General features: G+C 39.9%; 121 protein-coding genes, 2 tRNA genes, 2 other RNA genes, 1 riboswitch and 1 other annotated feature (1 of these 127 running past the window's edge). Of the genes, 23 read left to right on the top strand and 102 right to left on the bottom strand.

Going from position 1 to position 115,343, the window contains the following annotated elements:
* The 11 genes from M4974_RS02240 to M4974_RS02190 form a co-directional block, all read right to left on the bottom strand.
* Positions 1-689 carry the 5' portion of an aldo/keto reductase gene (locus tag M4974_RS02240; protein WP_248705887.1) on the bottom strand. 175 nt of this gene lie to the left of the window's left edge, so the window shows 689 of its 864 coding nt (coding positions 1-689); it begins with the start codon at positions 687-689; its stop codon lies beyond the left edge, outside the window.
* 23 nt (positions 690-712) lie between these two features.
* A complete protein-coding gene (locus M4974_RS02235; RefSeq protein WP_248705886.1) occupies positions 713-1,090 on the bottom strand; it encodes a MerR family transcriptional regulator in 378 nt (125 codons plus the stop codon).
* A 14-nt stretch (positions 1,091-1,104) separates the two neighbouring features.
* Positions 1,105-2,433, bottom strand: coding sequence for an MFS transporter (locus tag M4974_RS02230; protein ID WP_248705885.1), 1,329 nt, complete (start codon positions 2,431-2,433; stop codon positions 1,105-1,107).
* A gap of 16 nt (positions 2,434-2,449) precedes the next feature.
* On the bottom strand, positions 2,450-3,082 hold the full coding sequence (locus M4974_RS02225) for an NAD(P)H-binding protein (protein ID WP_248705884.1): 633 nt from the start codon (positions 3,080-3,082) through the stop codon (positions 2,450-2,452).
* A gap of 98 nt (positions 3,083-3,180) precedes the next feature.
* Positions 3,181-3,711: a flavodoxin family protein gene (locus M4974_RS02220; protein ID WP_248705883.1), complete on the bottom strand. Its 531-nt coding sequence runs from the start codon at positions 3,709-3,711 to the stop codon at positions 3,181-3,183.
* Positions 3,712-3,950: 239 nt separating this feature from the next.
* A complete protein-coding gene (locus M4974_RS02215; protein ID WP_248715730.1) occupies positions 3,951-5,498 on the bottom strand; it encodes an MFS transporter in 1,548 nt (515 codons plus the stop codon).
* Position 5,499: 1 nt separating this feature from the next.
* Positions 5,500-6,042: a PadR family transcriptional regulator gene (locus M4974_RS02210; RefSeq protein ID WP_248705881.1), complete on the bottom strand. Its 543-nt coding sequence runs from the start codon at positions 6,040-6,042 to the stop codon at positions 5,500-5,502.
* A 115-nt stretch (positions 6,043-6,157) separates the two neighbouring features.
* Complete coding sequence (locus tag M4974_RS02205) at positions 6,158-6,547, bottom strand: tautomerase family protein (protein ID WP_248705880.1); 390 nt, start codon at positions 6,545-6,547, stop codon at positions 6,158-6,160.
* Between the two features lie 195 nt (positions 6,548-6,742).
* Positions 6,743-7,420 carry an ABC transporter ATP-binding protein gene (locus tag M4974_RS02200; RefSeq protein WP_248705879.1) on the bottom strand — a complete coding sequence of 226 codons (678 nt, stop codon included), beginning with the start codon at positions 7,418-7,420 and terminating at the stop codon, positions 6,743-6,745.
* Positions 7,421-7,425: 5 nt separating this feature from the next.
* On the bottom strand, positions 7,426-8,400 hold the full coding sequence (locus tag M4974_RS02195) for an ABC transporter permease (protein ID WP_248705878.1): 975 nt from the start codon (positions 8,398-8,400) through the stop codon (positions 7,426-7,428).
* A gap of 81 nt (positions 8,401-8,481) precedes the next feature.
* Positions 8,482-9,012, bottom strand: coding sequence for a TetR/AcrR family transcriptional regulator (locus M4974_RS02190; RefSeq protein ID WP_248705877.1), 531 nt, complete (start codon positions 9,010-9,012; stop codon positions 8,482-8,484).
* Positions 9,013-9,150: 138 nt separating this feature from the next.
* On the opposite strand from M4974_RS02190, the gene M4974_RS02185 reads away from it, so the two are divergent.
* Both M4974_RS02185 and M4974_RS02180 read left to right on the top strand, forming a co-directional pair.
* Positions 9,151-9,720, top strand: a complete 570-nt coding sequence (locus M4974_RS02185; protein WP_248705876.1) for a cadmium resistance transporter — start codon at positions 9,151-9,153, stop codon at positions 9,718-9,720.
* Positions 9,721-9,765: 45 nt separating this feature from the next.
* Positions 9,766-10,062, top strand: coding sequence for an ArsR/SmtB family transcription factor (locus M4974_RS02180; protein WP_248720723.1), 297 nt, complete (start codon positions 9,766-9,768; stop codon positions 10,060-10,062).
* 30 nt (positions 10,063-10,092) lie between these two features.
* Here M4974_RS02180 and M4974_RS02175 read toward each other — a convergent pair whose 3' ends face one another.
* The 4 genes from M4974_RS02175 to M4974_RS02160 all read right to left on the bottom strand — a co-directional run bounded on the left by M4974_RS02175 (position 10,093) and on the right by M4974_RS02160 (position 14,523).
* Positions 10,093-12,048, bottom strand: coding sequence for an FtsX-like permease family protein (locus M4974_RS02175; protein WP_248715729.1), 1,956 nt, complete (start codon positions 12,046-12,048; stop codon positions 10,093-10,095).
* A complete protein-coding gene (locus M4974_RS02170) occupies positions 12,048-12,806 on the bottom strand; it encodes an ABC transporter ATP-binding protein (protein ID WP_248705874.1) in 759 nt (252 codons plus the stop codon). Before M4974_RS02170 ends, M4974_RS02175 begins: the two co-directional genes overlap by 1 nt.
* Before the next feature lie 72 nt (positions 12,807-12,878).
* Positions 12,879-13,826: a sensor histidine kinase gene (locus M4974_RS02165; RefSeq protein WP_248715728.1), complete on the bottom strand. Its 948-nt coding sequence runs from the start codon at positions 13,824-13,826 to the stop codon at positions 12,879-12,881.
* Between the two features lie 10 nt (positions 13,827-13,836).
* On the bottom strand, positions 13,837-14,523 hold the full coding sequence (locus M4974_RS02160; protein WP_248705872.1) for a response regulator transcription factor: 687 nt from the start codon (positions 14,521-14,523) through the stop codon (positions 13,837-13,839).
* A 192-nt stretch (positions 14,524-14,715) separates the two neighbouring features.
* On the opposite strand from M4974_RS02160, the gene M4974_RS02155 reads away from it, so the two are divergent.
* Complete coding sequence (locus M4974_RS02155) at positions 14,716-14,982, top strand: YbjQ family protein (protein ID WP_248706069.1); 267 nt, start codon at positions 14,716-14,718, stop codon at positions 14,980-14,982.
* Positions 14,983-14,987: 5 nt separating this feature from the next.
* Here M4974_RS02155 and M4974_RS02150 read toward each other — a convergent pair whose 3' ends face one another.
* The 6 genes from M4974_RS02150 to M4974_RS02125 form a co-directional block, all read right to left on the bottom strand.
* A complete protein-coding gene (locus M4974_RS02150; protein WP_248705871.1) occupies positions 14,988-15,965 on the bottom strand; it encodes an aldose epimerase family protein in 978 nt (325 codons plus the stop codon).
* Positions 15,966-16,025: 60 nt separating this feature from the next.
* On the bottom strand, positions 16,026-18,284 hold the full coding sequence (locus tag M4974_RS02145; RefSeq protein ID WP_248705870.1) for a glycoside hydrolase family 65 protein: 2,259 nt from the start codon (positions 18,282-18,284) through the stop codon (positions 16,026-16,028).
* Between the two features lie 32 nt (positions 18,285-18,316).
* Positions 18,317-19,672: an SLC45 family MFS transporter gene (locus M4974_RS02140; RefSeq protein ID WP_248705869.1), complete on the bottom strand. Its 1,356-nt coding sequence runs from the start codon at positions 19,670-19,672 to the stop codon at positions 18,317-18,319.
* Positions 19,673-19,866: 194 nt separating this feature from the next.
* Positions 19,867-20,154, bottom strand: a complete 288-nt coding sequence (locus M4974_RS02135) for a hypothetical protein (protein WP_248705868.1) — start codon at positions 20,152-20,154, stop codon at positions 19,867-19,869.
* Positions 20,155-20,883 carry a hypothetical protein gene (locus M4974_RS02130; RefSeq protein ID WP_248705867.1) on the bottom strand — a complete coding sequence of 243 codons (729 nt, stop codon included), beginning with the start codon at positions 20,881-20,883 and terminating at the stop codon, positions 20,155-20,157. It lies immediately after the preceding gene.
* Positions 20,880-21,767 carry an XRE family transcriptional regulator gene (locus M4974_RS02125; protein WP_248705866.1) on the bottom strand — a complete coding sequence of 296 codons (888 nt, stop codon included), beginning with the start codon at positions 21,765-21,767 and terminating at the stop codon, positions 20,880-20,882. The genes M4974_RS02130 and M4974_RS02125 overlap by 4 nt, the downstream gene beginning before the upstream one ends.
* Positions 21,768-22,037: 270 nt before the next feature.
* Here M4974_RS02125 and M4974_RS02120 point away from each other — a divergent pair, with 270 nt between their 5' ends.
* Entirely contained in the window at positions 22,038-23,567 is a 1,530-nt protein-coding gene (locus M4974_RS02120; RefSeq protein ID WP_248705865.1) for a KxYKxGKxW signal peptide domain-containing protein, read from the top strand.
* A gap of 53 nt (positions 23,568-23,620) precedes the next feature.
* On the opposite strand, the gene M4974_RS02115 is transcribed toward M4974_RS02120, so the two are convergent.
* Positions 23,621-24,031 carry an Rrf2 family transcriptional regulator gene (locus M4974_RS02115; protein ID WP_248705864.1) on the bottom strand — a complete coding sequence of 137 codons (411 nt, stop codon included), beginning with the start codon at positions 24,029-24,031 and terminating at the stop codon, positions 23,621-23,623.
* An 81-nt stretch (positions 24,032-24,112) separates the two neighbouring features.
* On the opposite strand from M4974_RS02115, the gene M4974_RS02110 reads away from it, so the two are divergent.
* Positions 24,113-24,721 (top strand): nitroreductase family protein, encoded by a 609-nt coding sequence (locus M4974_RS02110; protein WP_248705863.1) that lies wholly within the window; start codon positions 24,113-24,115, stop codon positions 24,719-24,721.
* 106 nt (positions 24,722-24,827) lie between these two features.
* Positions 24,828-25,148 (top strand): DMT family transporter, encoded by a 321-nt coding sequence (locus M4974_RS02105; RefSeq protein WP_248705862.1) that lies wholly within the window; start codon positions 24,828-24,830, stop codon positions 25,146-25,148.
* A 53-nt stretch (positions 25,149-25,201) separates the two neighbouring features.
* Here M4974_RS02105 and M4974_RS02100 read toward each other — a convergent pair whose 3' ends face one another.
* Positions 25,202-26,386, bottom strand: coding sequence for a hypothetical protein (locus M4974_RS02100; protein ID WP_248705861.1), 1,185 nt, complete (start codon positions 26,384-26,386; stop codon positions 25,202-25,204).
* Between the two features lie 157 nt (positions 26,387-26,543).
* Between M4974_RS02100 and M4974_RS02095 the strand changes: the two genes are divergently transcribed.
* The 5 genes from M4974_RS02095 (at position 26,544) to M4974_RS02075 (ending at position 29,849) form a co-directional block, all read left to right on the top strand.
* The gene (locus M4974_RS02095; RefSeq protein WP_248705860.1) at positions 26,544-26,852 is read left to right on the top strand and encodes a DUF2628 domain-containing protein; all 309 of its coding nucleotides are present in this window, start codon (positions 26,544-26,546) and stop codon (positions 26,850-26,852) included.
* Between the two features lie 202 nt (positions 26,853-27,054).
* Positions 27,055-27,552 (top strand): MscL family protein, encoded by a 498-nt coding sequence (locus tag M4974_RS02090; protein WP_248705859.1) that lies wholly within the window; start codon positions 27,055-27,057, stop codon positions 27,550-27,552.
* Between the two features lie 21 nt (positions 27,553-27,573).
* Entirely contained in the window at positions 27,574-27,936 is a 363-nt protein-coding gene (locus M4974_RS02085) for a ribonuclease G (RefSeq protein WP_248705858.1), read from the top strand.
* A gap of 255 nt (positions 27,937-28,191) precedes the next feature.
* Positions 28,192-29,010, top strand: a complete 819-nt coding sequence (locus tag M4974_RS02080; RefSeq protein ID WP_248705857.1) for a GIY-YIG nuclease family protein — start codon at positions 28,192-28,194, stop codon at positions 29,008-29,010.
* A 44-nt stretch (positions 29,011-29,054) separates the two neighbouring features.
* Entirely contained in the window at positions 29,055-29,849 is a 795-nt protein-coding gene (locus M4974_RS02075) for a DMT family transporter (protein ID WP_248705856.1), read from the top strand.
* On the opposite strand, the gene M4974_RS02070 is transcribed toward M4974_RS02075, so the two are convergent.
* From M4974_RS02070 to M4974_RS01980, 19 genes are all read right to left on the bottom strand, one after another.
* Complete coding sequence (locus tag M4974_RS02070) at positions 29,850-30,341, bottom strand: hypothetical protein (RefSeq protein ID WP_248705855.1); 492 nt, start codon at positions 30,339-30,341, stop codon at positions 29,850-29,852.
* 217 nt (positions 30,342-30,558) lie between these two features.
* Positions 30,559-30,918 carry a nuclear transport factor 2 family protein gene (locus tag M4974_RS02065; RefSeq protein WP_248705854.1) on the bottom strand — a complete coding sequence of 120 codons (360 nt, stop codon included), beginning with the start codon at positions 30,916-30,918 and terminating at the stop codon, positions 30,559-30,561.
* A gap of 1,026 nt (positions 30,919-31,944) precedes the next feature.
* Complete coding sequence (locus M4974_RS02060; RefSeq protein WP_248705853.1) at positions 31,945-32,379, bottom strand: hypothetical protein; 435 nt, start codon at positions 32,377-32,379, stop codon at positions 31,945-31,947.
* 65 nt (positions 32,380-32,444) lie between these two features.
* Positions 32,445-32,852 (bottom strand): RinA family protein, encoded by a 408-nt coding sequence (locus M4974_RS02055; RefSeq protein ID WP_248705852.1) that lies wholly within the window; start codon positions 32,850-32,852, stop codon positions 32,445-32,447.
* 414 nt (positions 32,853-33,266) lie between these two features.
* Positions 33,267-33,624, bottom strand: a transfer-messenger RNA (tmRNA) gene (gene ssrA, locus M4974_RS02050).
* A 58-nt stretch (positions 33,625-33,682) separates the two neighbouring features.
* On the bottom strand, positions 33,683-34,480 hold the full coding sequence (accA, locus tag M4974_RS02045; protein WP_248715727.1) for a carboxyltransferase subunit alpha: 798 nt from the start codon (positions 34,478-34,480) through the stop codon (positions 33,683-33,685).
* A gap of 1 nt (position 34,481) precedes the next feature.
* The gene (gene accD / locus M4974_RS02040) at positions 34,482-35,321 is read right to left on the bottom strand and encodes an acetyl-CoA carboxylase, carboxyltransferase subunit beta (protein ID WP_248705850.1); all 840 of its coding nucleotides are present in this window, start codon (positions 35,319-35,321) and stop codon (positions 34,482-34,484) included.
* Positions 35,322-35,373: 52 nt separating this feature from the next.
* Positions 35,374-36,762 (bottom strand): acetyl-CoA carboxylase biotin carboxylase subunit, encoded by a 1,389-nt coding sequence (locus M4974_RS02035; RefSeq protein ID WP_248705849.1) that lies wholly within the window; start codon positions 36,760-36,762, stop codon positions 35,374-35,376.
* A gap of 1 nt (position 36,763) precedes the next feature.
* A complete protein-coding gene (fabZ, locus tag M4974_RS02030) occupies positions 36,764-37,195 on the bottom strand; it encodes a 3-hydroxyacyl-ACP dehydratase FabZ (RefSeq protein WP_089938879.1) in 432 nt (143 codons plus the stop codon).
* 58 nt (positions 37,196-37,253) lie between these two features.
* Positions 37,254-37,724 (bottom strand): acetyl-CoA carboxylase biotin carboxyl carrier protein, encoded by a 471-nt coding sequence (accB, locus tag M4974_RS02025; protein WP_248705848.1) that lies wholly within the window; start codon positions 37,722-37,724, stop codon positions 37,254-37,256.
* On the bottom strand, positions 37,724-38,989 hold the full coding sequence (fabF, locus tag M4974_RS02020) for a beta-ketoacyl-ACP synthase II (RefSeq protein ID WP_248705847.1): 1,266 nt from the start codon (positions 38,987-38,989) through the stop codon (positions 37,724-37,726). Before fabF ends, accB begins: the two co-directional genes overlap by 1 nt.
* 24 nt (positions 38,990-39,013) lie before the next feature.
* Positions 39,014-39,742 carry a 3-oxoacyl-ACP reductase FabG gene (fabG, locus tag M4974_RS02015; RefSeq protein WP_248705846.1) on the bottom strand — a complete coding sequence of 243 codons (729 nt, stop codon included), beginning with the start codon at positions 39,740-39,742 and terminating at the stop codon, positions 39,014-39,016.
* Between the two features lie 2 nt (positions 39,743-39,744).
* The gene (locus tag M4974_RS02010) at positions 39,745-40,683 is read right to left on the bottom strand and encodes an ACP S-malonyltransferase (protein ID WP_248705845.1); all 939 of its coding nucleotides are present in this window, start codon (positions 40,681-40,683) and stop codon (positions 39,745-39,747) included.
* A 17-nt stretch (positions 40,684-40,700) separates the two neighbouring features.
* Positions 40,701-41,666 (bottom strand): DUF561 domain-containing protein, encoded by a 966-nt coding sequence (locus M4974_RS02005; RefSeq protein WP_248705844.1) that lies wholly within the window; start codon positions 41,664-41,666, stop codon positions 40,701-40,703.
* A gap of 57 nt (positions 41,667-41,723) precedes the next feature.
* Positions 41,724-41,966: an acyl carrier protein gene (locus M4974_RS02000; RefSeq protein ID WP_089938890.1), complete on the bottom strand. Its 243-nt coding sequence runs from the start codon at positions 41,964-41,966 to the stop codon at positions 41,724-41,726.
* Positions 41,967-42,044: 78 nt separating this feature from the next.
* Positions 42,045-43,019 carry a beta-ketoacyl-ACP synthase III gene (locus M4974_RS01995; RefSeq protein ID WP_248705843.1) on the bottom strand — a complete coding sequence of 325 codons (975 nt, stop codon included), beginning with the start codon at positions 43,017-43,019 and terminating at the stop codon, positions 42,045-42,047.
* A gap of 32 nt (positions 43,020-43,051) precedes the next feature.
* Positions 43,052-43,507, bottom strand: a complete 456-nt coding sequence (locus M4974_RS01990; RefSeq protein WP_248705842.1) for a MarR family winged helix-turn-helix transcriptional regulator — start codon at positions 43,505-43,507, stop codon at positions 43,052-43,054.
* Positions 43,500-43,949, bottom strand: coding sequence for a 3-hydroxyacyl-ACP dehydratase FabZ (fabZ, locus tag M4974_RS01985; RefSeq protein WP_248705841.1), 450 nt, complete (start codon positions 43,947-43,949; stop codon positions 43,500-43,502). Before fabZ (M4974_RS01985) ends, M4974_RS01990 begins: the two co-directional genes overlap by 8 nt.
* Before the next feature lie 290 nt (positions 43,950-44,239).
* On the bottom strand, positions 44,240-45,073 hold the full coding sequence (locus M4974_RS01980; RefSeq protein WP_248705840.1) for a metallophosphoesterase: 834 nt from the start codon (positions 45,071-45,073) through the stop codon (positions 44,240-44,242).
* A 118-nt stretch (positions 45,074-45,191) separates the two neighbouring features.
* On the opposite strand from M4974_RS01980, the gene M4974_RS01975 reads away from it, so the two are divergent.
* Entirely contained in the window at positions 45,192-46,634 is a 1,443-nt protein-coding gene (locus M4974_RS01975; RefSeq protein ID WP_256465510.1) for a nicotinate phosphoribosyltransferase, read from the top strand.
* The gene (gene nadE / locus M4974_RS01970) at positions 46,631-47,452 is read left to right on the top strand and encodes an ammonia-dependent NAD(+) synthetase (protein WP_248705839.1); all 822 of its coding nucleotides are present in this window, start codon (positions 46,631-46,633) and stop codon (positions 47,450-47,452) included. Before M4974_RS01975 ends, nadE begins: the two co-directional genes overlap by 4 nt.
* An 85-nt stretch (positions 47,453-47,537) precedes the next feature.
* On the opposite strand, the gene gap is transcribed toward nadE, so the two are convergent.
* The gene (gene gap, locus M4974_RS01965; protein ID WP_248705838.1) at positions 47,538-48,557 is read right to left on the bottom strand and encodes a type I glyceraldehyde-3-phosphate dehydrogenase; all 1,020 of its coding nucleotides are present in this window, start codon (positions 48,555-48,557) and stop codon (positions 47,538-47,540) included.
* Positions 48,558-48,800: 243 nt separating this feature from the next.
* On the opposite strand from gap, the gene M4974_RS01960 reads away from it, so the two are divergent.
* Both M4974_RS01960 and M4974_RS01955 read left to right on the top strand, forming a co-directional pair.
* A complete protein-coding gene (locus M4974_RS01960) occupies positions 48,801-49,301 on the top strand; it encodes an ECF transporter S component (protein ID WP_248705837.1) in 501 nt (166 codons plus the stop codon).
* Between the two features lie 132 nt (positions 49,302-49,433).
* A complete protein-coding gene (locus M4974_RS01955) occupies positions 49,434-50,771 on the top strand; it encodes a dihydrolipoyl dehydrogenase family protein (RefSeq protein WP_248705836.1) in 1,338 nt (445 codons plus the stop codon).
* A gap of 61 nt (positions 50,772-50,832) precedes the next feature.
* Here M4974_RS01955 and metG read toward each other — a convergent pair whose 3' ends face one another.
* The gene (gene metG / locus M4974_RS01950; protein ID WP_248705835.1) at positions 50,833-52,872 is read right to left on the bottom strand and encodes a methionine--tRNA ligase; all 2,040 of its coding nucleotides are present in this window, start codon (positions 52,870-52,872) and stop codon (positions 50,833-50,835) included.
* Between the two features lie 437 nt (positions 52,873-53,309).
* On the opposite strand from metG, the gene M4974_RS01945 reads away from it, so the two are divergent.
* Genes M4974_RS01945 through M4974_RS01930 form a run of 4 tightly spaced genes read left to right on the top strand, consistent with a single transcriptional unit; the run spans position 53,310 to position 56,402 of the window.
* A complete protein-coding gene (locus M4974_RS01945; protein ID WP_248705834.1) occupies positions 53,310-54,098 on the top strand; it encodes a transporter substrate-binding domain-containing protein in 789 nt (262 codons plus the stop codon).
* Positions 54,099-54,121: 23 nt separating this feature from the next.
* Positions 54,122-54,820: an amino acid ABC transporter permease gene (locus M4974_RS01940; protein WP_248705833.1), complete on the top strand. Its 699-nt coding sequence runs from the start codon at positions 54,122-54,124 to the stop codon at positions 54,818-54,820.
* Positions 54,817-55,551: an amino acid ABC transporter ATP-binding protein gene (locus M4974_RS01935; protein ID WP_248705832.1), complete on the top strand. Its 735-nt coding sequence runs from the start codon at positions 54,817-54,819 to the stop codon at positions 55,549-55,551. Before M4974_RS01940 ends, M4974_RS01935 begins: the two co-directional genes overlap by 4 nt.
* Positions 55,551-56,402, top strand: a complete 852-nt coding sequence (locus tag M4974_RS01930) for a DNA/RNA non-specific endonuclease (RefSeq protein ID WP_248705831.1) — start codon at positions 55,551-55,553, stop codon at positions 56,400-56,402. Before M4974_RS01935 ends, M4974_RS01930 begins: the two co-directional genes overlap by 1 nt.
* 30 nt (positions 56,403-56,432) lie before the next feature.
* Here M4974_RS01930 and M4974_RS01925 read toward each other — a convergent pair whose 3' ends face one another.
* Positions 56,433-57,428: an NAD(P)/FAD-dependent oxidoreductase gene (locus tag M4974_RS01925; protein ID WP_248705830.1), complete on the bottom strand. Its 996-nt coding sequence runs from the start codon at positions 57,426-57,428 to the stop codon at positions 56,433-56,435.
* Between the two features lie 93 nt (positions 57,429-57,521).
* Here M4974_RS01925 and M4974_RS01920 point away from each other — a divergent pair, with 93 nt between their 5' ends.
* The gene (locus tag M4974_RS01920; protein ID WP_248705829.1) at positions 57,522-58,478 is read left to right on the top strand and encodes a nucleoside hydrolase; all 957 of its coding nucleotides are present in this window, start codon (positions 57,522-57,524) and stop codon (positions 58,476-58,478) included.
* Between the two features lie 52 nt (positions 58,479-58,530).
* Here M4974_RS01920 and M4974_RS01915 read toward each other — a convergent pair whose 3' ends face one another.
* From M4974_RS01915 to M4974_RS01740, 36 genes are all read right to left on the bottom strand, one after another.
* Positions 58,531-59,181, bottom strand: a complete 651-nt coding sequence (locus tag M4974_RS01915; protein WP_248705828.1) for a deoxynucleoside kinase — start codon at positions 59,179-59,181, stop codon at positions 58,531-58,533.
* A gap of 53 nt (positions 59,182-59,234) precedes the next feature.
* Positions 59,235-60,002, bottom strand: coding sequence for a M15 family metallopeptidase (locus tag M4974_RS01910; protein WP_248705827.1), 768 nt, complete (start codon positions 60,000-60,002; stop codon positions 59,235-59,237).
* Between the two features lie 54 nt (positions 60,003-60,056).
* Positions 60,057-60,129, bottom strand: a tRNA-Lys gene (locus M4974_RS01905).
* Positions 60,130-60,213: 84 nt separating this feature from the next.
* Positions 60,214-61,620, bottom strand: a complete 1,407-nt coding sequence (locus M4974_RS01900; RefSeq protein WP_248705826.1) for an APC family permease — start codon at positions 61,618-61,620, stop codon at positions 60,214-60,216.
* A 2-nt stretch (positions 61,621-61,622) separates the two neighbouring features.
* Positions 61,623-62,357, bottom strand: coding sequence for a gamma-glutamyl-gamma-aminobutyrate hydrolase family protein (locus tag M4974_RS01895; RefSeq protein WP_248705825.1), 735 nt, complete (start codon positions 62,355-62,357; stop codon positions 61,623-61,625).
* A 163-nt stretch (positions 62,358-62,520) separates the two neighbouring features.
* Positions 62,521-63,396: an ROK family protein gene (locus M4974_RS01890; protein ID WP_248705824.1), complete on the bottom strand. Its 876-nt coding sequence runs from the start codon at positions 63,394-63,396 to the stop codon at positions 62,521-62,523.
* A gap of 456 nt (positions 63,397-63,852) precedes the next feature.
* The gene (locus M4974_RS01885; RefSeq protein ID WP_248705823.1) at positions 63,853-64,485 is read right to left on the bottom strand and encodes a CPBP family intramembrane glutamic endopeptidase; all 633 of its coding nucleotides are present in this window, start codon (positions 64,483-64,485) and stop codon (positions 63,853-63,855) included.
* Between the two features lie 89 nt (positions 64,486-64,574).
* Complete coding sequence (gene galE / locus M4974_RS01880; RefSeq protein WP_248705822.1) at positions 64,575-65,567, bottom strand: UDP-glucose 4-epimerase GalE; 993 nt, start codon at positions 65,565-65,567, stop codon at positions 64,575-64,577.
* Positions 65,568-65,588: 21 nt separating this feature from the next.
* On the bottom strand, positions 65,589-66,335 hold the full coding sequence (locus M4974_RS01875) for an acyl-[acyl-carrier-protein] thioesterase (protein WP_248705821.1): 747 nt from the start codon (positions 66,333-66,335) through the stop codon (positions 65,589-65,591).
* On the bottom strand, positions 66,335-67,210 hold the full coding sequence (rsmI, locus tag M4974_RS01870) for a 16S rRNA (cytidine(1402)-2'-O)-methyltransferase (RefSeq protein WP_248705820.1): 876 nt from the start codon (positions 67,208-67,210) through the stop codon (positions 66,335-66,337). The genes M4974_RS01875 and rsmI overlap by 1 nt, the downstream gene beginning before the upstream one ends.
* Positions 67,188-68,123: a DNA polymerase III subunit delta gene (locus M4974_RS01865; RefSeq protein WP_248715726.1), complete on the bottom strand. Its 936-nt coding sequence runs from the start codon at positions 68,121-68,123 to the stop codon at positions 67,188-67,190. Before M4974_RS01865 ends, rsmI begins: the two co-directional genes overlap by 23 nt.
* Positions 68,123-68,446 (bottom strand): cyclic-di-AMP receptor, encoded by a 324-nt coding sequence (locus M4974_RS01860; protein WP_248705818.1) that lies wholly within the window; start codon positions 68,444-68,446, stop codon positions 68,123-68,125. The genes M4974_RS01865 and M4974_RS01860 overlap by 1 nt, the downstream gene beginning before the upstream one ends.
* Positions 68,443-69,087: a dTMP kinase gene (gene tmk, locus M4974_RS01855; RefSeq protein ID WP_248705817.1), complete on the bottom strand. Its 645-nt coding sequence runs from the start codon at positions 69,085-69,087 to the stop codon at positions 68,443-68,445. The genes M4974_RS01860 and tmk overlap by 4 nt, the downstream gene beginning before the upstream one ends.
* Position 69,088: 1 nt before the next feature.
* A complete protein-coding gene (locus M4974_RS01850) occupies positions 69,089-69,343 on the bottom strand; it encodes a DUF2508 family protein (protein WP_248705816.1) in 255 nt (84 codons plus the stop codon).
* Positions 69,343-69,948, bottom strand: a complete 606-nt coding sequence (gene recR, locus M4974_RS01845) for a recombination mediator RecR (protein WP_248705815.1) — start codon at positions 69,946-69,948, stop codon at positions 69,343-69,345. The genes M4974_RS01850 and recR overlap by 1 nt, the downstream gene beginning before the upstream one ends.
* Positions 69,948-71,756, bottom strand: a complete 1,809-nt coding sequence (gene dnaX / locus M4974_RS01840) for a DNA polymerase III subunit gamma/tau (RefSeq protein WP_248715725.1) — start codon at positions 71,754-71,756, stop codon at positions 69,948-69,950. Before dnaX ends, recR begins: the two co-directional genes overlap by 1 nt.
* A 39-nt stretch (positions 71,757-71,795) precedes the next feature.
* Positions 71,796-71,893, bottom strand: an RNA gene (gene ffs, locus M4974_RS01835) — signal recognition particle sRNA small type.
* A 46-nt stretch (positions 71,894-71,939) separates the two neighbouring features.
* The gene (gene tadA / locus M4974_RS01830; RefSeq protein ID WP_248705813.1) at positions 71,940-72,452 is read right to left on the bottom strand and encodes a tRNA adenosine(34) deaminase TadA; all 513 of its coding nucleotides are present in this window, start codon (positions 72,450-72,452) and stop codon (positions 71,940-71,942) included.
* Positions 72,442-73,062 (bottom strand): class I SAM-dependent methyltransferase, encoded by a 621-nt coding sequence (locus tag M4974_RS01825; protein ID WP_248715724.1) that lies wholly within the window; start codon positions 73,060-73,062, stop codon positions 72,442-72,444. Before M4974_RS01825 ends, tadA begins: the two co-directional genes overlap by 11 nt.
* A gap of 61 nt (positions 73,063-73,123) precedes the next feature.
* Positions 73,124-73,489: a 50S ribosomal protein L7/L12 gene (gene rplL / locus M4974_RS01820; RefSeq protein WP_089938949.1), complete on the bottom strand. Its 366-nt coding sequence runs from the start codon at positions 73,487-73,489 to the stop codon at positions 73,124-73,126.
* Positions 73,490-73,528: 39 nt separating this feature from the next.
* Positions 73,529-74,050, bottom strand: a complete 522-nt coding sequence (gene rplJ / locus M4974_RS01815; protein ID WP_248705811.1) for a 50S ribosomal protein L10 — start codon at positions 74,048-74,050, stop codon at positions 73,529-73,531.
* Between the two features lie 27 nt (positions 74,051-74,077).
* Positions 74,078-74,197, bottom strand: a sequence feature (ribosomal protein L10 leader region).
* A 36-nt stretch (positions 74,198-74,233) separates the two neighbouring features.
* Positions 74,234-74,926 (bottom strand): 50S ribosomal protein L1, encoded by a 693-nt coding sequence (gene rplA / locus M4974_RS01810; RefSeq protein WP_089938954.1) that lies wholly within the window; start codon positions 74,924-74,926, stop codon positions 74,234-74,236.
* Positions 74,926-75,390, bottom strand: coding sequence for a 50S ribosomal protein L11 (gene rplK, locus M4974_RS01805; RefSeq protein WP_089938955.1), 465 nt, complete (start codon positions 75,388-75,390; stop codon positions 74,926-74,928). Before rplK ends, rplA begins: the two co-directional genes overlap by 1 nt.
* 125 nt (positions 75,391-75,515) lie before the next feature.
* On the bottom strand, positions 75,516-76,088 hold the full coding sequence (gene nusG, locus M4974_RS01800; protein ID WP_248705810.1) for a transcription termination/antitermination protein NusG: 573 nt from the start codon (positions 76,086-76,088) through the stop codon (positions 75,516-75,518).
* A gap of 97 nt (positions 76,089-76,185) precedes the next feature.
* On the bottom strand, positions 76,186-76,362 hold the full coding sequence (gene secE, locus M4974_RS01795; protein WP_248705809.1) for a preprotein translocase subunit SecE: 177 nt from the start codon (positions 76,360-76,362) through the stop codon (positions 76,186-76,188).
* A gap of 14 nt (positions 76,363-76,376) precedes the next feature.
* On the bottom strand, positions 76,377-76,526 hold the full coding sequence (gene rpmG / locus M4974_RS01790; RefSeq protein ID WP_089938962.1) for a 50S ribosomal protein L33: 150 nt from the start codon (positions 76,524-76,526) through the stop codon (positions 76,377-76,379).
* A 50-nt stretch (positions 76,527-76,576) separates the two neighbouring features.
* Complete coding sequence (locus tag M4974_RS01785) at positions 76,577-77,122, bottom strand: sigma-70 RNA polymerase sigma factor region 4 domain-containing protein (RefSeq protein WP_248705808.1); 546 nt, start codon at positions 77,120-77,122, stop codon at positions 76,577-76,579.
* Between the two features lie 29 nt (positions 77,123-77,151).
* The gene (gene rlmB, locus M4974_RS01780) at positions 77,152-77,901 is read right to left on the bottom strand and encodes a 23S rRNA (guanosine(2251)-2'-O)-methyltransferase RlmB (protein WP_248705807.1); all 750 of its coding nucleotides are present in this window, start codon (positions 77,899-77,901) and stop codon (positions 77,152-77,154) included.
* Positions 77,894-78,304, bottom strand: a complete 411-nt coding sequence (locus tag M4974_RS01775; protein WP_305883112.1) for a Mini-ribonuclease 3 — start codon at positions 78,302-78,304, stop codon at positions 77,894-77,896. Before M4974_RS01775 ends, rlmB begins: the two co-directional genes overlap by 8 nt.
* Positions 78,305-78,437: 133 nt before the next feature.
* The gene (locus M4974_RS01770) at positions 78,438-78,896 is read right to left on the bottom strand and encodes a hypothetical protein (protein ID WP_248705805.1); all 459 of its coding nucleotides are present in this window, start codon (positions 78,894-78,896) and stop codon (positions 78,438-78,440) included.
* Positions 78,897-78,928: 32 nt separating this feature from the next.
* Entirely contained in the window at positions 78,929-79,375 is a 447-nt protein-coding gene (locus tag M4974_RS01765) for a hypothetical protein (RefSeq protein ID WP_248705804.1), read from the bottom strand.
* A gap of 85 nt (positions 79,376-79,460) precedes the next feature.
* Complete coding sequence (rpoC, locus tag M4974_RS01760; RefSeq protein WP_248705803.1) at positions 79,461-83,123, bottom strand: DNA-directed RNA polymerase subunit beta'; 3,663 nt, start codon at positions 83,121-83,123, stop codon at positions 79,461-79,463.
* A 21-nt stretch (positions 83,124-83,144) separates the two neighbouring features.
* Positions 83,145-86,765 carry a DNA-directed RNA polymerase subunit beta gene (gene rpoB, locus M4974_RS01755; protein ID WP_248705802.1) on the bottom strand — a complete coding sequence of 1,207 codons (3,621 nt, stop codon included), beginning with the start codon at positions 86,763-86,765 and terminating at the stop codon, positions 83,145-83,147.
* Between the two features lie 234 nt (positions 86,766-86,999).
* Positions 87,000-87,578 carry a TetR/AcrR family transcriptional regulator gene (locus M4974_RS01750; RefSeq protein WP_248705801.1) on the bottom strand — a complete coding sequence of 193 codons (579 nt, stop codon included), beginning with the start codon at positions 87,576-87,578 and terminating at the stop codon, positions 87,000-87,002.
* Between the two features lie 80 nt (positions 87,579-87,658).
* The gene (locus M4974_RS01745; RefSeq protein WP_248705800.1) at positions 87,659-89,089 is read right to left on the bottom strand and encodes an amino acid permease; all 1,431 of its coding nucleotides are present in this window, start codon (positions 89,087-89,089) and stop codon (positions 87,659-87,661) included.
* A gap of 67 nt (positions 89,090-89,156) precedes the next feature.
* Positions 89,157-89,325: riboswitch (Lysine riboswitch) on the bottom strand.
* A 19-nt stretch (positions 89,326-89,344) separates the two neighbouring features.
* Positions 89,345-90,007, bottom strand: coding sequence for a hypothetical protein (locus M4974_RS01740; RefSeq protein ID WP_248705799.1), 663 nt, complete (start codon positions 90,005-90,007; stop codon positions 89,345-89,347).
* Positions 90,008-90,168: 161 nt separating this feature from the next.
* Between M4974_RS01740 and M4974_RS01735 the strand changes: the two genes are divergently transcribed.
* Entirely contained in the window at positions 90,169-91,308 is a 1,140-nt protein-coding gene (locus M4974_RS01735; RefSeq protein ID WP_248705798.1) for an LCP family protein, read from the top strand.
* A 27-nt stretch (positions 91,309-91,335) separates the two neighbouring features.
* Here M4974_RS01735 and M4974_RS01730 read toward each other — a convergent pair whose 3' ends face one another.
* Together M4974_RS01730 and trpS are read right to left on the bottom strand one after the other, a co-directional pair.
* On the bottom strand, positions 91,336-92,712 hold the full coding sequence (locus M4974_RS01730) for a gluconate:H+ symporter (protein ID WP_248715723.1): 1,377 nt from the start codon (positions 92,710-92,712) through the stop codon (positions 91,336-91,338).
* Between the two features lie 139 nt (positions 92,713-92,851).
* Positions 92,852-93,868, bottom strand: a complete 1,017-nt coding sequence (gene trpS, locus M4974_RS01725) for a tryptophan--tRNA ligase (RefSeq protein ID WP_248705796.1) — start codon at positions 93,866-93,868, stop codon at positions 92,852-92,854.
* Positions 93,869-94,008: 140 nt separating this feature from the next.
* On the opposite strand from trpS, the gene M4974_RS01720 reads away from it, so the two are divergent.
* Positions 94,009-95,007 carry a ketopantoate reductase family protein gene (locus M4974_RS01720; RefSeq protein WP_248705795.1) on the top strand — a complete coding sequence of 333 codons (999 nt, stop codon included), beginning with the start codon at positions 94,009-94,011 and terminating at the stop codon, positions 95,005-95,007.
* A gap of 44 nt (positions 95,008-95,051) precedes the next feature.
* Here M4974_RS01720 and M4974_RS01715 read toward each other — a convergent pair.
* The 18 genes from M4974_RS01715 to M4974_RS01630 form a co-directional block, all read right to left on the bottom strand.
* Positions 95,052-95,123 (bottom strand) — tRNA-Glu (locus M4974_RS01715).
* A gap of 136 nt (positions 95,124-95,259) precedes the next feature.
* A complete protein-coding gene (locus M4974_RS01710) occupies positions 95,260-95,706 on the bottom strand; it encodes a F0F1 ATP synthase subunit epsilon (protein WP_248705794.1) in 447 nt (148 codons plus the stop codon).
* Positions 95,707-95,720: 14 nt separating this feature from the next.
* A complete protein-coding gene (atpD, locus tag M4974_RS01705; RefSeq protein ID WP_089938989.1) occupies positions 95,721-97,121 on the bottom strand; it encodes a F0F1 ATP synthase subunit beta in 1,401 nt (466 codons plus the stop codon).
* Positions 97,122-97,184: 63 nt separating this feature from the next.
* Positions 97,185-98,093 carry a F0F1 ATP synthase subunit gamma gene (locus tag M4974_RS01700; RefSeq protein WP_248705793.1) on the bottom strand — a complete coding sequence of 303 codons (909 nt, stop codon included), beginning with the start codon at positions 98,091-98,093 and terminating at the stop codon, positions 97,185-97,187.
* Between the two features lie 15 nt (positions 98,094-98,108).
* Positions 98,109-99,626 carry a F0F1 ATP synthase subunit alpha gene (gene atpA, locus M4974_RS01695; RefSeq protein WP_248705792.1) on the bottom strand — a complete coding sequence of 506 codons (1,518 nt, stop codon included), beginning with the start codon at positions 99,624-99,626 and terminating at the stop codon, positions 98,109-98,111.
* 12 nt (positions 99,627-99,638) lie between these two features.
* A complete protein-coding gene (gene atpH, locus M4974_RS01690) occupies positions 99,639-100,181 on the bottom strand; it encodes an ATP synthase F1 subunit delta (protein WP_248705791.1) in 543 nt (180 codons plus the stop codon).
* An 11-nt stretch (positions 100,182-100,192) separates the two neighbouring features.
* Positions 100,193-100,702 (bottom strand): F0F1 ATP synthase subunit B, encoded by a 510-nt coding sequence (atpF, locus tag M4974_RS01685; protein ID WP_089938997.1) that lies wholly within the window; start codon positions 100,700-100,702, stop codon positions 100,193-100,195.
* Between the two features lie 24 nt (positions 100,703-100,726).
* On the bottom strand, positions 100,727-100,954 hold the full coding sequence (gene atpE / locus M4974_RS01680; protein ID WP_089938999.1) for a F0F1 ATP synthase subunit C: 228 nt from the start codon (positions 100,952-100,954) through the stop codon (positions 100,727-100,729).
* Positions 100,955-101,062: 108 nt separating this feature from the next.
* Positions 101,063-101,788, bottom strand: coding sequence for a F0F1 ATP synthase subunit A (gene atpB / locus M4974_RS01675; RefSeq protein WP_248705790.1), 726 nt, complete (start codon positions 101,786-101,788; stop codon positions 101,063-101,065).
* 235 nt (positions 101,789-102,023) lie between these two features.
* Positions 102,024-103,298, bottom strand: coding sequence for a solute carrier family 23 protein (locus M4974_RS01670; protein WP_248705789.1), 1,275 nt, complete (start codon positions 103,296-103,298; stop codon positions 102,024-102,026).
* 66 nt (positions 103,299-103,364) lie between these two features.
* Positions 103,365-104,078 carry a 2,3-diphosphoglycerate-dependent phosphoglycerate mutase gene (gpmA, locus tag M4974_RS01665; RefSeq protein ID WP_248705788.1) on the bottom strand — a complete coding sequence of 238 codons (714 nt, stop codon included), beginning with the start codon at positions 104,076-104,078 and terminating at the stop codon, positions 103,365-103,367.
* 103 nt (positions 104,079-104,181) lie between these two features.
* Entirely contained in the window at positions 104,182-104,382 is a 201-nt protein-coding gene (locus tag M4974_RS01660; protein WP_089939007.1) for a cold-shock protein, read from the bottom strand.
* Positions 104,383-104,543: 161 nt separating this feature from the next.
* Entirely contained in the window at positions 104,544-105,212 is a 669-nt protein-coding gene (locus tag M4974_RS01655) for a DUF4811 domain-containing protein (RefSeq protein ID WP_248705787.1), read from the bottom strand.
* The gene (locus M4974_RS01650; protein WP_248705786.1) at positions 105,209-106,720 is read right to left on the bottom strand and encodes an MDR family MFS transporter; all 1,512 of its coding nucleotides are present in this window, start codon (positions 106,718-106,720) and stop codon (positions 105,209-105,211) included. The genes M4974_RS01655 and M4974_RS01650 overlap by 4 nt, the downstream gene beginning before the upstream one ends.
* Before the next feature lie 81 nt (positions 106,721-106,801).
* On the bottom strand, positions 106,802-107,491 hold the full coding sequence (locus M4974_RS01645; RefSeq protein WP_248705785.1) for a nucleoside/nucleotide kinase family protein: 690 nt from the start codon (positions 107,489-107,491) through the stop codon (positions 106,802-106,804).
* A 2-nt stretch (positions 107,492-107,493) separates the two neighbouring features.
* Positions 107,494-109,857, bottom strand: coding sequence for an RNA polymerase recycling motor HelD (gene helD, locus M4974_RS01640; RefSeq protein ID WP_248705784.1), 2,364 nt, complete (start codon positions 109,855-109,857; stop codon positions 107,494-107,496).
* A gap of 119 nt (positions 109,858-109,976) precedes the next feature.
* Positions 109,977-111,194, bottom strand: a complete 1,218-nt coding sequence (locus M4974_RS01635) for a phosphoglycerate kinase (RefSeq protein WP_248705783.1) — start codon at positions 111,192-111,194, stop codon at positions 109,977-109,979.
* Between the two features lie 95 nt (positions 111,195-111,289).
* Positions 111,290-111,526, bottom strand: a complete 237-nt coding sequence (locus M4974_RS01630) for a helix-turn-helix domain-containing protein (RefSeq protein ID WP_248705782.1) — start codon at positions 111,524-111,526, stop codon at positions 111,290-111,292.
* A gap of 135 nt (positions 111,527-111,661) precedes the next feature.
* Between M4974_RS01630 and M4974_RS01625 the strand changes: the two genes are divergently transcribed.
* On the top strand, positions 111,662-112,366 hold the full coding sequence (locus M4974_RS01625) for a helix-turn-helix domain-containing protein (protein WP_248705781.1): 705 nt from the start codon (positions 111,662-111,664) through the stop codon (positions 112,364-112,366).
* A 150-nt stretch (positions 112,367-112,516) separates the two neighbouring features.
* Here M4974_RS01625 and M4974_RS01615 read toward each other — a convergent pair.
* Positions 112,517-115,343 (bottom strand): LPXTG cell wall anchor domain-containing protein (locus M4974_RS01615; RefSeq protein ID WP_305883168.1); only part of this gene is annotated, 2,827 nt, incomplete at its 5' end.

The raw sequence follows: 115,343 nt of genomic DNA, 5'->3' as shown, positions 1-115,343 counted from the left end.
AATACTACGATATCTCTTTGTACTAACCAACGTAGTATTACTTGGGCGATTGACTTCTGATGCGATTCTGCTATTTTTTGCAAAATAGGATTCTCAAATAATCCATTCTTCCCTTCAGCAAACGGTGCCCATGCTTCAACTTGCACACCATATTGTTCAAAATATTCTGCATCTTTTTGATTTTGCTGAAAGGGATTGACCTCAATCTGATTAAGCATTGGCTTAATTTCTGAAAATTCGGCCAAATTAGTTAACTGGGCAATATCAAAGTTCGATACACCAATAGAACGTAACTTACCAAGACGATAAGCCTCCTCCATAGCTCGCCAAGCACTAAATACATCATTATATGGTTGATGGATTAGATACAAATCTAAATAATCTAACTGTAAGCGTGCCAAAGACGCATCAATTGCCGCTGCAGCTTTATCGGGTGCTACATCGGCCACCCACATTTTACTCGTCACAAACAAATCTTCTCGTTTAACAAGTCCATCTGAAATCGCAGCAGCGATTCCTTGACCAACTTCACGCTCGTTACCATAACTAGCTGCAGTGTCAATTAAACGATAGCCTGCTTTAATCGCCTCAAACACAGCCTGTTTGGCTTCCCCTGCCTCTTGCATTTGAAAAACACCAAAACCTAATACTGGTATCTTCACTTGATTGGATAAAGTCTTATATTCCATTACGTTATTCTCCTTGAATTCTTCTAAAATAGATTTCGCTCAGTATCTCGCATGTGCCCATAGTAATTCTGAATTTTATGATTCAAATAATCTCGTGCAGTTGTTAATTTCTCAATTTTACTATCCATCTCATCAGCAGCCTCTTGCAACATTTCTTTACGTGCTGGAATAGTCTGATCGTCATCAGCATAAATCAAATCAATATACTGCTTTAACAGTTCAATGCTCATTCCTGCATTACGCATAATTCGAGCAAAATTCAATTGATTAATACTTCGCTCACCAAAATCTCGAATACCATTCTCTAAACGTGGGACAGGCCCAATAATACCAACTCGTTCATAATAACGAATAGTATCAGCTGATAGATCTGTTAAGTCAGCTGCTTTTTTAATATTCATATCAATACTCCAAGTTATTTTTCTATCGGTCGAATCACTAACCAAGCTATTATAATAGCCATCAACATAAAAATACTAATGATCCATAATGCATGTTGGTATTGCATGGCGGGTAATTTCATATTAGCCGTTAAGGCGATGATAATTGACAATCCGACGGACGAACCAATTTGATGTGTCGTGTTGACCATTCCGCTGGCTGCCCCACTAATATAGGCTTTGGTATTGGCAACCCCAGCAACCGTTAAGGGACTGAGCGCTAATCCTTGTCCAATACCTAGTAAAACCATTGGCAAAGCCATCGTTAGCCAATAACCATAGGACAATGGTACCAAAGATGGCACCAATAAGCCTAACAAACAAAAAATTAACCCCCACATCATAACCATTGTATTCCCATAACGTTGCGTTAATTTAGATACCTGCATACTGAGTATAAACTGTGGAATTGACATAGGGATAAAAGCCAATCCAGCCATCATCGATGTAAATCCCAAAACATTTTGCATGGCTTGGGGCGTTAGGAACCAATATGAAAAGATCGCCCCCATGAAAATAAAACGAGCCAGATAAGCTCCCCACCGTTGACGATCATCAAATAGGGATAAGGGTACTAGGGGATTTTTATTATTCTTTTCAACAAAGTATAGGACAATGAACGCTAAAATCGAAAAACCTAAGAACCATTGCTGCCATACCGTTCCCACGATACCGTACACCAGTGAACTCATTGCTAATACAGACAAGAGCATACCTGCATAGTCTAGTTGTCCATTTTGACCTTTAACCCTGGGAATAAAGGCTAAGGCTATAATAGCAACTACTATAGCAATCGGCACGTTAATTAAAAAACCAACTCGCCACGAAAAAGTTTGAATAATCCAGCCACCCAAAATCAAGCCTGCGATACCACCAATACCGGCTGTAGCCCCATAATAAGCAATGGCTTGATTTCGCTGTTGCCCTTGATAATTATCCATAATAATGGCCAAGGTTGAAGGCGCTAAGATGGCTGACCCAATCCCCTGAAAAGCTCGGGAAAAAATAATGGTTAAGGCTGAATTAGCCATTCCAACTGCTAGAGAGCCGAGGGCGAAAATTACAAGCCCACTAATAAATATTTTTTTACGAACAAACAAATCACCGGCACGAGCCATGGCTAATAACAGCCCACCAAACGTTAGGACATAGGCGTTTGATACCCAGGATAGTTCCCGCACACTCAAGTTCAATCCTTGAGCAATCTGTACCGTCCCAGTAAACACAATTGAATTATCCAACAAAATAATAAAGTAAGTAAATAGTACAATCGGTAGCACAATACCAAATTTCTTTTTTTCCATTTTTTCCTTTCACACTTTAATAAAAACTAGGTTTAGCCATTTTTTCACTGCCTGGTTCATAGATACCGACACTGGCTTTTAAATCACGCTGTGGATTAGCTAGTAGATCTAGAATATATTGGACCACTGCCTGACGAGTTATCTGAGCTCCAATGAAAGGCTCTCCTTTTTGTGTTGTTGCATAGCTAGTATTATCTTTCTCGTTATACAGCCAGGTCATTCTCATATAGGTATAGTCCAATCCGTAATTCTCAACATCATGAATCATTTTTTGTCGCCAAAGTGGCACAGGACCCATCATCGACCGATTCCACTCACCAAAAGCACCACTAACTTCATTATAAATACCCAGTGCCCCCGCAATAATTAGTCTTTGAACTCCAGTGGCTTTCATTGCCGCTATGATTGGAGACATATTGCGATCAGAATCTACAAAAACTATATCTTGTCCTTGTATGATTCGATGGAGTAACGGTTCATCGGAAAAATCTCCATCAACTATTGTTACTCTTCCATTATTTTGATACTCATTTAGGCGTTTTTGAGCATTTCTAGCAAACAAGGTAATGGTATCATTACTTTCATGTAATAGACGTTCTGTTAATTGGCGTGCAATTTGCCCTGCAGCCCCTAAAATAACAATTTTCATGTTCATACCCGCTTTCTTTATACTATCGGTATACTAAAGCCAACAACTCATTAATTAGGATGTTAAAACCTTTAGCGATATTAAATTTTCAAAAAGTATCACTTTTTAATTTGACCAATATCGACTAACCAATTATCAATCTCCTTACTGACCACTACTTCTCTCTGATCTTTAATGCTCAACAGAACACCATCTTTTTCTTTTCCACCTTGAACAGAAAATCCTTTTAATACTTTGGCACCTTTGGCTTTTGATTGAATTTGCGTAAAGGTGTTCCCAGACCCATATCCTCCATTTGTATTAAAAGGAATTACTGTTTTGCCAGAAAGATTGTAGTCATTTAAAAATGTAACCACTGCCTGGGGTAAAGCCATATTCCAGGTTGGTGTCCCGATAAACATTACATCGTATGTTGAAAAGTTATCAATTTTAGTTTTTAACGCTGGTAAAATAGCTTGATTTTGTTCACTCTGATTTTGAGCTACCTCAGTTTCATAATCACTTGGACGAACTACTGTAGTCTCCAGTTGAACAATATCGCCCCCAACCTGTTGATGAATAATATTAGCTACTGCTGCAGTATTCCCGGTACGAGAATAATAAACAATTAAATTTTTTTTATTTTTCATTGAATCCTCCGATTTTATTTTCTGTTCTTTCTTAGTTATTGTACTGATTTCGTAGTGCTGTCTATTTATCAAAAAAGTACTGATTATAATTAATAATATTGGCATTAATTTATAAGAATACATTTCTTCAACTGGTCTGCTCTCCCTTAGTTAGAATAACGTTAGACTACACCTTGGAGTGAACTCCAAGTCAAGCAAACATTTAACAAAAAAAGCCTGCACGCAGACTTTTTCAAAAACTATTTACTTTTAGAATTGTCCTTTAATAAACAAAAGGCACCAACTGCTCCAATTAAAACAATGGTCATGGCCGTATAAGCCAATCCTCGCATCCCACTACAATAGGCGTTCCAAACAACTCCTTGTAATTCTTTAACAAACGGTAAATCTTGCAACTTAGAGCTATAAGCAATGGTGTTTCCAGAAAACGGACCAGCTTGAATTAAGGTCTGTTTGAGGCTTTCAGCCATGGCTAGCGGTACCTGTGAAAAACTAAAGTGAGCATTTAGATACTGATCATAGTGACTGGTTTGGGCCAATCCTAAAATAACAATACCAAACGACGTACCCAACTGACGGAACACGTTCAACAAACCTGAAACCATGCCAATTTCTTTGGGTGCTGCGCCTTCTAGTCCAGCCGTATTTAACATCGGATTCACCAAGCCATTAGTAATTCCCAGCATTATTAACGTTGGTACTAATTGCATATAGGTCAACTTAGTGGTCATCGCATTGGCTAGAAGCAAAAAGCCCATCCCAGCTAAGAGCAGCGAGGCTGAGATAATTTTACGCTTCGAATATTTGGCCCCAAGATAGCCAGTGACTGGTCCTAAAATCAGACTCCAAACAGTCATGGTTAGTTGGCGAACTCCGGTATCAAAAGCCGAGTAGCCCATATAATTTTGCATCAGCGAAGTCAAATAGATATTGCTGGCATAAACTGCCGATCCAAGAGTAAAGGCCACAATGACAGATCCAACAAAGTTAGCATTCTTAAATAATTTCAAATTCATCATTGGATGATTAGAACGCATTTCTACTAAAATAAAAATTAATAAGAGCGCCACTGCGGCTACTAACCAAGCCGCAATACTCAAATCAGTCCATGGTAGATGGGGATGATTTTCCTTTTCAACCAAGCCATAGACCGCAAAGAAAATTGCTGCCGTTGATAGAAACATCCCTAACCAATCAATCTTTTGACCTTTACCATAGCTGGGCGTTTCATCAATGGTAAACCAGATTAGAATTGCCGCAATAATACCAATTGGAACATTGACATAAAAAATAGCGGGCCAACCAAAAGATTCCACTAATAATCCACCAATTAGCGGACCAGACACGGTTGATAGGCCCATTACTGAGCCTAAAATCCCCAGTGCTGTACCCCGTTGGGGCCCACCAAAATTAGAAGCAACCAAGGCCATTGATAAGGTCATTAATCCCGCGCCACCAAAGGCTTGCACAACTCGTCCAATATCTAAGATTAGTAAATTTGTTGCCAAGCCATTAATGGCTGAAGCAATGACAAACACCAACATACTAATTAGGACAACTTTTTTACGACCGTACATGTCCCCCAACTTGGATACGACCAGTAAAATCACCGAAAAGGCAATTGTATAGGCATTGACAACCCACTGTAGGTCATTAAAAGTTGTTGAAAAACTCTTCACCATGGTTGGGAGGGCAACATTAACTACTGTAATATCAAGCAGTCCCATGAATACACCCAGTGAAAGGGCGAATAAGGCCCACCATTTTTTCGTATTTTTGCTTTGCATATTATTTTTCTTTCTGACTTAGCTGATTTAAATTATCTTGAACCCAAGTCAACTTAGTTTGGCTAAGTTGTTGCTGGAGGCTGACTGTCCGAATCACCCATTGATAATACTCACTTTGCTCTGGAAAACGCTGAGATAAATCAACAAAATGCGGCAAAATATCATCATAGACAGCCAAATCTTGTTCAATTGCTACTTGATATTCTTGTAAAATTGCTAACCTTTGTTGATTGTTTAAATAACCAAATGAACGAAATTTAAAGCAGTAAATATTATCCCGATTGCCATCTTGAGTGACCGGTTCCTGCATCAACTGTTGAAGGTATTGCTTCCCCGCCTTAGTAATTTCATAAACTTTAGCATTCCGACTATCACCACAACGGCTTTCAATATACCCTTTTTGTTCTAATTTTGTGAGCAGAGGGTAAATAATACCGTTGGAAATTTTCCGTCTGGGCATCACCGAAGATCCCAAGATTAAAGCCAACTTATAACCAGACATTGTCCTTGAGCTTAATAGCGTTAGAATCAATAAATCATACATATAAAACTCCCAACAGTTTTACCGGTCGATACGACCGGTAAATACGACATACCATAATCCTCATAAATTACTTTGTCAATTAAAAAGAGCCAAGGTTTTTCACCTCAGCTTTTGTTCACAATTTACCATTTAAAAACTCAGCCTCCCCATTACCGAAACTCCAATCATCGTCGTTATTGGGCACTAAGCTAAACATAATGTCTTCTTTTCGTAAGCCTAATTCTTGCTGCAAACGCTCGGTCACGGTTTGATAAAAGGCTTGTTTAGCCTTAGTTGAACGCGGGCGGGTTACCAAGTTAAAAACGACAATATCGCGACTACGTTCAATTCCCAGACCAGTATCTAGAATCTGCATTTCGAAAGGTTCATGTTGGGTTAGAATTTGATAACGATCAGCTTTTGGAGTTTGAAATACATCCACCTGAACCTCATAGGCAATGTCTAACAAGTGTTTTAAATATTCGTCATCATGACCCTTAATCACATCAATACGCATTAATGGCATAGTTTCAATTCTCCTTATTTAGTACTAGATTAATGAATACATTAAGGTTAAAGTAACTTGTATAAAAATCAAGAGGAATAATCATGGAAAAAACAACTTTTTCAGATTTGGAACGGCAGGCCATGCCGTCGGCCGTTAAAGAAAAACTGATAATTCTAATTCAACGGGCAATCAATTGGCAAAATAATTACTAATTTAAATTTCTTCTAAAGAAATCTTACCATCTACTAACTGATAAATCCGATCAGCATAGGCTCGCAAACGCAAATCATGAGTTACCACGACAACCGCTTTGTCCTCTTGAACGGCAATATTTTTAAATAATTGCCCAACTTCTTCAACGCGACTGCTATCTAAGGCTGCCGTTGGTTCATCGGCCAAGATGAAGTCTGGATTAGTATATAAGGCTCGAGCGATTGCCACTCGCTGCGTTTGTCCACCCGATAACTCGGTAGGAAATTTATTGATGAGCTTAGTAATGCCTAAAGTATTTAGATAAGATTCAAATTTTTGGGCCGTTACATTGCCCTTAGGTTTGACTTGATCAACTAGGGTAAATTGGTCCTTTACATTCAAATATGGCACCAAATTATAGGATTGGAGTACGAAACCAATATGATCCAAACGGAACTGATCAGCCTCCTTAGTTGATAGTTGATCAATATTTTGACCGTTAATCGCCACTTGTCCCTGACTGGGGCGCTGGAGCCCACCAAGAATCGTTAGCAAAGTACTTTTTCCAGAGCCAGAAGGTCCCAAGATTAAAGTTAACTGGCCATCTTCAGCCGTAAAATTAATATCATCTAAGGCAGTTACCAGATTAGTATCGCTACCAAATTGCTTCGTTATATTTTTTAAGACTAATTTTTCCATTAACTTTATCCCCCAATCACGGTTACTGGATCGATTCTAGCAATAATCCCCATTGGAATTAACGACCCCAACGTGCCCATCACAACTAAGCCCAGACCCGTTAGCAAGATTAATGGTATATCAAAATACATTGGTACTTGGGTTGGAATCACCAAGCTAACCAGTAAGGCCAAAATTACACTTAAGGCCACTGCGGAAACCATAATAATGACGGTTTGACTGAGCGTGTTGAGAGCTAAATAGCGACTCGGAATCCCCTGAGCCCGTAAAACAGCAAAGTTTTCAACTTTTTGAATCGTCAAAATATAGAGGAAAATCGTAACCACAATGACTGAAATGACAATTAAGAACACAATCATAAACAAGAAAGTACTATTTTGAGCACTGTAACCCGGCATTTTATTCAAAAATTGCGCTTTACTGTAGGCTTTAACTTGGTCTGATTTGGCTACTAGCGTTTTCTTAGAAACTACCCCACTAGCGACAAAACGATTCGAAACGCCCTTAACATTACTCCATTCTTTAATATCCCCATAGGCGACAGGTGCGATATTATACTCGGCATCTTTGGCAAAACCAACAATTTTAAAATTCTGATTATTAATACCTAATTCGACAGTTTGGCCTAATTTAAAGCCCTTTTGCCGTAATTTATCAGATACAACTAACTCATCACTATTTTGGGATAGATGCCCTTTCGTTAAAGTGATACTCCGGCTGACCAAATCATCGGCGTTGATGCCGACAAACATCACCCCTTCACGTAAACCAGCCCCCTTCATAATACCGGGCGTTAAAGCAACTTGAGCTTGGTCCTGATTAACGGCATAATCAGCAAGATCATCGGCAGTCAAGAGAGACTGACTTAAATTGCCATCAGCATCTTTGCTCATTACCACCGAGTTAGTATGCCATGCTTCTACTGCAGTCGTATTTTCACGGGATAGCCCAAAAGCTAAAGCACTTAAAATAAAAATCAAAAAAACTAATCATGGTAATAACAGCGATTACTAAACCATAACGAAATTTTTCTTTTTTCATTTCACGAATCGCTAAAAATGTCATTTATTTGCTCCTTTATGCCATTGTTCTATGGCTTGAATTCGTTCTATAATCTGATTTTTATCGGCCGGATGCCAAAAGTACTGCCGAATCAATTCATGCCCTGCTAAATTAGTCATCCAAGGCAATAAAGATTGTTCAAATTCTAAGGATGGAATTCCGGTGCCATTAAATTCTTTTTCATATCGATGTAATTCTAAAATAGCTCGATTAATCAAATAGTAGTTCCGTAGGAAATTATAACTTGGATTATTTTCTACATCTTGGATAAATTTTAATAAATTTTCCAACGAATCTTCGGGTCCCACATTTTGATGAATATCCGCCACAATTTGCTTTAATATCCATAAATAAGCATCATCAACATCCTCAAAGTAAGTATAAAAGGAGCCTCTGGAGATATTGGCCCCCTTTACAATCCGCTCTACGCTGACATCAAGCAAACAATAACCCGAAAATTCAGTAGCTAAACTGGCCTCAATACGATTCTGCTTAGCTGCGCTTAGATTCAAAAAAGTTTCTTTAGGCATCAATATATTCACCAATCTTAATAGTATTGACAGGTTATCATCAAAATGACAAAACGTCAATATAATGACGGATTGTCAATAAATATCGGAACTATGTTTTTAATATATGATATTATATTCATATGAAAGGATAACAATATGAATATCACACTTTTAACCTTAACTTTTGTAGCGGTCAATTTAGATTTCTTCATCATGCTATTATTCCTATTAAAAAAATATCCCCTATCGCAAGTCCTACTGGGTTACCTGCTTGGGAATCTAATTTTAATGATTCTTAGTTTCATGGCCGGAAAATTACTCGAAAATTTTTTACCGGAATGGTTATTAGGTATCCTAGGGATTATTCCAATTTACTTAGCCTTTAAGGATGACGATGATGACAATGAAACTGTCACAAAAAAGTCGCCACTGCTAGCCGTGTTAATCACCTATCTGTCAGTTTGTGCCGGTTGTAATTTATCCATTTTTCTACCAGTCCTATTGGGCGAAAGCCTAACAACCTTCCTACAAACCTTGATTTATACTAGTGCCCTAACCGTTCTAATTGTTTTTCTGCTAAAATTAATTGAACGCAATCACCTGATTCAAAGCTTAATTAACCGCTTTGGCGAACAATTAATGAAAATTTGCTACATCCTGATTGGTCTCTACGTCCTCTTTGATAGTGGTTTTTTAACTCACATCTATCAGTTACTCTTTCATTAAGGGAAGGCCCCGCTTATCAATACTGAAAAATTACATGAAACCAGCTTGATTTTTAAACTACTGAGCAATCCCACCCGACTACGGATTTTATTGCTCCTAGAAAAAGAACCGCTGAGTGTAAGTCAAATTGTAACAGCCTTAAAATTAGAACAATCCATGGTTTCCCATCAATTATCACTTTTAAGAAAGCACCAATTACTTACCACCCAACGAGATGGTAAAAAGATCCGCTATAGTTTAACGGATCCCCATATTTTAGCAGTTGTTGAAATGGCCTATGAACACAGTGCCCATGTGGTTTTACATCAGGATCATCATTATAGCTATCAAAAAGATCAGTAAAAAAGGAAACAAGTTAAACTTGTTTCCTTTTTAACCGTTAACAATCCGATGATAAACTCGAGTTGTTAAGAGATAAACAATAATATAACAGATAAATAAGATGACCGTTACTGATAACGCTACGCTGGCAAAGATGCCCTGATCCCAGACACCCAAGCCTTTAAAGACACTCCTTAAGGCTGGATAAGCAAAGCCTAAGTTAATCACCGCCCCGGCAATTGGTAGCATAAAGACCATTAACATTTGACTATGAATTGCCTTTTGCGTTTCCTTATAACTTAAGCCCACACGTTGCATCGTTTCAAAGTTATGTCGATCAGCTAATCCTTCAGAAATCTGCTTATAATAAATAATCAGTGCAGTGATAATGCTTAGCGTAATACCAATTAAACTTCCGACAAATAGTAAGCCACCGAAGATAGCTTTAAAAGCCTGTGCCATTTCTGACTTAGAATCAACATTCCCTTCTAAATTAGATAAATACTTTTTGACTTCTTTAGTAAACGTTAGTTTTTGATTAAGAGTCCCCCGCACATTAAACACAAAAATATTTTTATTAAATCCAGTTGGTACAGCATCATTCGTTTCATCATGAGCTAACAATTTTTCGACTGTTTCTCTATTGTTAGCAAATAAATACATCATTTTAGGAGCAGAATCCGCATAACTATCTGGCATATCAAAATCACTAATTTGCTTGATATGATAAGTAATCCCATTGATGGTTAAAATGTCAGTCTTTAACCTTTCTTTTGGTGAATAGACCAATAGCTCATCGTCAGCGACACTAAGATGCTTACCCTGCCACTGATTATATTGTTCAACAGTTGTAGCCGTTAAATTCAAATTTTTAAGGCTAATATCTTTAAATTCAGGTTTAACCTGATGTTCATTCGCAATATTAATTGGCGTTGAATAAGAGGTTGTTAATTGCCGTTGATTACTGATCTTCAAATGATTATCAGTGGCTAGTTCTTTAATATGTTTTTGTTGTGTCTGATTCAGTGGCTGGCTACTGGTCATGAACATGTCATAGGGCATGAAATTTTCCATAATTTTTTGAGAACCAGCAAATAGACTGATGACTGCAGTCAACACTACTAAAGTTGACGTACATAGCAAACAAATTGATGCCAAGCCCGCACCATTTTGTTTCATCCGAAAAAGCATCCCCGAAACTGAAATAAAATGATTCGGTTGATAATAGAATTTCTTATTTTGGCGTAACAACTTCAAAATAACAATACTGCCGGCAATAAATAGGAAATAAGTACCAATTACTACCAGCACTACCGCAATCATAAATAGGATAATCGCTGATAGACTAGGTTTAGTGGTAACCGATAGATAATAGCCAGTTCCTAAAATGACTATTCCCAATCCCCCGATAATCCAACGAGCTTTCGGTTCTTTGGGCGCTTGACGGGCTGCTTTTAACAAATTGATTGGATTTAACCGGCGCATTTTGAAAATATCTCGGAGATAAATCAGTAAATTGATAACTAGGAAAAACGTCGCAATGAGTAACACCGATGAAAAAGCTGTATTCCCAACTATTTGATCATTATCCAGTAAATTTCGAAGTACTAAAAAGGCTAACTCTTGAAAAGAAATACCAACCAGTAACCCGGTTATTAGACTTACCACATACATCATACTGTTTTGAAAAAAAACAATTACATTCAGCTCACGATGGGTCATTCCTAAAATATTATAAATACCCAATTCTTGATTGCGCTGTCGAGTTAAAAATCCGTTAGCGTAAAACATGAAAATCAGTGATAGCAAAGCAATAAAGACAAAACCAATCGCCACAACTGAAATCACCATTTTTCCATTATTGGTCGGTGCTTTAATGCTTGGATTTTGCAAAATACTAACAAAAATATAATTAATAGCAACTAACAAGGTGCTTGATAAAACAAATAGGGTGTAACGCTGCCAATTCCTAGTTAAACTATGCCATGCTAATTTCAATTCAACCATTAGTTAACGCTCCCACCACTGATGATAGCATTCAAACTAGTTGAGATCTTATCCAGATATTCTTTTTGAGTTAACTCGCCACGATTAAGTTGATGATAAATAATGCCATCTTTAATGAAAAGCGTACGCTTAGAGTAACTGGCTGTTAAAGCACTATGAGTAACCATTAAAATTGTTTGTCCCAATTGATTAACTTGATCAAATAATCCCAGAAGTTGAGCAGAACTGTGAGAATCCAAGGCACCAGTCGGTTCATCAGCCAAAATTAACTCTGGATGAGTAATGAGCGCCCGAGCAGCAGCCACTCGTTGTTTTTGACCCCCAGAAATCTCACTCGGATAACGATCCAATAAATCAGTAATTTCCAATTGTTCCGCTAGTCCAGTGAGACGATCTTGCATCTCTTTTTCTGGCACTTTAGACAAAACAAGCGGTAAAAATATATTGTCGCGGTTATTAAACGTATCTAATAAATCAAAATTTTGAAAAACAAATCCTAATTCTTCACGACGGAAATGAGCAGCTTCATTTTCTGATAAGCTCTTCAAATCAGTTCCATTTAATTCAATCTTGCCACTGGTTGGCTTATCCAAGGTAGCCATAATATTTAACAGGGTCGTTTTTCCGGCTCCAGATTCACCCATAATGGCGACATATTCGCCAGATTCAATACCAAAGGAAATATCTTTTAAAGCAACTTTACTTTTCAAACCTTCCTGGTAACTTTTTTGAATATGCTGTAGTTCTAACAATGTCATGATAATTCCTTCTCTTTACTTTGAATAAGTTCAATTGTAAAAGACTTCTGTTAGAACCAATCTTACAGTTTGTTAGACTTTCAACGCTGCCTTAGGAAAGGTTAGGGCAGCCCTGGTAACTTGGGGGTCAGAACTAATAGTAATCGTGATATCCAACTGTTGACAAATTTGTTGAACCAGATACAATCCCATCCCCGTGGCGGATTGTTGCTGGTGGCCGTTATCGCCGGTAAAACCAGGTTCAAAAATCCGTGGTAAATCATTGGCCGCAATCGGCAGACCATGGTTACTAATAGTTAATTGATTGTCCGACCAATTAAGCTCAATTTCTGATTGCGGATTACTATATTTAATAGCGTTATACACCAGTTGCTTAACGATAAATAACAACCATTTTTGGTCACTAAGAATTCTGGTTGGAGACACCCGAATGACTGGTTTTAATTGTTTTTCAATGAAAAAAGTTGAATATTCTTTGATTGTTTCATCAATAATATCAGCGATAGTTAACCAGCTAAAGTCTAAGTCATGATTAAAATCATTTAAACGTTCATAACTTAGTAACATTTCTAACTGATTTTTCATCAGAGACAATTGTTTAACAACTTGGTCACTATCAACCGTAGACTCTTGTTCAGCCATTAAATTTAACGCAGCAATTGGCAGTTTCATTTCATGACTCCAAGTCATCAAGTAATCAATCAATTGACGGGTTTTAAAATAGTTTTGACTTTCTAAATCATTGAAGCGCTGACTTTCAGCCAAAATAACCTGTTGCTGAACCTGTAAAACAGGATTCCAAGAGCGAATTGGCACTCTCTTTTGCACTTTTTTAATGGTCACATGGCTTCCATATACACGACAAATAATCACCAACAAGACTGGAATCCAGGTAAATTGAAAGGTCTGCCAGACTAAATTAACATTATCCCCCTGGAGCTTTAAAATCATCGTTGGAATAACCAACATGGTCAAGTAAACAATTAAGATAATAATTTGTTGACTCAATAACTGCGCCAAATATTTTATTTTACAAATCATTTTCCACCAAACGATATCCCTGTCCACGTTCTGTAATAATTCGATCCGGTAAATCGACTGTTTTCATTTTTGATCGTAAACGACTAATATTTGTGTTAAGCACATCCTCATCAATAAAAGCTCCCCCCTGCCAAAGCATCCGCATAATCTTAGTTTTGGAAACAATTTGATTGAGGTTTAAAATTAACAATTGCAAAATATAGCCTTCGGTGGGGGTCAACTTGACCGTCGCATCACCATAGTTTAATTCGTTAGTTAAAGTACTCAAGGTGCTACCATCAAAATCTAACACCGAATTATCGGTTGGATTATATTGATTAACTCGCCGTAAAATAGCCTGAACCTTAGAAATCAAAACATCCAGGACAAAGGGTTTCGTGACATAATCATCGGCTCCAGTAGCAATCGCTCGGACTGCATTGGGGTTCATGTCGGCCGAAGAAATAAAAATAATCGGTACTTGTGACTGCTTTCGAAGCTCTTCAGTCCAGTGGAACCCATCAAATATCGGTAAAGTGATATCCATCAATACTAAGTCTACCTGAGCGGCCATAATTTCACTAACCACTTGATTCCAATCTTGGACAATGATTACTTCATATTGCCATTTATTTAAGGCAGTTCTAATATTTTCACGAATAGTCGGATCATCTTCAACTAAAAAAACTTTACTCATTGATTACCCTCAATTTCTGGTCTCGATAAAATGGTAGTTATAACATCTTCTCATGATAAAATCATATCATATGTATATTTTTATCTTTTTAATGGTATTGATATTACAACTGTCACACACAGTTTATAGAGGAGGTTTTTTATGTTAGTTGCAACCAGCGAAACAGTTGCCAACCATCAGGTGGTTTAAACCATTGGCGAAGTATTTGGCATGACCGTTCAATCCCGCAATATGTTCAGTAATATGAGCGCTGGTTTGAAAAACATCGTGGGTGGTGAAATCAAACCCTATACTAAAATGTTAGAAGAAGCTCGGCAGGAAGCTATTGATCGAATGTGTGTCAATGCCCAAACGATGGGAGCTGATGCTGTGATTATGATGCGCTTTGACTCTGGTTCAATTGGACAAGATATGATGTCCATCACGGCTTACGGAACAGCAGTAAAATTGGACAAGTAGTATCTTTACTGATTATATTTCAACTGATACGTCACCGAATACGTTTGTGTTTGATTAGCTGGTAAATTAATATTGCCAAAATTTTCATGATTAATTGCATCTGGTAGGGTTTGCATTTCAATCGCGATTGCTGTATTTTCAGAACTATTTTGGGCTGGATCAGTTGTGAACACCACGACGCCATTTCGATCAGAATTTATATCAAGTTGAATACCATTTGTAGGATTTTTTAAACTGACCAGTGGTCCTTGGTGATTATTATCTAATAACCACGCATCATCAAATTCCTGATTCCTAATTGTTTTAAAATCAGAAAAATCAAATCGTGTATCAGTATTTTGAAGCAAATTTCCCGTCGGAATTTTGACATTATCTACTTCGACATGTTTTTTAGAGTTAATCCTTAGTTGATGTTGGCTGATATTTAAACCCCCACCTGCCAAATTAAAGTACACATGCGTCATTGGATTAAATAACGTTGGTAGTGTAGATCTTCCGCTGAAAGAAATTTGAATCTTATTTTGGTCATCTAGAGTATAAATAACCTGTGCCAATAAGTGACCCGGAAACTCATCCTCGAAGGTATGTGAAAATATAATTTCAGCTCTGTCACCATGGTCAGCAATTTCTGCTGACCAGTTTACTGAATCAAACCCGTTAATCCCAGAATGTAACACATGTCCATGATCATTAGCAGTTAAGTTAAACCGATTTCCCCCTAAGTCATAGCTTATCCGGGATAAACGTCCACCAACACGACCAATTGTATTGCCTAGATGAAATGGATTATTGAGATATGATTTCATATCATGGAATTTAACTAATAATTCTTGTGCTTTTCCTAAATGATTAACTATCAACGATTGCCAAGTAGCCCCATAAGATATGGCAGTAAGACTAGTTCCTTTTCTATTTTCCAAGGTGTATGCCCACACAACTTGTCCGTTGTTTAATTTACCAAATTCTTTTTTTACTACTTTCATAAGGAACCTCGTTTTCACAAAAAATAAGCGACTAGTCGCTTATTTTTTGTACCCACTATACTATTTATCTAAATGAATATCTTTCCCAAGTAAATTAATGATTAAAGGATCACCAGATACTAATTTAACTTTAGCCCCTTGAGTATTAACAACCACTTCTAATACTCGGCCTCTAAATACTAAACGGAAAGAATACTCTGTCCATTTTTGGGGTAAGAATGGCTTGAAATACAATTTTCCATCACGCACACGCATCCCCGAAAATCCTTGAACAATAGCTAACCATGAACCGGTCATAGCTGTAATATGCAATCCATCACTGGTGTCATTATTATAGTTATCAAGATCAAGCCGTGCTGCACGTTCATACATTTCAACCGCCTTATCCTCCATTCTCAAGTCAGCAGCCAAAATCGAATGAACAGAAGGCGACAATGACGATTCATGAACTGTTAGTGGTTCATAGAAATTAAAGTTATTACGCTTTTCATCCTCAGTAAATGCATCTGGAAAATAGAACATGGCATGAAGCGTGTCTGATTGTTTAATGTATGGCGACCGCAAAATTCTGTCCCATGACCAATGCTGATTAATTGGCCGAATTTCTTGGGGCATATCAGCAATTGGTGTTAGATCTTTATCTAAGAAGGTATCGTGTTGTACAAAAATATGAGTCTTCTTACCGTTCAAATCTACATCTGCTTCAGGTAAATACATTTTATTAGCAATTTCTTGCCAGTTAGCTAATTCAGCTGGTGTAATCGCTAATTTAACCCTCTGATCCTCATCAATCTCAGAGTAGCTATCAATGGCATATTGTAAGACCCACTTAGCCATCCAATTGGTATAAAAATTATTATTAACATTATTTTCATACTCATTAGGACCAGTTACTCCATGAATCATATACTGTTGCTTACGTACCGAATAATGTACACGATCAGCCCAGAAACGAGCGATATTGTATAGTACTTGAGCCCCATTTCCATCTAACCAAGAATGATCTCCTGTTATATTGGTGTAATTGTAGATGGCATAAGCAATGGTTGAATTACGGTGGATTTCTTCAAAAGTTATTTCCCACTCGTTATGTGATTCAATCCCATCAAAGGTAACCATTGGATATAAAGCCCCTTTGAGTCCCTGTTCCTTAGCATTATGAAAGGCACCTGCTAATTGATCAAATCGGTACTGCAGTAGTGCTTTGGTAACAGATGGGTCTGCAACCCCTAAGTAAACTGGAATAGCAAATGCTTCTGTATCCCAATAAGTAGCCCCACCATACTTTTCTCCAGTAAAGCCCTTTGGCCCAATGTTCAAACGTGAATCCTGGCCATAATATGTTGAAAATAATTGGAACAAGTTAAAGCGAATGCCTTGTTGAGCAGCATCATCACCTCTTATTTCAACATCAGCTTTTTCCCAACGCTTTGACCATTCAGATACATGTGCATCATAAATACTTTGATAATCTTGGCCTTGATATTTTTGAGATAATTGACGGCCAGCCGCAATTATTTCTTCTAGAGAATGATAATCTCGCGAAGTCGTAACAAAAACACGCTTTTCAAAAGTAATAGATCCTTTTTCTGGAACATTAATTACAAAGCTATCCGTAATCTCTTGATCGCTTTGCTCATTTTTTGCAAACTCACCTCCGATAAAACTCTGATGAGCTACTACCGTAAATTGTGGTACCCCAAAAGGATTTTTAATCGTCTGAGTAGCTATATAAGAGCCAGTATTATCGTGTCCTTGACCCAATACCTGCCAAAATTTTTCGTCATAATTTGAATCTTCATTGGTAACATCAGCATCAACACTAGCATCAAAGTGAATTTGATGTGCCTGTCCATCCACTGAGGTAAATTCATAATGAATATCAGCTAATTCTTTGGTGGCAACAGATACTAACCGGGTAATTTGAAAATGAACTCCAAAAACAGTAAATTGACGAACTAGTATGCCCTTTTTCATATCCAACGAAATTTCAAAATCATCAAACTGGTTCTGTGCCAAATCAACTTGTTGCCCATCAACATAAATATCCGCTTTAACAAAATTTAATGCATTGATTGCTTTACCAAAATATAATGGATATCCATTTTTCCACCAACCAACACGAGTTTTATCGGGAAACCACACGCCACCGATGTAAATACCTTGGTGAGTATCACCAGAATACCGTTCCTCAAACATCCCCCGCATACCCATATATTCATTTCCAAGACTAGTCATAGATTCTTGTAAACGCTTATCGTCTGAATTTAAATCATGTGAAGTGACAGTCCATGGATTAACTTCAAAAATTCTTTTCATTTCTCTCTCTTTCTATTTCAAAATAGCCGATATTAATCAACTTTATATCCGCCACCTTGAATCATCTCTTGAATAAAGTGAACACTGATAGCGCCAACCAACATTAAAATTCCTGATATCAAAATCATAGAAGGAAAATGTGAACCCAACAGTGGGAACAAGGCAAAACTAGCTACTGACGCTACAATTTGAGGTAAACAAATGGAACAATTAAACAAACCTAAGTAGGTTCCCATATGATCACCAGGCAAAGCATTCGTAACCATGATGAATGGATAGGCCATCATACCCGCCCATGAAATTCCAATTAAAATAAACGAAATCGTCAACAAAACTAGCGAATGGAAATAAAAAACCGAGATAAATCCGAGCGATCCCAAAAACAAAGACAAAGCGTAGCCCCTCTTATTCTTTGTCGCTGGAATTTTTGATAAAACTAATGACCATAAAACAGCTGCAACAGCATATACCGCTGATAAAATACCAAACCAATTACCACCGTTTTGATAACCTACCGTGCTTGGGTCTGTAGCATGAAAGACATTATCAGCTACCGCACCAGTTCCGTACGTCCAAAGATATTGAAAAGCCATCCAGCAGAAAAATTGAGTTACAGTCACAGTCCAGAAAGTTTTAGGTGCTTTTTTTAATAAAGTAATAAAATTCCCATCACCCTCATCAGGTATGTTTAAAGCATAGCCATGATACAACTCATAGGTTGCATCGTCGTATTCCTTCACATTAAAGACCGCAATTAACGAAAAGACCACCAAAACAACCGCACCAACATAAAAAGAAATAACAACTGAAGGTGGCACTTGCCCTTTGGGAGCCGTATTTGCGACGCCAATCGCTGTCAACAAGAAAGGAAAAACCGTTGCTAATACTGAACCAGTATTTGATAGAAAACTTTGAATCGAATATGCATACGACTTTTGTTTTTCATTAACCATATCGCCAACAACCATTTTAAAAGGCTGCATCGCAACGTTAGAGCTTAAATCCATAAATAATATGGCGATGGCCCCAAACCACAAACCAGCAACTGTTGAAAAACCAAAACTCCCTGAATTAGGTAGCAAAAACATTACAATCACTGATACCAAGGCACCCACTAATAAGTACGGCATCCGTCGGCCAAAGCGTTTAGTCCACGTTCGATCCGAAAAATATCCAACCAATGGCTGAACAACCATACCTGCTAAAGGTGGCAAAATAAAGAAAAATCCCAACTTAGTAGGATCAGCACCCAAAGTTTGAAAAATTCTTCCCATCTGAGAACTTTGCAGTGAAAAGGCCATTTGAACACCTAGGAAACCAAAACTCATCATCCAAATGGTACCCAAAGGTAAATCTGGTAATCCTCTCCCCTTTACTTTCTCCGTCATAATTTATTCATCTCCTCATCTAGTTATTCATCCCTTATGACATTGCAATTCCATTTTACAACTTTATTAATTAAAATGAAAGCGCTTTCTTTATACGTTAAAGTAATTAAATTTTTAAATATTTATTCTAAAAATATGGACTAAATATTTATCATCTCAACGTAAAAAAGCCTCCAAAAAATTTGGAAACTTTTCTACTTATCTAGTTTGCGATAAAAATCATTATATCCATTCACAAAATCAACTAACTCGTGTAACTGATTGAATAATACCCAATTCAAACCTAAAATAAGACGACGCGGATAATGTTTCTGCTGTTGCTTATGATTATCTCGTACAGCTTGTTCATATCCTAATTGGTAGTCTGAACTTGTATTTTTAGCATAATTTTTAGCATAGAAAGTAGTTTGCTTTTGATAAAGGCCAGCTTCATAATCATGTTTAACTTGATCATGAAGTGCCCTAATTTCCTTAATAATCATTTATCGAGCCTCTTTCAATTTGCCACGCCAAGACACCAGCAAGACAGGTAAAATAATAATACCAAAAGTCAAAATTAAACCTAAATAGTCTACTCCTACCGATTGATGTATTAGCATTTTCAAAATAATTTGATAAACATAGTAACCTGGGAAAAGCTGCTGAAAATAGGTAATTACATCGGCTAAAGTACCAGACATAAAGGTGTGAAAAGGTACCACCACCATGGCTAAAACCATCATAATTGGCGTACCAATGGTATCCAAAGTTTTACTATCGACATAAATTCCCAACAAGAAACCAATAATACTAAAATATATTCCCAGCACGATTACTAACAACAAACCCACAATAACAACCAGATCGATCTTAATGGCACCCATGAGTAGACCAACTACCAAAATCACCAATTGAATTAAGGTATTTAAGATAATTTGGGTAAATAGTTGATCCTTGATCCATCGCCCAAATGAGTAGTCACTAATGTGCAATTGCAGGAGGAAAAAGCGCTTACTAGCACTTATTTTTTTGGCAAAAGTAACAATCGAATTACCTAAAATTCCAATCAAAGCCGAGGCCATATACCAAATATAGGCATATTTTTGACTCCAATAGCCTCCACTATGAGCCGAAAAGACCATGAACACATACCAAAAAGAGGGAACTAAGAGGGTAAATAAAATAAAGCGTTTATTACGCAAGGTGTTTTTCAAATCAATATACTTAATCACGTAGTTACCTCCGTACGGCGACGATACCATTGTTCAATCGTTTGGTTATTAGCATGAACATCAGCAACACTCGCCGTTATAATCTGACCATCTTTTAATAACATAACTTTAGTAAAAAATTTATCAATCTGGTTAAAATCGTGAGTAATCATTAAAACACTACTATTGATGTGATCGAGATAGGACCAGAAAAAATCAATTGATTTTAAATCCATCCCCACCGTTGGTTCATCCAGAATTAATAATTTAGTTTTTTTCAATAGACTTAATAACAAGGAGAGACGTCGTTTTTGACCACCTGACAACTTACCAACCAAATTTTGACGATAACTAGCTAATTTGAATTTTTGTAACATACCTGCCGTGTAACTAGGATCATTAACACCATCGATAGCAGCCATCAAATCAACTTGTTCCCCAACCGTTAGAGACTCCAATAAATTATTATCCTGAGTCATCACACCCAAATCGTGATGTAAATCAAATAATCGTTTAATTTCTCCTTGATCAGGTTGAATAATCCCCATAATTAAATTAACTAAAGTTGTTTTTCCTGCACCATTATCTCCCAATAGGGCTACCCGCTCATTATGGCTAATATCAAAACTAACATCTTGTAACAGAGGATGATTAAATTTTTTAACTAAGTGAGAAATATGTAGAATCGATTGATTTGGTGAATACAAACCAGCTAATAAAAAATTCAAGTCAACCGAAAAAACATCCGCAATTTTAAGTAATTTATCAATATCTGGTTCAGCTTCTCCTAGTTCCCATTTAGAAACCGATTGACGACTGACAAATAATTTTTGTGCCAGGGCCGCCTGTGATAAAGATTGGCGTTGTCTTAGACTGACCAACTGTTGTCTGAAAATATTGTTCATATTTATTCCTTCCGTTACTTGATAATATATTCAGCATATCAATCAAAATATAAATGCCAAGTACTAGAGTAAAATTGCTGTAACGCTTTAGTAGCAGCGTTAGCAACCTACGGTTGCCAATTCCAAAATTAAAAATTGAACTACAAAATAAATGTATTTGAGAGGAAATGTATTCGCAGATATACTTATTATTTAAAATCGAATAAATTTGCTTTATAATCAAAGTGTGAAAAGTTTCGAAAATTAAGGAGCTAAGGGAGATATTAATTTATGCCAAGTACTACTGAACACTACAAGATGTACAAAAATGGTAAACAATGGGTTTACTCAATGATGCTTACAGCTACTCTGGTGGGTGGTGCCATCGCACTTAATAACACAGCGAGTGCAGATACTACCGTTCCGACTACTGCCAAAGCAGATTCAACTAACACCACTACCCCAGCCTCTGTGCCAACAAGTACAGTTGCTAGTTTAGATGACTTAGCTAAAACTGCTCAGTCAACTTCAACAGCTGCTAGCACGGCTCATAGTCAAGCAGATGCTGCACAACAAAAGGCTGACAAGTCATCACAGACAGCCAAGCAAATTAATGCTAACGATGCAAAAGCAAAACAAATTGCCACTTCAACCAGTACAGCGGTTCAAGAAGCTGGTAAACAAGTTGATAAGTCTAAACAAGCGGTTGATGACGCCTCAGCTAAGGCTGTAAAAGCTCATGATGCCAATACCAAGGCCCAAGATCAATTAGCTAAAGATCAGGCTGTGGTTGACCAACTCAACAGTGTTAGTCAATCCGCTTCAACCACTCAAAGTGAACTAGTTATCTCTAAAGATAACCTATATCAAGCTGAGAAAACTCGTAGCGAAGCTAATAGGGCCCAAGATCAAGCTGACAAGAAATTAGCAGAGGCGCAAAAAAATCAAGATTCTGAAGCCGTTAAAGCAGCTGATGCCAAGTATGAGGCTGCCAAGAAAGTCACAGATACAGCTTCTGCGGCTGCTTCAGAAAAGTACCAAGCCTATCAAACGGCTAAGAAAACAGCTGACGCAGCCCAAGCAGCCTATGAAAAAGCTCAAAAGGATGCCAAGGCCGCTAAAGATGCCCTACCTGCTGACCAATCCAAAGTTGATAGTACCAAAAAGGCCCTAGATACAGCTGAAAAAGCTCGTTTTGAGGCCACTAAAGCATTAGAGTCTGCTCAAAAGAATTTTGATCAAGCCAAAAAGGAAGATTCTCAAGCGGCTGAAATAGTTAAGAAGGCTGATGCCAATGCTAAAACGGCTAATGACACTGCTGCTAAGGATGCTAAGCTTGCGCAAACCCTTAAGTTAAAGGCAGCCGACTTAGACAAGGCAGCTGATGCTGCCCAAAAAGCCTATGAAGATGCTAAGCAAGGTGGTAAGATTGATAGCACATCAACTGATGATGCTGTAAAGGCTGCGCAAGCTGCTGCTAAAGCCGCCCAAGAAGCTGCTCAGCAAGCTATTGATGCTGCTAAAGCCGCCCAAGAAGCTGCTATGGCTGCTCAAGCGGCCGCTGTCCAAGCCGCTAAAAGTGCTACGCAACAAGCCAACGGACAGGCTACTGCCAAACAAGCAGCCGCAATGGCTGCTCAAGCACTTTCTTTCAAGGCTAATCAAGAAGCAGCTGCTAAGCAAGTAATTGCTAAGAGCGCAGCTGCCCTACCAGCCACTGCTAAAACAGCTGAAAATAATGTAGCCGCTTTAACAGCCTTCGCTTTAGCCGGTACCGCCATGGCCGGTGCTGTTGTATTGAACAAGAAGAAATATAACTAACTTCCATAATATAAAAAGACGCTTATCTAACGATAGGCGTCTTTTTATATTATTTATAAATTTGCCACCAAATCACCCAAAGTCATTTTCGCTAGCTGCTGTTCAACTACTTGATCCAATTGATCATATTCGATGGCTAATGCCTTTTTAATATTTTTACCAACTGGACATTCTAGATTCGTATTTTCATCAATAGGAATCACTCGCTGCTGTTCATCTAACGCTTGATAAACCGCCAAAAAAGTAATTTGATCAACTGATTTTGCCAGAGAAGGGGTGGCCACCCCACTGGTCGAACAAATCAAACCGGCTTTTTTTAACTTCCCCATTATCCGTCTAATCCGAGTTGGATTGGTATTAACACTTTCAGCAATTTGTTGACTAGTGATACCCTCATTTTCTTCAAAAATTTTTAAATAAGCCAAAATATGTAAGGCATCACTAAACTGTAAAGAATACTTCATTATTTATCCCCTGACTTGACCGTTTGCTAAAAATAGTATAGCATACTAGGTGTATTTTATATAAGCACAAGGAGAATTGTCATGTCATTTGATACACTACAGAAGCAACGTCGTTCAATTTATAGTCTGGGTAAGAATGTTTCACAGACACCTGAAGAGATTTTTAATATTGTGAAAGGCGCAGTTCGTGAAACACCAACTGCTTTTAATAGCCAGTCAGTTCGAGCAATTGTACTAACAGGAGCCGCCCATGATAGATTGTGGGATATCGTTCTGGCTAAATTAAAGGCCGTTTCTAAAAGTGCCGAATCCTTCGAAAAGACGACCGATAAAATTAATCAGTCCTTCAAGGCTGGTTTTGGAACCGTACTATTATTCACCGACACACCGGTTGTTAAGGGACTTGAAGAAAATTTCCCATTATATGCTGATAACTTCTATGATTGGTCCGAACAAGGTCTAGGAATTGCCGACTACGCCATCTGGGTAGCCTTAGCTGAAGCTGGTATTGGCGCTTCTACTCAACACTATAATCCATTGATTGATGAGGATGTTCAAAATGAGTTTAATATTCCAAGTACCTGGCGATTACGGGCTGAAATGCCATTCGGTTCAATTGAAGCGCCAGCTGGTCAAAAAGACTACATGCCTGATGAAGATCGTTTCCAACTTATCACCTCAACTAAGTAATTCACATTTAACCACTCTATCTACTTGAGTGGTTTTTATTTACAATTATTTAGTGATTCATATAATACAATGGTTAATAAAAGATATTATAATTACAGGAGAAAATATGGGATATTTCTTTCTAGCTCTAGCTATAATTGGTGAAATTATTGCTACTAATCTACTTAAAGCTTCCAACGGCTTTAGTCAATTTTGGCCTTCCATTGGTGCCTTAACGACCTATGGCATCTGTTTTTATTTCTTTGCACTATCACTAAAAAGTGTCAATTTAAGTATTGCTTACGCTGTTTGGGCTGGTCTTGGAATTATCATTACTACATTAATCGCGGTTCTTTTCTGGAAGGAAAGCGTTAGCTGGATGAGTATCATTGGCATAGCTCTCATTGTCATTGGCGTAGTTATCGTCTCCTGGTTTGAACCATCTTAAAAATACCCAATATAAAACCCCTTAGTGCACTAAGAGGTTTTTTATATCAGTATTTATTCTTGACTAACTGTTATTGGAATGGTCACAATACGATCAATGATTTTAGCACGCTTAGAAACTTGCCCCTGCTCGCGATACATTTTAGCCCCACTTTCAAAAATGAGCGACATACTATTGTTATTATTAGTATTAACTTGTTCCACTGAAGGCGGTAAAACAATCTTTTTTGCACCTGCCACGTCATCGGTATAATCAAATTTTGAACCAGTCTTCCCATTAGGCTGCACAACCATTAAGACTGAATTATCATCCCCATTTGATTGTGTAATTAAGGCTAAATTGTACTTAGTAATTGCTAACCCCTGCATTCGATCAAAACCAGAAGCAACTGATTTAATTTTCTTTTCTTTGATTAGAGTTTCGATATATTCTTGTAAGCTAGTACCCTTATAAACCACTTGTACCTGCTGATTATCAGATGGTAAGCCAGTATCTGGATTAAATGCCATCACCGCAATTGTTCGGTTAGCGACATTCAATCCATATTTAACAATAAACATCTCATGATTATGGTAAGCAATCCCCGAGGTACGACTTGCCCAAGGGATTGCAATCCGCTGGCTCTTTAAAGTCGGCTCCTCCTCAGTCGGCTGATACTGCTTAATATCACTTAAATAGGCGTAAGAAAGTCCCGCAAATTGAGTACCATCATTGGACCACCAAAGCCGATCATGTTCGACATCATAAGCTAATCCGCCAACATGTGACTTACTGTCTAAGATTAAACTTTTAACATACTGGCGATTTTGCTTATCAATGACAATAATTAATGAATTACGCTTGTGATCCCCATCATAGAGACTAATAAAGAAATAACTACTATTTTGTGTGATACCCTGAGGCACCCAGTTATTACCAAAACTAGCACGCTTAGTTTTATGGTCAACAGACCATGCCCCCCGCAGGCCTGGCATAACAATCGAGGTGATATTGTCTGTGGGAACCCGCGCATCTTTGTTTCCCTGGTGATTGGCAATCTCAAAATTATGTTTAAATTCAGCTTCACTGACTAGTTCATGTGTATCAGCCTGCCACATAGGCACATCTTTAGCACTAGCAATCATTCTTTTGTATTTATCAGTACGATCAATCTGAGCAATACCAATACTGAAACAAATAAACAAAATGAGTATTACCGATACATAAATAAAACTGCCTTTATTTCTCTTTTTAATCATCGCTACTCCCTTATCTACTCAATTATAAAAGATTTTTAAAAACAATAGTTAGAAAGAAATTGGTTATTGGAATCATGATAAAATAAAGCTAGAGCCATTAATAAGTGTGGCAATCGTCTTATTACCTTACGTAATGCCCACCTTGAGGAGAAAAATAATGTATGTTAATCTAATTAACCCTGTAAACAGGCATACCAAACGTGTAAAAATCGGTTTTTCATGGACAACCTTATTTTTTAATGCTTTTCCAACTCTTTTTCGTGGTGATTGGAAATGGTTTTTCATTGCATTAGTAATTCAAATCATATTAGGTGTACCCAGTTTTGGAATTGGCGTTGGTATATTTAGCATTGTCTTTGCCTTTATTTACAATGGGCTTTACCTAAGAGACTTACTAGCCAAAGGTTATCGACCCATGGATGATATGTCCAAGAACATCATAAATTCACAAGGTTATCAATTTTAAGGAGTTTTTTATGAATAAAATGAGCACAATAGCCATAATTATCTCATTATTATTAATGTTTGTCTCGCTCGTAAGTTGGATTTTACAAGCAACTGATTTTTCACTTATCACGGCTAACTTAGCTACAGTCATTCTATTGGTTGCCTTCGTGTGGACTAATCGCCATCAGAACTAAGCAATATTAAGGAGTTATGTAATTACTATGAAAGCTAAAGATCACATTACTAAAGGAACTGACAAAATAATTAACAGTACCAATGCTAAGTGGGTCGCCTTTCGGCAGTTTATCTTTGCACCGAACCTGCTAACTTTTGTAATTTCGGTTGTAGTAGGTAATAGCTTTGGGTCAGCCATTAAGGATTTAATTTCAACCGCTTCTGGCACGGTTAACTTCATCCTTAAATGGTCTATGAATAAGAATCACCCCCTTGACTTTGATTTGATTATGGCTCCATTTGGTGATTTTTTAAATAGTTTTCTAACTATGCTGTTTATTGCCCTAACTGTTTTTTATACAATTCAATTTATTAATAATTCATTAATTAGAACCAAAGAAGAGCAATGGGGATTTGATCAAGCGCATGAAGACGCCCTCGTCTTCCAAAAAATGCAGGCGGAAAACAATAAATTGCAAGCGGAAAATGCCAAACTTCAACGAGAGATATTATCAAAACTAGAAGCTATTCAAGAAAAACAATAATTATTGAAGGAGCAAATTATTATGAATGAAAATGGTAAAATCGTACCTAGCGAAATTAAAGGATGGAACTGGGGAGCCTTTATATACAATGTGTTTTGGGGAATCGGTAATAAAACCTATTTACCTTTACTTTGCTTAATTCCTGGCTTCAACTTAATCTGGATGTTTGTCTGTGGTTTCAAGGGAAACGAGTGGGCCTGGCAAAAGGGTGATTACAAAGACATTGACACCTTTAGAGCAGTTCAAGCAACATGGAATCGAGCTGGATTAGCTCAGTTTATTATTGGTTTAATTGGTATTATTCTCTATATCGCTTTTATTGGATTTATACTAACTATGGCTACTCATACTGGCGGTACTAGTACTCACACAACTATTGTGTAGAGATATAGAATCAGTCCAAAATTTCAATTATATCTTGATGCCAATTTCACTACTATCTCGTTTGTGAAACTCCTATTCCCTGGTACCATATCATTTTCTACTGAGGACCTTCTAGCACTTGTATTCGTATTGAAATACAAACAAGATAACTGTCCAATAAGCTATTTCAACCGGAAAAGGCTTCCTATTCTATATAGGAAGCCTTTTTAAGATATAATTCATTTAGTCTGTAATACTAATAAAAGGAACTAAAAAATGCCTCGTCATATTTTCATAAATCAAGAATCTACTAATGATCACATTTCAATTTACTATAATGAACCCATTTTTATCGTAAGTGCTCAAAAAGACGATCTGACCAAAATTAATCTTTTGGAAGAAGCTCATAAACCAGGAATTTATATTCTTATTGGTGAACATAAACGATACGTTGGGCAAGCATCTGGCGCAACTTTTACTCGACTACAACAGCATAGTGTGCATAAAAATTGGTGGCATAAAGTAATTTTCTTTGGCCGTGAGGATGGTCATCTTTCTAAAGCCCAGTTAGATTTTCTTGAGGCAGAATTAATCCAAGAATTTTCAAAAGCAGATTTAGAATTAGATAATAATACCATTGGAAATACAAGCTACATTGATAAATTAGGAAAAATAACCGCCAAAACACTTCTAGTACGCGTTAAAGATACCCTAGCAAATATTGCTAATATTAATTTATTTGATGAAGAAATCTCAGACATCATTGACTCAGAAGATACTGATGAAAACTTTGTAGATTTTAATAATAAGCGCTATGTCAATAAATTTACCAGTCAAATATTTATTGAAATTATAACCGACCTCGTTCATTCAGAAAAAATCACATCATTGATGCCCTTCATCAGCGATGAAGAACCGAATACTATTCAATTTATTGGTACCGCATCAAAAATTTCTAGTTTAGGTAAAGAATTAACTAAACCAATTACGGACACACCTTATTATGTTTATACCAATTTTACTAAAATCAATTTTAAAAAACGCTTAGAACGAATTGCACAAGAATTAAATCAAAAAATCGATATTCACTTTTAATAACTCCCAGTGGCAATCTTTGTCGTCCAATGAGAAGAGATATTATGATGCATACACTTTCAAGACGTACGAGCCTAATCTACGCCATTACTGGCAGCATTTTATGGGGTGCTTCGGGAACCGTTGCCCAATCCCTCTTCAACGCTCATAACATATCCGCCACTTGGCTAGTCGGTGTACGACTGCTAACGGCCGGTCTGTTATTATTGTTCCTTTCAATTATCACTAAACAAAATATATTTAATGTCTGGCGGGATAAAAAGGCGGCTAGCCGTCTTATGTTTTTTTCATTTCTAGGAATGCTCCCATCACAACTTTCTTATTTCATGGCGATTCAATACGGTAATGCCGCCACCGCCACTGTGCTGCAGTTTTTAGCACCAGTTTTTATTACGATTTATTTATCAGTAGTCAATCATTTCCTACCAAGCAAGATAAATCTCATGGCAATTGGCGTCGCAATGATAGGCACTTTTTTACTAGTTACCAGTGGTAATATCAACTCGCTTTCACTTACTCCAATTGCAATCATTTGGGGCCTGCTAGCTGGTTTAAGCCAAGCATCTTACACTTTGTTGCCTCGTCAATTATTAACTAATTTTAGTGAAACGGCGATTGTGGGCTGGAGTATGTTAATTAGTAGTATCCCTTTTTGGTACACGGTCGGACGAACAAAATTACCACCTCTATCACTAAGCATAACAATGGCCATTGCTTTTATTATCATTGGCGGCACCATAATTTTTGTATGTTTAACTATGTCCATGCAGATACTCCTGTGCCTGCTCCTATTGCTCCTTAATAGCCTTGTCGTGTGCTTCTCTAGCCTCTTAGTATAGTTAATAGAACTTAGCTAACTGTAGGCTTATACGGTCAATCTGCTCCAGCTTCCTAGCGTAAGTAGTCCAGTGCATCCCCTTTGGCCGTTTGGGTGTTCTATATATTCTGAAAGCCAAGTCACAGGCAACTAAACGACCCAGCTCCATGTAACTGTTATACAAAGCTGGATCTAACTTGTTGATTAGCCTTAGTTGCTTCTCATGCAGTCCCATAATCTTATAGACCCCATCACGCCTAGCCTTGTTGTCCTGGTCAGGATAATACAAGCCAGCACATACACGACACTGTTCTGCCTGCCCTACGTGATAGAGTAGGCTTTTTCTTTTGCCACAGTAAGGACAGACCAGCCAATAGAGCACACCACCATAGTTAGGCCTAGTAATCGCTATGGTTATCTTGTAGCCTTGCCAGTTCACACGCTTAGCATGGGGATGTTTCCTAAAATCTAGCTCTTTGATATTTAGTTTTGGATAACTAGTGACCTTTTGCATTGCAACCCTCAATTCATGTCTAAATCATTAGGAAAATTTTGTAACCTTGTTGCACACCTTTTAAGACTGTGTGGCTTGTTATCGTTATTATATCAACGTTTATAGTGTGTGTAAGCTTGTAACCTTTTTTGCACACAAGGTTACACATCGTTGCATACAAAAAAGCAGCCTCTTATAATCGGCTGCTAAATATTTTATAGAATTAGATAACTAACAATCAGCTCTCAACATGTACTGTAATATAATCTATTTTGCCTTCTGGGTTGAAATGGTATTTATCATAACCTGTTAATGAAAATAGTTGGCCATCTTTATTAATACCAGCCACAGCCCAAGCGGTTTTATACTGTTCACTTTGTTCATCCGTTACAAAAACATGTTTCAATTTGATATTACGGCTAAAAAACACATCAAAAAATTCTTTGAGAGCTTTAATACCACTAACTTTTTCACCAATACCTGACTCTAAAACAACATCATCAGCAAACAAATTCACTATTTTCTGACGATCAGCTAAATTTGTAGTGGCTGTATCTGATAATTCAAAATATTCTTTTACCATTTCAAGCTTAGTCATAAAATACGCCTCCTCCAATGCACAACTACAGAGTAGACCGTGCTTACTTATAATTCAATACCAAAAACCATGTAAGGACTGTCCAAAATGGACACCCCCTTACATGAGGTCTCATTTCAGGGCGCCACCTTAAACATCTTCGCCACTACTGGCGAAAAACTCACGTCGTTACCAGATATGGCAATGCTTAGCCTACAAATCAAAAAACAAAGTACTAACTTGGTCCACTACTAGGAATACTGATATAAAGAGCTTTAAGTCACAAAATATTAGCTATATAGGCCAATAATAAGCAAGTTGACCCACTAACATAATCGGTCTAAGTTCTACTTAGGGGGGCGTGATTCGCTCTCCCCTGCACCTACTTCATGTCGGTATAGGTTTAGTCTAGGCCGTCACGTTTCGTCTCTCGCTTTCCCCAGTCGTGGAGAATATTCATACCCACTTTTGGGCACAGTGCTCCCCTGTTTCTTTTTTGACCAATTTTGGTCAATCTGTACCAAATGCGAAGACTAAGATGCCTAAAACACCGATAAAGTTCCCACGATAACAACCAAAACAGCTACAAACACTTATGTATCAGTGCTTAAAGTGTCGTCACTTTATAGTCGCATTCGGTACATAGCTACTTATTCTAAAATGCGCACGCTTTTAGTCCGATAACGGTTAGTCCATTGCTATCACTAGCTTTATAGCCGTTCTAAACAGGCAGAAAACACCTACCAATTGCCCTATTTAGCGCCTTTTTCTGCCAAAAGTGGCAAAAACACAAACCGCTTAACACTGGGCTTTGTCAGGGGTACCCCCCTACCTAAAATTTTTAAAAATTGAACTTTTTTATAAGACGACGATATGTGAGCGCTCTCTCGTTTAGACGAATAGGGCGGGGGTTATCTAGCTTTTTATGTCTTTGATTGTACAAATACACCACTGAAAAATAAAAACGCTTAGATTACTTGCTATAGTATCCGTTAAATTTATTTTGTTACACAATGCCGTACTATTTATAGCCCAAAGCAATCATTTTTATATTTTATGCTGTATATCTTCCAATGTTGCTTTTACAGTATCTAATTGTTCATAAACATCATCCATATCAAGACATTTCTCCACAGTACTTATAAGGTTGTTATCAATATTTAAATTAGATAATAGCCGATTCATCTCAAAATTATCCTTAATAGCCTGAAGATACGTTTTAACTTTTACTCGATTCTGCTGCTTTAAGCTATTAACATCAAATACTCCTCTAGGTCTAAAATTATATATCCCCAAAACAATATCTTGATGTAAATTTATATCCTGAGATATATATTCCGAGCATATTTGCAACAATCGATTTTGATCTCCTATTTTCTTATCTACTGCCTTACTATGTTTGGTAAAAAGAAGGCCAACGAACGATGAAATCACTGACGAAATTATGGCTGTCACAACATTATCTTTCAAATAATTCCACATATAAAATTTCCTTTCAAAATTATCGAAAACTTACAAGCACATATCCAATAACTGTAATGATTAATTTATCTATTCAATATACAGCTATCATCCAGTACTAGCCATGTCTTAGCCTCATTGAGTCGCCTCTGACCTGCACTCTTGCTAATGAGTAGCCGTTGCTCAATGTTTACCCAGCTATGCCCCGTGTATCTTAGTTTAAAAATCTGTTGATCTAACTCATCAAAGACATTCAGCCACTCGCTAATATACTCCATGGTCTCTTTAGTGGCGTTTATGTATGGGTCTTGCTCTAAGACTGCTAAGGTAGTCTCAGTACTATGGCTCTGTTTGTTCTTAGCTTTAATGTTGCGGTTTACGTCGTCAGCATTGTTGTGCCCGGAACGTATTTCTAGCTCACGTTGTTTAATGGCTAAGGCCATTTTACCCGTAAAGTATGCTTTGGTATCTTGTCTTTTTAGTCTGCCATTCATCCCCCTTAGCTATGTACTGTTTAACCTGTGTAGTTGTAACTACGGTGCTCTCACAACCGTGCTTGTATGCACCCTTGTAACAAGCGTAGCTCTGACTACTTGCTACGTGGATGTAACCACACAGCCAAATAGAACAGGCGTACTTTAAGATACACCCGTTTGCAAGCGTGAACACATCCGCGGTTGTTCTATTCACATCAACAATATACTAACAAAGTATTTTACTATTTACGGGAAGTTTGTGGGGCATTAGGACAAATAAAAAACGGCTTAAACGCCGTTACATTGCTGATAGGACTATTTATTTTGTGGGAAGTTTCCCCTAGTTTTTCTTAGTTTCTCTTAGTGTCGTAAAAAATAAAAAAGGCTTAAGAATGCACCTTGTAGTGCTTCTTAGTCCCTCTTAGTTTACCTTAGTGGATCTGAGGGGAGTCGAACCCCTGTCCAAACCGCCCGATACATCAGCGTCTACATTCTTAGGACTATCATTTAATTTCATGATGCTGTCCGCCATAGCTCAAGGCCCATCAGCACCACTAACCTGATTAATTTAACCAATTCTTATCAGGTGGGTAAGAATTGGCGGTCTAGCCATTTATTAAACCCAAATTCAAATGCTAGCCTTCAAATTCAGGCTACGGATCACTGGTTTTTAGGCAGCGATTGCGTAAGAATTATTGTTTTTTGCAGTTAAATGTCTGCCCGTTTTACGCCCGGACGGCGGAATGCAGCCAATGCTCTAAACAGCCTGTCGAATTCCATAAACAGACCCAAAATAAAAGCTACTAGGATATCCTAGTAGCTTTCATTATAACAAAGATTAGCTAAGGCTAAAAGGCACGAAAACGGGCACGACGCATTTTAACTAATTCTTGTCCACCAACTTGTTCTAATTGGTTAATTTCAGTCGTTAGCTTAGCTGATAAAGCACTAAACACTTTAGCATGGTGTCGATTTTCTGGAATAACATACTCAATAATATGTTTTTCCAACAAATCTTTTGGTGTAAGCCCCATGATACCGGCTGCTTCATCACTCCGCTTACTATCCTTCCACAAAATAGATGCAAATCCTTCTGGTGAAAGAATTGAATAGGTTGCATTTTCAAACATCCATACTTGATCAGCAGTAGCCAAGGCTAAGGCTCCACCAGATCCCCCCTCACCATAGATAATTGCAATCATTGGTACGGTCAATTTCATTGATTCTAAAATTGATTGAGCAATGGCATCTCCTTGCCCTTGAGCTTCTGCCTCTTTACCAGGGAAAGCACCAGGTGTATTGATAAAGGTAATAATGGGACGATGAAATTTTTCAGCTTGTTTCATCAATCGTTGCGCCTTACGATAACCCCAAGGTTGTGGTGACCCATTCCGCTTGGATAACTTATCATTGATATCAATTCCCTTATCAATGGCAATGACCGTCACCGGACGGTTACCTAGCATAGCAACACCACCAATGATAGATTCATCATCATTACCAAGGCGGTCTCCGTGAAGTTCAATAAAATCAGTAAATAGGCCATCAATTAATTCCCGAGCCAAAAATCGATCTTCACGAGAACGTTTCACAACTTCCGCTGGAGCTACATCATGTTTAAATAAAAATCCTAACAAATCAGCCATTTTACACCTCCCCTGAATGCATTTGAACAATCTTAGCAATTACACTAGCTAAATCAGGGCGAGGAACAATTTTATCAACAAAACCGTTGGCTAATAAGGTTTCTGCTCGTTGAAAATCTTTCGGTAGTTTTTCATGGATGGTTGATTCAATGACACGAGCACCGGCAAAACCAACTAAAGCGTGAGGCTCAGCTAAAGTAATATCACCTTGCATAGCAAAACTGGCAGTTACGCCACCAGTAGTTGGATCAGTTAAGACAACTAGATATAACAACCCAGCTTCTTGATGAGCAGCTACGGCACCTGAAATCTTAGCCATTTGCATTAAGGAATTGATTCCTTCTTGCATTCGAGCACCACCGGAAGCAGTAAACATCACTAGTGGCAATCGATTAGCAGTGGCATACTCAAACAGTCGTGTGATTTTTTCACCCGTTTTTGAGCCTAAAGAACCCATCATAAAGTATGAATCCATGATTCCCAAAGCAACCGCTTGGCCCTTAATTAATGCCCGCCCAGTTAAAACTGACTCACCCATATCAGTTTGTTTCTTTGCTCGTGCTAATTTATCAGCATACCCTGGAAAATCCGGATTATGCATTGATACATCTTCATCGAATTCTTCAAATTCATCGGCTAGCAAAGCAACCCGTTCACGGGCTTGCAAACGGAAACCGTAACCACAATTGGCACACACTCGGTATTTGCCCAATTGCTTATTGTACATTTGACTACCACAGTACGGGCAGGCCAAAAAGAGGCCATCGGGAATTCGATTTTTGGCCGCTTCATCAACAACAATATTAGCAATATCATTTTTATGTGAATTAAATAAATCCATAGTCTTTGACGCCTTCTCCTCTAATTCTCCGGCCAAGAATCAAACAGACAAATTAATCATCTTGAGCTACTAATTCAGCTTTATGTTTCTCCCAATTTGGTAGGAAACCATCTTCCAAATACTTGGTATCAAAACGATCATTTTGAACATTTTCATCTAACAAAAGTGCCTTTTGGAACTTTCGACTAGTAGACACTCCTACCACAACAGTCTCGTCAACAATACGTTCCAATTTTGTTAATGCTTCTGCTCGTGTATTATCATGAGCAATTAACTTGGCAATCATCGAATCATAGAAGGGTTGAATAGTGTCTCCGGTATAAAGAGCTGAATCAATTCGAACACCCGGTCCACCAGTTGGTAAGAATACAAATTCAATCTTTCCAGCACTTGGCGCAAAATCTTGTTCTGGTTTTTCAGCTGTTAATCGCATTTCAACCGCATGGCCCTTAATTTGAATATCTTCTTGTTGAAGAGGTAAATCCATACCCGCAGCCACTTGGACCTGTAAACGAACCAGGTCCAAGCCAGTGACCATCTCAGTCACGGGATGCTCAACTTGAATTCGAGTGTTCATTTCCATGAAATAGAACTTACCATCATGATCCTGCAAAAATTCAATCGTTCCGGTATTTTCATAGTCAATGGCATTAACCGCCTTGGTCACAATATCAGCTAATTCAGCTCGCATAGTTGGCGTAACTGAAGCAGCTGGTGATTCTTCCATGACCTTTTGATTACGACGTTGTAGGGAACAGTTTCGTTCCGGCAAACATAAAACATGACCATTCTGATCACGAACCACTTGCATCTCGATGTGACGAACATGGGTCATCACTTTTTCAATGTACATGTGTTCGTCACCATAAGAAACTTGCGCTTCACTTTGAGCACTGTCAAACTTTTCAGCTAGTTCCTCTTCATGATAAACAAAACGCATTCCCTTACCACCACCACCAGCAGCAGCTTTCAATAGTAGAGGATAGCCAATTTCTTGAGCAACGACTTTAGCTTCGTCGACATTGTGGATAAAGCCTTCTGATCCTGGAATCACAGGCACCTTAGCCTTACGCATCTCTTCACGCGCATTAGCTTTGTTTCCCATTAAATCAATAGTTTCTGGTCGAGGACCAATCCACTTAATGCCAACTTCACCGACCATTTCAGCAAATAAACTATTCTCCGATAAGAAACCGTAACCGGGATGAATTGCTTCAGAGCCAGTTAACACAGCGGCACTTATCACGTTTTTCATGTTTAAGTAGGAGTCAGTAGGTTTAGGGCCACCAACACAAATGGCCTCATCAGCTATCTGCACGTGTAAACTATCCCGATCTACCGTAGAATAAATTGCTACTGCAGTGATTCCCATTTCCTGAAGGGTGCGGATAATACGTACTGCCACCTCTCCCCGATTGGCTACCAATACTTTTTTAAACATTCTATTCTCCAATGATAAAGGTTAGTTCAGCGGTTGTGGCTTTCTTGCCGTTAACCCAAGCAATTCCCTTGCCTGTGCCGATAGGACCTCGCAAACGATCCAATGTCACTTCTAGGCGAACTTGATCCCCAGGACGAACCATCTTACGATAACGAGCCTTTTTGATGCCACCGAAATAAGCAGTCTTACCTTTGAATTCTGGCATAGACAACAAGGCTACAGCACCAGTTTGAGCAAGCGCTTCAACTGTTAATGCCCCTGGAAAGGTCGGATTACCAGGAAAATGTCCTTGAAAAATTTCTTCGTTGATACTGATATTTTTCAAAGCTACAGCTCGCTTACCAGGCTCTAATTCTTCAACCGTATCCAACATCAACATAGGATAACGGTGTGGCAAAATTTCTTGAATTTCCTGGGTATTTAAAATAGTCATTTACACTCTCTCCTTTTGTTTTGACTTATGTACGTTTGGCCGAAACCAAACATGCTAATTAATCAACTGTTATTAGATAAAGTGGCTTATCATAATCAACCACTTCTTCATTTTTAACTAACACTTGCGCAATGGTACCAGTAACGTCACTTTTAATGTCCGTCATTAGCTTCATTGCTTCAATAATTGCAACGGTTTCACCAGCTTCAACATGATCCCCAACCTGTTTAAAGTCAGGCATATCTGGTTTAGGCTTCAAGTAAACTGTTCCCACCATTGGTGCCTTAATTTCTTCACCTGAAACTGATGCTGATTGGCTAGCATCCGATACTGTTTCTGTAGTTGGTACAGGCGTAGTAGCCACTGGAGTCGCTGATGTTGCAGCAACCGGAGCAATTACTGGGCTCGTAATATTTTCATTTTTAGAAAGATGCAAAGCAAAGTCACCCTCTTGGATGTTTACTTCTCGTAGTGAACCCTTCTCAAGATCCGCCATCAATTCTCGGATTTCTTTAATATTCAGGTCCATTACTTATTATCTCCCGCCCATTTTTTAAAGACTACAGCGGCATTATGTCCACCAAAGCCATAGTTAGCACTCATAACATATTCAGGAGCAGTATTTTTGCTACTCTTATCAACCAAGTTAACCAACTTAGTATGTTCATCTGGTTCGTCAAAACCAACGTTTACTGGTACTTGACCACGTAGCAAACTACCGATTGAAGCAACCGCTTCAATGGCTCCTGCCGCACCAAGTAAGTGACCAGTCATTCCCTTAGTAGATGACACTAAGACTGAGTTAGGGCCAAAGATTGAAGCAATGGCTTCTGATTCAGCTGAATCATTGGCACCCGTAGCAGTTCCGTGAGCATTAATATAAGTTACTTGTTCGGGTGTAATTTGCGCATCAGCCAAAGCAGCTTTCATAGCCCGAGCAGCACCTTCCCCATCAGGAGCGGGACTGGTCATATGATAAGCATCGGATGAAACACCGTAACCAACTACTTCAGCCAAAATATTAGCACCACGTGCTTGGGCATGTTCTAAGCTCTCAAGGACCATAACACCTGATCCCTCACCTAAGACGAACCCATGACGATTTTTATCAAATGGCTTAGAAGCCTTGGCTGGATTAGTTTCCTTAGAAAGAGCAGTCAAAGCAGCGAAACCGGCAATTCCAATCTCGTTAACCGTAGCTTCAGCACCACCAGTTAACATCACATCTTCCTTACCAGATTGAATCCGCCAAAAAGCTTCCCCAACAGCGTTCGTAGCTGAGGCACAGGCCGTTACAACTGTAAAGTTAACACCCTTAGCGCCAAAACGAAGAGATACATTCCCTGATACCATATTAGGAATGGATTCAGGCACAAACAAAGGACTTACTCGTTGAGGACCTTTATCATGCATCTTAATTACTTGTTCTTGGATGGTCGTCAAACCACCAATCCCGTTTCCTAAAATAACACCAAACCGAGTTGAATCAGCCACAGTAGTTGGCACTTCAGATCCTTCAGGAGCCTTTAAACCAGCTTGTTCCATTGCTTGATCAGCAGCATCGATAGCATACTGTGAAAACAAATCCAACTTACGGGCATCACGTTTTCCAACTCGTTGAGCAGGATCAAAGCCATCAACCTGCCCAGCAACGGTAATACCAGTCTCACTCGCATCAAACTTAGTAATTGGCTTGATACCTATCTTTTCATTAAAAATACCATCCAAAAAGGTCTCGGTATCATTTCCAAGGGGGGTAACTGCCCCAATTCCGGTAATTACTACTCGTGTCATATTCTATCCTCTCTATCCAACGATTTAAATATGTAAACCACCATCAACTGTAATTGTTTGCCCAGTAATATAGTTATTACCCGCTAGAAAAACAGCAACATCAGCAACATCTTCTGCTGAACCAAATCGGCTCAAAGGGATACTTTCCAAAAGTGATTTACGCGCCTTATCTGATAATTGATCAGTCATATCAGAAACAATCATCCCTGGTGCGATTGCATTAACTTGAATTTGACGTCGAGCACCTTCTTTGGCCAAAGTCTTAGTCATACCAATTAATCCCGCCTTAGCAGCTGAATAATTAACCTGCCCAACATTACCCATTTGCCCAACAACGGAACTAATATTAATAATTGAACCGTGCTTTTGGCGAATCATTTTCTTAAAAATAGGCTGCGTTACGTTAAACGTCCCATTCAAATTTACGTTAACCACTTGGGCAAAATCAGCAGGTAACATACCAATAGTGATTTGATCTTTAGTGATACCGGCATTATTAACTAAAATGTCAATACCTTCAAAGTCATCTTGCTTGTACAAAGCCTTCAATGCTTCTTCAGCAGCTTTAGCATCAGCAATATCAAATTGTAAAGTCAATGGTTCCTGATGAAAACTGGCAATTACTTCTGGTTTAATGGCTGAACGTGCGTGTAAGATTAACCGAGCACCCAGCTTATCAAAAGCATGTGCAATTGCTAGGCCAATGCCTCGCGAGGATCCGGTCACTAATACAGTTTTATCGGTAAAATTCATTTTTATTCCTTTCCAGCACTTAACATTTGCTGTACTTCTCGGAAACTATCTAGGTCGGTGATTGAATGACGCGCCACTTCCTTGGGTGCAATCTTTTTAGCAAATTTAACCAAAGTTGCGGCAGGGCCGATCTCAATCAGAGTATCCACACCTTGGTCCAACATAGCCTGTAAGTCTTGCGCAAAATATGTTGGTGAAACAATTTGTTTCCTCAACGTGTCTTTTAATTGATCAATAATAAAAGGTTGTTTCGTAGTATTAGAATAAACTGGATAAAGCAACGGTTGGAATGTCTCATCAGCTAAACGATTCTGCAAACGAAGAGCAGCCTCATTTAAAAGTGGTGTGTGGAAGGCACCTACAACTGGTAATTCAACCATACGTTTGATGCCAGCAGCGGTTAACTCGTCCACTGCTTGATCAACATCAGCGGCCACACCACCAATTACTAGTTGTGCAAAAGTATTAAAATTAGCAGGATAAACTTGCAGACCACGCTCTTGCAGCTTTTTTAAAGTAGTCACAATCAAATCTTGATCATCACCCATTACCGCAACCATTTTACCTGGATTTTGGTCCCCAACTTCTTGCATATAGCGACCGCGGTCTTTGATAATAGCCAATACTTGATCAAAACTCATCGCTCCAGCCGCAGCTAATGCAGAGTATTCTCCTAGACTAAGGCCAACACTAGCTGCAGGCTTTGGTAAATCAGCCCCCAAAGCCTGCACAATAGCTAAACTCATGGCCACGATCGCAGGTTGTGCGAACTCAGTTTGCTTAATTTTACTTTCATCTTGTGCTACTTCAGTTAAATCATAGCCAAGTTGCTGAGAGGCTTGATCAATTAGATTGCGGTAGGCTGGCAGTGATTGGTAGAAATCCATCCCCATATCAACTTGCTGAGCTCCCTGCCCTGAAAACATTAATCCGATTTTCATGGTTGTATCCTACTCCCTTACTTGGTTGTATCTGGAATTCCCATTAATTCTGTCGCTTGCGCCCAAATATCAGCTAAGATATCAGCTACTGGTTTTTCATCATTAATCAAACCAGATATTTGACCGGCCATGAAAGCTCCGTGGTCCTTATCACCATCTTGTACAGCCGCCCTTAAGGTACCAGACTCTAATTTTTCAATAGTTTCATAATCCGGCTTGGGTTTTTGTAGTTCATTGACTTCATTTTTAACAAATTCTTTAGCCATCTTATTTTTCAAAACTCGAGCACGACTACCAAGTAAATTACCAGTGATAATCGTATCAATATCACGAGCCTTCAAAATCTTTTTCTTAAAATTCTCATGAATTTCAGACTCAGTTGCAGTTAGGAAACGAGTCCCCATTTGAACCCCAGAAGCGCCTAACATGAAAGCAGCAGCAACTCCGCGACCATCGCCAATACCACCAGCAGCAATAACTGGAATGGAAACGGCATCCACTACTTGTGGAATCAAAGTCATAGTTGTCATTTGGCCAATATGACCACCAGATTCCATACCTTCAGCAATGACCGCATCCACACCTTTACGCTCCATCATCTTTGCTAAAGAAACCGAAGGAACAACTGGCATAACAATAATTCCAGCAGCATGTAACTCATCTAAGAATGGTGAAGGATCACCTGCACCAGTGGCAACAACCTTGACGCCCTCTTCTAAAATAACGTCAAACACTTCGCGGATATGACGACTCATAAGCATGACATTTACACCAAATGGCTTATCAGTTAATGCTTTAGCGCGCTTAATTTCACGGCGAACATCATCCCCGTGCCAATAACCAGTCCCAATAAAGCCTAGTCCACCAGCTTCTGAAACGGCAGCAGCTAAGGCCCCAGTTCCGGCCCAAGTCATACCACCCTCAACAATCGGATATTTCATTCCTAATTTTTCAAAGATTGGGTTATTAATTTCTACAGTCATCTGTTTATCCTCTTATTATCAATCCTATGTACGCGGTATAACGTACCGCTTGTGATATTACTTCTTGTCAGTTTGTTCCTTAATTTTGTTAACCAAGTCTTGAACAGTCTTAATGTCTTCAGCAACTTCCAACTTGATGTCAAAGTCATCTTCCACACGGTTCAAAACTTCAAACAAGTCCAATGAATCGGCATCGATATCATCAGTCAAGTTAGTTTCCAACTTAACTTCGCCTTCTTCCAAGTCAAATTGGTCAACCAAAATCTCGTCTACCTTGTTAAAAATCTCTTCGTTAGTCATGTTTCTTTCTCCTATATATAAACCGAAAAATACGTTTGATTTTTACGGTGCAGCCTACTACACCGTGTTACTAAAATTTTATAATTGCCAGATTTGTACGCCGATAGCTAAACCACCACCAAAGCCGACAAAGGCGATTTTCATACCGGGATGAACCTGGCCTGATTCAACCAATTCATCCAATAAAATGGCGGTTGATCCAGCTGATGTATTGCCATACTCGGCCATGTTAGTTGGAAACTTAGCCAAATCTTGACCAAAGTTCTTAGCCATTGAACGGATAATTCGTTCATTTGCTTGATGGGCTAAATACAAGTCAACATCATCAGCAGCTAAACCAGCCTTATCAAGAGCCTTATTCATAATCTTAGGTACTTCACGAGTAGCAAAACCATACACACTACGGCCATCCTGATGAAAATAAGGATCTAACGGTAAAATTTCACCTGAAAAGGCATTTCGATTGGCAAAACGTCCTGTTAAAATAGCATTTCCCATTTCACCATAAGACTGTAGTTCTTCAGCAATTAAACCAACAGATTCATCAGTTTGCTCTAACAATACACCACCAGCACCATCACCAAACAAAACTGAAACCGTTCGATCTTTCCAATCTACCAACTTAGAAAGCACCTCAGCTCCAATAAACATTCCCTTGCGATAACGTCCAGAAGATAGCAGGGCTGAAGCGGCTGATAGACCGTAAACAAATCCTGAACAGGCCGCATTAAGGTCAAAAGCAAAGGCCTTACTAGCCTTAATATTTCCTTGAACAATCGCTGCAGTATGAGGGGATAAGGAATCAGGCGACATGGTGGAAATGATAATAAAATCTAACTCATCAGCTGACCAGCCTGATTTCTCCAATAGCTGTTGTGCCACATGGGTAGCTAAATCAGAAGTATTTTCATCAGTGACTACATGGCGATTATGAATACCAGTCCGAGGATAAATCCACTCGTCACTAGTATCCATAATAGTACTGAGTTCATTATTGGAGACCACTCGTTCAGGAATATAGCGGGCAGTAGCTGCAATTTTCAAGTTTTCCAAAATTTCTATCCGGTCCTTAACAATCACTATTTTTAAATCAACGAAACCAAGTATATCTTCAAACTATGAATAGCTCGTTGAAGGGTATTGATTTGATTTGCTGACATATCTTCGAAGAGGCTATGTGTTAATCCTCGATGAAATTCTTGATGGGCACGATAAACGACACGACCAGCATGTGTCAATACTAATTCAACCACGCGACGATCTCGCTTGGAACGACAACGTTCGACATAGCCCTTTTCAACTAACCGATCAATGGCCGTTGTCATAGCACTTGGTGTAAGGTGAATAAGCTTAGCCACTTCTGAAGCACTTTTTTGCTCATACATTGAGATTGCATCAATTGTATGAACTTCTTTAACTGATAAATCAGAAAACGGTCCTTTATTTAGAGCTCTTTCTTCTACCCACATCACGTTGGTAAAAACTTCAACTAATTCACGGTTAGTTTCTTCAAAGTTAAATGTTGTAGCTGGTTCATTCATTCTCTTTTTCATCTGGTGCAACCACAAACATCAGTTCCGCTGAAGTGGCTACCTTCCCATCAACCTTGGCTGTCACCAATACACTTCCCATATTTTCTCTTACCTTACCAAAGGTTACATGTAGCTTTAAAACGTCTCCAGGTACAACCATTTTTTTAAATTTAGCATCGTTAATACCCGTCATGTAAGCCGTCTTCCCCTTAAACTGCGGTGAAGACAAAATTAAAATCGAAGCGGCTTGAGCCAAAGACTCAATAATTAAAACCCCTGGCATAACAGGGTTCCCAGGAAAATGTCCTTGGAAATATTGTTCATTGATTGTAACGTTTTTAACAGCCATGATTGACTCATCTGGCACCATTTCCTCAACATAATCCATATAAAGAATTGGGTAGCGATTTGGAATCAATTCCATAATTTCCGTAGTAGTCAAAACTGGCATAGTAGTCCTCTCTAAATAACAATTTATATAAATACTTCGATTATCGAAATAACCTTTTAATGTATTTAGGCTAACATGCTATATTTCGATTGTCAAACTATTCACCAAACAGTAATAAAACAAACTAATCCCCTCCAAGGCTAAACAATCCTAAAAGATTAGAACAGTGACAGTATTAAAACATTTGGCCCCCTCGCAGACAAATCCAGTCTTCCATAACGGATATGTCGAGCATAACATTACAGCCAAACTCGAACTAAAAGTTAATAAAGTAAATAACATTTCCAATATCAAAGAGAACCATTTTGTGCCAAACGATTGTCATCCAAAACAACTAATCGCTGAACCCATTCAGTAAAAATGTCCGTCCCAGACCACTCATGGACGCGGTGAGTATTGTAACCAACGGCAGCACTATAGTATGTAGTTTTCCCAACTGTAAGCGGGTTTGGATGGCGGTGCAAATGTCCAAAAACAACAGCCTGCAACTGGTTGGCTTGCGCTATGTCACTAAATTGGGAACTACCAAGAAAAGCATTGAGAATTTCAAAACGTGTGTTGCAATTTGGAATCTCACGGATAAAATCAATTTTGGGAACGAAATGATTAACCAAAATTAATTTACGGTTCCCTGCAATCTTAATTTGGTTATTGACCTGCTCAGCAACAATCCCCATTCGCTCGGGATCAGACATAGGCTGTTCAATTCGCCGATCGTACCAAAATGCGTGTTTGAAGTGCTCAATTTCGGACATAGAATGCCGATCCTCGTCAAAAGAATAATCATACCAGCCATTGTTACCAATGATTCGGTAATCACCGAAATCTAAAAATTTATTGTGGAAGTAAAGAGGGTCAATACTGCTTTCCAGCTCCTCATAGGTAACACCAAAACCCATGTCATGATTACCAGCAAGAAAACGCACAGTTAATGAACCCCCAACCGCTTCTTGTAGTTGTCGGACATATTCCAAAGAACGATTAAAGTCGTTGAAAAGATCTCCATTGATGATATAGGCATCGAGACCAAGCCCAGCCAAATAGGCTGCCTGACGAGGTAAAACATTGATTAAATCTACTTTGTTCAAGTCAAAATGATTATCTGATGAAAACGCGACTTTCATGGCCAGTTCCCCTTTGATATTTGGTCTAGTACAGCACCCTCGTACACTTAAAAAGTTAGTATAGGCTATCAATCTTTGCATCTAATTTATTGTTATAATGGTTACGGAGGATTTTATTTTGTTAACAGATGATTCCCTAGCACTCCACACGGATGCCTATCAAATTAATATGATTTACACGTACTGGAAGCAGGGGATTGATCAAACTCCTGTGGTCTTTGAGGCCTACTTCCGAAAAATGCCGTTTCACAGCGGATATGCCATCTTTGGTGGCCTAGAACGAATTATAAAAACACTACAAAAGCTTCACTTTAGTAATGATGATATTGTCTACCTAAACTCTCTGAAACTCTATGACAATGAGTTCTTAACCTACCTTAAAAATTGGCGTCTTCAGTCAACAATTCGGGCAGCCCGTGAAGGCGAAGTTATGTTTAACAACGAGCCACTTTTACAAGTCGACGGTCCTTTGATTGATGCACAACTACTTGAGACCTTATTGTTAAACGTCATTAATTTCCAAACCTTAATTGCTACCAAGGCTGCTAGAATTGCCAGTGTCACTGCCGGTCAGCCACTATTGGAATTCGGAACACGCCGGGCACAAGAATTAGATGCCGCCCTTTGGGGAACTCGGGCTGCCTTTATTGCAGGTTTCGATGCAACATCTAATGTTCGAGCGGGAAAGCTCTTCAATATTCCTATTGCTGGAACACATGCCCATGCTTTAGTTCAAGCTTATGGCAACGACTACGACGCTTTTCACGCTTACGCTACCACCCACAAAAACGTTGTCTTCCTCGTTGACACTTTTGATACCTTGAAATCTGGTGTTCCCAACGCAATCAAGGTAGCTAAAGAATTCGGTGATAAAATTAATTTTCAAGGTGTCCGTATCGACTCTGGAGACATGGCCTACCTATCAAAAGAAATCCGGAAGAGTCTCGATAAAGCCGGTTTCCCACATGCTAAAATTTATGCCTCTAACGACTTAGATGAAAATACCATCCTCAACCTAAAAATTCAGGGTGCCAAAATTGACGTCTGGGGTATTGGTACCAAACTAATTACTGCCTATGATCAACCTGCTCTTGGTGCGGTCTACAAAATGGTCAGCATCAACGGCAATAATACCATCAAACTATCAAACAACGTCGGTAAAATTTCAACGCCTGGTAAAAAACAGATTTGGCGAATCACAGACCGAAAAGACGGTAAATCCGAAGGTGACTATCTGACCTTCTATGGCGAGGACCCAAATAACTCGGACTCACTCGACATGTTTGACCCGAACCATCCAGTTATTTCAAAGACCGTTCGAGACTTTGTTGCTAAGCCAATCCTCCACGACATTTTTGTCAATGGTCAGCTAGTTTATGATTTACCAGATGTTTTTGCCATCAAAGAATTTTCCAAACGGTCATTAGGAAGCCTCTGGGACGAATACAAGCGTATTTTGAATCCACAAACTTATCCAGTGGACCTTGCCCAGGATCTTTACGATGCTAAAATTAACCTGATTCACAAAATTCGAAAAGACATTATGGAGATGGATAGATGAGACCTTTACAATCCAAAATAATTGCCGAACTTAAGGTTCAACCTCTAATTGATCCAAAAAAAGAAATTCGTCGATCAGTGGATTCTTTAAAGCAATACCTGACGCACAGTATCTACACTAGCCTTGTCCTAGCTGTCAGCGGTGGTCAAGATTCAACTTTAGCTGGTAAAATTGGTCAAATTGCCATCTCTGAACTGCGTAACGAGACTAAGGAAGGCTATCAATTCATCGCTATTCGTCAACCTTATGGCGAACAAAAGGATGAAGATGATGCTCAGACTGCCCTTGATTTTATTGAGCCCGATGAAATAGTAACGACCAATATTAAAGACGCCACTGATGCCATGGTTACTTCTTTACGTTCTGGGGGATTAAAGGTCGACGATCTCAGCCGTGGTTCCATCAAACCTAAGATGCGCATGATTGCCCAGTATGCTATAGCTCGAGAACACAATGGGATTGTCATAGGAACTGATCATGCCGCCGAAGCCATAGCTGGTTTCTTCACCAAGTATGGTGATGGTGGAACCGATATTAATCCTCTTTGGCGTTTAAATAAGCGTCAAGTTCGTCAGTTACTTGCCGAACTCAAAGCACCCAAGCATCTTTACGAAAAAATCCCGACTGCTGATTTAGAAGACGACCGCCCTCAGTTACCGGACGAAGTCGCTCTTGGTGTCACATATGACAAGATTGACGACTATCTCGAAGGCAAGAAAATTCCCGACGCAGATGCTATTCATCTTGAAGAAATGTATTTAGCCACGCAACAAAAGCGCCACGCACCTATTACCATTTATGACACTTGGTTTTACTAAACAAAAGCCCTGCAAATGCAGGGCTTTTGTTGTGCCACTTTGGACATAAAAAAGGAACGCCGAAACGTTCCCCTTAAAATATATATTACTTGTCACCAATGTGAGCAAAGTGCAACAAAGTACGAATCATGTTTGAAGTGAAACCATATTCGTTGTCATACCATGAAACAGTCTTAACCAATTGCTTGTCGCCTGCTTCAACGATTTGAGTTTGCGTAGCATCAAACGTAGCACCGTGAGTGTCACCAATGATGTCTGATGAAACGATTTCATCTTCATTGTAACCAAATGAATCAGAAGCAGCAGCCTTCATAGCAGCGTTAACTTCATCAGCAGTTACCTTCTTGTTCAACACTGAAGTCAATTCAGTAACAGAACCATCGATAACGGCAACACGTTGTGCATGTCCATCAACCTTACCCTTCAAATCAGGAACAACAAGACCAATAGCCTTAGCCGCACCAGTTGAATGAGGGATAGTGTTTACTGAAGCAGTACGGTTTGAACGGAACTTCTTACCCTTAGGTCCATCCAAAATCATTTGAGTTGAAGTGAAGGCGTGGATGGTAGTCATCGTAGCAACTTCAACACCAAATTGGTCTTGCAATACACGTGCCATTGGTGCCAATGACTGTGTAGTACATGAACCAGCAGAAACAATCTTGTCGTCAGCCTTCAAGATGTCTTGGTTTACACCATAAACAACAGTTGGTACATCACCAGCTGGGGCAGAAATCAAAACCTTCTTAGCACCGGCATCCAAGTGAGCCTGTGACTTTTCGGCTGAAGTGTAGAAACCAGTAGCTTCCAATACGTATTCAACACCATCGTTCTTAACCCATGGAATATTACGAGCATCACGTTCAGCGTAAACAGTGTAATGCTTACCATCAACGATGATACCAGTTTCGTCAGCTGAAACTTCAGCATCCAAAGTACCGTGAGTTGAATCATACTTTAGTAAGTATGCCAACATTGATGGGCTAGTCAAGTCATTGATTGCTGCAACTTCAACATCAGCGGCTGAAGCACCCAACTCCAAAATACGACGGAATGCCAAACGACCAATACGACCGAATCCGTTAATACCAATCTTTACAGTCATGTGTGTAGAGACCTCCAATTCATTTTTTGACTTTTGTCAACGTGTTTATTATAACACAAAGCACTCTTTTGGGCGAAGTGCTAAGCCTGGTTAGTGAAATTGTTTCAAAAGTAATCAACGTATACTATAGTAAAAAATAAGAAATATTTAGGTGAATTTTAATTTTAGATTTAGAATAACTTAATGTTAGAATAGAGACAAATATTTTAGATAATTGTGGAAAAAAGTGAGGTTCAATCAATTATGTCCAGTAACCATACTCGCAGAATTGCTGTTTTAAGTGTCATCATCGCCGCTAATGTTGCCCTATCTTATATTGTTAAAATCCCAATCCCAGCTACCTCTGGTTTTGTAAACTTAGTAGAAGCTGGCATTTTTCTAGTGGCACTTCTAGGTGGTGCCCGCAGTGGCTTAATTGTTGGTGGCATAAGCGGCTTTTTAATAGATATTTTAGCGGGTTATCCGCAATGGATGTTCTTCTCGTTGATCATTCATGGCTTAGAAGGCTGGCTAGTCGGCTATCTTGGCCACAATAAAAAATGGCCCCAGCAAGCGTTAGCTATAATCATTGGAGCCTTGGTTATGCTGATTGGTTATGTTATGGCCGGTGCTTTGTTAGTTAATTGGCCCGCTGGTTGGGCTTCTATTCCTGGTAATATTGCCCAAAATATTATGGGCTTAATTGTCGCCCTAGTTCTGATGCCCGCCTTAAAGCGCGTTCCATCAATCACTTCTTACCTATAGCAAAAGGCAGAGAAAGCTCTGCCTTTTTTATTGTAAATATTTTCATTTGGTATAGCTTATATTTTCATTTAATCTAGTTTAACCGCTAAGGGAGTATAATAGTAAATGGTATACTTGTAAGGAGGATTGAAAATGACTAAAAAATATGATTATGATGTGCTTTATCTCGGAAGTGGTCACGCAGCCTTTGATGGAGCAGGAATTTTAACTGCAGCCGGTAAAAGAGTAGCCTTTGTTGAAGAGGATAAAATTGGTGGAACCTGCCCCAACTGGGGATGTAATGCTAAAATCCTGCTAGAATATGCAGTGGCCTTGGCACGCCAAATTAAAGATTCCAACGGCATTCTAAATGGAAACGGTAAAATCGATTGGGTCAAAAATCAGGCTCATAAACGTCAGGTATTAGACGATTTGCCTGATATTTTACAAAATATTTTTGAGGGATTAGGTGTAACCTACCTATTTGGACAGGGTAAGTTTGTCGATGCCCATACGATTCAAATTAATGACCAGCAAGTAACGGCTGATAAAATTGTTATTGCTACTGGTGAGCATTCACACCGCTTGGATATTGAAGGCCACGAACTACTACATGATTCCAAGGACTTTTTGGCCATGGCCCAGATGCCCGAAGAAATGGTCATTATTGGTGGTGGTTACATCGCCATGGAAAGTGCTAGTATGGCCGTAGCCGCTGGTGCTAAAGTTACCGTTATTTTGCATAGCGATCGGCCACTGAACGCCTTTTACGAAAAATTTGTTAAAAAATTAATGGCCGACTTGGAGGCTCAAGGCGTTAACTTTATCATTAATGCCAATACTCAGTCCGTTCAAGAAACTGCAAGTGGTTTGTTAGTCAAAACCGATATCGGTGAATTAAAGACTGAATGGGTTTTGGATGCTACTGGTCGAGTACCCAATACACAAAATATCGGCCTAGATGAGATTGGAGTGGCCTACAGTAAGCACGGAATTATTGTAAACGATCATCTCCAAACATCAGTTGATAATATTTATGCTGCTGGAGATGTTGTGGATAAAGCCGTACCAAAGTTAACGCCAACAGCTACCTTTGAATCACAGTATCTAAGTCAACTATTCATTGGTAAAACCCAAGAACCAATTGATTACCCAGCTATTGCAACAAACCTCTTTACCAGTCCACGAATTGCTCAAGCTGGTATTAGTGTGGAAAAAGCGCAAGCAGAACCAGATAAATACACAATCGTCGAAAAAGATGTAATGGGTGATTGGTATCGCCAAGTTGATTATGAAAAGGCCGGCGAAATTGCCTTGGTCTATGATCAAGAGCATCGCTTAGTGGGCGCCACTGAAATTTCTGAACGCGCTGAAGATATTATTAACAGTTTGCTTCCAGCAATTGAATTTGGCTACACTCCGGAACAACTAGCCCGTTTGGTTACCATTTTCCCCACCATTGGTTATTCTGCCTTCGGTGAGTTGGATTAATTATTAGTCTTAATAAAATTAAAAAAACCACTTTGCTAATGCAAAATGGTTTTTTTATTAGTTATTCAATTCCCGAACCCGGTTCAATCGAATCTGGCAAAATAGTAACCGTGACAATATCATTCTTTTCAGCAGATAGAATCATCCCCTGACTTAACTCACCAGCCATTTTTCGTGGTTTCATGTTGGCCACAATCACCACCATTTTACCTAGCAAAACTTCTGGTTCTGGATACCATTGACGAATACCAGAAAGAATTTGACGATTATTACCGGAACCATCATCCAAAGTAAATTTAATTAGCTTCTTAGACTTAGGCAGCAATTCAGCCGCTGTGATTTTAGCAGCAACTAATTGAATTTTATCAAAATCACCATATTCGATTGGCGCCTTTGTATCGGCTGCTAATTCTTGAGTTTCTTGCTTCTTGGCTGCTTCTTTGACAGCCCGTCCTTTCCCCTTAGTATCCTTAGAAACCAAGCCCGAAATAAACTTAACTTCGGCCTCCATATCCAAACGAGGGAAAATTGGCTCACCCTTAGCGACAACTTTACCGCCAGCAGGAAGTTGGTCAAAGGCCAAACCTTCCAATTTAATACCTTCTTCAGGATAGTCCAAGCCTAATTGAGCAAAAATCTGTTTAGGCGCTTGGGTCATAACTGGTTGAATTAATACGGCAATTACCCGCAGAGCACCCGCTAAATGCGCCATGACATCGGTTAACTCAGTAATCTTAGTATTAGCGTTATCATGCTGAGCTTCCTTGGCCAAAACCCATGGTTGCGTTTCATCAATATACTTGTTCGCCCGACGAACAATCGCCCAAACATCCTCAATGGCATCGGCGGTCCGAATGTCTTTAAAATGCTTTTGGTAATCAGCAATACTTTGGCCAATAGTATTAACTAGTTCTTGATCAAAAGGTGTCTTACCAATATCTAAGGCTGGCACAACGCCGTCAACATACTTGTTAATCATCGCCACCGTTCGGTTTAACAAATTACCCAAATCATTGGCTAAATCATAGTTAATTCTTGAAACAAAGTCTTCCGGTGTAAAGACTCCGTCATTACCAAATGGCATCGATCGGAGTAAATAGTAACGAACAGCATCCAAACCGTAACGTTCTTCTAAGACTTCTGGGTAAATAACATTTCCCTTAGACTTAGACATCTTACCGTCTTTCATTACTAACCAACCATGACCTATAATCTCTTTAGGAAGTTCCAAACCTAAAGCATGAAGCATAATTGGCCAATAAATCGTGTGGAAACGGACAATTTCTTTTCCAACCAATTGAACATTAGCTGGCCAGAACTTTTGGAAAAGTTCATCTCGATCACTACCATATCCCAAAGCTGTAATATAGTTAGCCAAAGCATCAATCCAAACATAAATAACATGCTTTTCGTCACCCGGAACAGGCACGCCCCAGTTAAAGGAAGTCCGCGTAACTGCCAAGTCCTCTAAACCAGGTTCGATGAAATTGTGAATCATTTCATTCATCCGTGATTCTGGTTGAATAAAGTCTGGATGACTATGATAATAATCAACTAACCAGTCAGCATATTTACTCATTTTAAAGAAGTAAGTTTCTTCTTGAACTCGTTCCACTTCATGGCCTGAAGGGGCAATGCCACCAGTTACCTGCCCTTCGTCATTACGGAATACTTCGGCTAACTGTGACTCAGTAAAGTATTCTTCATCAGAAACTGAGTACCAGCCTTCATATTTACCCTTGTAAATATCACCCTTCTCTAACAAGGTCTCAAAGATTTTTTGAACTGCTTTTTCATGATCTGCTTCGGTTGTTCGGATAAAACGATCATAAGAAATATCCATCAATTGCCACAAATCTTTAATTTGCTTCGCCATCCCGTCCAAATAGGCCATCTCGGTTGTACCGGCAGCCTCTGCTTTTTGTTGAATTTTCAAACCGTGTTCGTCAGTTCCGGTGAGGAAAAAAACATCATCCCCCAACAAACGATGGTAACGGGCAGCTGCATCGGCCAACACTGTCGTGTAAGTATTACCCAATTGTAACTTACCGGATGGATAGTAAATTGGAGTAGTAATATAAAAAGTATTTTTCGCTGACATATGAGTCTCTCTTTCTAGCCCTAATGGCGGACCAATTAGCTTTATTATATCAAATTTTAATAGACCAGGAAGGCTGATAAACCGCTTTAAAGATTGTAATTGCAAAGTAAATCAATAACTAGGCCAATCTGATAAATAATATAAAACAAACAGATAAAGTCCTTTAAAATAATCAATATAAGAGAAAAACAAAATTAAACCAATTACAATTATAACCATCATTATAGTTGACAAAGTATGATAAGACCGCTAAACTGATGAATATGTTGGAGGATATTATGTCATTGTTTAACCCTACTAAATTAGTTTGTTTAACGCCGGGCGCTTGTTAGCACCGGTATTTTGACGTATATTTTCTACACTTCAAAATCATCGTAACTAGCAAACCGCCCTAGCTTTTATCTAGGGCGGTTTTTTATATACAGGGAGATTCAGATATGAAAAAAGTTGTTATTCTGTTAGTTGGTATACTGGTCGTGGTCGGCGGTATCATTGGCATCACACGCTATTACGGCCAAAGTAGTCAATCTGAGACAATCACCAAAGGAACTTTAACTGTAGGCCTAGAGGGAACCTATGCCCCATTTTCCTATCGTGAAGGTGGCAAATTAACTGGTTATGAAGTCGATGTTGCCCAAGCTGTCGGCGATAAACTACATCTAAAAACAAAATTTGTCCAAACTAAATGGGATTCCTTAATTGCTGGTTTAGGAAGTAATCGTTACGATGTTGTCATGAACAACGTTGGTATTACCCCTGAACGTAAGAAGACCTATCGCTTAGCAACACCTTATATTTATCCCAAAACAGTATTAATCAAGCGTAGTGATGACCAGAGCCTAACTAATCTAGAAAGCATCAAAGGTAAAAAGATGGCCCAATCAACGACTTCTAATTATGGACAAATTGCCCGCGATCATGGCGCCGAGATTGTGGCTGTTCCAGGTATTGTTGAAGCCATGAATTTAATTACTACTAACCGGGCTGAAGGTTCGCTAAACGACTTAGGTGCCTTTGCTGCTTGGCAAAAGCAAAATCCTAACGCTAATTTAACAACGGTTGATATTTCTAGTGAAGTTAAGTCGCAGCCATCCGGTCCACTTCTTAAAAAAGAAAACGTCAAACTAGAAAAAGATATTAGCAAGGCAATTGAAGAGTTGGAAAAAGATGGTACCTTAACTAAATTATCAAAAAAATATTTTGGTACTGACTTATCCCATGAATAAATAGCAAAGGAATAACGCCTACTATGTCGGAATTTTTTGAATTAGCAGTCAAATATCTACCCAGCCTATTCCAAGCAGCGCTACAATATACGATTCCCTTGACAATAATGTCTTTTAGCCTAGGACTAGTATTTGCCTTAGTGACAGCTTTAATTCGTCTCAGCCAACCACCCAAGAATGAATGGGCAGCAGCCTTTTTAAAAATATTAAAGGGGGTTGCAGCCTTCTATGTCTGGACCTTTCGTTCCACGCCCCTCATTGTGCAATTATTCATTGTATTTTACGGGCTACCCAATGCTCATATTAGTTTTTTTGCCAATGCTTGGATATCGGCAATTACTGTTTTCTCGCTCAATACCGGTGCCTATGCTTCTGAAACCATTCGAGCAGCAATTTTATCAGTGCCGTACGTTCAAAAAGAAGCCGGTCTTTCGTTAGGCATGTCTAACTGGGAAGTTTATCTTTATGTCGTTTTGCCACAAGCAGCTCGGATTTCAATCCCACCACTAAGTAATTCCTTAATTTCTTTACTAAAAGACACTTCCTTAGCCAGCGTCATTACCATCGTGGAAATGTTTTATCTCAGTCAGCAAATTGCGGCCCAAAATTATCGTATTTTATCTATGTATATTCTAGTCGCTATAGTTTATGCCTTTTTAACTTCTATACTATCAATCGGACAGCACTATTTAGAAGCTTATACATCGAGGTTTGCTCAATGATTACAGTCAATAATTTAACAAAAAAATATCCGAATCAAGTTGCGCTAAACGATATTACAACAACCTTTCCAGCCCATCAGACTACCGCTATCTTAGGACCCTCTGGTTCCGGAAAATCTACGCTCCTGAGGTCACTGAATTTATTGGAACTACCAACTAGTGGCGAAATGATTTTAGATGATTTACAACTAGCTTTTAACCAAGTCATCAGTAACCAAACAATTTTAAAAGTGCGCCAGCAGTTTGGCATGGTTTTTCAAGAAAAAGCACTGTTTACTCACCTAGATGTGTTGCATAATTTAACTGAAGGACTAATTCACGTTAAAAAATTAACCAAGGCCGTGGCTAATCAGCAAGCCTTAAAGCTCTTAGAACAATTTGAGATGACCGAATTAGCCAATCGCTTTCCTTATCAACTCTCTGGTGGACAACAACAGCGAATCGCAATTATTCGTGCCTTAGCCATGCAACCTAAATATTTACTCTTAGACGAACCAACCAGCGCCCTTGATCCTGAATTAGAAGCACAAGTACTGCGAATTCTACGGAGTTTGGCTGAGCAAAATACTTCCATGGTCATTGTGACTCATAATATGGCCTTTGCTCGTCAGGTTGCCGACCGCATTTTATTTATCGATCATGGTAATTTAGGCTATCAAGGTGACACAGAAAACTTCTTTACTTCTGACAACCCACGGATTCAACAATTCTTAGGGGCGATGACTTTCTAATGGCTCGTAAAAAAAATATTAAATCAAACCATCGTCGCTGGGTGGCCCTAGGCCTGCTATTAGCTTTATTAGCACTAGCTTTTTTCTGGAAGCAGCCTAATTCTCATAAGGCACCCACTGGTAATTTCAATAGCGCTCAAATCCGTTCCAACCAAGATTTATTAGCCTTAAAATGGGATGGCACCCTAGATGGTGATGTAGTCCACATCAATGATAATCAAGCCGCTTTTTCACAGAGCGAATTGGCCGAACAATTTCCTAGTGAAAATAGTCGTCTACGACCAACTGATGGCCTTGCCCTATCCCCTCTAGATAGTTTGGGACGGTCACAACAGGCTAACTTTGTCGTTAACAAAGCCACCCTTCAAAAAGTTACTAAACGGCCAGCACGGATTCCCAGCGATGTTCGACCTTCTGGTTGGTATATTAATGATCATTATAATGGGCAAAAATGGGTTGGAGGTACCCATGTTAATCCACAAGTCGAATTAGGTGGCAGTAAACAGGCCCTTTGGAACAAATCACATATCGTCGGATACCAATTCTTTGGCATGCCCACCATGGTTACTGAAAATATGACCACTGGCACACGAGTTGAAAATGCCTACCCCGGTCAATTAGTACCGGAAGATGATATCCGCAATGCGCTGAAACAACATCCGAATATTTCTATCCGTGGTCAAGTTACTCCCCTCTATCAGGGAACCGATCGGCTCGCTCGAGGTGTTCATTATATGGCTAAATCAGTCGAAGATAACGGCCAAAGTCTCAATCTTAATTACTGGATATTCAACGTTCAACCCGGCGTTACGATTAATTATCAAACGGGGGAAGTTCAACTCCAATCTTAAAAAAAACAGCATCCTTTGGAATGCTGTTTTTTATTCAATAATTAAACTACTAGAATGGCCCGGACCACCTCGGTCTGGATCAAAACAGCGAATCGCAGCATTAACGGCTTCAGGTGCCTGGCCAAAACCGATGGCAATCAAATCTGCCTGCCCTGGATAGGAATTAACATCCCCAATGGCAAATAATCCTGGTTGAGAAGTGACAAAATTTTCTCGCACCAGCACCCCATAAAGATCACGTTCTGGGGCTACATCCCACTCCCGTATCACTTGATCTTGTGAAATAAAACCGTATTGTACGATTAATTGATCCGCTAGTAAGTTCTCGGTGACGTTAGCCTCTTTAATATGGCTCAAATTCACTTGTAATTGTCCATTAGCACGGCGCTCAATACCGGTTACTTTTTTAGGCGTTAAAACTTCAACTTGGCTATTTTCTAATTGTTTAACACTTTGTTCCAAAGCCCGAAATCTTTCGCGACGATGGATTAAATATGTTTTTTTAGCATAAGGCTCAACCGCTAAAGCAAGTTCAACTGCTGAATCACCACCACCGACAATGGCAACAATTTTGTGCGCTAATACCTCCGGTTGGGACAAAAAATAGGATAAACCAACCCCTTCAAACTTGGATGCTTCTTCAATTTGAAGCCGTCGTGGTTCAAATGAACCTTTACCGGTCGCCATTATAACTGTTTTAGCTAGTAAGATAGTCGCTTTATCAGTAGTTAATGTAAACAAATCATTAGCCCGACTAGCATTAATGATAGTCGTATCAGTAAGAATATCAACTTTAAACAGACCCATTTGTTCTTTTAAATTGGTAACCAAATCACGACCCGTAACCCCTAACAACCCTGGTACATCGTAGATTTTTTTATCAGGATACAAAGCTAACGGCTGCCCACCCAACTCAGGCAAGGCCTCAATTAAGGCAACTTTTGCATCTCGTAAACTAGCATAAAAAGCAGCAAACATTCCCACCGGGCCGCCACCAATAATGACAATATCATAGACTTCAGTCATAATATCCTTCTTCCTAAAATTAAATGAACTCATGTTATTTTTTTAGCAATGCACTTGTTATAATGAAAGTAACGAAAAAATGGAGAAATAGCAATGGCAGAGAAAAAAATGATTCTTGATTTGGACACTGGTGTTGATGATGCTTTGGCTTTAGCCTATGCAATCGGCAATCCTGATGTTGATTTAATTGGTGTGATTGCCAGTTATGGTAATACCACTAACCAAATAGCTGCTCAAAACACTTTAAATTTGTTACACCTATTAGGTGCTGATGATGTACCGGTTTTCATCGGTGAAGGACATTCAAGTACGACAGACCATTTTGATGTCATGCCCATTTCACAACAAATTCACGGGAAAAATGGTATCGGAGATGTCGAATTAACCACTGCTAAAAATCAAGTTAGCAATCAAAGTGGTGTTGACTTCTTAATAGAAGCTGCCCATCAGTATCAAGACAAACTAATCATGCTACCAACCGGCCCCCTCACTAACCTAGCCAAAGCGCTCGAAATTGATCCAGCAGTTGGTCAATTAATTGGCCAAACAACCTTAATGGGTGGTGCTTTAAGTGTCCCTGGTAATGTAACCCCATTTTCAGAAGCTAATATTCATCAAGACCCTGAAGCAGCCGATGTCGTTTTCCGTCATCAAGAAAACCTAACAATGGTTGGCTTAGATGTTACCTTACGGACACTACTTACCAAAGCTCACACAGCTGAATGGCGTGAATTAGGTACAGTAGCAGGACAAAAATATGCTGATATCGTTGATTACTACATTGATGCTTACCATGATCTTGGTATCAATGAAAACGGTGCAGCCTTGCATGATCCACTAGCCGTGGCCGTCAGCATTGACCCTTCTTACATCACGGCCCTACCGTTGAACATGAAAGTTACTTACGACAACCAAACTGGTGATTACGGCCGCACCATTGGTGATACTGAACGTTTGCTAGATTCAACAACTGCCCAAGCAGCTGTCTTGGTTGACCAAAAGCGCTTCGTACCCGATTTCCAAGAGCAAATGCTAGCTGTCTTAAAGTAAATTAAAACCTCTGCATACATGTGGCAGAGGTTTTTTTATGCATAATTTTTAATTACTTAGTAGATAAAGCACCAACATCAGCTAACTTATCCTCAATCATTTGTAAGACAACTTGCCGATCAGCTTCATTTTCCACAAAATTATAACGATCTCCATCAATTTGAATTTTAGGCGAACGGTTATAATTAGCAAACCACTGATCATATCTTTGATTAAGATCTTGATAATACTGATAAAGGTCAGGATCTTGCTGAACCTGTTCAAAAGGTCGTCCGCGTTTTTTAATACGAGCTAACATGGTATCCAAACTTACGCGAACATGTACCAATAAATCGGGTTGCTGAACTAAATTATCACTATTCGATTCATCTAACATGTTATCAACCAAATCTTGATAAATATCCACTTCAGTTTGAGTAGCACGTCCTAAGTCGGCATTTAATTGGAATAACAGCGCATCCTCAAAGATAGAGCGATCCGAAACGTTTAATCGGCCTGTTTGAGCTTTAACAATCTGAGCTAATCTCGTATTTAAAAAATAGATTTGTAGTAGAAAGCCATATTTTTGTGGTTCCTGATAAAACAACGGTAAGATTGGATTATCATCCACACTTTCATAAAAGGCTTGGCTACCCAAGCGTTGCGCTAACAATTCAGTTAAACTAGTTTTCCCAGCACCAATTGTTCCTGATAAAACAATCATTTAGCTACCCCCTGTATCATTTCATTTTAGTATAACAAACATAGCTAATATTTTTATGCTTGACCGGCGCCTTTTAAATCAGTTAGATATTGTTCCAAAGTTAAATGATGTTTAGTCATATACTGCGCATTGGCATACCCAACATAGCGAAAATGCCAAGATTCATAGTCAATACCGGTCTGTGATTGGGATTTTTTATCGGGTAAAAATCGTAAAACAAAGCCATAGTTAGGGGCATGCTTAATCAGCCACTGCTGTGAAGCAAATTGATCCATATTAGCCTCTAAATTGGGATACTTTGCTAAGGCATCATTTCCAGCTAAATCAACTGCCAATCCGGTTTGGTGTTCTGATGAACCTGGAGTTTGCACGACTGCTTCAGTCGCCGCTTTCGTCTCCTGAGGAGTAAGACCATTACGCTCGTTTTGAGCGGTTACGTTCGCAAAAACATTACGCTGATCGGCAATCGAACGATACCCAGATACCAAGGTAGTTGGATATCCCGCAGCTAAAGCCGCTTTTCGAAAATCTGCCAAAGGTTTAACAATACGCGTATCGACCTGCTTATCATCAACGGTAGTCTTGGTAAAGTTTAGTTCTTGGTTTTGAGGATGTTGCTTATTGACTAAAACTAACTGCCAATCACTAACTCTAGTATTTTTAGGTAAGCCAGTAGTTACAGTTGTCTGAGACTCAGTCGCTTTTCCCTTGGTCAAACGAGACTGGCTAGACAACCAATAACTGCTAGCCGCCAACAGAACTAATACACAGCCTAAACTAATCCATAGCCATCTTAAATTATTTTTAGGTTTTTTAAGCATGAATTACCACTCTCCTTGGAAATAAAAAAAGCGGACCAAAGTCCACTTTCATTATGGTCAGCCAGGGGCTCGAACCCTGGACCCACGGATTAAGAGTCCGTTGCTCTACCAACTGAGCTAGCTGACCGCTGTGCTATTTCACAACAGAATATATTCTACCATAGCAATCAGCTAGCTTCAAGAATTTAACACCAAAATATCTATTTTTCTTTTATTTAGTTAGCGAACGATTTTCCAACTTCGAAATTAGGGTAATCACCAACGGCAAGATGACAAAGCCAAAGACCACCATCCCAATCGCATACCAGTTCACACCAATGACTTGACCATTTTCTACAATTCCAAATTGTAATTTCCAGTTATAGTTAATTAATAAAAAGACTACCAGTAGGGTTGATAAAATTGGTGCACATACATCAGTCACAAAGTTTTTAGGAGCCGGTAAAACTGCCAACCGGCTTTTATTATAATAAAAGAAAATAACAGCCAGAGGTACCATAATAAATCCCAAAAACCGAACTAGTGCACTTAGGGTTATCAAATTAGTCATATTGTAATTAAAGGCTAGTGGGATAAGTACAGCCAATAAAATTGAAGTCGCAAAAGAACGCAACGGAAAATTATTTTTAGTTCGACGAGTTAATTTACTAGAAACCTGACCTTGTTTAGCCATCGCTTCTAAAATTCTCGGAGCATGAAAACTAGAAGCAACATTGATGCCAAACATAGAAACCAAAGCACCGACCAAAATCACGTCCCGTAAAATAACATTATTAAAAATGGCCGTAACTGCGACCACTTGGTTCGTCGTCATAATTACTTTGGGATTAACTAGCAAAGTCACTGCTACAACGCCAATATAAATAACTGCAATAATTAAAATGGCTAATGGAATCGCTCGTGGAAGATTTTTAGCTGGATTTTGCATATCTTCTGAACCTGAAGCTACTGCTTCGAAACCAGTAAACGCATAAAATGCTGACACAACTGCCATGGTAAAAGTAGCTGTTGTTAGTGTTGGCACAATCACTTTACCATTTTGTGTAACATGATTAACCTGGGATAAATTACCAGTTATTCCAGTTGTCAACAGTAAGAGAAGGCCAGCTACAATAATTAAAATCAGTACGGCCACCTTAACTATGGTCGACAAATTCATGACATATTTAACAACCCTTTGTCCCAAACCATTAATCAAACTAATAATACCCATTAAAATTAAGGTACCGACGATAACCTGGGTATTCTCATTTGGATTCATCCCAAAGATGGCTAAAGTTGATTTAATCACCCCAACAGCCATTACACCCCAGGCTGTTGTGGCCGAAAAATATCGTAAAATACCAATATAAAAACCGACCCTATCACCAAAAGCAGCTTTGGCATAGGCATAGGCTGCGCCGGATTGCGTTACATATTTAGCGGCTGAAGCAAATGAAATCGCTATAATGGAAGCCACAAGCGCGGCCAACAAATAAACAATCAAGGCCCGACTACCGACTTGGCGTACTACGCTACCCGGTGTCAGAAAAATACCAGAACCAATAATTGAATTAATCGCTAGAAAAACGACAGACCAAAAGCCCAATTTATCCTGTACACTTATTTTCTGCTTCATATCTACTCCTTTTTAGCCTTTTCAATCACATACCGGAAAAGGTTATTCATAAAGGCCGTATCTGGGTTACTATGCATCATCTCCGGATGCCACTGAACGCCAATCACAGTGCCTGACGCATTTTCAAACCCTTCACAAATACCATCAGTGGCATATGCGCACGATTTTAATCCGGTACCAATTTCTTTAAGAATTTGATGGTGGAAAGTATTGACATCAAAAGTAGTTTTCCCCAGAATTGCGGCCAGCTTACTATCTTTATCCACACGCATCCCATGGGTCGGCTGACTAGCAACAATATCTTGCACGTGTTCTTGGGTTTCCTGTTCACGATAAGATTGATCTTGAAAACAACTTCCACCATGAACTACGTTAATTAACTGGGCCCCGCGACAAATGCCCAGTACAGGAATACCACGTTTTTCAGCTAATTTTAACAATAGTCCATCAAAATGATCTCGTTTAGGCCAAATATCTCCCAAAGCTGGTTTCGGTTTTTCATTATATAATGTTGGATCAACGTCATGGCCACCAGATAAGATCAACCCCTGAACATGAGCTAATTGGGCTTCAATCACATCATCATTGTCACTAACCGGAATGATGAAGGGTACGCCACCATTTTTAATGACAGCCCCAACATAATTTTCATTTACATAACTACGATTTGACCCGTAAAAAGCCTTATCGTGGTCAATAATTACTGAACCAGAAATACCAATAATTGGTTTATCCATCTAAATCTCCTAATAACATTTTAACGTAAAAAACACCCTATAACCCTAAAGTTACAAGGCGCTATTAACGAAATAACGGGTAAAATCAAAGTTAAACGATAATTATAACCCGTCACTATAATTAACTCAAAACCTATCTAAATTTTTGACAATTGCCACTAGCTTAGGCAGTCTCTAGCAATTCTTTACATAGATAGAAACAACCTAAAATGCCAGCATTATCACCGTTTTCAACTGGAACAATATATTCGTCCAACGGTGGCACAGCCAAGTAATCACTCATTTGATCGGCAAAACTTTGACGAATCAATGGGAACAAACTTTCTCGATGAGGGACCCCCCCACCAAAAATAATTTTTTCTGGTCGCAAAATCATGGTGTAATCCAAAGCTGCTTGTGCTAGATAAAAGGCTTCGATTTCCCAAGCCAAATCGCCATCAGTAATATCTTTAGCACTTTTGTTCCAACGTTCTTCAATTGCTGGACCGGCAGCCAAACCTTCCAAACAGTTAGCACCGTGGAAAGGACAATGTCCTTGGTAGGAATCTTGCGGATGTTTTTGTAGGAAAATATGTCCAGCCTCTGGGTGCCCAAGGCCACTGAGCAAATGCCCATTAGTCACGATTCCAGCACCAATTCCAGTTCCAACAGTTAGATAAACCATATTTTGGACATCACGGGCAGCCCCGGTCTTAAATTCAGCCCAGCCGGCACCGTTAACGTCAGTCGTCCAAAAGTATGGGATATCACGCCAAGCTTTCATCCGACCCAAGAAATCATAGCCCGACCAGCCCCGCTTTGGTGTATCTAATACACGACCGTAGGTTTTTGATCCTTCAACAATGTCAATGGGACCAAAGGCAGCAATCCCAATGGCATCAATACTGTCATATTGATCAAAAAAGGCAATTACTTGATCTAAAGTCTTCTCACCGTCTAAAGTAGGAAAAGCTTCCCGCTTAATAATATTAAAATCATGATCAGAAACTGCAACGACAAATTTAGTTCCACCTGCTTCAATTGCTCCTAGTAGTCCCATCAACTGTCTCCTTTGAATTTTTATACAGACTAACTATAACACAAATTAGGTACTATACGGCGTTAGCCCTCTTATATGCTCATTGTAACCGCTCCCAAAAAATAATGCAAAGCGGTTACACAAAAATTTAATTTTCACTTTATTTTGACTTTATGAATATTTAACTTAAACCCCTTATTATAAGAATCATCAACAACGCGAGTTAGTCTCAAGCAACAAGCCAAGTTGAAATTATCCTTTGATTAAACGGAGGTTCCCCATATAAGCGGAATAACTAGTGCTTCCCACTAGGACCACGAAACCCCAAGCCCAGGGACTAAAAAATTATCGTTTCTCCCAACGATGACATTCATATTCTTTTCCCTCTCCCAAATATTCTCAAATTATTTCCCCGATTACCACGCTAGGTAATCGGGGTTTCGTGTTTTAAAGGAACTAAATAAAAACGCCTTACTCCTAAAAAGAGGAGAAGGCGTTCCAGATAATATGAGCAAACATTGGATATTGAACCTTTTTAGTATAAAAACGAATTAGCATTAATAGGGCGGCTAAGGTACCGTAGGTCAACCAATCAGCTAGGCGACTCGGTCCATGAACTAAGGTAAAGAGTAGGGTCGGCAGAATAAACTGAATTATTTTACCCCAACCGGCCAGCCCCCATACCAGCCAACCTCGAAAGAGTAATTCTTCAAATAAAGGTGCCAAAAAGATTAGCGTAAATTTAAAAAATAGTTGGTTAATGGGGCCAACATGTGTATTAATATAATTAATTTCGGCTTGATTATCACTAACAGGGCTTGGATAAAGCTGGCTAATCACAATAATGGACAAATACATCAAGACAAAAACCATTAGCGTAAAGAACAATTTATATCCTTCTGGACGCTCCCAGACACTACCATTAGTTGCTTGTAAAAAATAAGCTGTTCCTGCAATTATTAGCATGACAATCGCCGAACCAATGGCCATTGATCCGGGGAAAAAGCCTCTGAATAAGAGTGGTAACAAGTTAATATAGCCAATTTGAAAAGCAATAAAAATCAACACTATTAAACTGGGTATATGTAGATCATTTAATTTCTTCATCATTTGTTTAGATTAACATAGGAAGCCAAGAAGACACAATAAGGCCCTATCTTATTCAATCAAAAACAGCACCCGTTTGGGCGCTGTTTTTATCATCGATTATTATAACCATTTGGATGACTTTGAGTCCAATGCCAAGCAGTCTTAATTATATCTTGAACATTATCGTACTTAGGCTCCCAATGTAAAATATCACGAGCCTTACTAGAATCAGCAATTAAAATATCTGGATCCCCCGGTCGGCGAGGTCCCACTTTAGCTTCAATATCAACCCCAGTTGCTTGGCGAGCAGCTTCAACCATTTCCTTGACAGAAAAGCCAGTAGCTGAACCCAGATTAAACTGATTAGATGGCTGTCCATCAGCCAAATACTTTAAAGCTAAAATATGGGCATCAACTAGATCCAAAACATGGACATAATCACGAACATTAAAGCCATCTGGCGTTTGATAGTCATTACCAAACATCTCAATATATGGTCGCTGTCCGGCAGCAGCCTGTAGGATAATTGGTACTAAATGGGTTTCTGGATGATGGTCTTCACCAATGGTACCATCCTCAGCTGCCCCAGCTACGTTAAAATAACGCAAGGCGACCCATTTAATACCATCAGCCTGATCGGACCAATCCATGATTTTTTCCATCATTAACTTGGACTCCCCGTAGGGATTAATTGGTCGTTGAGGATCAGTTTCCTTAATGGGAATTTGAACCGGATTACCATAAGTGGCCGCGGTAGAAGAAAAGACAATTTGCTTGACATCATGTTCCTTCATAACTTCCAACAAGGTAATCATGCCACCAGTATTGTTATCAAAATATTTTAGTGGTTGTGCTACTGACTCAGGCACAATCGAAAAGGCTGCAAAATGCACCACTTGACTGATATTTTCTTGATTAAATACTTCACCCAATGCGGCTTTATCACGAATATCAACTTCATAAAACTTAGCCTTAGGATCAACAGCATCCCGATGGCCGGTAACCAAGGAATCAACTACGACTACTTCAGCGTTTTTTTCAACTAAACGCTTAACCATATGAGAACCAATGTAACCGGCTCCACCTAAAACTAGAACTGCCATTTTAGTACCTTCTTTTTAATTTTATTGATCAATGGATCGCCATTCAAATTCGGCTTCAGCACTGACGATATTATCCGTTTGAATACGATGCCTAGAGTAATTATCGCCCTTAACGACTTGAGATACCACTGTTTGATTCAAATGAACTTCATTTTCAAACTTTAAATTAATCCGTGTAACTTCATGGGTTTCCAGAAATTCTGCGCCCATCACATCTTCCATCCACTCGAAATATTTAGAATTATTAACATGCTGATTGGCATCAATATCTAAATAACGTACTCGATACATTTGCTCTTGCGCTGCTTCATCAGATTTAATTTTGCTTGGATTGGGAATTCGATTTAGTCGCTTAGCTGGTAAAGCCCCGTAAGGTTCAACTAAATCAAGAGGTAAACGAACCATATGGCGCTTTTCAATATCAATCAGCGCCCAAAGGGAATTAATGTTTACTAACTCCTCCCCCTGTTCATCTAAAATTTTAAAGGAACGTTGGGCAAAAAATGGATTGAAATGACCAACAGTTGTTTGCAATCGGATTAATTCATTAACTTGTGGCCGACGATGAACATGTAAATCATACTGTAATATTACCCAGCCCAAGCCACGCGCTTGCGTAGTTGCCTGTCCAATACTTAGTATATCGCCTTGTTTTTTAGAAGCTAGGACTGCTAAATTAACAATCATTGGTAGCGACAAACGACCGTGCCGGTCCGCCTCGTAATACTCAACACAGCGTTCAATTTCAAAGACACTCTCATCAACCATTACGATTCCTCCTCTAATTGATGATAAGCACGATAAACACTTTGACGTTCTAATTGGCGTTCTCGAGCAATTTGTTTAATAGCTGCATTGGGCTTTAATCCCTGAGCAACTAATTTTCCTACTGCCTCAACCACGGGCACCGCTTCTTCTGATTCAGTTACATCAGGAGCTGAATTACCCGCAATCATAATCACAAATTCACCCCGAACTGAATGGTTTTGCACCCAGTCCAAAATTTCACCAGCCGCTCCCCGTAAAAATTCCTCGTAGCGCTTGGTTAGTTCCCGTGCTACCACTAGGGATCGGTCTGGCCCTATGACTTTAACAAGATTGGATAAAGTAAAAATTAAACGGTGGGGAGCTTCATATAAAATAACCGTTTCCCGTCGTTCTTTTAATTCAGCTAATTCAGCCATCTGTTCATTTTTTTTACGAGATAAAAAACCATGAAAGTAAAACGGCTGTGGTACTAAACCACTGGCAATTAAAGCAACAATGCCCGCACTAGGACCCGGAAGAGGAACCACCGGAATATCGGCCTCAATCGCAGCCGCAACTAATTCCTTTCCAGGATCAGAAATTGAAGGCATCCCCGCATCGCTAACCTGACCAATTGATTGTCCATCTTGCAAAATACAAATCAGTTCTGGAATTTTATGTTGCCAATTATGTTCGTGGAAACTAGTTTGTTTAGTAGTAATTTCAAAATGGTTCAACAGTTGCTGCGTATGACGAGTATCCTCAGCTGCGATTAAATCGACCTCAGCTAAGGCAGATAAAGCCCGTTGACTAATATCTTGCAAATTCCCAATTGGGGTTGGAATGAGATACAAAGTGCCAGTTTGATGTTGTTCAAAACTTTTTTGTACTTGCATCATTTACTCCTAATTCTAAAGATAGGTCTAACGTTATTTTTTCCAAACGACTTTGCCAAGATAAATTGATTTTACGTAAATCATCATCCGCCAACACACCATCCCCAGCAGCCATGAGTTGCTCCAAGGTATATTGACGATGCAAACTAGTATAAAATCCTCGTAACTGTGGGAAAAATAAACGTTGATCATCGACCTGATTAAAAACAATCATATCGCGTGTTAACTGATGTAACCATTCTAACAATAAATTTTGTTGTTGTTTGTCAGCAGCTAGCGGTACCAGTTGCGTTTGTACTAGACTAAAAGCCGACAAATCACGTTGCATCGCTTTTTCAAACCATTTAAATAAAATCGGTTGAGCCTCACCAACCCATCCATCATCTAATCCAGTAGTTTGATTACCAAACTCTCCTCCATCGAAGGTAGTTAAGTGCACCACTTGAGCCCGAGAACGAATCGTTGGTAAAGCCTCCGCAACACTATCAGTTAATAACAAAATCAACTGCGGCCCTGCCGGTTCCTCAATAAATTTCAAAAGTGAATTAGCTGCACTGATGGTCATGGTCTGGACTTGATCAATAATAAAAATTTTACGTGAACTTTCCAAACCAGTGGTCATAAATTCTGGCATCAAGGCCCTAATTTGTCCCACCTTCAGGACATCACTCCCGGTCTCAGGTGTCACAGTAAAAATATCGGGGTGATCATTTTGTTCAATTCTATGGGCGTTTCTTTCTGTTGGCCCAGCAACCAGCCATGCCAATGAGCGAGCAAAAGCTAATTTAGTATGGTGCTTGTTACCAGCCAATAAGTATAGATGACTCAAATGATCATCAGCAATTATCTGTTCAAAATGAGCTAGCTGTTCTGGATAAGTTTTTTGCGTTAATTGAATAAAATTTGCTGCCATTAGAAACGATAAAAATCATCAATAGGCTGCGTAAAGACCGTGGCACCACCGACTTCAACCTCAACTGGATAAGAACCGGTATGGTCAGCATCCATACCTAATGGTGGCACCATAAACTGCTTACGCTTCTGTGAAACAGTCTTGATAATTTCCAAGACTTCAGTCACCCGTTCATCCTCAATTGCCATCATATAGGTAGTATTTCCCGAACGCAGAAAGCCACCAGTTGTGGATAAACGTGTCGCCCGAATATTAGCTTTGACAAAGGCATTGCTTAATTTAGTTGCATCCTTATCTTGAATAATTGCTGTTACCAATTTCATGATTTGACCTCCAAAATTTTGTTGAGTTCAACTTGAGCCGCTTGGATAACATGGTCCAGTGGCTGATTAGCATCTATTTTAACGATTCGGTCTGGAAAACGCTCTAACAAGTTTAGATAGGTTTTCCGAACTCGCTGATGAAAATCTAATTTTTCACGATCTAAACGATCAATTTTATTTTGCCGCTGTTGATTAATTCGTTCTAAGCCAATTTCGACGGGTAAATCTAAATACAGAGTTAAATCAGGTAAAACATGATTAATGGCAAATTCATTAAGAACTAAAACATCGTCAACGCCCAGCTGACGCCCCCCACCTTGATAAGCTAAAGAACTATCTATATAACGATCAGACAGGACAATTTCATTTCTAGCCAAGGCTGGCAAAATCGTTTCCACTAGATGTTGTCGACGAGCTGCTGCAAATAGCAAAGCTTCGGTACGAGCATCCATATTAACGGACGTGTCGGCTGCTAGCATATTGCGAATTCCTTCAGCAATTGGATTGCCACCTGGTTCTCTAGTAGTCAGTACTGATCGTTTTAGATTTTGTCTTAATTCAGGTGCTAGGGCATTAATCAAACTCGTTTTTCCAGCCCCTTCGGGTCCTTCAATTGAAATAAACACTGATTGATGTGTCACATTACTCTCCTTGGAACCACATATTTTGCATATCTTCAACCGTTTGACGGTGGCGAGCTTCGCGATAAACATAATTAAATTTAGCTCGTTTTAAAGCCGTTTGTGCCTCAATTAGATGGCCATTAACGCGACTATCTACCAGCGCAGTTTCCGATTCTTGGGCTAATAACAAGGATCGTTTTAAATAGCGAACCTGATAAAGTAAAATTTGGTCGTACTCATTTTTAATGTCAATTTTTTTATTTTTCTTAAACATTATAGTTCGTTACGCCCCTCCACAGCCTTAATTAGAGTTAGCTGATCCGCATAGTCGATATCAGATCCGACTGCCAGACCATGTGCTAATCGCGTAACTTTAATATTTGCCGGCTTCAGTAAACGCGCTATATACATGGCCGTTGCCTCGCCATCAGCATTAGCATTAGTCCCCACAATCACTTCTTGAATTTGATTATTACTGGATAAACGACGAATTAGACTTGGCAAGTTGATATCTTCTGGTCCCGTCCCCGCACTGGGGGAAATGACGCCATTTAACACATGATAGAGACCATGATATTCTCGAGTATTTTCCATCGCCATCACATCTCGTGAATTTTGAACCACTAAGACAGTTGACTGGTCACGACTCTTATCCTGACAAACCACACATGGATTCATATCCTTACTGGTGATATTGCCACAAATTTCGCAAAAAGCAACATCAGCTTTAACTGCTTGGAGGGATTTCGCAAAGGCCATTACATCATCTTCTTCCATACCTAGCGTGTAAAAAGCTAACCGAGTAGCTGTTTTGGGGCCAATGCCAGGTAGTTTAGTATAGCTATCTATTAATCTAGCAATCGGTTCTGGATACTGCATTAAGACGATCCTTTCCTGGGGTGGCTAACCACTTTAACTAAATTTTCACCAAAAAGATGTTGCGCTGCCTCAACAATGTCAGGAGTTTGCTTATCATTTTTAATGACTTCCGTAGCATTTTCGTGCTCATCAGTATTGATTTGGAGTGGCTCTAACTGATCAAAATGCTCGTGTGGTTCTTGACCTAGCTTTAATTTAGCCACATAATCACCACGATCCCTAGTCCACTGATCTTGACTAATTAACACTAACTTAATCGGAAAGTTATTTTGTTGGAAGATTGCTTGAACCTCACTTTGAAAATTACCATCGTGTAAAGCCTGTTCCAACAAGGCCGGGTACTCAAAGGCCAGCACAACCCCTTCACTACTGGCCGCTACCGGATTAGCCGTCTGTAACAAAGCTTGTATTTGGACTGGTAAAGTATCTTTCAGCTGTGACCAAGCCTGCTGAATCGTTGTTAACATTTTACGTTGGGCTCGCGCCAGCACCGCAAAAACAGCTGATTGGCCGGTATAAGTCACTGATTGACTGCTTGGTGTCACTGGTGTTGAAACTGATGACGTTGCTTCCGAAGTTACCATTGCCGAAATACTGGTTGCCTGACTGGGCTCTGAAATAGGTGAATCAACTGGAGTAGTCTGTGACTCAATAATTGATTCAGACTTTTTTACCACTATATCATTATCATTTGTGGCAACTGAGCCATTTTCACGAGCCTTGGATGGTGCAACCGATTTCCTAAGTTCTTGACGATTATCCTGATTTTTATTTTGCAACAAAACTAATTTAACGGTCAGCATCTCCAGATATACATCAGTCTGGAGGGACTGAGCAATTTGTTTTTGCATATCATCAATTGCTAGCATCATAGTTTGTAACTTATTTAAACTAAACAATTGGGCTAATTCTTGTAACTGTTGAATTGAAGTCGTGCTACGAACTAAGTCTGGGACAACATTACTCAGCATAATGTCCCGCAACAATCCCATCAAATCAGCTAAAAATCGATAGGCATCTTTACCATCGGCGATAATTGCGCTTAGCAATTCTAAAGCAATTGGCGTTTCTCGATGACCAATTGCTTGTAAATAATCGATTAATTGATTAACCGCAACGGTACCAGTTACTGTTCGAGCCGTTTCTACAGTCACTCGTTGCGGCTGATAAGCAATAACTTGATCCAAAATTGACAAAGCATCTCGCATACCACCCTCAGCAGCAGTAGCAATTAATCTAAGTCCCTCAAGATCATAGGCAACTTTTTGTTGGTCTAAAATTTTAGCCAACTGGTTTTGAATCGTTTGATCACTAATCCGCTTAAATTCAAAACGCTGAGTTCGCGATAAAATGGTCGCTGGCATTTTTTGTGGCTCAGTCGTTGCTAATATAAATTTAACGTTAGCCGGTGGCTCTTCTAAAGTTTTCAATAAAGCATTGAAAGCACCCGTTGATAACATATGCGCTTCATCAATAATGTAAACCTTATAGGGCGCTTTGATTGGTGCATAGTTAGCGCTATCGCGAATATTTCGGATTTCATCCACACCGTTATTAGAAGCCGCATCGATTTCAACAATATCAGGGATTTGACTATCATCAACGTTGGCCTCAATACCATTAATCTCGCGAGCAAATATTTTTGCTGCTGACGTTTTACCAGTTCCACGAGGCCCGCTAAATAAATAAGCATGTCCAGTTTGATTGGCTTCAATGGCATTTTGCAGGGTCTGGGTAATGACATCTTGCCCAACCATATCTTGAAATGTTCGTGGTCGATAAACACGATAAAGTGCTTGATAAGTCACAGTACTCCCCCTTACAAAAAAAGCTGCCAATTGGCAGCTTTTGCATATGTACACAAGCACAACGCTAATCATCCTTAGAGCTGCTACATTCCTGTCCTGACTCGGTTCGGAAGCCAACGCTTGCTCGCACAATAATTATATCGAATTTTAAAAGTGATGGCAACCAGAGTTATTAAGGATTAGTTATTTTTCACGCTGAGCTACTTTACGAGTCTTCTGCCTAAGACGAATGGCTTGGAAAAATTGCTGTAATAACTGCCCGCTTTCTTGGGCCATAACCTCGGTGTGCACATCAACACGATGGTTTAAACGTGAATCCTCCAATAGGTGATGTAAAGAACGTACGGCGCCACCCTTAGGATCATCAGCACCATAATACACCTGGGGTATTCGGGCATTAACAATGGCTCCCGCACACATGACACAAGGCTCTAGAGTTACAAATAAGGTAGTATTTTCTAACCGAAAAGAGTCCAAAGTTTCATTTGCTGCTTCAATAGCTAATAACTCAGCATGGGCAGTTGCTTTTTGATCAATTTCTCGATGATTATACCCACGGGCTATAATTTGACCATTCTGAACGATTACGGCACCAATTGGTACTTCACCAATCGACTCAGCTTTTCGAGCTTCAGCCAAAGCCTCTTTCATAAAATAATTGATTTCTTCAGTCGTTAAAACCGGATCAATCCGCATTAATACTCTCCAAAACGTAGTAACCCTTACTTTTACCAATTACCTTAACATTGCCAAAAGCCGCAGCCATATTTTTCTGAGCTGAAGGAGCTCCCTGCTTTTTTTGCAATACAGCAATTAACTTGCCGTGCTTAATCAAATGACTTTTAGCCTCTGTTAACATGGACGTCACAACCGTTTTACCAGCCCGAATTGGTGGGTTAACTAAAATTGCTGCATATTTTTGGTCAATTTGCTGATAAATATCCGATTGGAAAATATGAACTAACTCAGACACCCCATTTCGCTGAGCATTCTGTTCTGCTAAAGATAACGCCCGTTGATTGATATCAACTAAATCCACTTCGCGTTGCCAGGCCTTAGCCATTGCAATACCCACGGGTCCATAACCGGTGCCCAAATCTAAAATTTTTCCTATTGGCAATTGCTGGGAATCGACTGCTTCTAACATGGTGCGACTACCAAAGTCAATCGTTCTTTTAGAAAAAACACCCGCATCGGTAACAAAGTGTAATTCCTGTCCCAAAAGCTGAAAATCAAACTCGTGCATTTCATGTTGCGCTGTTGGCTGTGCTGTAAAATATTGTTCCCCACCCGTTACCTGTGTCATGGAGATACCTTCTTTCCTATGTACAAAAAAAGAGCACCGTAGCACTCTTTCTTTAGAAGAATTACTTCAAAGTAACTGAAGCACCAGTTGCTTCCAAAGCTTCCTTCAATTCGTTAGCTTCGTCTTCTGAAAGACCTTCCTTAATAACTGATGGTGCACCATCAACAAGGTCCTTAGCTTCCTTCAAGCCCAATCCAGTTGCTTCACGAACAGCCTTGATGACCTTAACCTTAGCAGTACCTGCTGAAGTCAATTCAACATCAAATGAGCTCTTAGCAGCAGCACCGCCATCAGCAGCACCTGCAGCTGCAACTGGAGCTGCAGCAGAAACGTCAAATTCTTCTTCGATGGCTGATACCAAATCAGCCAAATCCAAGATGGTTGCATCCTTCAATGATGCGATAATCGCGTCTTTATCAAAAGCCATGATTAAATTCCTCCAAATATTATTCTTTTTACTAGTTTGTTATTGTTCAGCTGCTGTTCCTTCGGACTCAGCTTCCTTCTTTTCTTGCAATGCCTTAACAGCATAAGCAAAGGTACGGATTGGATACTGGAACTCGGCCATCAACTGCCCCAGCAAACCATCGTGAGATGGCAATGAAGCATATTTGTTGATGTCTTCCAAATTGGCAATGTTACCATCAACAACACCACCCTTGATTTCAAGGCTGGCGTTTTCATCAGCAAACTTCTTCAAGATACGGGCAGGTGCCACAGCATCATCGTTTGAAAAAGCAACAGCAGATGGGCCAGCAAACAAATCATTTAGTTCAGGGTAACCAGCTTTTTCAGCGGCACGAACCAAAATTTTGTTCTTGATAACCTCTAAGGTAACACCTTCTTGACGTAGTTGGTGACGCAAATCAGTTGATTCAGCCACAGTCAAACCACGTGCATCAACAACCACAGCTGAAGTAGCGACGTTAAACTGCTCAACTACTTCTTCAACCTTCTTGGCCTTAAGTGCAATCGTTTGTTCACTCATTGTGATTAATTCTCCTTCCTTTGAATTTTTTGCAAAAGAAATCCCGCACGCCAAGAAGACATGCGGGTAAAGTTAAAAATCAACTTCCTCGGCAGGAGATTAAGGTGCAAGCACCACCTGAGTCTTAGGCAAAATAGGTTCTATTACTTTTTAAATTCTAACAATTAATAATTAATCTGTCAATTAGAGACTAGCAACATCAACTGTCACAGCAGGACTCATAGTTGATGAAAGTGCTACGTTTTGGACATATGTTCCCTTAACAGCAGCAGGACGAGACTTCAAAACAGTGTTAGCAATAGTCTTAATGTTTTCAGCTAACTTTTGGTCATCAAAAGATACACGACCAACAGTAACAGAAACGTTTCCATCACGATCAGTACGGTATGTTACTTGACCGCCCTTGGCATCAGACACGGCCTTAGTAACGTCCATCGTTACTGTACCAGTCTTAGGGTTAGGCATCAAACCTTTAGGCCCCAAAGCACGACCAACACGACCAACCTGAGCCATCATGTCTGGTGTAGCAACGGCAACATCAAAGTCCAACCAACCGTCTTGGATACGTTGAACCAAATCAGCAGCACCAACAACGTCAGCGCCGGCAGCTTCGGCTTCCTTCGCCTTATCACCTTGAGCAAACACAACAACAGTCTTGTCCTTACCACTTCCATTAGGAAGCACCACGGCACCACGCAACTGTTGGTCAGCTTGACGAGTATCAACGTTCAAGTTGAAAACTAATTCAACGGAACCATCGAACTTAGCATAGCTAACATCCTTCATCAAAGCAATCGCATCGTCAAGGCTGTATGTCTTTTCGGCATCAACCTTGGCAGCAGCTTCTAAATACTTCTTACCATGTTTTTGTGTCATTATTCTGCGTCCTCCTTGATTGCTGTACCATCAACAGTCAAGTCAACACCATCAACAGTAACACCCATTGAGCGTGCTGTTCCTTCAATCATCCGCATTGCAGCAGTGATATCATTGGCGTTCAAATCATCCATCTTGTTTTCAGCAATGGCACGGATTTGGTCAAGAGTAACGTTACCAGCCTTCTTGGTGTTAGGCTCACCAGAACCCTTACCAACAATCTTACGCAACTGGTCAGCTGCTGGTGGAGTCTTAGTAACGAATTCAAATGAACGGTCATCAAAGACAGAAATTTCAACCGGAATCATTGAGCCCGCTTGATCAGCTGTACGCGCGTTAAATTCCTTTGTGAATTGCGCGATGTTAATACCGGCCTGTCCAAGAGCTGGACCAACTGGTGGAGCTGGTGTTGCTTTGGCAGCGGCAATTTGTAGCTTAACTACATTTACGACTTTTTTAGCCACGATTATTTCCTCCTCGTGTTGTGGTAAAGCGCAGCTTCAGTGCTGCTTCCACACATGTCTTTGACATGCCTATTTAGTATACCAAATAAAAAGGATAATTACCAAGTAATTATCCTTTTTATTTTTTAATTTAGAGTGGTATCAACATCATTAAAAGTTAATTCGGTTGGTGTTTCACGACCAAAGACTTCAACTGTAGCTTCAAGAGTTTGTTTTTCAGGGTCAATTGCTGTAACAACCCCTTCCATTCCATTAAATGGACCTGTGATGATTTTAACCGTTTGACCAACCTCAGCGTCTAGGTCAACAACTTCTTTGGTAACCATCCCCATTCGACGCATTAATAAATCGACTTCTTCAGGCAATAAAGAGTTAGGCTTTGAACCAGCTCCATGCGATCCCAAGAAACCAGTTACACCTGGCGTGTTTCGAACAACATACCAAGCTTCATCCGTCATATTACCATCTTGAGGAGTAGCCATTTCAACTAAAACATATCCAGGAAAATCATTTTCAACAGTGGTTTTAACTTCACCATCCTGTACAGTTGAAACTTCTTGCTCTGGTACTAAAATACGGAAAATTTGTTCCGTCATACCCATTGTCTGTGTTCGTGACTCTAAATTGGCCTTAACTTTATGCTCATAACCCGAATAAGTATGAACAACAAACCATGCTTTTTCCATTTCTTCTGCCATATTATTAAGATGCTCCAGGCACCATAACCTCCTAAATGTAAAATAAAAAAGAGCTCCAAGAGCTCTTTGCGCTACTAGTAGTATACTACAGATACTTTTAGTGTGCTAGCAACAAGTTAACCAACTGCTGTAAAATCCAATCTGAACTACCGACCACAATTGCAAAGAAAGCAGACACAGCTAAAACAGCAATCGTTTCTTTACTAGTTTGTTCGCCAGTTAACCAGGTCACTTTGTGCATTTCAGCGGCAACATTTTTAAAATATGTAATCATAAGATTTTTTACCTTTACTTTGTTTGCTGATGAATCGTGTGCTTTCCACAATGGGGACAAAACTTTTTGACAGTCAGTCTTTCAGTACGATCTTTGGACAAAACCACTGTATAATTACGCGAACCGCAAACTGTGCAGGCTAAAGAGCCCTTTGAACTTGGCATACTAACGCCCTCCACTTTGCCCTCAATTCTAACACCTGCAGCCTTGCAGTTCAAATCATAGCTTGAATTGCTCGTTTAAAACGATACTGCATTTGGTCAAAACTACGTCTGTTAACCTCAGTTTCCTGATAAGATTGAGCCCCAACTAGCTGACGAACAACTTTACAAAAATCCTCAGTCTGGGCAAAACTAACGTTTGAAAGAGCTTCCTTCAACAGGGAAATCTGTTCGGGATTATGGGTATCAGTCCCTTTTTCTAAACCTTCTAATTCGGCTTGATCCTGGCTATACAAGGCCCGTTCGAATTGATTTTTAGCCGTATAGTGGCTACGAATTAAATCGGTTGCTCGATTTTGTAAAGCAGAGGCATAATATGTTGAAAATTTAGCTCGATTGCGTTCCAAGTTATAACGCTTAATACAACGTAATAAGACCTCTAACGCATCTGAATACCAGTCATCCGGACTAACCCGGGCACTAATTTTCTGGTGATGCACTTGGTAAATTAATCCTTTCAAACGACTAATCAATACCGGATAAGCACAATCATGTCCTTTTTTAGCAGCATACACAACCGCTCGTAATTCATCTTTCATCACTTTCCCCAACAGGCACCATTCGGTGTTTATAGTGGGTGTCGTGAATTATATCCTTGATACACTAATAAACTAGTAGCCACACTGGCATTTAAACTCTGCACATGTCCAACCATCGGAATCGTTAACATACCGTCCATTTTCTTCTTGAGAAGGGGAGAAATACCTTTTCCTTCATTACCAATCACTAATGCTACTGCACCAGTAGCATCCCACTGACGGTAATCTTGGCCAGCCATGTCAGTTCCAAAAATCCATAAACCACGTTTCTTAAGGTCATCAACCAGATTAACTAAATTACCAACCCGAACGACTGGTACATGTTCAATAGCTCCCGTGGAAGTTTTAGCCACGGTTGCTGTAAGTTGGACGGCCCGCCGTTTAGGAATAATGACACCATGGACACCGGCCGCATCTGCTGTTCTTAAAATTGATCCCAAATTATGAGGATCTTCAATTTCATCTAAAATTAAGAAAAAAGGATCTTCATGACGTTGGGCTGCTTTGGCAAACAAATCATCAAGTTGCGCATACTCAAAAGCTGCTAGGCTCAGTAAAACTCCTTGATGGTTGCCACCATCAGATAGTTCATCTAACTTACTTTTGGGCACCTGTTGTACGATTAATTGCCGTTTCTTAGCTAATTTGCGAACTTGTTGAGCCAAAGCTGGATTTAATCCTGTTTGCAGCCAGACCTTGTTAATGGCCTGATCACCCTGTAATGCGGCAATACTGGCATGATGTCCAAAGATAAAATCAATTGACGTTACTTTACTCATAGCTAGCCTCCCCAGTTTCAACCTGAATATAAATCCATTCCATCAACTCTTGCAAACGGTCTGACTGGTTAGATAAATATAAGTAACCAAACATGGCTTCAATTCCAGTTGAAATCCGATAGGAAACCACATCAGTGTTTTTAGCCTTGGTATGTGATTTCGCGTTACGACCGCGCTTAAAATATAGTAACTCTTGATCTTGAAGAATCTGTTGTTGGTCCATTAATTGGTATAAGGCAGCATGAGCCTTGGCAGAAACATAATGACGACTATGGCGTTGTAAGTCGTTAACCTTAGTCAGGCCTAGTCCCAAAAGATGTTTTCGTACTGCTAGTTCATAGATTGCATCGCCAATATAAGCCAATGACAACCCGTTCATTTGTTCGTAATCTAAATTTTGCATGTCTTTAATTATACGCATTCTTCAATTAATTGCGTAACAAGTTATTAGTTTCCTTAAATGAACAAGTATCACTTTAAATTATTTTCACAAGATTGATAATGGTTTTGGCATGGACAACCACTTTTGAGCATAGTTAACCTTTATTTATTAAAATTTTAGCTTTGAACCAATAATAAAATGGTACAAAACAATAGCCTAAGTAAATAGCAAGTACCATTTGAAAGGACACACTCATTAAACGAACATCTGACCAATACAATCGAAAAATTATAAATAATATACCGGCACAAATTAATTCTTGAAACCACTTGAACCAAGTCGCCACTTGATATTGGTAATCAGGCATTTGACTGGGAAATCGCCGGTAACGTAACTGCGTTTCAATTGGTGTAAATAGCCAAATAATGTATAGCGCCATTGTGATTTGACGGCCATCTAAGCGATTTTGGTTCCAGTAGCTCAACGGTTTCAGGTAGAAATAGGTTTCTATTAAAAGTACCGTAATTAATGGAAATAACGATATCAACCAAGCCTGCCATGGTTTTAGGCCCTTGATCCAAGCTATCCAATTTATTTTGGCTACTTCTCTCATAACCAGTTCCTCCAAATTATCCAAAGACAGTGTTATTTGTATTTTTTATTAATCACTCGGGCTAATAACCACCGGTGTAACCACATGGCAACAAAGCCAATGATGGTTGCAATAACTATCTTAGATGATATATCAGCCAAATACTGTGGGCGCCATATAAACAGTGAAACAACAAAAAATGCACCGCTAAAGAGCAAAGCCTGACCCCACTGATACCATGTCGTCACCTGATATTGAAATCGAGGTTTATTATACGGAAAAGCACGATGGGCTAGTTGTTCCCCCGCTGGTGAAAAACTCCAGAAAAAATAAATAACCAGTACAATCTGTTTCCAATCAAATTGTTGATAATTACCACTATTACCTTGAAACATTATCAATAATACAAACACTAGAAAAGCAACTGAAAGTGCTAAAGCCTGCCGCCGTTTTAATTTTTTAATCCATCCAATCCAATGAATGGTTACTATCTCATCCATCTTCTCCACCTCTTTTTCTTAAGTCTACTCTCCCCTAAAAAGAAGAGCAATAAAAAAATACCAGCTTTCGCTGGTATTTTCGAATTTATTGATTAGAATCCATTGATTGCGCAACATCATCCAAACTAGGAATAGCCTCAAAACCTTCTTCCTCCGGGTTGGCAACAACTTCGCCAATCACCTTTGGCTTGATACGACGGTACTCAGACATACCAGTTCCGGCTGGAATAATCTTTCCAATAATAACGTTTTCCTTAAGTCCAACTAACGGATCGTTCTTTCCACGGATAGCTGCATCCGTCAAGACACGAGTAGTTTCCTGGAAGGAAGCCGCAGACAAGAATGAATTAGTTTCCAAGGCAGCCTTAGTGATTCCCAACAAGACTGGACGAGCTGTAGCAGGTACTTTACCAGCAAATAAAGCTGGTTCGTTGGCCCGCTTAAAGTCAGCAATATCCATCAAAGTACCTGGAAGCAAATCAGTTTGACCAGGATCCATGATGCGAATCTTACGCAACATTTGTCGAATCATAACTTCGATATGCTTATCAGAAACTTCAATTCCCTGCAAACGGTAAACTTTTTGAATTTCTGACAACATATAGGACTCAGTTGTCAAAGTATCAGTTACAGCAAGCAATTCCTTAGGATCAATTGGTCCTTCGTTGATTGCTTCACCACGCTTGATTTGGTCACCTTCACCAAAGCGCATCCGAGCAGTCAATGGCAAAGTATAGGTACGAGTATCCGTTTCCCCTTCGATTGTGACTGCCTTAGTACGTTCAGCAGGATTTTCTTCAATTGTGGTAATTTGTCCGGTAACTTCTGAAATTTCAGCACGTCCCTTAGGAATTCGTGCTTCAACAATTTCTTGCACACGAGGCAAACCTTGCGTGATATCATTTCCACCGGCAACACCACCCGTGTGGAAGTTACGCATAGTTAGCTGAGTACCAGGTTCTCCGATTGACTGAGCAGCAACTGTTCCAACTGCCTCTCCAACTTCAACCTCTTCACCAGTAGCCAAGTTACGGCCATAATCAAGAACTGAAACACCGTGTTCAGTCGTTGAAGTAAAGACAGAACGAATTGTTACTTCTTCGATACCGGCATTCACAATATGACGCGCTGCATCTTCATGAATCATCTCGTTACGAGCAACAATTTTTTCACCAGTTTCTGGATCAAAAACAGACTTCATGGCATAACGACCAACAATTCGATCATACAAAGGCTCAACAACTGAATTACCATCCATGATAGCGCGTACAGCAACCCCACGATCAGATTCGTTATCAAACTCACGCACAATAACATCTTGAGCCACATCAACCAAGCGACGAGTCAGGTAGCCTGAGTTAGCTGTCTTTAAGGCTGTATCAGACATTCCCTTACGAGCACCGTGAGTTGAGATAAACATTTCCATAACAGTCAAACCATCACGGAAGTTAGATGTAACTGGCAATTCAATAATTTTACCACCAGGTCCAGCCATCAAACCACGCATTCCAGCTAACTGAACGAAGTTAGAAATGTTACCACGAGCACCAGAATCCTGCATCATAAAGATTGGATTAGTTGGATCAAAACTAGCAATCAATTCGTCTTGAATGATGTCCTTAGCCTTACTCCAAATATCAATGACACGCTGGTAACGCTCAGCATCGGTAATCAAACCACGACGGAACTGCTTAGTTACTGTCGCAACTTGGTTATGGGCATCCTCTAAAATCTGTGGCTTATCGGCTAGTTCGGTAACATCCGTCATAGCCACAGTCAAACCAGACTTAGTTGAAATATCATAGCCCAAGTCCTTCATCCGGTCCAACAATAGTGAGGTTTCAGTCACCTTATAACGCTTATATACCTCAGCGATAATATCAGACAAGAAGCCTTTCCTAAATGGTGCTACAATTTCACGATCCTTGAGATATTCATGAATATCTTCCCCTGGCTCCATGAAGAAGTCATTAGAGATACCCTTAAAGTTATCATCTGAAGGTTCGTTAATATATGGAAAATCACTTGGCAAAATTTCGTTAAAGAGTAACTTACCAACTGCAGTTACCATCACCTTACCACGTTGTTCTTCAGTAAATGGCTTGTCAGCTGGGAATGATGACGTTTGAATTCCTACACGAGTATGGTAATGAACAATCTTATTTTCATAGGCAAGGCGAGCTTCGTCCACCGAGCTAAAGATCATTCCCTCACCTTCACGACCAGCTTCTTCAGTCGTTAGGTAGTAGTTTCCAATAACCATATCCTGTGATGGGGCCACGATTGGCTTCCCATCCTTAGGAGCCAAAATGTGTCCGGCCGCCAACATGAGCAAACGGGCTTCCGCTTGGGCTTCATCAGACAAAGGCACGTGAATAGCCATCTGATCACCATCGAAATCGGCGTTATAGGCCTCGGTAACCAATGGGTGTAAGCGCATTGCCTTACCAGAAACCAAGACTGGTTCGAAGGCCTGAATTCCCAAACGGTGAAGAGTAGGTGCTCGGTTTAGCAAAACTGGATGTTCCTTGATAACATCTTCTAAGACATCCATCACATCTTCATCAGCGCGATCAATTTTACGCTTAGCCGACTTCACATTGCCAGCGAGCTTCCGCTTCGTCAGTTCCTTCATGATGAAAGGACGGAACAATTCAATCGCCATTGGTCGAGGAAGTCCCATTTGGTTCATCTTCAAGAATGGTCCTACATCAATAACTGAACGACCAGAATAATCAACACGCTTACCTAGCAAGTTTTGACGGAAACGTCCTTGCTTTCCCTTTAACATATGTGAAAGGGACTTCAATGGACGGTTTCCAGGTCCAGCAACTGGACGGCCACGACGACCATTATCCATCAAGGCATCAACGGCTTCTTGCAACATTCGCTTTTCGTTTTGAACGATGATACCAGGAGCATTCAAATCAAACAAACGCTTCAAACGGTTATTTCGGTTAATTACTCGACGGTACAAGTCATTCAAATCAGAAGTGGCAAAACGGCCACCCTCCAGTTGAACCATTGGCCGTAAGTCAGGTGGAATAACTGGAATAACTTCCATGACCATCCACTCCGGCTTATTATCAGAGTGCAAGAAGGCCTCAATAATGTCCAGACGGCGAACCGCACGCACACGCTTTTGACCAGTGGCTTCTTGTAATTCCTTTTTCAAGGCATCGGCTTCACCAGCCAAATCAACATCGGCCAAAAGCTCTTTAATTGCTTCGGCTCCCATACCAGCTTTGAACTTAGCACCGTATTCTTTTTTAAGATCACGGTATTCACGTTCAGTTAGAAGACGCTTCTTTTCTACGGGAGCATCCCCAGGATCAACGACTACGTATGAGGCAAAGTAGATAATTTCTTCCAAAGAACGCGGACTCATGTCCAAAACAAGTCCCATTCGAGAAGGAATACCCTTGAAGTACCAAATATGCGTAACTGGCGCTGCTAGTTCAATGTGTCCCATGCGTTCACGACGAACTTTAGAAGAAGTAACTTCAACACCACAGCGATCACAAACAATCCCCTTATAACGGATCCGCTTGTACTTACCACAGGCACACTCATAATCCTTGGTTGGGCCAAAGATTCGCTCATCAAAGAGCCCATCTTTTTCAGGCTTAAGTGTTCGATAGTTAATGGTTTCAGGCTTTTTAACCTCACCATGGGACCAATCATGAATCTGATCCGGTGAAGCCAAACCGATTTGCATACTTTCGAACTTATTTACATCGATTGCCATCTATTGGGTACCTTTCTTTAATTATTGTTGATCATCATCAGTTAAAGGAGCGGGTTGGTCACTAGCAACTTTTGTAAAGGCTGCCTGAACCTCTTCATCTTCCTTGTTTAATAGCTCTGGATTACTCCGAGCCAACTTTTCTAACGCATCAACTGGCAAAACAGAATCATCTTCATCCATTTGCTTTAATTCAACTGCTGATCCTTCTTGATCAAGCACACGCATATCCAAACCAAGAGCTTGCAATTCCTTGACTAACACTCGGAATGACTCTGGTACACCTGGGCGTGGAATTGGCTCACCCTTAATAATTGATTCATAAACCTTAACACGACCAGCAACATCATCTGACTTGTAAGTCAAAATTTCTTGCAATGTGTAGGCGGCACCGTAGGCTTCCAAAGCCCAAACTTCCATCTCACCGAAACGCTGTCCACCAAACTGAGCTTTACCACCCAAAGGCTGTTGCGTAACAAGTGAGTAAGGTCCAATTGAACGAGCGTGAATCTTATCGTCAACCATGTGGGCCAACTTCATATAGTGCATAACTCCCACGGCAACACGCTTATCAAAGGCTTCTCCAGTCCGGCCGTCATAAACAACTGACTTTCCATCAGCTGGCAAACCAGCTTCTTGCAAAGCTTCTTCGATTTCATCATCGCTGGCACCATCAAAGACTGGTGAAGCAACGTGGATGCCTAACTTCTTAGCAGCAAATCCTAAGTGAAGTTCCAAAACTTGCCCAATATTCATACGAGAAGGCACACCCATCGGTGACAATAGAATGTCAATTGGTGTTCCATCAGGCATGTATGGCATATCTTCTTCTGGCACAACCACAGAAACAGTTCCCTTGTTTCCGTGACGGCCGGCCATCTTATCACCAACTTGAATCTTACGCTTTTGGGCAATGTAAACTCGAACCATCATGTTGACACCTGGTGCCAATTCATCTCCATTTTCAGGAGTATAAATCCGAACGCTTTGAACAACACCACCACCGCCATGCGGTACATGAAGGGAAGTATCACGAACTTCACGAGCCTTTTCACCGAAGATTGCGTGCAACAATCGTTCTTCAGCAGATAAATCAGTGACACCCTTTGGCGTTACCTTACCCACCAAAATGTCACCATCGTGTACTTCAGCTCCGACGCGGATAATACCATTTTCATCCAAGTCTTTAAGCTGTTCTTCACCAGTATTAGGAATTTCACGAGTAATTTCTTCCGGTCCTAATTTGGTATCACGCGCCTCTGAATCATATTCTTCGATGTGAATTGACGTATAAACATCTTCACGAACTAGGCGTTCATTCAAGATGATGGCATCTTCGAAGTTATATCCTTGCCAAGTCATAAAGGCGATTAATGGGTTTTGACCTAAGGCTAATTCACCTAATTCCATAGAAGGTCCATCAGCCAATACTTGATCAGCTTCAATTTGTTCGCCGGCTTTAACAATTGGTTTTTGGTTATAGTTCTTACCACCATTGGAGCGGCGGAATTTCATTAATTCATAAGTATCTAGTTGACCATCTTCACGACGAACACGAATTTGACGGGCATCGACGTACTCAACTTCACCATCCGCTTTAGCAATCAAAGCAGCACCAGAATCGTGAGCTGCCTTATATTCAACACCAGTTCCCACGATTGGAGCATGTGGATCAAGCAAAGGAACGGCCTGACGCTGCATGTTGGCACCCATCAAGGCCCGGTTAGAATCATCGTTTTCCAAGAAAGGAATAACAGCGGTACCAACCGAAACAACCTGCTTAGGCGAAACATCGACATAATCGATCTTTTCAACTGGCGTTTCGATGTTTTCTTCACCAAAACGAGCCATGGCAGTTGAATGCACGAAACTACCATCGTCTTCCAATTCTGTATTAGCTTGGGCCACGATGTAGTTATCTTCTTCATCAGCAGTTAGGTAGTCAATTCGGTCAGTAACCTTATGAGTACCCCAATCAACACGACGGTATGGTGTCTCAATGAAACCATACTTATTAATGCGACCGTAAGTTGCCAAAGAGTTGATTAGTCCAATGTTAGGACCTTCAGGCGTTTCAATCGGGTCAATTCGGCCATAGTGCGTATAGTGAACATCTCGAACTTCAACTCCAGCTCGGTCACGAGTCAAACCACCAGGTCCTAAGGCTGACAAACGGCGTTTGTGGTTCATTTCACCCAATGGATTCGTCTGATCCATAAACTGTGACAGCTGTGAAGAACCAAAGAATTCCTTAACGGCAGCCACAACCGGACGAATATTAATTAATTGTTGTGGTGTTACCGTGCTGGCATCTTGAATTGACATACGTTCGCGAACAACACGCTCCATACGAGTCAAACCAATACGGAATTGATTTTGTAGCAATTCACCAACTGAACGAATTCGACGGTTACCCAAATGATCAATATCATCGACTTGTCCAACACCCTCTTGTAGGTTCAAGAAGTAGTTAATACCAGCCAAAATATCAGCTGGACGAACAGTGTGATCATCTTCTGGAATATGACCATTCCCAATCAAAAGCAAAGTCTTTTCTGGGTTTTCAGGAGATTCAATTTTAATCTTTTGCAAAACAACTGGGTCCTGCAAGACAGCATCCCCGCTTGGTGTATAAGTGACTGTTTTAAAGTCTTCACGATCCAAATAAGGAGCTAACTTCGACATCAGCGTCTTATCAACTAGAGTACCCTTTTCGGCAATGATTTCCCCCGAATCAGGATCAGCCAAAGTTTCGGCCAAAGTTTCGTTTAATAGGCGAGTCTTCAATGATAACTTCTTGTTAATCTTATAACGACCAACTGGTGCCAAATCATAACGCTTAGGATCAAAGAAGCGAGCAACTAACAAAGCACGCGATGAATCAGCTGTTTTAGGTTCACCGGGACGTAGTCGCTCATAAATATCCTTCAAGGCCTCTTCAACACGGGAATCAGACATGTTTTTGTGTACGTCTTTTTCCAAAGTCATGTTCAAAGCGTCATAATGGTCAGAGAAGATGTCAACGATATCTGAATCAGAACCAAAACCTAGGGCCCGTACCAATTCAGTCATCAAAAGCTTACGAGTTCGGTCAATACGAACATTAGCGATTCCCTTCGCATCAGTTTCGTATTCCAACCAAGCACCACGATTTGGAATTACAGTAGTACCATAGTGTGGACGACCATTTTTATCAGTTTCTTGATTATAATAAATTCCTGGTGAACGCACTAACTGAGAAACGATTACTCGCTCTGCTCCGTTAATAATGAAAGTTCCCTGTTCAGTCATCAATGGAAAATCGCCAAAGAAAACATCTTGAGACTTAATTTCACCAGTTTCATGGTTAGTTAAACGCAAAGTTACGTGCAATGGGGCTGAATAATTGGCATCGTGTTCACGTGCTTCATCAATGTTGTACTTCGGCTCCATTAACTTATAATCAACGTACTCTAATGAAAGATTTCCTTGGAAATCATCAATAGGCATAATGTCGTTAAACATTTCCTTGATTCCTTCATCTAGGAACCACTGGTAAGAAGCTAATTGCACCTCAATCAAGTTAGGTATATCCAGCACTTCTTTAATGCTAGCATACGACCGACGGGTACGATTTTTACCATACTTTACTAAATGTCCTGCCACACTTGTCACCTCATTTATTTTTTGCCGTGTTGTAATATTACATTTTGATTACAAAATAACTTTTTCGCCTATTTTAAAAGGCTCAAAGACACAAAAAAAGCAATCGTCGCTCTTTCCGAAGCTCACGTTTGCCTTCAATATAATGGGATTACGGACAATAGATCGTAAAACCCGTATTTATTCACGGTGTTACTTCTGTAATCATACTCGAAAACTCTTACAAATACAAGCCTTTTAGCGAGCTACCCCATATAATATTAAATTAAGTAATTGCTGAATTTGTTCTTTACGACTCTGCTGAGGTTTTAAAGAATGAAAGGTCGAAAACAGTGGTGCCAAACTCGTAATGTAAAACGAACTAGCAGTATGGGCATCGACATTTTCATGTAATTTCACCGCCCCGCTGGCAAAGAAAGCCTCAATCGGTGCCACGTAGTTCCGTCCAAAGGTCATCCCCAAAACACGCTGATTATCAGCCGACAAAGAAGGAAAGCTTCCATGAATAAGTGTGAAAACATCACGTGGGTGGCGGGTTAAAATAGCATGAGTCATATCAACGAGTTGATCAACCGGATCGGAATAAGTTTGATCTAAAACTGCCCACATTTCACGGCCAATTTGACTACCAACGGCACGAATTACTTCTACAAACAGCGTCTCCTTGTCACCAAAATAATGATAAAGAGCTGGCTGACTGATATCTAAAATTTTAGCAATTTGACGAGTTGAAGTCTGATCATAACCGTTACTCAGAAAAAGATCAGTTGCTGCCCCTAAAATTCGATCGCGGGTCTCCTCGTGTAAAACCGTCATATTGATACCCCCTTACTATCTGTTTTATTTTAAATTTATATAAAAAAGAATGGTTAGAACCATTCTTAAATTATACTACATTAATCCAAGTCCACATCTTTTAACTTAATTACTTTGGAATGCTTAATCAGCTTATAACCAACGTAAGGAATAATAAAGAGTGGTACTGACAAATAGGTTATGGCGATTTTTTCAAAATCAAAGCTAGTAAAACTTTGAGGATCTTGACCAATGATAACCCCAATTGAAACAACAAAGGCAAAAATTGGCCCAAACGGGAACCACTTAGCACGATACTTTAACTTGTTTAAATTACGACCTTGCGCAACATAAGCGCGGCGGAAACGAAAATGAGAGACAGCAATCCCAACCCAGGCAATAAAGCCAGTCAAACCAGAAGCATTAACCAACCAAGTATAGGCGACTGACCCCCCTTTTAAATTAGACAAGAACGCGAACAACCCAACCATTGAAGTTAGTACCAAAGCCGCAACTGGTACGCCTCGTGTAGAAAGCTTAGCAAAAATTTTAGGTGCCTCCCCTTTATGGGCTAGAGAATACAGCATCCGAGTTGAGGCATAAGAACCGGAGTTAGCCGCTGAAATAATAGAAGTTAGAATAACCGCATTCATCAAACTGGCTGCAAAAGCAATCCCAGCATTTTCAAAGACAATCGTAAAGGGTGAAACTGAGATATTCTGAGCTGAAGCACTCAGCAAATCTGGATTTTTATAATACACTAAGGCACTAATCACAAAAATTGAGCAGATATAAAACAGTAGAATTCGCCAGAATACTTGATGAATGGCCTTAGGAACAGCTTTACTTGGATCTTTAGCCTCTCCAGCCGTAATACCAATCAATTCTGTCCCTTGAAAAGAAAACCCAGCTACGACAAAGACAGAAAGAACCGATTGCCAGCCACCAACGAATCCATGATTCCCCGCCGAAAGGTTTTTGATTACGTTAACGTCGGAGTGAATAATTCCAAAAATGGTCATAACCCCGACAATCAAGAAGGCTACAATCGTCACGACTTTAACCATGGACAACCAATACTCAGCCTCACCAAAAACACCCACTGAAAATAGATTAATCAAAAAAACCAACAGAAGCGCTACGGCTGAAAAAATCCAAGATGGCACATTCGGGAACCAGAACTGTGAAACCAAACCAACAGCCACAATATCAACCGCTAGAGTAATGGCCCAATTAAACCAGTAATTCCACCCTAGGGCAAAACCTAAAGCTGGATCGACATACTTACTGGCATAATCAGCAAAAGAACCAGACGTTGGTGAATAAGTAGCCATCTCACCTAAACTAGTCATCAAAAAGTAAACCATAATACCAATCGCAATGTAGGCGACAATCGCGCCCATTGGTCCAGCTTGGGCAATACTGGCACCAGAAGCGACAAATAATCCAGTTCCAATCGAACCACCCAAGGCAATCATTGATACATGACGGGTTTTTAAATTACGTTTAATACCATTATTTTCGTCTGCCATTTTATCCTCTCCAATAAAAAAGCTCCCTTTCCATAATGAAAGAGAGCCTTGGCGGTATATTCGCCAAAAGTGTCAAAGCGCATCGCAAATCACGACAGTCTGATGACTCTTAATCATCAGCCCAAGTAACTACCTACCAAGTGAGCTACCTTCGGCAACCGCCCCTTTCATTAAGCTTCTAAGCCGTGGTTGGCTCTGCTTAATTACTAATGTTGGTCGCAACCTCTCTGTATATCGGTTTTATACTACCACATCCTACAAGCCACCGTCAATTTGTAATACCCGTTGCCAGTGCTTAGCAAAATGGCCATATAACCAACTCATTATTTGCCACCAAGTATAAGCCAGTAATACAGCAGCCAAGGCACCTGATAACTGAGCTTGCCCTTGATTAATTTGTGACAAAAGTTGGAATACAAAAAATAATATCAACATAGCGTGGAAAAGATGATAGGTAATTGGTCGGTGACAAAGCGGTCGAATAAATAAATGGTAAATGGATAACCAATAATACAACCACAGTGTTAAAAGTAAGTCTGGAAAATTACCTTCAATTTCGAAGCCACGATTCCAACTCAAATCAACCAATAAAAACCAAAATAGATTAATCACTACTAAAAACAGTAAGCTAATGATCCAAAAGTTAGCAGCTAAATGGTAGCGTTGATATCTCAATAAAATAAATAAAATTACTATAGCTAAAGCTATTACCCACCAATGGTTTAAAAAGGTCCCAAAATGGAATAGTAGAGTCAATTTTCGCTGTAAACTAACCTGTACAACGAAAGACGTAACACTGTCAAAAGCACGCACATCTAAAACCTGAAAGCGGACTGCCACTGATAAAATCACAAAGACAATCCCCGCCATTAAACATCTCAGTCCATAGCCATCTTTTGTTGAAAACAACATTTTCATTGCCTACCCCTCAAAGGTTTTTATTTAGATTATTCTAGCATGAAACCCACGGAGGTCAAAAGCGTTTTAGAGATGGAACTTAGTAACTTTTAAAAGCTACTTTCAAACGAATTTATGTCATAATGGAACTTAAATATAATGAAAGTTACAGGAAAAGTACCATGGGAGAACAACAACCAATGTCTCGGGTTAAAAAGCAAGCCATTAATAAATCTCTGCCCAAACATTGGCCTTGGTTTAAAATAATTTTACTAATTTTTCTACTACTATTTGTGTTTTTTTTCCACTCTACAATTCATCAACTCCATGGGATCGTTGCTAAAACTTATGAATCCTCGAATATTAAGCATCAGCGTTCGTTATCAACTCTTCTCAAAAAGAAACAACCCGTTAACATTTTGCTTATGGGAACTGATACAGGAGAACTAGGCCGCACTGATCGTGGCCGGACCGATTCAATTATGCTTCTGACCCTGAATCCCCAAAAGGAACAAGTCACTTTAATTTCCATTCCACGTGATATCATGATTTCCATTGTAGGCTATGAAAAATATTTCCCACAGAAATTAAATGCGGCCTATGCCTTTGGTTCAACTGGCGCTACAATCAAAACAATGGAAGCCTATCTAAATGTACCTATCGATGGTTACGCTTTGGTTAATATGGGCGGTTTAGAAAAAATGGTCAACAATGTTGGTGGCATTAAAATTAAATCCCCGTTGAGTTTTCGATACAGCCAAGAAACCGCTCACGATCACGGACCTAACTTATATCGCTTTCACAAAGATAGTAGTAACTATGAACACTCTGATGACGATGGCAAGACATGGTCAGCTACTCGGACTAGTTTAACAGGTGACGCCGCCCTTGCCTTTTCTCGTATGCGCTATGATGATCCTAATGGTGATTATGGTCGCCAGCAACGCCAGCGTATTGTTCTAGAGGCTTTATTAAAACAAGCAACGCGTCCTAATGTTGTCTTTAACCAAAAAATGATGGATAGCCTCAGCCAAAGCATCCGCACTGATATTACCTTTAATCAGCTCCTATACCTGCTCCAAGGCTATGGTACGACTAAAAATAATATTCAAACCGAACACATGCAAGGAAAAACTGATGCTTTTCAAAGTGGCGACACCATGGTTAATTATGAAAAAGTCCCTGAAAGCGAAAAAGAACGGATTACTAACGTGATTCGCAAACAATTGAATCTCAGTCCTGCCGAAACCGGGACCACTTACGGTGGGCAGCTACCCAGTCAACAACCCAAAACAATGGTAACAAGTAAAAAGAAATCCTGATTAAAACAGGATTTCTTTTTACTTGAATTAAATAAACAGATTCAAAATTAAGATAACAACCAAACCAGTAATGGCAATGATAGTTTCTAAAACGGTCCAAATCTGTAGAGTTTGCTTAACGTTTAAGTCAAAGTACTCTTTAAACATCCAGAAACCAGCGTCATTGACATGGGAAGCTGCCAATGATCCAGCACCGATTACCAACACCATCAAAGCTGGATTAACACCCCCTGCTGCAATAAGGGGTTGAACCAAACCAGCCGCCGTAAGAGCTGCCACTGTTGATGAGCCCAATGCTACTCGTAGTAAAACCGTAATTAACCATGCCAAAATCAAAGGTGAAACTGAAGAATTTTGGAAAATATGTGAAATCTGAGCAGCAATACCACCGTCAATTAAAATTTGTTTAAACGCTGCTCCTGCACCAATAATAAGTAGCAACATGGCAATTGACTTAATCGCTGTTTCAGCCGTCGCCATCAACTGCTTATTATGCAAACCTTGATGCCAGCCCATAGCCCACAGAGCAAAAACTAAAGAGGCAATCATAGCAAACACTGGATTACCAAGCATAGTTACAAAGCCATCAAATCCTTGAGGGTTTTTAAAGGGCTTACCGTCATTAAAAACAATGTCATAGATAGTTGTGATACCCATCAACAACACTGGAAAAAGTGACGTTAAAACTGAAAGGCCAAAACTAGGAGTATCCTCTAATTTAAATTGATGTTGGTCTTCACCAAAGGCCTCTAAATGCTTTTTAACTACAAAAGCGTCGGGTGCAAATCTTTGTGCTAGCTTTGTGAACATTGGTCCGGCAACAATTGCACAGGGAATTGCAATAATAATACCATATAACAGTACCGTCCCTGGATTAGCACCCAATACACCAGCAATTGCCGTTGGGGCTGGATGGGGTGGTAAAAATCCATGAGTCACTGACAAAGCCGCTGCCATAGGAATTCCCAAGTATAACAAAGGCAGTCCAGCCTCTAAAGCCACCGCAAAAACAATAGGAATCAAAAGTACTAAGCCGACTTCAAAGAATAATGCAATACCAATGATGAATGAAGCTAACATGATAGCAATTTGAATATGCTTAGATCCAAATTTCGCAATTAGCGTGTGAGCAATCCGATAGGTGCCTCCAGCATCAGCTACTAAGCGTCCTAATATAGCACCAAAACCAAAGACAATTGCTAATTCTCCTAACGACGACCCAATCCCCTTCTCAATTGAAACTGGAATCTTAGCCAATGTCATTGTGCCAAATCCAGGAAGACAAAGTCCAAATCCGACCACCACAGCCGTGACAATCAAAGCAATAAAAGTATTCATGTGAAACTTAATAATTAAAACCAGTAGTAAAGCAATTCCAATTGCTAATACAAGTAAAGAAGACATAATTCAATCCTTTCCGCTCATTCTTCACATTTAATTTGTTTCCAGAAAGTATTATATCTATTTTTATCATGAAATGAAAGCGTTTACATTAAAAGAAAAGAAAAAAATCAAGGAATCTTACTCCTCTATATAATAAAATTTATCCAAAATAATTAACACCAATAGCTGCCCGGACTTCTTGCATCGTTGTTTCAGCAACTTGATTGGCCCGTTGCGAACCATCTTGTAACATTTTTAATACCGCTGGTAAGTCTTGGGCATATTCAGCTCGACGCTGACGAATAGGGGCTAATTCTGCTTCCATAACATCGATAAGATGTTTCTTTAACTTCATATCACCCAAACCACCAGCTTGATAATGATCCTTTAATCTTTGTACGCGTACTTTATCTGAATCAAAAATATCTAAATAGGTAAAGACCACGTTTCCTTCCACATGCCCTGGATCATCAATATTAATATGCAAGGGATCAGTGTACATTGATTTAACTTTTTTAGCTAAGGTATCAGCATCATCACTCAGATAAATACCATTGTTCAGGGACTTAGACATTTTTGCATTACCATCAATACCCGGTAAACGTCCCTGTCCTTTAGGTGGGAAAACCCCCGTTGGTTCAACCAGTACATCCCCTGGATAAGCATTGTTAAAAGAGCGCACCAATTCCCGAGTTTGTTCAATCATTGGCTCTTGATCATCCCCAACCGGTACCTTAGTCGCCTTAAAAATAGTAATATCAGCTGCTTGTGAGACTGGATAAGTTAAAAATCCAGCTGGAATACTTTCACCAAAAGCCTTTTGCTGAATTTCAGACTTAACGGTTGGATTACGCTGTAACCGGGCCACACTCACCAAATTCATAAAGTATTCGGTCAATTCTGGTAAACCATGAATTTGCGATTGAACAAAAATAGTACTCTTATTCGGATTCAAGCCGACCGCTAAATAATCTAAAGCGACTTCAGTTAGAGACTGCTTAATTTTTTCAGGATTACGAGCATTATCCGTAAAAGCCTGAGTGTCAGCAATCATAATAAAAGGGTGATATTGGCCACTATTTTGCATGGCTACCCGATTTTTCAGAGAGCCAATATAGTGTCCAATGTGCAACTTACCAGTAGGCCGATCACCAGTTAAATAAATTTCTTTCGTCATTTGTACAATTCCTTACTTGAGTGTTTTCACTGTTTCATTATACCCAAAAGCTACCTCACTTGCAGTTGGCATTTATAATTGTTAGAATTATTAAGAAAATATTATTTATTTTTAATGTAACTACTATAGGAGGCTTAATTATGAAGTATACCGTTGTAGGTGCTGGAGCGATGGGCTTGCGCTATGGACTTTTATTACAAGAAAAAGCCGGTTTAGATGTTGAATTTGTTGAACCTACCGCCGCTAGCTTAGAAAAAATTCATGCACAAGACAATCAAGTCTGGCAATCCCGCGATCAAAAGGACCGTCACCAAGTACCAGTTAAAATCTTTTCTCCGGAGGAATACGAAGGTAATCCAGATGTCTGGATCTTCTTTATGAAGCAAATGCAACTGGCTGATACCTTAAAACGTTTGGCGCCCAAGTTCAAAAAACATCAAACAGCTCTAGGGGCTATGAATGGTATGGGGCACATTGAAAAGTTACAAAAATACTTCGATGACGAACATATCATTGGTGGAACCGCCATGATTGCAACAATTTTAAATGATTACGGCGATGTTGATTTTATGGGCAAAGAAGGTGCCGGATCGTCAGTCTATGCCAATCTAACTGAACAACGCTCGGCCGTAATGGACCAACTCCAAGAAGATTTCCAAGCGGCTAATTTAAATCCATCCTATAGTGATAATTTCATGGGTACCTTATTAACCAAAGTATTCTTTAATGCTGTTGAAAATTCAATCGCTACTATGTTCCAATCGCGAATGGGACAGTTAATGGCCTATGACAACTTCTTGGAAGGAATTGCCCGTCCTTTAATCAATGAGGCTTACGATGCCGCTGAAGCAGCTGGCATTACCCTGTTAGAGAGCCGAGATGACATGGTGGCACAAGTTGATTATGTTTCCCGTGTTGCTAATCCACTGCATTTTCCATCGATGTATCAAGACTTTGTGAAGGGGCGTCCCACCGAAGTAGATTATATTAACGGCTGGATTGCTGATTTAGCCGAAAAAAATGGTATTCAAGCACCTAATCAACGTTTTGTTACTAATCTAGTTCATTTAGCTGAAGAAATGCGACAATACAATCCACCAGTTAATAAATTAGCTCCCGAATATCGTAACGCTCAATAAATCTAAACAAAAAAGTCGCAATCATTAGATTGCGACTTTTTTAGTAGCTCGTGAGAGAATCGAACTCTCGATTCCGCCGTGAAAGGGCAGCGTCTTAGCCACTTGACCAACGAGCCATGGTCAGTGTTGTCTTAAACAACTATTACATCATACCAAGGATCAAATAGTTGGTCAAGTAACTTTCCAATATTTATTAGAAAATTTTTCAAAAATTGAAAGTAAATAAAAAAGACTGCTAAGCAGTCCTTAAAATTAACGTCCTGAATTAACAGAAGCCACCTGAATTCGATTTACAGCTCGCATTAACGCTACACGAGCAAGTACGATTTCATGTTGATTTTTAACCTCTTGGGCATGAGCCAAACGGGCTTCCGCACGTTCTTTGGCACTTTTAGCACGAGAAACATCAATTTTATCGGATGTTTCAGCACTATCGGCAATCACAGTTAGAACACCGTTAGAAAACTCGGCAATCCCACCATTAACAGCTAGTGGTAAATTACGTCCATCTTTTTTAATCACTAACTCACTAATTGACAGTGCCGCCAAAATCGGAACGTGATTGTTCATCACACCAACTTGACCACCCTGGGTATTTAGAATAGCTAGTTCCACACCGTCTTGGCTATACATATCTCCTTCGGGCGTTACAATTTTAACCGTAATCCCCTTTGACGCTGTATTCTTTTCATCTGCCATTAATCAGTACCCCCTTATTGGGCCATTGACTTAGCTTTGTCAACTACTTGTTCAATAGCACCAACGTTACGGAAGGCATCTTCAGGCAAATCATCATACTTACCATCCAAAATAGCCTTAAAGGAACGTACTGTTTCAGCAACTGGTACATACTCACCCTTAACACCCGTAAAGGTTTCAGCAACTGAGAAAGGCTGTGAAAGGAAGAACTGAATACGACGAGCACGATTAACCGTAATCTTTTCGTCATCCGACAATTCATCCATTCCCAAAATTGAGATAATATCTTGCAACTCGCGGTACCGTTGCAAAGTCCGCTGGACTTCCGTGGCGACTTCATAGTGCTCTTGACCGACAATATCAGGGGTTAAGGCTGAAGAAGTTGAGGCCAATGGATCCACGGCTGGGTAAATACCTTGTTGTGTTAAGGCACGTTCCAAGTTAGTCGTAGCATCCAAATGAGCAAAAGTGGTTGCCGGAGCCGGATCAGTATAATCATCGGCTGGCACGTAAACCGCTTGGATTGAAGTAATCGCACCCTTTTTAGTAGAAGTAATTCGCTCTTGTAAACGTCCCATTTCAGAGGCCAAAGTTGGCTGATAACCAACGGCTGATGGAATACGTCCTAGCAAGGCTGAAACTTCAGAACCAGCTTGGGTGAAACGGAAAATATTATCGATAAAGAGTAAGACGTCCTTACCTTCGTTATCACGGAAACTTTCAGCCATAGTTAGACCCGTTAGAGCCACACGCATACGAGCTCCAGGAGGCTCATTCATTTGTCCGTAAACCATGGCGGTTTGCTTCAAAACTCCTGATTCATCCATTTCGTGATACATATCGTTACCCTCACGGGTACGTTCACCAACACCAGTAAAGACTGAAATACCATTGTGTCCTTGAGCAATGTTGTGAATTAATTCTTGAATCAAAACGGTTTTACCAACACCGGCACCACCGAACAATCCAATTTTTCCACCTCGAACATAAGGTGCTAACAAATCAATAACTTTAATTCCAGTTTCTAGAATTTCAGTTGAAGTAGTTAATTCATCATAGGCCGGGGCATCACGATGAATAGAATGCCGCGGAACTGAATCGGGAATAGCACCAGCATTATCAACTGGCTGGCCCAAAACGTTAAAGACCCGTCCTAGGGTTGCTTCACCTACAGGCACTTCGATTGGTTTTCCAGTGTCAGTAACCGACATTCCACGTTGTAGTCCGTCAGTTGAATCCATGGCAATCGTTCGAACGACACCGTCGCCCAATGCCAAGGATACTTCCACAGTCAATGTCTTATCTTCGCCGGTATGAATCAACAACGCGTTGTTAATTTCCGGTACAAGACCGCCCTCATCAAAGGCAACATCAACAACTGGACCAATCACTTGTACGACTTTTCCAGTAGTCATGGTTATTTCCTCTCATTTTGTGGCTGTCCAACAGCCCTTAATCTTACCAAATCAGCTAGTTGCTTATTCTAGAGCAACCATACCGCCAGTAATTTCAGTAATTTCAGTAGTGATTTGAGCTTGACGAGCACGGTTATACTGCAAACCTAAACGACTAATCAAATCATCAGCACTATCAGTGGCTGATTTCATAGCGGTTGAAGAAGCAGCGTGCTCAGCTGTTTTAGCATCCAAAACCGCTTCATACACTAAGCTTTGCGCAAATTGAGGCAAAACTACATTCAAAACGGCATTCGTATCAGGCTCAATTTCGTAGACACTATGAACCTCGTACTCTGACTTTTGTGCTTCATTACCACCCATACGAGCCAATGTATCAGCAGTTAACGGTAACAACTGCACATCACGATACTCACTCGTCAAACGATTAACAAAGTGGTTATAAACCACGTGCAAAGCATCAAAAACTTCGGCATCATACAAGTCAATCACGGTCTTTAAAACAGAACGAATTTCATTAAAACTTGGTACATCAGAAACGCCTCGGTGCTCAACAGCTACGTTAAAGCCTCGCTTTTTATAGAAATCGGCCCCATTACCACCAACCGCTAAGATGACGGTGTTGGTAGTATCAAGTGATAGCTTTTTCATCAAATCATTGGTTTGTTTGATGACATTGGCGTTATAAGAGCCCACCAAACCACGATCAGAAGTTATCACCAAAATACCGGTTTTTTTAATATCCCGTTGTCCAATCAAGGGAATATGTTTAGCATCAACGTTATCCAATAGGTGAGCCGCAACTAAGTGCTCAACCACCACTTCTAAGCGTGATGCGTAGGCATGATAACCACTACCACTACGTTGAATTTGACTCAACTTAGCTGTTGAAACCATTTGCATAGCTGACGTAATCTGACGCGTTTTTTTAGTCGATGAAATTCGACGCTGAATATCTTGCAAAGAAGCCATCAACAACGCCTCCTTTTATTGTTGAGCTGATGATGCAGCAAAGCCGGCTTTAAAGCCTTCAATCGCCTTTTGCATACCAGCATCTTCAGGCAACTGCTTAGTAGTTACAATCTCTTCCAACAAATCGCTGGCATTTGCATCCACGTAGACAATTAATTCATCTTGGAAACGTTGAATATCCTCAACTGCAACATCATCCAAATAACCATGCGTCAAAGCATAAAGTACAAAGACTTGATGTTCAACTGACATAGGTTGATGCAAAGGCTGCTTAAGAACTTCAACCGTACGACGTCCACGAGCCAATTTAGCCTGGGTAGCTGAATCCAAATCAGATCCAAATTGCGCAAAGCTTTCTAATTCACGATATGAAGCTAGGTCCAACCGCAAAGTTCCAGAAACCTTCTTCATTGCTTTAATCTGAGCATCTCCACCAACACGCGAAACAGATGTTCCAGCATCAATAGCTGGACGAACACCAGCATAGAACTGATCAGCATCCAAGAAAATCTGCCCATCAGTAATGGAAATAACGTTGGTTGGAATATAGGCTGAAACATCCCCAGCTTGGGTCTCAATAATTGGCAAAGCCGTCATTGAACCACCGCCCAATTCATCGCTTAACTTGGCTGCTCGCTCTAGCAAACGTGAGTGTAGGTAGAAAACATCTCCCGGATAAGCTTCACGTCCAGGCGGACGACGCAAAATCAAGGATATCTCACGATAGGCCGTAGCTTGCTTACTCAAATCATCAAAGACAATCAAAACATGCTTGCCATTGTACATGAACTCTTCACCCATGGCCGCCCCAGTATAAGGTGCCAAGTACAGTAGTGAAGCTGATTCAGAAGGGCCAGCATTAACCACAATGGTGTAATCCATGGCACCCATTTGACGCAAAGTTTCAACTTGTTCACGAACAGTTGAATCCTTTTGACCGATTGCCACATAAATGACGATCATGTCTTGGCCTTTTTGATTCAAAATTGTATCCACAGCTAGTGAAGTTTTACCGGTCTTACGATCACCAATAATTAACTCACGCTGTCCTCGTCCAATTGGAACCAAAGCATCAATCGCCTTAATTCCAGTTTGAAGAGGTTCTGACACCGATTGACGTTCCATAACGCCGGGTGCCTTAACTTCGACTGGACGAGTCTTAGTTGTCTTTAACTCACCTAATCCATCAATGGGCTGTCCAATTGCATTGACAACCCGCCCAATAAGTTCTTCACCGACGGGCACTTCCATAACGTGTCCAGTCCGCTTAACTGTATCACCTTCACGAATACCAGCTGAATTACCTAAAACAGTAATACCAACTTCACTCGTTTCTAGGTTTTGAACCATTCCGTATTCGCCATTGGCAAACTGCACCAACTCACCAGAAATAGCATTGGCCAAACCAGTAGCTCGGGCAACACCATCACCAATATAAGTAACGGTTCCAACCTCTTCAACAGTTAGCTTTGTGTCAAACTTTTCGAGCTGTTGCTTAATTAAAGCAGAAATTTCTTCAGCTTGAATAGCCATTCTCTTTCCTCACTAACCTAATAACTGTGCCTTCATTTGAGTAATTTTAGTGCGTAAACTACCATCAACTAATAATGACTTAGATTGCATAATCACACCACCAATAATGGCGGGATCAACTCGATAGGTAGGATTGAGCTGCTTAGCACCGCTATGACGGATAAAGGCCGTCTCCAACTTAACTTTTTGATCCTGCTCTACTTCTAAGGCCGTGATGATATCAACATCAACAATGCCCTGACTTTGCTTATACAAATCTAAGAAATCATCAATAATTTGGTCTAACAGCATTAAACGTCCATTAGCAATTAAAACCTTTAATAGATTTTGAACACTTGGAACTGCTGTTTTGGTCAAGGTATTAACTAGCTGATCTTGATTTTTAGCATCAAGTTCGCGTGAGGCCAGGGTTACTAAAAGCATTGGTTGCTCTGCAATCACCTGTTTAAGGGCTGTTAGATCAGCCACAACCTCATCACTATTATGCTGCTCAGCTGCTAATTCTAAAATTGCCTGGGCGTACTGGTTAACAATTTGACGTGTCTTTTTTGCCATACCAATACTCCTTACTTATGGTCTAAATCTGCGATATAGGCGTCAATTAAAGCCCGCTGATCATCAACAGATAGCTCCTTTTGCATCAACTTTGAAGCAATTGCCACCGAAAGGTTGGCCACTTCACTTTTAGCACCGGCAATAGCGTCAGCTTTCATTTTAGTTGCGTCAGCTTGAGCTTGCTGATGAATACTATCAGCACGTTCATTAGCCTTCGCTAAAGCGTCTTCGCCCTGCTTTTGGGCACTGGCCTTAGCGCTGGCCACAACTTCGCTAGCCTGCTGCCGAGTTTGGTCAAGTTCGTTTTGCCGTTGCTCAACCAATTGCTCGGCCTGTTGACGCGATTCCTCTGCCCCATCTAGGTCAGAAGAAATTTTGTCGGCTCGTTGATCCAAAACCTTAGTTAGTGGCCCAAAAGCCACTTTTTTAAGGATAACCATCAAGACAAGGAAGGCAACAATGATAAACAGCATATCACCCAATGGCATTTCTTTAGCTGCTAATAACGTTGTTCCCAACATGATTTTCCTCCGTAATACTTTGGCTTACTTACCCATCAAAATGAAGGCAAAGACAATTGACAAAATTGGCATAACTTCGACCAAAGCAACCCCTAAGAACATACGAGACAAAAGACGTCCTTCAAGTTCTGGTTGACGGCTCATACCAGCTAAAAATTGTGAAATTAAAACACCGTTACCAACACCACCACCGATGGCAGCTCCTGCTGCGGCAAGGCCGGCGGCAATAACACCTAGATTATGCAAATCCATTAGACTTCTCCTTTAGATATAAATATGGCTCCTACCATAAGTTACTGTAGTGTGGATGATAACGCTCCCGCGTGACTGTAATAGTCTCATAAGCAGTCCTAATGACCACTATTCATTTCCCGACAATTGGGCAATGAAGACACCCGTCAAGATGACAAAGACATAGGCTTGGATGGCACCGATAAAGAGTGAGAATCCTTGCCAAATCATTTCTAACGGTAAGGCTAAGATAGTCAAAAATCCGTTGAAGTGCCCGGGCCAAGCCATACTGCTGGCAATCAAGTTCAAGAGCATCTCACCGGCAAAAATATTACCAAATAGACGCAACGATAGCGTCAAGAAGTTGGCCAACTGCTCAATAATATTGAGGGGTAACATCCAAGAATATGGCGTTAACAGCATATTCTTAAGGTAGCCACCCAAACCGAGTTCCTTTACACCAATACCATGGGCAATGGCTAATGTCATAATAGACAAGGTCATTGTCACAATTGGATCAGCAGTTGGAGACTTCATGTAAGTTACGCCATCACCCATTTTAATCTGTAATAGCAACCCAATTTCGTTTGAAACTATAACAAAGAAAAATAAAGTGAAAGCATACAAACCAAACTTACGAGCTAAGTCTTTGGGGAGTTGCCCACCGATAATACTGTTGGAGAAATCTAACATCCACTCCATAGCATTTTGCCGCTTATTTGGCCTGACACTTGGTCGGCGGCTTAGAAAAACCGCAATCGCAACCACAATCGCCATCGAAACTAAGGTTGAAATGACGATCGACCAGTCAAAAGTCAAACCCAAGAATCGAAATGTTGCCGTTGGTTCATCCATGCGTTCGCTCCTTTCTTAATTTAATATTTGGCGAACACCTTTGACCAGCAATCCGTCAGAATATATTCCAATGATACGCCTTGATTTTTTTAAATTCAACAGCAAAAAGATAATTTCACAAGAAAAAATATCAGGAACAAATATCGGTGTAACGGCTGTTAGAAAGGCATTGGTAAATCTTTAACAAATATTTAAAAAGCATATAAAAAAGCTTGATAAATCAAGCTTCACATAACTATTCTATCTCGCTGGCTGCCACTTTGGGCAACACTAAATTCAAAATAATTCCAAGGACAGTTGCTAAAGCAACCCCGGAAAAATCAACCTGATTGCTCAATTGTAAATGAAAGTTACCGATCCCAATTACTAATATCGGGGCAGCAATCATTAAATTCCGCTTTTTACTGTAGTCAATTTTATTGTCCACAATAACTTGTAAACCAGCAGCGGCAATGACACCATACAACATGAAGCCAACCCCACCGGTTACAGCACCAGGAATAGTACTAATTAAAGCAGATAATTTACCAACAAAACTAAAAATAACCGCTAAGAAAGCTGCTCCACCAATTACCCATACTGAATAAACCCGGCTCAATTGCATGACACCAATATTTTCACCATAAGAAGTTACGGCTGGTCCACCAACCAAACCAGCAGCGATAGAAGCCGCTCCATCACCCGTCAAGGTCCGCTTCAAGCCTGGATTTTCAAAAAAATCATGGCCAGTAATCTTGGACAAAACCATCAAGTGACCCAAGTGTTCCGATAAAGTAACTAACGCCAAAGGTGCCATACTAAGCACAGCAGCCGGATAGAAAACAAAACCGCGTTCATCTAAGAAAGATTCAAATTTAGGCATTTGGAACCATTGGGCTTGGTTAACAACTGATAAGTCAACTAACCCAACAGCCAAAGCCATTAAGTACCCAAAAATAATACCTAGCAAAACCGGTAGTAGTCCCAAAAATCCACGCAAGAACATATTAAAAGCAATCGTGGCCAACAGTGTAACTAAGGCCACCGCAAAAACCTTTAAATCATAGTGTCCGTTCAATTGAGTGGCTGAAGTGGCAGCAGCCCCAGCCAAGCTCAAACCAATTACCATAATAACCGGACCTACTACTGCAGGTGGAAAAATAGCATTAATCCAAGCCGTACCGGTAAAGGTCACGACCAAAGCAACAACTAAATAAACTATCCCAACTGAAATGACTCCTTGGGCCACGGCTGGATAACCCACCGTTTTTAAAAGTGAAGTCATCGGAATAATAAAGGCAAAACTAGAACCCATATAGGCTGGAATCCGTCCACGAGTGATTAGGATGTGGATTAAAGTACCAATTCCGGATGAAAAGAGGGCCACACCCGGGTTCAATCCAACTAGTAAGGGAACTAAGACCGTTGCACCAAACATGGAAAAAAGGTGCTGTAAGGATAGCCCAAACCAAGTAAGAAAAGGTGGACGTTCATAGAGATCATAAACCGGCTTATTGCTTTCTTCTGACATAATTTTCCTCGATTTTAACAAGAGTGCAGTAAAAAACCTGCCAACGACAGGCAGGTTAAGTCAATGTTACTTGGTCAAAACTTTCTTTGATACGATTGACAAATCATCATCCAAATCGTAAACAATTGGTTGACCGTTAGCAATCTCAACACCCAAGATTTCATCATCTGAAATTTGTTCCAAATGCTTAACAAGGGCACGTAGAGAGTTACCATGGGCACCAATAACCACGTTCTTACCAGCCTTTAAGTCCTTAGCAATGTTTGAATACCAGAAAGGCAAAACGCGTTCCAAGGTAATCTTAAGATTTTCACCCAAAGGTAGGTCCCCATAAGGTACATCAGCATAACGGCGGTCAAAAGCAGGGTAAGTCTTGCCTTGAACAGTTACTTCAGGATCATAGCTATCCAACATTGGTGGCAAAACATCGTATGAACGACGCCAGATATGAACTTGGTCATCTCCCCACTTTTCAGCAGCTTCAGCCTTGTTTTGTCCTTGCAATGCACCGTAATGACGCTCATTCAAACGCCATGACTTAGCTTCAGGAACATAAAGCTGACCAGCTTCTTCGAGGGCCAAATGAAGGGTTGTGATTGCACGAGTCAACACTGAAGTATAAGCTTGGTCAAACTCAATTCCTTCTTGTGCCAACAATTCACCAGCATCCTTAGCTTGTTGAATACCCTTGTCAGACAACTTGGTATCCACCCAACCATTGAACAAGTTCAAAGCATTCCATTCACTTTGACCATGCCGAATTAATACTAACTTAGCCATGTTTTTAAAACTCCTTAGTCTTTGTTTACTTGTTAATTATACTGCAAAATAAACAAAATTTCAGCAAAACAAAAAGCCTAGGAATCTTCCTAGACTTTAAATATTAATCTTTAACGATGTTAGTAGCTTGCAAGCCACGGTCTGAGTTTTCAACTTCGAAAGTTACTGACTGACCGTCTTCCAAAGTCTTGAAACCGTCACCTTGGATTGCTGAGAAGTGAGCGAAAACATCTTCACCGTTTTCACGAGTGATGAAGCCGTAACCCTTTTCTCCGTTAAACCACTTTACTGTTCCTTTTTCCATGATTGTTCTCCTTTAGGTGTATCACCAAAATAATGTAGTTGTAATTAAAAATAATTGGTATGACGCCTTCCGAAAAAAACAAATCAAAATCAAAAACTTAAATTACTAACGATAGTATAGCATGCTTCCAAAGAGAGCACAAGTGCTACCTTGAACAAAGATTAAATATTCAACGTTGCTTTTATTTGCTGTACCTGTTTGATGCCTGCTTGATCGGGATCATTTTGTGCCAGTTCAGCTAAGGCTTCTTGCTGTTGAGCTACAGCTGCCTTTTCTTCATCAGTTTTAGGCGTCATTTTAGCCTGTAAATTTTTAGCTTGCTGAGTTGTCAGAGCAATCCAGTTCTGTGGCAACTGGTAAGTAACCTGACGCTTCTTTAACTCACCATCATTACCAGCAATGCTAAACATCAACTTCCAGAAGTCATTTTTATATACATAGCGAGTATCTTTTATAACCCGATAAGCTTGATTACCAGCAATTTCTTGACGATTAGTAGTCATCGTTAAATCAGGTTTAACAATGGTTGGCTTTTGGTCTTGTTCATGCTTACGATAAATGTAAACATTCTCTTTTCCAGAAGTACCAACGGGCTGATACAACAGCACACCATAACCTTTGGAATTAGTGGCTGAGTACATCATACTTTTATGCGTTGTAACTTTTGTTTCCATACCAAAGTGGTTGGCCATATTAGCCGTAATCAGGCCCACTGACAAAATGATGCCAATAAAGCCGATTACACCGCCAATAACATAGGTCTGTTTGTCTAAAAACATCAAAGAAATAAAGGCTAGTGCCACAAAGAGAAATAAAATCAATAAAATCATGCTTTTTCCTCCTCAGGTTCAGCAGCAGTTACCTTACCCTTGTGCAAGAAAAAGGCCAAGATGAACGCCACTAGGACAAAACCAGCCGCACACAAGAATGAAGCATGGAAACCAGACAAACCAGCATTTAGCATTTGCTGAGCATATTCCAACGGATCCTTAATTTTCAAGCTACTGGTAGGGGTATGGTCATTAATCACCGATTGCATAATAGAAGATAGTACCGCTGTCCCTAAGGAAGCAGCTACCTGACGAATCGTGTTGTTGACGGCCGTTCCCTGGGCAACTTGATTTTGTCGCAGAACCCCCATGGCTGATGACGTTAGCGGCATCATAGTCAAGGCAATTCCGGCCATGCGTAACATATACAAAGTAGTAATGAAAATGGTAGGAGTCGTTTCAGTTAATTTGTAAAAAGGTACGGTCCCAATGAAGACCAAACTAAATCCAAAGATAACCAAACGACGGGCCCCGTGTTTATCGTATAGGTAACCAGCTAGCGGCGAAAGAGCTCCCATCATTAAGGCCCCAGGTAAGAGCGTCAAACCTGAATTTAATGGGCTTAAACCACGTACACGTTGCATATAAATTGGCAAAACCATTTCCACACCAATCATGGCAATGAAAGTCAAAGAAACTAAGATAGTCGTAATAGTGAATTGACGATTTTTAAAGACTGAAAGATCTAAGAAAGGCACTTTCATACGTGACTGATGCCAAGCAAATTCTGCAATGACTAGCAAGCCCAAAAGCATTGGTAAAATCACCCAAGTGAAGCTCATCCAACCATGATCAGAAACCATAGCTGATCCAAACAAAATCAATCCAAATCCAAAGGTAGATTCAATTAGGGATCTCACGTTTAACTTCACATCGCGCGTAGGTAAAATATTTTTAAAGTAGATAAATGAAATTAACAAAACAACAATCGCAATTGGTAAAACCAACATAAAGATTGAACGCCAATTACCGGCAATCGTTAAGCCTAAAAATGTGTGGTCTTGGTCAAGAATCCATCCTGATAGGGTCGGCCCCAAGGCTGGGGCCATCCCAATAACTAGACCAACCATCCCCAAGGCCTTCCCACGTGATTCTTCACCAAAAAGAGCCAAAGCGACAACCTGCATCAACGGCATTACGATACCAGCTGCAACTGCCTGTAAGGCTCGAGCAACCATCAACAACCAAAAGGCATTAGTTGGAGTCACTACCGCAATCACCGTGCCAATAATATAAATTAGTAACGCTGATAAATACAAGTACTTCGTGGGAACACGGGTATTAAGAAAGGCCGAAACCGGCACCATAATTCCATTAACCATTAAAAAGATAGTAGTTAGCCACTGGACACCCGCTGAATCAACGTTAAACGCCGTCATCAAACTAGGTAAAGCAGTCCCTAATGAGGTCTGCATCAAAATAATAACGAAAGAACCGATTAACAAAAGGGCCATCATGGCAATTTTATTAATTGGTTTTCCATTCATGTCTTTTAGTTCACTGGACATGTTGATTCCTCCTAAAAATTAAAAAATTACACAATGGGTAATTGTACACCAACGTGTAATTATGTCAACGTATTGAAAATCTTATTGACTAATCAATCGGTCCGGTTGATGCCATCGATCCAAATGAACAAAAACATCAGCTTGCTGACGACTAGGCTCAATATAATTATCCAAGTTCCTTTGGTTTGTCTTTTCCCAAACCGCTAAGGCCAAGTTTTTAAACTGTTCTAAAGGCATATTACGATATTGATACCGCCAACTCTTAGGATTATCAGTAGCTCTCAGCGTGGCCATGATGTTGCGACTAAGATACCACTCCTTAATATGGTGTAAATCAGCATCTAAATAGATACTAAAATTGCGTTGGTTACTTGGCAACTGTAAGGCCACTACCCCTTCCACAATCAAGATATCTGGACGAATAATTATCTGCTGTTTATCAGGCACAATATCCCCAAAATCTTGTTGGTAAAGTGGAATTTCAACCCGATCCTTACCGGATTCAAAGGCCTCTAACATAGCTACCAAATGATCTAAATGATAACTAACCGGAAAACCTTTTTGTTCAAAAATGCCTGCAGTTGTTAATTCCTGGTTGGTATATAGAAAATGATCGCTGCTAACTACCTGACAATTCAGACCCGTATCATTCAATTTTTTGGCCAGCTGTTCTGCAAAACTACTTTTCCCAACGGCAACTGAACCACTAATCGCCACCACAAAAAAGCGTTGCTGATATTTAGTCAAAATCTGGTTAACTAACTCATCCATGATTAGCCCTCTTGGTATAAGTCCTGCGGCAAGTCAGCCAATAGGGGTGACATCACCTCTATTCCAATTAAGGTTAAGCGATGCATCGCCCGCGATGCAACCGTATATAACAATTGGCGCTGACTTTCACTGTGGTAATGTTTGGCATCGGCTTGCCAAATAATAACGGCATCGAATTCCAATCCCTTGGCTAAATAAGACGGTAAAATAATAGCACCAGTGACCAAACGTTGGTTTTCAGAGTGGATTAAGGTAATGTTGGTATCTTGGAGTTGTTCAGCTAATTGACGAGCATCCGCTAAGGATTCAGTTATAACAGCAGTGGATTCCCGGTCGACCTGGTTTTGATTCAACTGGTGACGTAATGCCCCCGTGGCATCTTGGTTATCGGCATATAATTTAATTACTGGTTTTTCACCCTTACGATCAAAAGCCTCAATCCGTTGCCCATCTTTCAAGATGGCCTTAGTAAAGTCCGTAATTTGCTGCGTCGAACGATAAGTCTGATTAAGTTCAACTCGATGTACCTTATCTCCATCAAATAGTTGAGAAAAATCATCTTGTAGGTCTTGGGCATTTTCATGCGTAAAGATAGCCTGATTCAAGTCACCCAAAACTGTAAACTTAGCCAAGGGGAAAGAAAACTTCAAGAAGGCCAGTTGTAAAGGCGTATAATCTTGAATTTCATCGATGAATAGAAAACGAATATCCCGCTGTCCGTGTTTACCAGTTACTAAATCATAGAGATAGAGATAAACCGTAGCACTAGCTAATGAAATATCGCCGTTTTTTAGACTAGCAATCACCTTTTGAACGTATTCGTGCCATTCAGCTACACTAAGATTAAACTGCGTCAAATCCAAATAGTCAGGTACTTGATTTAAAAAGTCAACAAATTGGGCATTAATATTCAAAAAAGCTGCTCTCCGAATCTTACGGGCCAAAGGCCTTAATTCTCGAGTCACGATTTGTTTGCCTAAGAAATGGCGTTCGGCCTTATCACTACTAAATTCACGTTCCTGAGGACCCTGTCCCAACTGATTAATCCGCGTTTTAGCCGCCGCGTCACCTTCTTGATCATCACCAAGACGACTACGACCGGCGCCAACTAAATCGTCATATTCTTGCTTAGATAGATTTTCAATTACCTCTTCAACCCAATCCTGACGAATTTGCACCCCAACTTGGCTTCGTAAAGATCGCATCAAACTTTCCTGAGTAGCTTCTAAACGTTGGGACAAGCGGTAATTTTGATTGTAATGGTAGTAAATTGCAGCAATTTTTTCTTTATGAATCAAAGGCTCCCCATGGAACATTAAATTACGTAAACGAATACCCTCTTGATTAAGGCTATTAGCATAGTTATTAATCGCTTGATACATCGCCAAACTGCCCATTAATTGGTCAATCTTAGGATTTTTACCTTGATCTTCAAAACGTTGGTTTAAATTTTCCACTTGAAAACGTGGTAATCGACGGGAAGCATACTGATAGAAGGTCATTTGAACCAAATTTTGCTCCCCTAATTCCGGCAAGACCTGATCCACGTAATCATTAAATAACTGGTTTGGACTAAACAAGACAACCTGTCCACTGGTCAACTTTCCACGGTAACGATAAAGCAAATAAGCCACTCGTTGCATGATGGCAGCCGTTTTACCAGAACCGGCTGCACCTTGGACAAAGAGCAAGTCTGCTTCAGTATCACGAATAATTTTATTCTGTTCTTTTTGAATGGTTGTAACAATTGACTTCATCTTTGTTGAAGATTCGCCAGCTAAGGCATTAACCAGCATGGCATCTCCAATGGCTTCTTCCGTATCAAAGAGTGTTACAATTACACCATCTTCGATTTCGAATTGACGTTTCAAAGTTACTTCCGCTTCTTGCGGACCAGCCGGTGTCAAATAATCAACATCACCAATACCACCATCGTAATAAATAGAAGCTACCGGCGTCCGCCAATCATAAACTAAAAAGTTATTATCATCGTCACTAAATGAAGCCAAACCAATATAAATCGTTTCGCTCGGCATATTTTCCCCATTTTTCTCTTTAAAATCAATCCGAGCAAAATAAGGCTTTTTAACTTGTTTCACTAATGTTTCATAACGTTGTTGCGAACGCGATTTAGAATTTTCACGCTCGGCTAAAAGCTGTTGCTGCTGCCGAACTGACATAGCCGTTTCAATTATTCCCGAATAAGTATCGGTTTTGATACGAACATCATCCCACCCTTTGGCGGCATCATTAATATTCTTATTTGATTGTTTAATCGCTGCTTTAGTATGCGCGATGGCTGTTTTTATTGTTTTAAGAGTTTTCTTTAAATAATTCTCTTCTATCACTCGAATTGACTGATCCACAATAATCACCTCTACCCTTAAAATATGTTCTCACAATTATACGCTTACCATTCGTAAAGATAAAGCACCATGATTTGAGCATAAAAAAACGCCCACTTTAGGCGTTTTAAAAATTAAAATTACTTATTGGTAAGAGATTCGATTCCAGGTAGAGGCTTGCCTTCAAGATATTCAAGTGAAGCACCACCTCCAGTAGAAATGTGGGAAAGCTTATCAGCCACACCCAAAGCTTGAACAGCAGCAGTTGAATCACCACCTCCAACGATAGTGGCCCCACCATTTTCAGTAACTTTAACTAATTCGTTACCGATAGCCAAAGTTCCCTTAGCGAAGTTAGACATCTCAAAGACACCCATTGGTCCATTCCAAACGACTGTCTTAGCATCAGACAACACTTCTTGGAATAAAGCGATTGACTTTGGCCCGATATCCAATCCCATATAACCATCAGGAATACCAGCTGCACTATCAACAATGACCGTCTTAGCATCATTGTTGAAGGCATCAGCAGCAACAGCATCAACTGGTAGGACCAGCTTGTCACCAGCTTCTGCCATTAATTGCTTAGCTAATTCAACCTTATCAGCTTCAAATAGAGAATTACCAATCTTGTTTCCCTTGGCAGCATCGAAGGTGTAGGACATACCACCACCAACAATAACCTTATCAGCCTTGTTCAACAAAGCCTTAATCACTTCAATCTTATCCGAAACCTTGGCACCACCAATAATGGCAACGAAAGGACGCTTAGGATTTGCAACCGTTTCCCCAAGATACTTGATTTCCTTTTCCATTAAGAAACCAGCAGCAGCTTGGATAACGTTACTAGCAATCCCTACGTTAGATGCGTGGGCGCGATGAGCTGTTCCAAAGGCATCATTGATAAAGATACCATCACCCAATGAAGCCCAGTACTTACCTAATTCAGGATTATTACCAGATTCTAGCTTTACATACTCGCCATCCTTAACGTCTTCAAAACGAGTGTTTTCAACCATTAAAATCTGGCCGTCTTCCAAAGCGTTAACGGCAGCTTCTAATTCTGCGCCACGAGTTTCAGGAATAAAGGTAACATTCTTACCTAGCAACTCACCCAAGTGCTTAGCAACGGGAGCCAAGGACAATTCTTTCTTATCATCTTCAGTCTTAATTCGTCCCAAATGTGAGAATAAGATAGCGCGACCATTGTGCTCCAAAACATACTTAATAGTTGGTAGAGCAGCAACGATTCGATTATCATTACCAATCACCCCACCCTTAATAGGTACGTTGAAGTCAACTCGCATCAAAACTTTCTTACCTGCAAGTTCCAAGTCAGTAACTGCTAACTTTGCCATAAATGCCTCCAAAATTTATTTAATTTGACAGCACCATTATAAAGCAAAAAACAATTGTTGTCTTGTTTTTGCAATGAATTGAGCAAAAAACGGTTTTATTTTTTATCTGATTCCGGCAGACCAAGTACGAAAAATAGATCTACTGGAATACTATATTTAGAAACTAGCAACCGTACCTCTGACAAGCGAAAATCAGAACCGGTACCATTTATTTTCTTATTAATATAATTGCTGCTCGTTTTTAACGTTTCCGCCAATTCTAACTGTGATAGGTGGTTACGGCGCACCCACTTTTTTAATGCATAATAGGGTTCTCTTAACCGCTTAGTCATGATATAGTCCCCGCCCTTTCTTTTAGTTCCTTTTAAGGAACAATTTTATTTTACATACCTATCTAAATCATGTCAATGCTATTGTTCCTCATAGGGAATAGTTGTGTTATAATCATTCACGCAGGAGGAATGTAAATGACATTTAGTAATATAATTAGAAAAGCGCGCTTGAATTCTGATTTATCTCAAGGTCAGTTAGCAGAAGATGTAAACAATAAGTTTCACACTTCAATTAGTAAAAGTATGATTTCCCGCTGGGAACATGGCACTGATATTCAGATGTCTTACGTGAGGGTTTTAGCTGAATATTTTCACATATCCCCCAGTGAAGTTTTTGGAATTGATGTTGATGCATCGCTATCAGATGATTTGGTCGAAATAGATCAGAAGCTGAATTCAACCAATCGCACAAATCTTCGACTTTTCGCTACTCAATTACTTAAAAATGAGAATAAAATAATTTCATTAAGGCAGTCACGTGAACGACAGGTTCAAGTTCTCGGCACGGTTTCAGCTGGAACTGGACAATATTTCTTAGACTCGGAACCTGAATGGGAAAATTTAAAGGGAACGATTTTACCGCACGATTACGCTGTTCGCGTTAGTGGCGATTCAATGGCTCCACATTTTGTAGATCAGCAAATTATTTTAGTTAAAAGCACTAAAGATGTCCATTCCGGTCAGATTGTGATTGCTAATTATGACCAGCAAGCTTATGTCAAACAATATATTGCTGACAATCATGGTCAACGACTAGTTTCTTTGAATCCGAGTTATGCAGATTTACCTATCAATTATCAGCATGAGGTTTCTATTTTGGGTTACGTTGTCGAACCATAAAATTAGCACGACTGAGTCTTACTAATTATCTATTTTTACGTGTTATATCGCATTAATTTTTATTTTGAATAACCCGAATGCAAAAAGCCCCTGGATTTAAAATCCAGGGGTTTTTGCCGTACTTAGAGTTAGAAAGTAATGGTTATTGATTTACTTTTCTTCCTCTTTCTTACGCTTTGAACCAAGTACACCTAGTGACAAGGTTGCAGCTGCTAAGCCGATTAGACCAGCGGCTGATTGATTATCACTATCTTTACCAGTATTTGGCAAAGCACTGTGTCCTTGCGCCTTCGCATTCGAAACGAATGTTGAAAGAGCAGGGCTCAAGCTTGTTGAAGTTGAGTTTGGTACTACCTTACCGTGGGCTGAACTTGTTGACATTGAGCCAGCAGCGGAGACTGACTGACTCATTGATTCAGAATCAGACATTGAGGCTGGATCGTGAGCGGCCTTTGAACTTGAGATTGAAGCTGATTGACTCACGCTCGTTGATGTCGAAGTTGAATCAGCAGCGGAGGCTGACTGACTCATTGATTCAGAATCAGACATTGATGCTGGATCATGAGCGGCCTTAGAGCTTGAGATTGAAGCTGATTGGCTTGCACTAGTTGATGTCGAAGTTGAACCAGAAACAGAGGCTGACTGACTCATTGATTCAGAATCAGACATTGATGCTGGATCATGAGCGGCCTTTGAACTTGAGATTGAAGCTGATTGACTAGTTGAAGCTGAAGTACTGTCAGACTTTGAATTCGAATTAGATTCGGAAGTTGACATACTGGCTGACATCGAAGCCGACTTTGAGTCGGACTTTGAATCAGATTCAGATTCGGAAGTTGACGTGCTTACTGACTTTGAACTCGACTTTGAAGCTGACTTCGAATCAGAAACTGAAGTCGAACTAGAAATTGATTGACTAATTGAAGTTGAATCACTCATTGACTTTGAGTCAGAATTTGAGTTCGAAGTCGATGTACTTGCCGACTTGGAAGCTGATTTCGAACCAGAAACTGAATCAGAAATTGACGTACTAGTTGAAGTTGACGTACTCATTGAAGCTGCTGAGGCAGATTCACTAACTGAAACAGAAGTTGAATCACTCATTGACTTTGAGTCAGAATTTGAGTTCGAAGTCGATGTACTTGCCAACTTGGAAGCAGATTTCGAGCCAGAAACTGAGTCAAAAATCGACGTACTAGTTGAAGTTGACGTACTCATTGAAGCTGCTGAAACAGATTGGCTAACTGAAACAGAGGTCGAATCACTGTTTGACTTTGAATCAGAATTTGAGCTTGATGTCGACGTACTTGCGGACCTTGAAGCTGATATTGAACCAGAAACTGAGTCAGAAACCGAAGCGGCACTAGAGATTGACTGACTAATTGAAGTCGAGTCACTAGTTGACTTCGAATCAGATTCAGAACCAGACGTTGAAGTACTTATCGACTTAGATGTTGAAGTGGACTTCAATACTGAAGTTGATGCCGAAGTTGAAATTGATTGTGAGATTGAATCACTAATCGACTGAGAATCTGAACCAGATTCCGAAGTTGACGTGCTTGCGGACTTTGAAGCCGACTTTGATCCAGACGTTGAATCAGAAATTGAAGCACTCGTTGAAGCGGATTGACTAGCAGATTCCGAAGTTAACGTTGACATCGAATCACTCTTTGAAATTGAAGTACTAGTCGAAGCGGAATCACTCGTTGACTTTGAATCTGATCCAGATTCGGAAGTAGATGCACTGGCGGACTTTGAAGCCGACTTTGATCCAGACATCGAATCAGAAATTGAAGCACTGGTCGAAGTCGAGGCACTCGCTGATTCAGAAGTTGAAGTTGCCTTCGAATCACTCTTTGAAATTGAAGTACTCATTGAATCAGTTGAAAGCGAACCAGAAACTGATGTTGAAGTTGAAGCACTGATTGACTTTGAATCTGAGTTAGATTCTGAAATTGAAGTACTTACTGACTTAGAAGTTGACTTTGAATTAGACGTTGAATCAGAAGCTGAAGTTGAGCTTGAAATTGACTGACTAATTGAAGTTGAAGTACTTGCCGACTTTGAATCAGAATTGGAAACACTCGTCGAAGTTGAAGCGCTTGCCGAAGCAGCTGACTCAGAACCAGAAATTGATGTGGACTTTGAGTCACTAATTGACTTTGAATCGGAATCAGAGTTTGAAATTGAAGTACTTACTGACTTAGAAGTTGACTTTGAACTAGAAGCAGAATCAAAAATCGAAGTTGACGTTGAAGCTGACTGACTACCTGATTCAGATGTCGAAGCTACCTTCGAATCACTCGTTGAAATCGAAGTACTAATTGATGCTGAATCACTCGTTGACTTTGAATCGGAGTTTGACTCAGAAATCGAAGTACTTGCCGATTTAGAAGTTGACTTTGAACTAGAAGCAGAATCAAAAATTGACATGCTGGTCGAAGTCGAAGCACTAGCTGAAGCCGTTGAAGCGGAGTTAGAAATCGAAGTCGAAACGGATTCACTAGCTGCCTTTGAGTCAGAGTTTGAATCAGAAATCGACGTACTTGCCGACCTAGATGTCGACTTTGAACTTGACGCCGAGGTCGAATCAGAAATACTTGCAGATGTTGAAGTCGAATCACTCGTTGACTTGGCATCAGAGTTTGAATCAGAAGTTGACGTACTTGCCGACTTGGAAGCGGACTTTGATTCAGAAGTTGAATCAGAAATTGAGACACTCGTTGAAGCTGATTGACTCGCTGATTCCGAAGTCGAAATTGCCTTAGATGAGCTATTTGAAAGTGAAGTGCTCGTTGAAGCCGTTGAAGCGGAGTTAGAAATCGAAGTCGAAACGGATTCACTAGCTGCCTTTGAGTCAGAGTTTGAATCAGAAGTTGACGTACTTGCCGACTTGGAAGCGGACTTTGATCCAGAAGTTGAATCAGAAATCGAGGCACTCGTTGAAGCCGACTGACTCGCTGATTCCGAAGTCGAA

The sequence above is a fragment of the Convivina praedatoris genome (assembly GCF_933208495.1).
Classification (GTDB): Bacteria; Bacillota; Bacilli; order Lactobacillales; family Lactobacillaceae; genus Convivina; species Convivina praedatoris.
The sequence above is the reverse complement of the archived record's forward strand: the minus strand, read 5'-3'. Positions and strand labels throughout refer to the sequence as shown.

Excerpts from the sequence above, each read along its gene's own strand:
- M4974_RS02060 (WP_248705853.1), bottom strand. The coding sequence starts at position 32,379 with ATGTGGAATTATTTGAAAGATAATGTTGTGACAGCCATAATTTCGTCA.
- M4974_RS01645 (WP_248705785.1), bottom strand. The coding sequence starts at position 107,491 with ATGGATGAGTTAGTTAACCAGATTTTGACTAAATATCAGCAACGCTTT.
- M4974_RS01935 (WP_248705832.1), top strand. The coding sequence starts at position 54,817 with ATGATTACAGTCAATAATTTAACAAAAAAATATCCGAATCAAGTTGCG.
- M4974_RS01955 (WP_248705836.1), top strand. The coding sequence starts at position 49,434 with ATGACTAAAAAATATGATTATGATGTGCTTTATCTCGGAAGTGGTCAC.
- nusG (WP_248705810.1), bottom strand. The coding sequence starts at position 76,088 with ATGGCAGAAGAAATGGAAAAAGCATGGTTTGTTGTTCATACTTATTCG.
- secE (WP_248705809.1), bottom strand. The coding sequence starts at position 76,362 with ATGATTACATATTTTAAAAATGTTGCCGCTGAAATGCACAAAGTGACC.
- M4974_RS01945 (WP_248705834.1), top strand. The coding sequence starts at position 53,310 with ATGAAAAAAGTTGTTATTCTGTTAGTTGGTATACTGGTCGTGGTCGGC.
- M4974_RS01775 (WP_305883112.1), bottom strand. The coding sequence starts at position 78,304 with ATGCAAAATTTAGATTACGAACAAATGAACGGGTTGTCATTGGCTTAT.
- M4974_RS01895 (WP_248705825.1), bottom strand. The coding sequence starts at position 62,357 with ATGGATAAACCAATTATTGGTATTTCTGGTTCAGTAATTATTGACCAC.
- M4974_RS01655 (WP_248705787.1), bottom strand. The coding sequence starts at position 105,212 with ATGATTTTATTGATTTTATTTCTCTTTGTGGCACTAGCCTTTATTTCT.
- M4974_RS01930 (WP_248705831.1), top strand. The coding sequence starts at position 55,551 with ATGGCTCGTAAAAAAAATATTAAATCAAACCATCGTCGCTGGGTGGCC.
- M4974_RS02225 (WP_248705884.1), bottom strand. The coding sequence starts at position 3,082 with ATGAAAATTGTTATTTTAGGGGCTGCAGGGCAAATTGCACGCCAATTA.
- atpH (WP_248705791.1), bottom strand. The coding sequence starts at position 100,181 with ATGGCAAAAAAGACACGTCAAATTGTTAACCAGTACGCCCAGGCAATT.
- M4974_RS02125 (WP_248705866.1), bottom strand. The coding sequence starts at position 21,767 with ATGAACAATATTTTCAGACAACAGTTGGTCAGTCTAAGACAACGCCAA.
- rsmI (WP_248705820.1), bottom strand. The coding sequence starts at position 67,210 with ATGCAAGTACAAAAAAGTTTTGAACAACATCAAACTGGCACTTTGTAT.
- M4974_RS01915 (WP_248705828.1), bottom strand. The coding sequence starts at position 59,181 with ATGATTGTTTTATCAGGAACAATTGGTGCTGGGAAAACTAGTTTAACT.
- M4974_RS02175 (WP_248715729.1), bottom strand. The coding sequence starts at position 12,048 with ATGGTTGAATTGAAATTAGCATGGCATAGTTTAACTAGGAATTGGCAG.
- trpS (WP_248705796.1), bottom strand. The coding sequence starts at position 93,868 with ATGACGAAAGAAATTTATTTAACTGGTGATCGGCCTACTGGTAAGTTG.
- M4974_RS01890 (WP_248705824.1), bottom strand. The coding sequence starts at position 63,396 with ATGGGACTACTAGGAGCAATTGAAGCAGGTGGAACTAAATTTGTCGTT.
- M4974_RS01900 (WP_248705826.1), bottom strand. The coding sequence starts at position 61,620 with ATGAAGCAGAAAATAAGTGTACAGGATAAATTGGGCTTTTGGTCTGTC.
- M4974_RS02205 (WP_248705880.1), bottom strand. The coding sequence starts at position 6,547 with ATGCCATTAATGCGTATTGATGTGATTAAGGGTCATGATGACGAATAT.
- metG (WP_248705835.1), bottom strand. The coding sequence starts at position 52,872 with ATGTCAGCGAAAAATACTTTTTATATTACTACTCCAATTTACTATCCA.
- M4974_RS02080 (WP_248705857.1), top strand. The coding sequence starts at position 28,192 with ATGCCTCGTCATATTTTCATAAATCAAGAATCTACTAATGATCACATT.
- M4974_RS02095 (WP_248705860.1), top strand. The coding sequence starts at position 26,544 with ATGTATGTTAATCTAATTAACCCTGTAAACAGGCATACCAAACGTGTA.
- M4974_RS01825 (WP_248715724.1), bottom strand. The coding sequence starts at position 73,062 with ATGACACAGGTAACGGGTGGGGAACAATATTTTACAGCACAGCCAACA.
- M4974_RS01720 (WP_248705795.1), top strand. The coding sequence starts at position 94,009 with ATGAAGTATACCGTTGTAGGTGCTGGAGCGATGGGCTTGCGCTATGGA.
- M4974_RS02150 (WP_248705871.1), bottom strand. The coding sequence starts at position 15,965 with ATGAAAGTAGTAAAAAAAGAATTTGGTAAATTAAACAACGGACAAGTT.
- M4974_RS02105 (WP_248705862.1), top strand. The coding sequence starts at position 24,828 with ATGGGATATTTCTTTCTAGCTCTAGCTATAATTGGTGAAATTATTGCT.
- M4974_RS02215 (WP_248715730.1), bottom strand. The coding sequence starts at position 5,498 with ATGCAAAGCAAAAATACGAAAAAATGGTGGGCCTTATTCGCCCTTTCA.
- atpE (WP_089938999.1), bottom strand. The coding sequence starts at position 100,954 with ATGGATTTGCATAATCTAGGTGTTATTGCCGCCGGCCTTGCCGCAGCA.
- fabF (WP_248705847.1), bottom strand. The coding sequence starts at position 38,989 with ATGACACGAGTAGTAATTACCGGAATTGGGGCAGTTACCCCCCTTGGA.
- M4974_RS02010 (WP_248705845.1), bottom strand. The coding sequence starts at position 40,683 with ATGAAAATCGGATTAATGTTTTCAGGGCAGGGAGCTCAGCAAGTTGAT.
- accA (WP_248715727.1), bottom strand. The coding sequence starts at position 34,480 with ATGGCTGATTTGTTAGGATTTTTATTTAAACATGATGTAGCTCCAGCG.
- M4974_RS01670 (WP_248705789.1), bottom strand. The coding sequence starts at position 103,298 with ATGTCAGAAGAAAGCAATAAGCCGGTTTATGATCTCTATGAACGTCCA.
- M4974_RS02110 (WP_248705863.1), top strand. The coding sequence starts at position 24,113 with ATGTCATTTGATACACTACAGAAGCAACGTCGTTCAATTTATAGTCTG.
- M4974_RS01865 (WP_248715726.1), bottom strand. The coding sequence starts at position 68,123 with ATGGCAGCAAATTTTATTCAATTAACGCAAAAAACTTATCCAGAACAG.
- M4974_RS02000 (WP_089938890.1), bottom strand. The coding sequence starts at position 41,966 with ATGACTAACGAAGAGATTTTTAACAAGGTAGACGAGATTTTGGTTGAC.
- M4974_RS02075 (WP_248705856.1), top strand. The coding sequence starts at position 29,055 with ATGATGCATACACTTTCAAGACGTACGAGCCTAATCTACGCCATTACT.
- nadE (WP_248705839.1), top strand. The coding sequence starts at position 46,631 with ATGAGACCTTTACAATCCAAAATAATTGCCGAACTTAAGGTTCAACCT.
- M4974_RS02140 (WP_248705869.1), bottom strand. The coding sequence starts at position 19,672 with ATGACGGAGAAAGTAAAGGGGAGAGGATTACCAGATTTACCTTTGGGT.
- rplJ (WP_248705811.1), bottom strand. The coding sequence starts at position 74,050 with ATGAGTGAACAAACGATTGCACTTAAGGCCAAGAAGGTTGAAGAAGTA.
- fabZ (WP_248705841.1), bottom strand. The coding sequence starts at position 43,949 with ATGCCAGTTTTGACTACTACGGAAATTATGGAATTGATTCCAAATCGC.
- atpB (WP_248705790.1), bottom strand. The coding sequence starts at position 101,788 with ATGGATGAACCAACGGCAACATTTCGATTCTTGGGTTTGACTTTTGAC.
- accD (WP_248705850.1), bottom strand. The coding sequence starts at position 35,321 with ATGGATTTATTTAATTCACATAAAAATGATATTGCTAATATTGTTGTT.
- rplA (WP_089938954.1), bottom strand. The coding sequence starts at position 74,926 with ATGACACAAAAACATGGTAAGAAGTATTTAGAAGCTGCTGCCAAGGTT.
- M4974_RS01785 (WP_248705808.1), bottom strand. The coding sequence starts at position 77,122 with ATGAAAGATGAATTACGAGCGGTTGTGTATGCTGCTAAAAAAGGACAT.
- M4974_RS02115 (WP_248705864.1), bottom strand. The coding sequence starts at position 24,031 with ATGAAGTATTCTTTACAGTTTAGTGATGCCTTACATATTTTGGCTTAT.
- M4974_RS01750 (WP_248705801.1), bottom strand. The coding sequence starts at position 87,578 with ATGACGGTTTTACACGAGGAGACCCGCGATCGAATTTTAGGGGCAGCA.
- rpoC (WP_248705803.1), bottom strand. The coding sequence starts at position 83,123 with ATGGCAATCGATGTAAATAAGTTCGAAAGTATGCAAATCGGTTTGGCT.
- M4974_RS02005 (WP_248705844.1), bottom strand. The coding sequence starts at position 41,666 with ATGACTGTAGAAATTAATAACCCAATCTTTGAAAAATTAGGAATGAAA.
- fabG (WP_248705846.1), bottom strand. The coding sequence starts at position 39,742 with ATGAATTTTACCGATAAAACTGTATTAGTGACCGGATCCTCGCGAGGC.
- M4974_RS02235 (WP_248705886.1), bottom strand. The coding sequence starts at position 1,090 with ATGAATATTAAAAAAGCAGCTGACTTAACAGATCTATCAGCTGATACT.
- M4974_RS01735 (WP_248705798.1), top strand. The coding sequence starts at position 90,169 with ATGGGAGAACAACAACCAATGTCTCGGGTTAAAAAGCAAGCCATTAAT.
- M4974_RS01740 (WP_248705799.1), bottom strand. The coding sequence starts at position 90,007 with ATGAAAATGTTGTTTTCAACAAAAGATGGCTATGGACTGAGATGTTTA.
- M4974_RS01660 (WP_089939007.1), bottom strand. The coding sequence starts at position 104,382 with ATGGAAAAAGGAACAGTAAAGTGGTTTAACGGAGAAAAGGGTTACGGC.
- M4974_RS01850 (WP_248705816.1), bottom strand. The coding sequence starts at position 69,343 with ATGTTTAAGAAAAATAAAAAAATTGACATTAAAAATGAGTACGACCAA.
- M4974_RS01770 (WP_248705805.1), bottom strand. The coding sequence starts at position 78,896 with ATGAGAGAAGTAGCCAAAATAAATTGGATAGCTTGGATCAAGGGCCTA.
- M4974_RS02210 (WP_248705881.1), bottom strand. The coding sequence starts at position 6,042 with ATGTATGATTTATTGATTCTAACGCTATTAAGCTCAAGGACAATGTCT.
- M4974_RS02170 (WP_248705874.1), bottom strand. The coding sequence starts at position 12,806 with ATGACATTGTTAGAACTACAGCATATTCAAAAAAGTTACCAGGAAGGT.
- M4974_RS01925 (WP_248705830.1), bottom strand. The coding sequence starts at position 57,428 with ATGACTGAAGTCTATGATATTGTCATTATTGGTGGCGGCCCGGTGGGA.
- M4974_RS01700 (WP_248705793.1), bottom strand. The coding sequence starts at position 98,093 with ATGGCTTCTTTGCAAGATATTCAGCGTCGAATTTCATCGACTAAAAAA.
- M4974_RS01635 (WP_248705783.1), bottom strand. The coding sequence starts at position 111,194 with ATGGCAAAGTTAGCAGTTACTGACTTGGAACTTGCAGGTAAGAAAGTT.
- tadA (WP_248705813.1), bottom strand. The coding sequence starts at position 72,452 with ATGCGGATTGATCCGGTTTTAACGACTGAAGAAATCAATTATTTTATG.
- M4974_RS02230 (WP_248705885.1), bottom strand. The coding sequence starts at position 2,433 with ATGGAAAAAAAGAAATTTGGTATTGTGCTACCGATTGTACTATTTACT.
- M4974_RS02160 (WP_248705872.1), bottom strand. The coding sequence starts at position 14,523 with ATGAGTAAAGTTTTTTTAGTTGAAGATGATCCGACTATTCGTGAAAAT.
- M4974_RS01920 (WP_248705829.1), top strand. The coding sequence starts at position 57,522 with ATGGCAGAGAAAAAAATGATTCTTGATTTGGACACTGGTGTTGATGAT.
- M4974_RS02055 (WP_248705852.1), bottom strand. The coding sequence starts at position 32,852 with ATGAATGGCAGACTAAAAAGACAAGATACCAAAGCATACTTTACGGGT.
- M4974_RS02190 (WP_248705877.1), bottom strand. The coding sequence starts at position 9,012 with ATGCCTAAAGAAACTTTTTTGAATCTAAGCGCAGCTAAGCAGAATCGT.
- M4974_RS02200 (WP_248705879.1), bottom strand. The coding sequence starts at position 7,420 with ATGGAAAAATTAGTCTTAAAAAATATAACGAAGCAATTTGGTAGCGAT.
- atpF (WP_089938997.1), bottom strand. The coding sequence starts at position 100,702 with ATGTTGGGAACAACGTTATTAGCAGCTAAAGAAATGCCATTGGGTGAT.
- M4974_RS02065 (WP_248705854.1), bottom strand. The coding sequence starts at position 30,918 with ATGACTAAGCTTGAAATGGTAAAAGAATATTTTGAATTATCAGATACA.
- M4974_RS01980 (WP_248705840.1), bottom strand. The coding sequence starts at position 45,073 with ATGAAAGTCGCGTTTTCATCAGATAATCATTTTGACTTGAACAAAGTA.
- fabZ (WP_089938879.1), bottom strand. The coding sequence starts at position 37,195 with ATGACTATTTTAAATACCCAGGAAATTCAAGAAATTTTGCCACACCGT.
- M4974_RS01745 (WP_248705800.1), bottom strand. The coding sequence starts at position 89,089 with ATGGCAGACGAAAATAATGGTATTAAACGTAATTTAAAAACCCGTCAT.
- gap (WP_248705838.1), bottom strand. The coding sequence starts at position 48,557 with ATGACTGTAAAGATTGGTATTAACGGATTCGGTCGTATTGGTCGTTTG.
- atpA (WP_248705792.1), bottom strand. The coding sequence starts at position 99,626 with ATGGCTATTCAAGCTGAAGAAATTTCTGCTTTAATTAAGCAACAGCTC.
- M4974_RS02100 (WP_248705861.1), bottom strand. The coding sequence starts at position 26,386 with ATGATTAAAAAGAGAAATAAAGGCAGTTTTATTTATGTATCGGTAATA.
- M4974_RS01860 (WP_248705818.1), bottom strand. The coding sequence starts at position 68,446 with ATGAAATTGGTAACAGCAATTATTCAAGATAAGGATGCAACTAAATTA.
- M4974_RS01875 (WP_248705821.1), bottom strand. The coding sequence starts at position 66,335 with ATGGTTGATGAGAGTGTCTTTGAAATTGAACGCTGTGTTGAGTATTAC.
- rpmG (WP_089938962.1), bottom strand. The coding sequence starts at position 76,526 with ATGCCAAGTTCAAAGGGCTCTTTAGCCTGCACAGTTTGCGGTTCGCGT.
- M4974_RS02185 (WP_248705876.1), top strand. The coding sequence starts at position 9,151 with ATGAATATCACACTTTTAACCTTAACTTTTGTAGCGGTCAATTTAGAT.
- M4974_RS02145 (WP_248705870.1), bottom strand. The coding sequence starts at position 18,284 with ATGAAAAGAATTTTTGAAGTTAATCCATGGACTGTCACTTCACATGAT.
- gpmA (WP_248705788.1), bottom strand. The coding sequence starts at position 104,078 with ATGGCTAAGTTAGTATTAATTCGGCATGGTCAAAGTGAATGGAATGCT.
- rplL (WP_089938949.1), bottom strand. The coding sequence starts at position 73,489 with ATGGCTTTTGATAAAGACGCGATTATCGCATCATTGAAGGATGCAACC.
- M4974_RS01940 (WP_248705833.1), top strand. The coding sequence starts at position 54,122 with ATGTCGGAATTTTTTGAATTAGCAGTCAAATATCTACCCAGCCTATTC.
- M4974_RS01730 (WP_248715723.1), bottom strand. The coding sequence starts at position 92,712 with ATGTCTTCTTTACTTGTATTAGCAATTGGAATTGCTTTACTACTGGTT.
- M4974_RS02035 (WP_248705849.1), bottom strand. The coding sequence starts at position 36,762 with ATGTTTAAAAAAGTATTGGTAGCCAATCGGGGAGAGGTGGCAGTACGT.
- M4974_RS01630 (WP_248705782.1), bottom strand. The coding sequence starts at position 111,526 with ATGACTAAGCGGTTAAGAGAACCCTATTATGCATTAAAAAAGTGGGTG.
- galE (WP_248705822.1), bottom strand. The coding sequence starts at position 65,567 with ATGGCAGTTCTAGTTTTAGGTGGAGCCGGTTACATTGGTTCTCATATG.
- M4974_RS01960 (WP_248705837.1), top strand. The coding sequence starts at position 48,801 with ATGTCCAGTAACCATACTCGCAGAATTGCTGTTTTAAGTGTCATCATC.
- rlmB (WP_248705807.1), bottom strand. The coding sequence starts at position 77,901 with ATGAGTAAAGTAACGTCAATTGATTTTATCTTTGGACATCATGCCAGT.
- M4974_RS01650 (WP_248705786.1), bottom strand. The coding sequence starts at position 106,720 with ATGTCCAGTGAACTAAAAGACATGAATGGAAAACCAATTAATAAAATT.
- M4974_RS01990 (WP_248705842.1), bottom strand. The coding sequence starts at position 43,507 with ATGAATGAACCAGCTACAACATTTAACTTTGAAGAAACTAACCGTGAA.
- M4974_RS01765 (WP_248705804.1), bottom strand. The coding sequence starts at position 79,375 with ATGGATGAGATAGTAACCATTCATTGGATTGGATGGATTAAAAAATTA.
- atpD (WP_089938989.1), bottom strand. The coding sequence starts at position 97,121 with ATGACTACTGGAAAAGTCGTACAAGTGATTGGTCCAGTTGTTGATGTT.
- M4974_RS02135 (WP_248705868.1), bottom strand. The coding sequence starts at position 20,154 with ATGATTATTAAGGAAATTAGGGCACTTCATGATCAAGTTAAACATGAT.
- M4974_RS01910 (WP_248705827.1), bottom strand. The coding sequence starts at position 60,002 with ATGCTTAAAAAACCTAAAAATAATTTAAGATGGCTATGGATTAGTTTA.
- M4974_RS02090 (WP_248705859.1), top strand. The coding sequence starts at position 27,055 with ATGAAAGCTAAAGATCACATTACTAAAGGAACTGACAAAATAATTAAC.
- accB (WP_248705848.1), bottom strand. The coding sequence starts at position 37,724 with ATGGACCTGAATATTAAAGAAATCCGAGAATTGATGGCGGATCTTGAG.
- M4974_RS02085 (WP_248705858.1), top strand. The coding sequence starts at position 27,574 with ATGAATGAAAATGGTAAAATCGTACCTAGCGAAATTAAAGGATGGAAC.
- M4974_RS01625 (WP_248705781.1), top strand. The coding sequence starts at position 111,662 with ATGACATTTAGTAATATAATTAGAAAAGCGCGCTTGAATTCTGATTTA.
- M4974_RS02220 (WP_248705883.1), bottom strand. The coding sequence starts at position 3,711 with ATGAAAAATAAAAAAAATTTAATTGTTTATTATTCTCGTACCGGGAAT.
- M4974_RS02070 (WP_248705855.1), bottom strand. The coding sequence starts at position 30,341 with ATGCAAAAGGTCACTAGTTATCCAAAACTAAATATCAAAGAGCTAGAT.
- recR (WP_248705815.1), bottom strand. The coding sequence starts at position 69,948 with ATGCAGTATCCAGAACCGATTGCTAGATTAATAGATAGCTATACTAAA.
- M4974_RS02120 (WP_248705865.1), top strand. The coding sequence starts at position 22,038 with ATGCCAAGTACTACTGAACACTACAAGATGTACAAAAATGGTAAACAA.
- M4974_RS01885 (WP_248705823.1), bottom strand. The coding sequence starts at position 64,485 with ATGATGAAGAAATTAAATGATCTACATATACCCAGTTTAATAGTGTTG.
- M4974_RS01710 (WP_248705794.1), bottom strand. The coding sequence starts at position 95,706 with ATGGCAGATGAAAAGAATACAGCGTCAAAGGGGATTACGGTTAAAATT.